Consider the following 92,067-nt stretch of genomic DNA (forward strand, 5'->3'; position numbering starts at 1 on the left):
AAAATATGGTCCATATGTGCCCACTTTTCTAAAAGCTGTGGAATATCTTTTTCATCATATATGATTTCTATTGGTACCCCTAGAATATCTGCATAAGTTTTAAGCTGTTCAATCGCGGCTATACGATATGTATCCGATGTAAAAAGTACCACCTTCTTCTTTTTCTCTAGCACATACTTAGCTGTAAGCTTTGCAATGGTAGTTGTTTTTCCAACACCTGTAGAACCAATAAAAAATACTGTTTGTGGTAATTCTTCTTTTACCTCATGCTCACCTAATAGCTCCTCTATCTTTGTATATAATAGGCGTACAACGTTTTCAACATCAGCTTCATCTTCCACTGCTGATAAAATCCCATCACATAGAGGCTTTTTAATCCCTATACTTAAGAACTTGTCTTCTAATATAGTGAGAAGCTCATTCTTATGACTACTTAGTGGGTCTATATTATTTGTACTGTTGGCATTTGCATTTTGTTGCATATACTTTAAAGTTACTTCCATATTTTTTATTTGTTCATTTAAACTTGATAGCATCTTAGCTGTTGAAGCTTCCTCTTCTTTCTTGAGTACAATTGGCATAGCTTCTTGCATCACATCATGTATACTATCAGTTGCCTCATCATTTTCATCTTTTACAGCAATTGTTACAACTGTTTTAGCTTGTTTAAAAAATTTAAAGCGTCCTACTGCTTCTTTTTGTGTGCTTAGTACAACTGCCTTATCTCCGTACTGCTTTTCAATTTGACTTAAAATAACCTTTTCATCTTTACCCTTAATCTTTAGTATTCTCATGCAATGCTCACCATTCCTATTGATTGAACTTCTACATTTTGTTCTACTTCATTGTAAGAAATAACAATTAAATCTGGTATATACTGCGCCGTTAGTTGCTTAAAGTAAATTCGTACAATTGGTGAAGTTAAAATAATAGGTTGAAGTCCAATTGATGTTAATTTATTAATTTCTTTCTTTAATGCATTAATTATCATTTGAATTGTCTTTGGATCAAGTGCAATGTAAGCACCTTGCTCTGTATGTTGTACATGCTCCATAATTTGCTGCTCTATGGCTGGGTCTAATGTAATCACTTGATTTGTACCCGAATTAAATATGCGTTTAGAAATGGCACGAGATAATCCTTGTCTTACATATTCCGTAAGCACATCCGTATCTTTAATAGATGTAGCATAATCTGCAAGTACTTCACAGATTGTCACAAGGTCTCTTATAGATACACCTTCTTGTAAAAGGTTTGCAAGTACCTTTTGAATATCCCCTATACTTAAAAGCTTTGGTGTTAACTCACTAATCAGTGTAGGATGTGTTTCATTTACATTATTTATTAATGTTTGAACATCTTGTCTACTTAAAAGTTCATGTAAATAGCGCTTGATTACTTCTGTCAAATGGGTCGCCACAATAGATGGACAGTCAACTACTGTGTAACCTCTCATCTCAGCTTTTTCTCTTTGTGCTTCTGTAATCCATAATGCTGGTAAGCCGAAAGCTGGTTCTGTTGTAGCAATACCATCAATTTCTTCTTCTACATAGCCTGGATTCATAGCCATATAATGGTCAAATAAGATTTCACCTTTTGCCACTTCAATACCTTTTATCTTAATACTATAAGCATTAGGTTGCAGCTGAATATTATCTCTTAAGCGCACAATTGGTACAATCGTTCCTAATTCTAGCGCAATTTGTCTTCTAATCATAACAACACGATCCAATAAGTCTCCACCTTGATTTACATCAGCCAGCGGAATCATACCATAACCAAACTCTAATTCAATCGGGTCTACCTGTAATAAAGAAATAACATTTTCTGGTTTACGAATTTCCCCGACTTCTTCATCTTCTGAAGCAATTTCATCCTCTACAGCTTGTACTTGTTTCATCTTACCGATGCGATACGCTAAGAAGAACCAGACAGCTGCCATCGGCAACGTAGTAAGTGGCCCCATTGGTGTAAATACACCAAAGATAATTAAAACAACACCTACAACATAAAGTACAACTGGTGAATAAGCAACTTGTCCTAAAATAACATTACTCATACTATCTTCTGAAGCTGTTTTCGTTACTAAGATACCTGTTGCAATAGAAATAAGTAGGGATGGAATTGCACTAACAAGACCGTCCCCAACAGTCATAACTGTATATTTTTGAAGTGCTTCTCCAAACTCCATGTCCTTCATAACGACACCTATGACAATACCACCTACAATATTAATAAGTGTAATAAAAATACCAACCACAGCATCATTCTTTACGAATTTAGATGCACCATCCATGGAACCAAAAAACGCCGCTTCATCTTGAATCTTTTTTCGCCTTTTTTTAGCTTCTGCTTCATCAATAAAACCTGTATTTAAGTCCGCATCAATCGCCATTTGTTTACCAGGCATCGCATCTAATGTAAAACGTGCTGTTACTTCAGCAACACGCTCTGAGCCTTTTGTGATAACCTGCATATTTACAATTGTAATAATAACGAAGATAATAATCCCAATGACTAATTCTCCGCCTGCAACGAATTCTCCAAAGGTCTGTACAACTTCTCCTGCATAACCATCTTGTAAAATAAGCCTTGTACTTGAAATATTTAAGCCTAATCTAAAAAGTGTCGTTAAAAGTAACAACGTTGGAAATAATGATAGATCAAGAGGTTCTTTTGAAAAAAGTGCACTCAATAATATCATAGCTGCTATAGAAATATTTAAAATAAGTAGCAAACTTAATACGGCATCCGGCAATGGAATAATAATTAAAAATATGATAGCAATAACAAATAACCCTAGTATTGCATCTCCCGCTTTAAATTTCACTTTAACCCCTCCTATTTTTTATGTTTGTTTTCCAAATTATATACAAAGGCCAAAACTTCTGCTACTGCCCCATATAATTCTGGTGGAATCTCTCTATCTAAATCAACAGTGTAATAGAGCGACCTGGCTAGTGGTCTATTTTCTACAATCTGTATATTACACTCTTTTGCTTTTTCTTTAATTTTTTGTGCCACATAATCTACACCTTTTGCAACAACTACTGGTGCACTTCCTTTTTCAGGATCATATTTTATGGCTACTGCAAAATGCGTTGGGTTAGTAATGATAACATCTGCATCTGGTACAGCTTGCATCATACGTCTCATAGAACCTTCTCGCATCTTTTGTCTAATCTTACCTTTAATTTGTGGGTCCCCTTCAGCATTTTTATATTCCTCTTTAATCTCCTGCTTTGTCATTTTAATGCTATCTTCATGCTTGTAACGCTGATAAACATAATCAAGTACTGCTAGGATTAAGAATGCTCCCCCCACAAAGAAACCAATATTTAAAATAGTACCCCCTATATTCTTAAAAATCTGTGGAATACTCATATCATAAAACTTTAAAAATAAAGGTACCTTAGCAATAATCATCTTATAAACAACAGTTCCCAACACACTTACCTTAGCTGTTGAAATAAGTAAGTTCACAATCATATCCTTAGAAAACATTCTCTTAAAGCCATTCATAGGGTTCATTTTTGAAAACTTAGGCTGCATAGGTTCCCAAGTTACTTTAAATCCTACTTGAATATAACTAATGATAAAAGCGACAAATCCTAAAATAAGCCATAGCGGTACACATATAATTAAAAGCGACTTAATGCCTTCTCCAATATTAAGAAGTAAGTAACTTTCATTCTGAATCTGAACATTATCTCCTAAATGTAGAAAGCTATACTTTATATATCTTGTAATTTGGTTTAACATATAGCTCCCTAACACGGTCATTGCACCGCAAAACCCCACTATGATAACTGCTGTATTTAAATCATTACTTTTAGCGACTTGTCCCTTTTTTCTAGAGTCTTCACGCTTTTTACTGGTGGCCTTCTCTGTTCTACCTTCACTTTCTGCCGAGAAAAACTGAAGATCTAAAGTAATTAATTGCTTATTCACTGTGGCATCATTCCTTGTATTAAATTCATAATTGTATTCGTTAATCCATCTGTAATCATTGTATTAAATGTCGGTATTAAATTAAGTGTTAATATAATTAGTATAAATAACACTAACATTTTAAGTGGAATACCAATGACAAACATATTCATTTGTGGTACTGTTCTAGCCAATATACCAAGACCACAGTCAATAATTACAAGAATACTTAAGATTGGAATTGCAAGTTTGAAACCTATTATAAAATACTCGCCAACCGCATCTATTATAGTAGGGGTAATACTTTCACTAAAAACTGCTTTATTAATAGGAATCACATGGAATGACTCTACTACCATTTGAATAAACCAATGATAACCACCACTTGTTATAAAAAGTACTGCAAATGCTAATTGATAAAGCTTTCCTATAGTAGGTACCTGTGCACTACTTGTGGGATCCATAATCGTACTCATACTTAAACCGCCTTGTGTGCTCCATAAACTCCCTACAAAACTGTAAATCTGAAAGTATATACGAAATGAAAACCCTATTATAAGTCCTACAACAGCTTCCTTTATAACTGCTAATGTAAATCCTAAAAGCGTCTCATTGTATGTAATGCTTATCTCTCCTATCGTTAGTGCTGTAATAAGTGATAAACATAATGCAACCCCACTAATCGCCTTAAGTGGTACTTTAGTTTCATTTATAATGGGTAAAAAAGCAATGGCACATACAATGCGACAAAATATTAATAAAAACACATCGATATGCGTATATAAATACATTAATTCTTCCATGCCATCATTCCTTATAATAATGTACTAAAGAGACTAAACATCCTAATTGTATATGTCTCTAAAATATTCATAATCCATGGACCAAATAAAATAAGAGCTAAGAATACACCTATTATTTTAGGCACAAAAGATAATGTTTGTTCTTGAATTGAGGTTGCTGTTTGAAAGATACTGATAATAAGACCAATTAATAAACCTGTTAATAATAGTGGGAGTGATGCCTTAATAATCATCAGCATCGTCTCACGCATAATGTCTAAGACAAGTTGTTCCATAGTATCCTCCTAAGTAAATGTTTTTAAAATCTGACCTATGATTAAATTCCAACCATCGACTAAAATAAATAATAATACCTTAAATGGCAATGAAATCATAGCTGGTGGTAACATCATCATCCCCATGGACATAAGTGTTGATGAGACCACCATATCTATTACAATGAAAGGTAAATAGATTAAAAATCCTATGATAAATCCAGCACGTAACTCACTAATAATAAACGCTGGTACTAATACATGTAGAGGTATTTCTTTTAATATTTGACTACTATCCGTTATAGGTTCTCTTCCTGATAAATCCATAAACAATTTAATATCTTCATCACGTACTTGAGCCAGCATAAATTCTTTTAAAGGTTCTACCCCTCTTTCAATCGCTTGCTCCTGCGTAATCTCATGATTCTGATATGGATCAATGGCATTGGTTTTTATATTTGAAAAAATAGGGCTCATTACAAAGAATGTTAAAAATAGAGCAAGCCCTACTAAAATTTGATTTGGTGGCATTGTTGTCGTTCCAATAGCCGATCTTAGAAAATGTAATGAAATAATAATCCTAAGAAATGATGTCATCATAATTAAAATAGATGGTGCTAAAGCTAAAATAGTAAGTACAAATACCATTTGCAATGCACTGCTTGTTGATTGCACATCACTTGCATTTTCACCACCAATTGTTATACTTGGAAATGTAATACTTGTGGCCATTACATTAGGGCTTAAAATTACAAAGCATCCTAAGACAAGGCTACAAACAAGTATTATATTCTTTATCTTATTCTTCGTCATGGGCTTCCACCTTTTTACCTTTCACAAAATGGCTAAGTTGTTCTGCAAAAGACACAGAGGCTACTTCTTTAAACTGAAGTTCTTTTTCATCAATTTGTCTGCAATAGTTTAGACCTTGTTTTTGTCCACCTGCAAAAAGATGATAGGCATTTCCTACTTTAATAATATAAATATAGTTAGCTCCACCTACTTGAAGAACTTCGACTATTTCCATATTTTTATTAAAGTGCATTTTTTTACTCATCATCGCCATTTTTTGTGTCACATAATATGTAAGGGCTAAAATACCTGCAAAAACGATAAGTAATAATATAATGTCGAATATATCTTTTGTCATCTTAACCTCCATTCTAGATAATCTTCATCACCATTTTATTTATATTTACGTATATACAAGTATTAGTGGTAGCCCAAGGACATACCACTAATACACATTGCATGCATAAATATACGTTATATTCAGGTGAATTTTTACACTGTATAAATATGCATTTTATTATCTTACTGTTTATCCTACTACTTTTCTAACAGCTTCAAGTACACGGTCTGCTTGGAAAGGTTTAACAATAAAGTCTCTTGCACCTGCTTGAATTGATTCAATAACCATCGCTTGTTGTCCCATTGCTGAACACATTACAATTTTAGCACCTGGATCAAAACCTTTGATAGCTTTAACAGCATCAATACCATTCATCTCTGGCATTGTAATATCCATAAGCACGAGATCTGGTGTTAACTCCTTATACTTATCAACAGCTTTTAAACCATTTTCTGCTTCACCTGCTACTTCATAGCCATTTTTACTTAAAATATCTTTAATCATCATACGCATGAATGCTGCATCATCAACTATTAATACTTTTTTTGCCATAATCTATACACCTCTCCTTAAATTCTTTGTTCTGGATTAATAATGTCTGTAATACGAATTCCAAAATTCTCATCAATTACAACAACTTCGCCATTTGCTACAAACTTGCCATTAACTAATACATCTACTGGTTCTCCCACTAAACGTGAAAGTTCAATAATACTGCCTGGTCCAAACTCAAGTATTTCTTTAATCTTACGTGTAGTACGTCCAAGTTCTACAGATACCTCTAAAGAAACATCCATTAAGAGATCCATATTTTCTTTTGGATAAACCTTTTGACGTGTATCAAAGGTTTGGAACTGTGGTGTTTGAACATCTACATCTGCTTTCATTGCTGTTTCCCCATAATAACTTGGGCCGCTTTGCATAGGTGCAGTTTGCATTTGTGGTGGTACCTCCATTTTTGGCTGATATGTTGCCTGTGTTGGCGCTTGCATTTGTGGCTGTGGTGTACTCACTGGTTGTTCTACTACTGGCTCTGGATGCTTAATTGGTGCACCACTTGTTTCCTCTTCCTCTAACAAACCTGCAATTAAACTTTTAGCAAAACCAATTGGATGAATTTGCATAAGTTCACTATCAATAATATTTTCTTCTATTTGAAGCCTAAATGATACCTTTACTACATTACCTTTAGGACCAAATATACTTTCTAAATTAGTTCCTTTTTGAACAGCTTGTGGTGGACTAATATCAATCTTTTTATTAAAGATTTGCGCCATAGATGTAGAAGATGAACCAATCATTTGATTCATAGATTCTGCAATGGCACTTAAATGTAAGTCTGTTACTGGTCCTTCTACATAAGCACCAGTTCCTCCCATCATTAAGTCTGCAATCACCTTAACATCGTTGTCTTTTAAGATCATTAAATTTGACCCTATGAACCCTTCAGTATAATCTACTGAGACAGCTGTTAAATCGCTTGTTAATGTGCTCATAAAGTCGTCCCAACTCATTACTTCTACTTTAGGTGTCGTAATCATGACTTTATGATTTAATAAAGTGAACAGTGTTGTTGCAGCTGTTCCCATACTGATGTTTCCGATTTCCCCTAAAGCATCTATTTCTTCTGGGCTTAGTGTTTCTTCATTTTGAAGATTCATTTGTTCATTGTCTGCATTATCATCAGAAGTACTACTATCTGAATCGATATTTCCTAATAATGCATTAATCTCCTCTTGGGAAAGCATTTCGGCTACCATTACTCATCCTCCCTCTGTATTACCTCATTAATTTTTATTGCTACTTTGTTTTTATATTCTCCTGGTGTACCTGAGAACTTTAATATGTTGCCTACATAAACATCAAGATCTGAATCAATATCCTTATCTAATTTCACAATGTCTGCACACTTAAGTTCAAGAAACTCCCTGACCGTAATATGTGTTTTACCTAGTACAGCTCTTACTGGAACTTTACTCTTCTCAATCATTCGCTGAATATATTCTTCATATGAAGGCCCAAGTTCTTGTTCCTTTTGTGTAAACCAATACTTTGTGTTTAGCTTGTCCATAATAGATTCAATCACTAAATGTGGAATACATATATTCATCATACCAGCTACATTCCCTATTTTTATATTAAGTGTCACAAGGGCAATGATTTCATTAGGTGATATAATTTGCACGACTTGAGAGTTTGTTTCAATCTTCTCTAGCATTGGCTCAAGATCAACCACATTTTTCCAAGGTTCTCTTAATAATTGCACAAATTGAACGAATATCTTTTCTAAAATAACACGTTCAATATCTGTAAATTCTCTAATCTTCTCAAGCCCTACACCACTTCCTCCTAAAACACGATCAATAATTGCATATCCCATATTCGGAGTAAGTTCTAATAAAATTGAACCTTTCAGCGGTTTAAAATCTGCAATTGCTAAAATAACGGGGTTGATTAAGGCATTCGAGAATTCCGAATACGTAACAGCTTCTGAATTCATTACTTCGACTGATACAAGCGTTCTTAAATGTCCTGATAAATAAGTTGAAACTAATCTTGCATAACTTTCAAATATGATTTCTAATGTTCTAAGCTGCTCTTTCGAGAATTTTGAAGGTCTGGCGAAATCATATACTTTTACACCTTTTTGCTCATTAGCTTCTTGAATCTCATTTACACTAAGCTCTCCTGTGTTGAGTGCTTTGAATAGCTCATCTATTTCGCTTTGTGACAATACTTCACCCACGTTTTGTCACCTCCTTTTGTCTTGTGTTTTATTGCACTTATTTTCATGCAATAAACTTAAATTATAGAGAAACAAACTCTAAAATTGAATTATCCATCTTACAAAGCCGTTTCTCTTAATGTTTTCATATCATTACAATATAATAAATAATTAAAGTTTATAAATGTAAAATCTTATCTACTGTACAAAGAAATCTTTGAAATATACTTCTTTAATAAGTTCTGTATCTAGAAGCTTATTAAGTCTATTTACAATTTCACTACCAAGTTTCGTCTGTGCATCTGCCTTAGACATCATACTATAAGTTTGTTCTCTTATTACTTGTATAATTTCATTTCTTATAAGTGCTATATTTTCACTATAAAGAGTTGTAAAGGCCTCATATTCTTTTTTAGAAGATTGATCCACCCCTAAACTTACATGTATTCTAGCGATATGTTGTACACTGCCTTCTTCATATACATTGCTTGTGATTGCTTCTTCTAATTCAATTTTTGCTAAATCTGTTTTTTTAATCTCTACTTTTGTTGTCTCTGTTACTTGTGCTGGTGTTTTCTTAAGCTGAGTTAGGATAAAGAATGTACTTCCTGCTACTGCTAACCCTAAAACCACAAACCCAATGATAACAAATAACTTAAACTTATTTTCCAAGTACGTCCACGCCTTTCTACTGTGCTGTCAATGATTTGCCAATTTTAATCTCTACACGTCTGTTTTTACTTCTGCCTTCTTCTGTGCTGTTATCAGCAATTGGATGGTATTCTGACATGCCTTCTATTGAAAGCTTTGTTGGATCAAATCCCATCTCTTCTATATAGAACCTTGCCACCGCTGCTGCCCTTGCACCAGATAGCTCAAAGTTACTTGGGAACTGCGCTGTATGAATAGGTCTATTATCTGTATGTCCTTCAAATCGTAGTGTATACCCCTGGCCGACACATTCCTTAAGTTTAGGTGAAAGTGCATCTAATGTAGGTATAGCACCTGCTTTAATTTCTGCCTTTCCACTTTCAAAAAGAAGTGTTTCTGCAAAACGAATAATAATTTCATCGCCATCTTTTTCAATTACAAGCTGATCATCAATCTTTTCTTTACTTGTATACTCTTGTAATTCCTTCTGAAGTTTGATAAGCGCTTCATTAAGCTGAGCAGCTTGCTGTAAATCTAAATTACTTTTAGGTGCTGGAAATTGACTCACACCATTTCCTAATATATTAGCATTTTCATTAATTGTATCTGCCCCGTCTAATATCCCTATAGAACCATCAAATGAAGCAATAACTGCTTTGAACTTTGCAGCATCTATTGTAGACATTGAAAAAAGTAATACGAAAAAGGTGAGGAGCAAGGTCATCATATCACCATATGTATTCATATAGGCTGGTGCACCTTTTTTAGGTTCATCTTCTTTCTTTTTCATCTAGGTTCACCACCTTACTCTTCATTATTAGCTTCTTGACCGATTGTACCGCGACTTGCTGGTGATAAAAAGGCCTTTAATTTTTCCTCAATAACACGTGGATTTTCTCCAGCTTGTATTGAAAGCAATCCTTCAATCATAACTTGCTTATGTAAAACTTCTTCTGCACTTCTTACTTTAAGCTTATTTGCAACAGGTCCTGCTATATAGTTTGCCAACATGGAACCATATAAGGTTGTAATAAGGGCAACCCCCATTTTAGGTCCAATCGTTGTTGGGTCATCTAAGTCTCCTAACATACCGATAAGCCCGATAAGCGTCCCAATCATCCCCCAACCAGGACCAGCTTCAGCAATACCTTCCCAAAACTTTTGATGTTCCTTATGTCTTGTTTCAATAAAGGCAATCTCTGTTTCTAGAATGCTACGAAGAAGCTCTGCATCTGTACCATCTACAATCAGCATAATTCCTTTTTGCAAGAATTGGTCATCCATATTTTGTGCAATCTCTTCAAGGGCAAGTAACCCTTCTTTTCTTGCTGCAAAAGCAAGTTCATTAATTTTTTGAATGACCGCTGTTGGATCTGTTTCTTTACTTGAAAATACATGTTTAATTGTTTTTAGTGACTCTAAAAACTTTTGTAAGGGAGTAGAAATAAGCATCCCCGCAATTGTTCCACCGATTACAATTAAGATGGAACCTGGATCTACGAAGCCCATAAGGCTCGCCCCAGTCTGCATGATACCGAATACCATGCAGGCTGCCCCTACTACTAACCCTACTATTGTTGAAATATCCATCTTCCCACTCCTAACTTTCTACTGGAAGTAATGTTTTTCTTTTATATGCTATGATTTTGTCTATTACCTCCTGAGTTGTTTCTTTTACCACATATTTATTGCCATTGGTCATGGTAAGCACGGTATCAGGTGTTTCTTCTATCGTTTCGATTAAATCTGAGTTAAGCGCAAAACCTTGTGTATTTAACTTAGTAAGTGTAATCATAGTCCTCTCCTAACTACTTAAGATTAGTTAGCTCTTGTAACATTTCATCTGATACAGAAATAATACGAGAGTTAGCTTGGAATCCTCTTTGTGTAATAATCATATCTGTAAATTCACTTGAAAGGTCTACGTTAGACATCTCTAGAACACCTGTATTAAATACGCCAGCTTTACCAATACCATCGAAATCCCCTGAGTTAGTTGTGGCACTGTAAAGATTATCTCCTACTTTTTCAAGACCAGCTGGATTATCAAACTCTGCAACGACTACTTGCGCAATAGGACGTTTATCCCCATTATCATAACTCGCTGTAATAATTCCATCAGCACCAATGCTATAGCCTGTAAGTGTTCCTGCTGTATTACCATTTAATGTCTTAGGGTCAATATCTGACTTTGTAGCATATTGTGTAAGACCCGTAATATCTACATCTAAATCACTAATTACTGAACCAGTTGAAAGTGTTGTTGTTCCTGTTGCTGTCCCAGTTCCTCCACCGAAACTAATTTTTAAATTTTTATCCGTAGTATTTAATGTACCATTTGAAGTAAATGTTAAACTATCTGGTGTAACAGAAATACCAGGAACTGATATTTCATTACCTGCTGCATCACTAATGGTTGTGCCTGGTTTGACAGTCCACTGATTTGGTTCATATTCAACTGGGTCAGTGCCAGCCTTTGCAACTCTTTCAAAACTTAATTGAAGTTTATAGGCATTTCCTACACTATCATAAAAACTCATTTGTGTTGTATATGCTCCTGTATCTGTATTACAAAGATTTCCTGCTAGTTGTGTTTTAGTTGTCATAGTTGGTGTTGAACTTTTAATAGTTGGATCTGCTAAGTTAATTGGTTGTACTTCTTGTTGGGAAATAACATACTGATTTGTTGTATCATCATATACAGATGGCCAACCTTGTACTTTCATACCATTCGAAATAATTAAATTCCCTTCATCATCTTGTCTTAATGCACCAGCACGTGTGAAGTAAGTACCTTCCGCATCACCTACAACGATAAATCCATCACCATTAATCATAAGGTCAAATGGGTTATCTGTTCTTTGTGCAGCACCTTGTGTCATAAGCATGTCGATTGATGAAACATTTACACCAAGACCTACTTGCATAGGGTTAAGCCCACCACGTCCTGTATCTTCGCTTGCTGAACTGGCACCTTGAAGTGTTTGTGAAAACACATCACTAAAAGTTACACGTTGTGATTTATACCCTACCGTATTTACATTAGCGATATTATTACCAATAACATCCATTCTAGTTTGATGTACCTTAAGCCCAGATACACCAGAAAACATTGATCTCATCATAATCAATCTACCTCCTCTAAAAACTCTATTTTTTCATTTCATTATTCTACTGTTTGAATATCATCAAAGTTAACAAACTTACCATCTACATAAACATATGTACCACTGCTCTTAATCTTGATGTATTCAGCCTTGCCTTCTACAGTTACTTTTTCACCCTCACTATTAGTGTATGTCGCTGTAACCTTCTTACCTATAATACTTGGCTTTTCAACTATATTTTGAACATCTTTGAAGTCAATTGTAACTTTTTCCTTGCCTGTTCCAATAATAATGTATGGATTACCATCTTCCATTTGAATACCTAATACTTCACCTTCGATAATAACGCTTTCTTCTTTACCTTCTGCATTCTTTTCTTTCATTGTAGCTTGAACGGTTTTATTGATAAGCTCAAAGGCTGTTGTATTTGTTTGGATATTGCTGCTATCCACCACTTGATAAACTTCATCTAATGTAACTTCTACATTACCAATACCCAGTTTAGGTGTATCACCTGTAATTGTTACATAATCTACTTTGCCAACTAAATAGCTTGTTTGGCCTGTACTGCTATCTGTATATTGATACTCTACATATTTACCAATCATACTATTTGCAAGTTGCTTTTGACCTGTTTGCGCCACATTAAGCATTTGCTCTAACGCAGTAAACTGTGCAAGCTGTGCTAACATTTCTGAGTTATCCATTGGTTCAAGTGGATCTTGATATTTCATCTGTGTCACCAATAAGTTGATAAAAGCATCTTTATCCAATTCACTTTGTGATTTTACTGCATCTTGTACTTTTAGGTAATCACTATCTGATGAAACGACTGAATTAACTGTACTCATAGCTTCCTCCTTAAATCATATAATCAACTTCACTCTCACCTATATCAAGTGGACTTACCTCTTGCATTTGGGCTTCTTCCTCTTCTAATTCTTGAAGATGCTTTGCAATAATTTCTTGTATACGTTTTGAGCTCTTTTGTTTTTGTTGTTGCATTTGCATACTACCATCATTTTGTTTCACATCTACTTGAACATTACTGATATTAATGCCTTGCTCATTAAGACTATCTTTAAGCGTCTCAATTTCATTTAAAATAAAGTCTTTAGTTTTTTCACTTTCCACTTTAATCTCTGCAACAAATACACCATTCTTCTCAACTAACTTAATTGTAAGTTGTCCTAATTCTTTAGGAGAAAGTTGCATTTTTATTTCTTGCATTTGTTCAAGCTTCGTTACTTCGATATGATCTACTATTTGTGAAGCTATATTTAAATCAGGATTTACATGAACACCGCCCATATTTTGACTCACCTGATCATTTGTTAAACTAATAGTTGTTTCAAAAGCTTCTACCGGTACAGTAAGTCCTAAATGCTCGATTGGAAATGTCTGCACTACTTGAGGCTGCGTACTTGTTAATTCTTTAGTCTGTACTGTCTTTTCTTCCTTCGGCATTACTGTACTACTCACGACTTCTTCTAGGCTACTTACTTCTACTTGCTGCGTTGTAGGTATTTTTTCTGCTACAACTGTTTGTACATTTAAAAGCTCGTCATCCACTGTAGTTTGCTCAATTACTTTATGAACTTCATCTCCTACAATTTGATTACTTACTTCTTGAATTTTAGTAAATAGCTTGCTAATGTCTTTTATCTCACTATTTTCCATCAGTAAATCTTCTGTTGCACTTTCCCCATAAAAAGCTGTGATAAACTGTGAAAAATTATCTTCTTCTAAAAGATCTATAGGTGATAAGCCTACCTCTTCTAACGTGGCTGTCAACTCTTCAACTGGTACTTGAAGCTGCGTACTTATTAGACTTAAAATAGCATCCGTAACTTCTTTTTTTATAACTTCTTCCTCTTCTAATTCTACACTTTGTAACGGATTAGATTTAGTTACTTTTTTAGGCGTTACTTTTACCTCATTTATAGTTGATGGCTTTTTATCTAAGTTTTTTGCTATATTTGTCTGCTTTGCATTATCTAGCGCCTTATTAAAGCCACCTACATTGGAAGTATCATTTGTCTGGCCTGTTGTTGTCTTATTTGTTACAGCACTGGTATGCATATTCATTAATAAATTGCCCAAATTAATACTACCCATTTTACACCTCCTACTCACTCACAATATTTATATCTGGTGATATAAGTTTCATCGTTTGCGCAGCACCCTGTGAAGTCATATTATCTAAAATTGCTGCTCTTTGTTCTTGCCCCATATTTTCAAAAATCATTTGGATTAGTTCTGGATCTGTAGTTAATAAAATTTCCATAGCTTTGGCTGCTTGTTCCGCATCCATTTGACCGATAGTATTTGCATAAGCTTTTTGTTCTTTTGACATAATACTTTGTCCTTTGAGCTCACTATAAATCTCTTCGGCTGTATCTGGATAAATTTGTTCAAACTGCTGAATAAATAAATCAGTATTCGTTTCAGCAATTCTTTCATCCCATGCCTTTTTTTGTTCTAAGAAGCTGTTGTAATTTGTTTCATACTGTTTAAGCGTCTCTATTTTTTCTTCTAAAGCTTTAATTTCAGCCTCATAGCTTTCCACTTTTCCTCTTAAGCTTGTTGCTTCTAGTTCACTAGTTGCCAATCTACTTTCAAGTTCATTGTATGGAACCTTTACTTCTTCCTCTTTAAACAAGCTACCTATAATAGGTACATCTTTTAAAATCGTCCCTATTGGCTTTCTAAAAATAAAACCTACAACCCCTACTAAAAGAATGATAACTAAAACTATTATTAAACCTTTTTTCTTCTTAGGCTTTTCAGGTTTAGTGTAAGGAGCTTTTTCATCTATTTTTTCAGTTGTTGCTACTGCCTTTGCCATGCCTACTGTTCACTCCTTTTCACAGCGCCATATTTGTAACTTACAATTTCATCTACAATTTGATTTTGTGCTTTGATTTCTTCACCTTTAAATTGCTCAAGCTTGATTTCTTTTAGATTTTCTAAAATCTTTCTTTGCTTTACAGCTTCCAGTAATTCATTTCTTTTTTCATTCACTACCTTCTTGGCTTTAACAATTTCAAGTTCCTTTTTCTCAATTTGTTTATTAAGACGCGCCGTATAATAATTGAATTGTTTTAGGTTGCTAATATTAAGACCGCCATCACATTGCCTTCTGATTTCATTATAGGCTTCATTATGTAATATCATTAATGTACTTCTTTCATCTACAAGCTGTTCATGCTTTGTATTTGCAAGCCCTAATTCTCTTTTTTTATTGTCCTCTAATTTTTCTTTAAGTGCTAAGACTGGTTGTAATTCAAACTTAAACATTCCCTCACCTTACTTTGTTATTTGTGCCATAAGCTCATAAGTTGTTTCAAAACTTACCTTTTCATGAGTTGGTTGTTGTAAGAAATTATTAATTGGTCCAATCTTATCTATTGCTTCATCAATCTCCTGGCTACTACCGCGATTGTACGCGCCTACATTAATAAGATCTTCAGATTCTTTATAAACAGCCATTTGTTTTTTAATTTCTCTTGCAAAAGCTTTGTGCTCATCAGTTACAATGTCACTCATAACCCTTGATATACTTGCAAGTACATCGATAGCTGGATAATGACCTTTGTTTGCCAGCTTTCTAGATAGTACAATATGTCCATCTAAAATACCCCTAGCTGTATCTGTAATAGGTTCATTGAAGTCATCCCCATCTACTAAAACTGTATACATGCCTGTAATACTACCCTTATCTGAGTTACCAGCCCTTTCTAAAAGCTTTGGCAAGGCTGCAAACACAGATGGCGTATATCCTCTAGAAACAGGTGGTTCACCTACCGCAAGCCCTATTTCACGTTGTGCCATTGAAAATCTCGTTAACGAATCCATCATTAAAAGAACATTTTTGCCTTGATCTCTAAAGTATTCTGCCAAGGCAGTTGCTGTCATTGCTGCTTTTAGCCTCATAAGTGCTGGCTGGTCAGATGTGGCTACGACTACGATTGAACGCTTAAGCCCTTCTGCTTTTAAGTCCTTTTCAATGAACTCTCTTACCTCTCTACCACGCTCACCTATAAGTGCAATAATATTAATATCAGACAAAGCATTTCTTGCAATCATACCCATTAAGGTACTTTTACCAACACCACTTCCTGCAAAAATTCCAATTCTTTGTCCCTTTCCTACAGTTAACATGCCATCAATAGCACGTATTCCTAATGAAATAGGCTCATGTATTCTCTCTCTTGTAAGCGGATTAGGTGCTTCATTGTCAATCGGTACCGTATCGGGACAATAGACCTCACTTCCATCGATAGGTTTTGCTTGCCAATCAACCACCTGACCTAAAAGGTTTTCACCTACTTGAACATTTAACTTATCACCATAAGCTTTTACTTTACATCCAGGTCCGATACCTTCCAGTTGTCCTAGGGGCATAAGTAATAGATTTTCATCTTTAAAACCAATTACCTCTGCTTTAATCTCTCTATCACCTTTTCGTGTGGAAATATAGCAAATATCTCCAATATTAGCCATAGGCCCTAATGATTCAATTCCCATTCCAACAACTTTAGTTACCTCGCCTGTATAAGTCCATAACTGATGATTTATGATATTTTCGTATTTGTTTAAATCGATCATATTGACTCCTATGATAATTTCTCTAAAGTTTTTATTTCTGAAATCACACGTTCTAGACCCTTCACTACATCATAAGAAATATTACCTAATTTCGTCTCCACAACACAGGTTGTTTCATTCAGTGTATTTCTTACTTCAATTGTAATATGCTCGCCTAACGCTTGTATTTCTTTTTTCTGATCTTCTGTTAATTGTTCAAATACACCTTGTGACACACAAACTTTAATTTCATCTTTTGTATGACAGCCTTGTATCATCTTACGCACTAAACATTGAAGCCAATCTGTATTCTCAAAAACTTCTTCAGTAATAATATGACCTAGAAGCTTTTGAAGTATATTTACTAAATCTCCTTCACTGCTCATTATAAGTGCATGTTTTTCTTCTTCTGCCTGTCTTTTAAGTGCTTTAACTTCCTCATTTACTTCTTCTAGCATTTTCTCTGACTTTGCCTGTGTTTCATAAAGTAACTGAGTTTGTTTTTCCCTTGTTTCCTCTTTTATTTCTTCTGCTTTTGTGAGCGCTGCAGATAATATCTCTTCTGCCCTACACTTAGCTTCTTCTACAATCTTTTGTGCAGCTTCATTTGCTTCACTTAGTATTTCTTCTCGTTTTTGATGTGAAGTAGCTAAAACTTCTTCCATATTGTCCTTAGAAGATACTTGGTCATATAAGGCACTCACTTCTAGATTATTATGTATGTGACTTTCAGAAGTTAAATCTTCCTCTTCAACTTTATCATACTCAATATGAAGCGCTTTGAACCTTTCAGATAAATTAATGACACTTTGATTTCTTATGCGTTCACTCTTTATAATACTAGACAATTACCTCATCTCCTGCTCCACGTGATGTAACGATTTCACCTGCATCTTCTAACTTACGGATAATATTAACAATATTTTGTTGTGCTTCTTCAATCTCTTTAACACGTTTTGGCCCCATATATTCAAGATCCTCTTCAATCATAGCAGCAAGACGTTTTGAAACATTTTCCATGATAACAGATTTAACAGATTCACCAGCACCCTTAAGCGCAATTGCAAGTTGATGATTGTCCACTTCACGAAGTACACGTTGAATAGATTTTGGATCCAATGTAATAATATCTTCGAATACAAACATACGTTTTCTGATAACTTCTGCAAGTTCTGGATCTTCGATTTCTAAGTTTTCCATAATATTCTTCTCTGTTGTACGGTCTACTTGGTTGATAATCTCTACGATTGAATCCACGCCACCGATTGTTGTATAATCTTCTGAAACAAGTGTTGAAAGTCGTTTTTCAAACTCACGTTCAATTTGATTAATCACATCTGGTGACGCGCGATCCATCAATGCAATTCTACGTGCTGTATCTGATTGCATCTCGGGTGGTAACGAACGAATAATAAGTGCTGCCTGTGCTGGTTTCAGATAAGATAAGATAAGTGCAATTGTCTGTGGATGTTCATTTTGTATGAAGTTAACAAGTTGCGATGCATCTGTCTTTCTAGCAAACTCGAAAGGTCTAACCTGAAGTGAAACAGTAAGCTTATTAATTACTTCCACCGCTTTATCTGAACCTAGGGCTTGCTCTAGAAGTTGTCTTGCATAGCCAATACCGCCTTCTGCAATATAATCTTGTGCTAGACACATTTCATAGAATTCTTGCAGTACCTCCTCTTTCACCTTAGGAGATACTGCTTTGATATTGGCAATTTCAAGTGTTAATTGCTCAATTTCTTCTTCTTTTAAATGTTTAAATACCTTAGATGATTTTTCAGGACCCAAAGCTATAAGGAGCATAGCTGCCTTTTGTTTACTTGTATATTCCTCTTTAGTCAAACGATCACTCCCAATCTTCTTCAGTCAGCCAGTTACGTAATAAGTTTGCAACTGCCTCTGGTTTTTCATCTACAAATTTATCAATTTGTCGTTTTGTTTCTAATGTTTCTTTAAGTTCAATTTCTTCGAGCTCAACTTCTTCTTTAGCTGTCTTCAGCATTTCTTCTACTTCAAGTTCTGGCTCAACTTCTACTTCTTCATCATGTTTTCTAAATCTCATGATAATAGCTGCAATAGCACCTATAATAATCAGTAATATAAATGCATATGGTAAGTAATCTTTGTAGTCAATTTCATATGGCTCTTCATCAATAAATCTTGGTATTTCATAACCATTTACACTTACATTATCAATACCTGTAGCAGCTTTTACACCATCAATAACACTTTGTTCTACAGTAAAGGCTTGTTGCTGTCCATTTTGCGCTTTAAACTCTGCCCAAGTTGTCCCTACTAAAGTTGCTTTAATCTCTTCTTCTCTGTAAATTTTATTTCTGAAGACATTAACGGCAACAGAAGACTTTTCTAAGTCTACATCACCCATATTCCTTTGATACTGTGTTTCTTTTACATTAGGTGCATATGTAATCTCTTTTTGATTATCTTTACTATTGCTTGTCCCACTTGTACCTTCTTGTACATAATTTGTTACATCTCCGCCATTTGTAGCTGTACCCGGTTCTCCACCCTCACCATCTGTAGTGGTAGATGAACTACTTGCCACATTTTCTTGTGTTATAACACCACGTTGTCCATCATCGCCTTGTGCTGTATATTCTTTATTACTTTCTGCATAGTGATCAAAGTCTAATACAAGGTTTGGACTAATACGTACATCACTATAAAGTTCCCCTAATAAATCATTAATTTTTGTTTTAACGGCTTCTTCTGCAGCCTGTTTTACTTCTTGTTGTTGACTGAGTGCAAGGCTTGCTTCTTCTCCGCCTTGATAAATGGTATTACCATTTGAGTCTAAAATAATCACATTTTTCTTATCTAAGTTCTTTACTGCATAAGCCATAAAGTTAGCAATCCCCTCTGCTTGCTTACTTGATAATGGCTCACTAAGTGTTAAAAATACACTTGCTGAACTTTCTTGTTTAGATTGAATAAATGAATTCTTTTCTTCTGGAATATTTAGCTGAACTGTTACATCCTGAACACCTTTAATTTGCTTTAAGGTTGTTTGAAGTTCTTCTTTTGTAAGATGATTTACACGTTCTTTCCACTCATTCTCTGTTGTAGACATGCTTGTACTAATCATATCTTCAAAAGAATATCCAGTATCTGTAACACCCTCTAATGATAATGCTAATACAGCCGCATTATACTGGTCTGAATTAACTTCTATATTCGTACCATCATTTATTACTTTATATGTAATTTTTTTATCATCTAAGACTTGTGATGTCTCTGCAATAAACTTAGCATCCATTTGACCATTATATAATGTACGCATCTGTGGTCTTGTCAAGTATACTGCAATGGCTATGACTACAATTAATAGCCCTACCCCTACTCCTATTTGAATCTTTTGTTTTTTACTTAAATTATTCCACTTCTCAGTTACCTGATTTGATATTTGTCCTATCGTCTCTTGCAATACATTCACCTCTTTCTTTTAAAAGCAGGTATTAAACTGAGAGTTGCATAATTTCTTTATATGCATCTAATACGCCATTTCTTACTTGCATTGTGTACTGTAATAAAATACTTGCCTTAGATTGTGAAATAAGTAAGCTATGTATATTATCATTAGCTCCAGTTAAAAAATCCATTGTTAATTCATTTGTTTCTTGTTCTGCTTGCAAGTTTGCATCTATTAAATTCTTAGCAGCTTCCAGACTTTGTGTGAAACTCGCATCACCTGATAAATTAACTTTTTTTGCTGCTGCACTTTGCTGTGTGAATAAACTTGATAGCTGTTGTACCTGTGATATCATCGTTCTTCCTCCTACTACTATTTACCTATTTCTAGGGCTTTATTGAACATAGCTTTCATTGTATTAAAAGAAGTTACATTAGCTTCATATGACCTACTAGCAGAAATCATGTTAACCATCTCATCTACCGTATTTACATTAGGATAATGTACATAACCATTTTCATCTGCATCTGGATGAGTTGGGTCATAACTCATTGCACCTTCACTTTCATCTTCAATAATACGCGCAACTCTTACGCCATTATTGCCTGATTGAACCTTCTTATTTAATACACTCGCAAAGCTCCCTGTAGTATTGTCAATCTGCTCAAAAATGACACTTTTTCTTTTATAAGGCCCTCCCTCAGCGGTTCTTGTTGTATTCGCATTAGCAATATTTTGTGAGATAACATCTAATCTAAGCCTTTGTGCTGTCAAACCCGTAGCTGCGGTATCCATTGGGCCAAAAAATCCCATTTAGCTTCCCCCTTATTATTTTATATTTTGAAGTACAGTCGTAAAACGATTAAGCTGGGCATTTACCCTCGTAATAAGTGCATTATATCTAGCATAAACTTTTGCTTCCTCTGCCATCTCTACGTCTATATCTACATTATTCCCATCCATTCGATAACTAGAACTTTTTTCATCTACATATACCTTAGGTTCAATTTTATTTAGATCTAGATTCGAGATATTTTTATTGGCATTTACTTCCTTTTGCAAAATCGTTTCAAAACTCACATCTTTTCTTTTATAGTTCGGTGTGTCCACATTACTAATATTCTCACTAATCACACTTTTCTTCAAAAGTGTCGCATCTAAAGCCCTATTCATTAAGTCTATATTAGCAAATAAGTCCATATCCTCCCCCCTCTTCTCTCTAATTTTTTCCTTTTCTTAATTTGGCATTATTCAAAAAGTTTCCTCAATTGCTATATTTGTAATTATATATTTTTCTTTTTAATAAAGCAATAATTATTAACAAACAAATCTCTATGATACTCCTATATTTTCTCTTCCCACTCACCTTTTACCATATATTTCATTAAAAGTTATTTTCAGATATATAAGTCTCTAATAATGACAGCTTCTTTTTACATTTTGTGCAACAAATATTTACAAAAATAACACAAATTAGTCACAGAAAACCTGCTTTATTGTAAAAAAAATGCATTTTACAATAACAACTGCTTGATTAAGTCAAAATTCAAAATACCTAGCAAGTCAAATCCTACCATTATCCCCATCCCCATAAGCATCATTCCCACTATGTAAATAAGATTATTTTTCCCACTTTCTTTTACACCATTCTGCTTATCATGCCACTTATAATTCAATATATAAAAACCCGATAAAATTACCACGATGCTCTGAATACCATATAATAAAAACGCTACCAGTGCCCCTTTCAAACCATAGAGTGTTATAAAGCAGCTAGTTGTAAAACTATAACTAAATACGATTATAAACATCACACAAAAAGCCAATGGCACAAGCACGCTAAAGCTACCCAGTGCAAAAACTATACATATTTTCTTAACATAATCTAAAAATAATTTAAAAATAATTTCCTTACTAATTTCTTGTTCATACATTGTTAATATTTGACTGTAAACTACTTTAAAAAAATTTACATCTCTATTTTGCAGGTAAATACAATAGCACACACCACTTAAAATTGCACAAAAAAACACCAAATAACTTACCCATTTTTTCTTCATAGCGCTCCCCCATTTCATTCATCCTCTTACAACATATGCTTGTCTCACTCTTTTTAGACTTGTTTACAAACTTTTAATTATATACTAAATATGTTATAATCATTTCATGACTTACATAGCTTATTTTGTTATGTTATAGAAAGGAGGCTACCTAATTATGTGGTACATCTGGTTCACTGCAGCCATTATATTTTGCACTGCAGAAATCCTTTATAATGGTTTTTTCATTATATGGTTTGCTATAGGAAGTATAGCAGCACTACTCACTTCATTTTTAACATCTAATCTCGTCATTCAAACTATCGTTTTTTTACTTGTTTCCTTTATCTTACTTATCACTTTAACCAAACGTATAACCCAAAGATTTTCAAACAAAGATTCCATTCAAACTAACATCAATGGACTTATTGGAAAAAAAGGCATTGTCATAGAGACAATTGGTAAAAATAACTTAGAGCCTGGTTTAGTAAAACTGGATGGTGAAACCTGGAGTGCAACTTCTCTAAATAATGCCCCCATTGAAAAAGGTGCTTTGGTCGAAGTATGCGACATAAAAGGTGTACGTTTAATCGTAACAAATGTTCAAATTTAAGGAGGAATTTTCATGCCATTTTTAATACTTGTTTTAATTTTAATACTCATTATTGCCTTTAGTTCAATTCGTATTATTAAACAATCTACTGTAGGTATTGTCATGCGACTTGGTAAGTTTAGCCGCCGTGCTGAAACAGGTGTTAACTTCATCATTCCATTTGTAGAAACAATTTATAGACGTGTAGACTTACGTGAAGTTGTTATCGACTTCCCTCCTCAACCTGTTATTACAAAAGATAACGTTACAATGCAGATTGATACAGTTGTTTATTACAAAATCACAGACCCTGTGTACTACACTTTTGAAATCGCCAATCCCATTAGTGCTATTGAAAATCTTACAGCTACCACACTTCGTAATATTATTGGTGAATTAGATTTAGACGAAACACTTACCTCTAGAGATCTCATTAACTCTAAGCTTCGCATCATCTTAGATGAAGCTACTGATAAATGGGGTATTAAAGTTAATCGTGTAGAGCTAAAAAATATTCTTCCACCAAAAGATATTCAAGAAGCCATGGAAAAACAAATGCGTGCAGAACGTCAAAGACGTGAATCCGTTCTTACTGCTGAAGGTCAAAAGAAAGCGGCTATTTTAATGGCAGAAGGAGAGAAACAATCTACTATCCTTCATGCTGAAGCCCAAAAAGAATCTATGATTCGTAATGCAGAAGGACAACGACAAGCTGAGGTATTAAAAGCAGAAGGGGAAGCTGCTGCCATCCTCAAACTTCAACAAGCCAAAGCCGATGGTATTCGTGCCGTATTTGCCGCTATTAAAGAATCAGGAGTAGACGACAACGTCCTCGCTATTCGTTCTATGGAAGCACTTGAAAAAATTGCAGAAAGTGATTCTAGCAAACTTGTACTCCCTTCAGATGCTGTTAACTTCCTAGGTACCTTTAAAGGCATCAAAGAAGTAATGTCTTCTGATAAAACTATAGAAAAGAGTACTGATAAATAAATACTAAAAAGGCAGTGTTGATGATTTGTCGTATCAACACTGCCTTTTTAGTATTTATTTTAATATCTATTTAAACTATACCCTTACATTACCATCTAGACCTAATAATTCTTTATTAGCTTCCAAAATAGGATTAATAACCTCATTTAAGAAGTCAGTCACTTGCATTGGGGCACAACCAATAAAGTTTTCTGGTTTTAAAATTTCATGAAGCTCTTCTTCTGTCATTTTAAACGCCTCATCTTTTAAAATACGTTCAATGAGATCATTTGGTTTACCTTGTTCCTTAACTTGTGCACCGGCTTCCATAGAAAGCACTCTAACACGTTCATGTAATTCTTGACGATCGCCACCGCGTTTTACACCTTCCATCAAAATAACCTCTGTTGCCATAAAAGGTAGCTCCGACATAATACGTGTATGAATAACTTTTGGATAAACTACAAGTCCTGATACAACGTTTAAGTAAATTTCTAAAATAGCATCTACTGCTAAAAATGCCTCCGAAACAGCAATACGTTTATTTGCACTATCGTCTAATGTTCTCTCAAACCATTGTGTAGAAGCTGTGATTGCTGGATTAAGTGTATCACAAATAACGTAACGTGCTAGAGATGAAATACGTTCTGTACGCATTGGATTACGTTTGTAAGCCATAGCTGATGAACCAATTTGATTCTTTTCAAATGGCTCTTCAATTTCTTTTAAATGTTGTAAAAGACGGATATCATTACTAAATTTATAAGCTGATTGTGCCACTTGGCTAAGCACATTTAGAACTAACGAATCAAACTTTCTTGTATAAGTTTGTCCTGTTACTGGATATACCTCATCATATCCTAACTTCTTAGCAATTGTTTGATCTAATTTTTTAACCTTCTCATAATCACCTTCAAAAAGTGTTAAGAAGGTAGCTTGTGTCCCTGTTGTTCCTTTGGCACCTCTTAAACGTTTGTGTTCTAATATTTTATCTACTTCCATTAAATCAAGCCATAAATCCTGAAGCCATAATGTTGCACGTTTACCTACTGTTGTAAGCTGTGCTGCTTGAAAATGTGTAAAGCCTAAAGTAGGTAAATCTTTATATTCATCAGCAAATTTCGCTAATTTATCCATTACGTTAATAAGTTTCTTACGAATAAGTTCCAATGCTTCATACATAATGATAAGATCTGTATTATCACCTACATAACAACTTGTCGCACCTAAATGGATAATTGGCATAGCTTTTGTAGCTTGTTCCCCATATGCATGTACATGTGCCATAACATCATGTCTCACCTTATTCTCCCATGCTTCTGCCACTTCATAGTTAATATCTTCACTGTATTTTTTAAGTTCTTCAACTTGTTCAGGTGTAATATTTAATCCTAATTCCATTTCAGTTTCAGCTAAAGTAACCCATAACTTTCTCCAAGTTTTAAATTTCTTTTCCTCTGAAAATAAATAAAGCATCTCTTTACTTGCATATCTCCCTTGTAACGGGCTTTTATAAGCATCTCTCATGTTTATTTTCCTTTCATAATTGGTAATGATAACTCTATTATACGAAAAAAACTGTCTACTGGCAATGGATTATCGAACATTTTTATATATATAATAAAATTTGTTCGAAATATGACATTTTATAAAACAAATTAACCAATGTAAGTATTCTGAAAATAAAAGGAGGCGCTTACCGCACCTCCTTTTATTTAGCATATTCTGTTGCTCTTGTTTCTCTAATAATGCTTACTTTTATTTGTCCTGGATATTCCATTTCATTTTCAATTTGTTTTGTTACATCTCTTGCAAGAAGTAATAAACCATTATCATCTACTTCTTCAGGAACAACCATTATTCTCACTTCACGACCTGCTTGAATTGCATAAGACTTATCTACACCTTTAAATGATGTGGCAATCTCTTCAAGTTTTTGTAAACGTTTAATATAAGTTTCTAGTGTTTCACGACGTGCACCTGGTCTTGCTGCTGAAATAGTATCTGCTGCTTGTACAATAACTGCGATAGCTGTTTCAGGGTCTACATCTCCATGATGCGCCTCAACTGCATTAATAACAATTGGATTTTCACCATATTTACGACATAAATTAACCCCTATGCTTACATGAGAACCTTCTACTTCATAATCTACAGATTTACCAATATCATGAAGTAATCCTGCACGTTTTGCAAGACGTACATCAAGCCCTAATTCACCTGCAATAAGCCCTGCTAAATTAGAAACTTCAATAGAATGTCTTAAAACATTTTGTCCATAGCTTGTTCTAAATCTCATCTTACCTAATAAACGGATAATCTCTGGATGAAGACCATGCACACCTGTTTCAAATGTTGCTGATTCACCTTCTTCACGAATAAGAATTTCAACTTCTTTTTTCGCCTTTTCTACCATCTCTTCTATGCGAGCTGGATGAATTCGGCCGTCAACAATAAGTTTTTCCAATGCCACACGTGCAATTTCACGGCGAATTGGGTCAAATCCAGATAAAATAACTGCTTCAGGTGTATCATCAATAATAAGATCAATCCCTGTAAGCGTCTCTAATGTACGAATATTTCTACCCTCACGCCCAATGATACGACCTTTCATCTCATCATTAGGTAGTGGTACAACAGATACTGTTGTATCTACAACATGATCTACTGCACATTTTTGAATAGCATTTGTTAAAATTTCTCTCGCTTTTTTATCAGCTTCTAATTTTGTTTTGGCTTCAATCTCTTTGATTAAAACAGCTGAATCATGTTTTACTTCTTCTTCTACCTTTTGAAGTAAATATTGCTTTGCTTCCGCTAAGGTAAGCTCTGCTATTCTTTCAAGTTCTTCGATTTGCTTTTGCTCAAGGGCTTCGATTTCATCTTTTGTTTTATCAATTTTATCAAGTTTTCTTTGCATTTGCTCTTCTTTTTGCTCTAGGGCAACTGCTTTTTTATCTAATGTTTCTTCTTTGTGTAAAAGTCTTCTTTCAGATAGTTGAAGTTCGCTTCTTCTTTCTTTAACCTCTTGATCTAAATCACTTTTTACACGAATTTCTTCTTCTTTTGCTTCTAAAAGTAATTCTCTCTTTTTTGTTTCCCCATTTTTTATAGCGTCCTCAATAATTTTACGTGACCTTTCTTCCGCACTCCCAATCTGTGCCTCCGCTATACGTTTTCTATAAAAAATGCCACCTGAAAAGGCTATTATTGCTACTACTACTGCTACTATAACTACGGTTAAAATTTGACCAACGATTTTTACCACCTCCCATTAATTATCAATGTGCAAATTACAACATAATTGTATAACTTTTTAAAAATGCTGTCAAGCATTGTGCCATGTATACTTCATAATCTCCGTTTACTTTTATTGTGTTTTTTTACATAAAATAAAAGATAGGGAATTCCCTATCTTTTATTTTATTCCTTCATATCATCAATATCTGTATATTCTTCCTCATCCTCATCGAATTGACCTTGTTCACTAATCTCTACTACACCATAGTGATCTCTTACTTTGTTTTCTATTTCTATAAGTAATTCTGGGTGCTCTTTAATATAGATTTTAGCATTTTCACGACCTTGTCCTAAACGGATATCTCCATAAGAATACCATGCACCACTTTTATTAACAATATCAATCTCCGCTGCTAGGTCAAGTACATCCCCTTCTTTAGAGATCCCTTCACCATACATAATATCAAATTCTGCTTGTTTAAATGGTGGTGCCACTTTATTTTTAACAATTTTTACACGTGTACGGCTTCCAATAAATTCATTGCTTTGTTTAAGTGTTTCAATCTTACGCACATCCATACGAACAGATGCATAGAATTTAAGTGCACGTCCACCTGTAGTTGTTTCATTACTTCCAAACATAATCCCAACTTTTTCACGAAGCTGGTTGATGAATACGATTGTACATTTAGATTTATTAATAACACCTGTTAACTTTCTAAGTGCTTGTGACATAAGTCTTGCTTGAAGACCCATATGTGAATCTCCCATATCCCCTTCAATCTCTGCACGTGGTACAAGTGCTGCTACAGAATCGACGATAATAAGATCAATTGCACCTGAACGTGCCATTGTTTCTGCAATTTCTAAAGCTTGTTCCCCATTGTCTGGTTGTGAAATATATAATTCGTCAATATTTACCCCTAATTTTTGTGCATATGCTGGATCTAATGCATGTTCAGCATCAATGAATGCTGCAATGCCTCCTTGTTTTTGCACTTCTGCAATCATATGAAGTGTAACTGTTGTTTTACCTGAAGATTCTGGTCCGTAAATTTCTACTACTCTACCTCTAGGAAGCCCACCTACACCAAGGGCAATATCTAAACTTAATGAACCTGTAGGAAATGTTTGTACATTAGTATCTGTAGCTTCCCCAAGCTTCATGATAGACCCTTTACCAAATTGTTTCTGTATCTGTGAAATGGCTGCATCTAATGCTTTTTTTGATTCTTCGTTCATTTATTTATCTCTCCTTATCGTACTTTATATAAAATGTTCTTGTAAACGCTTTATAAGCTTCTTGCCTATACTTAATAATATAGTAATTTATCTATTTTATCCTTCATTAAACTATAGAGAAATAAACTATAGAGTTAAAATACGCATCTTGCTTAATTGATACTTTTAAAATAATCTTCGATAAAACCTTATTAAAAGTTTATATCGAACACTTGTTCTGAAGCTATTATACCTAATTTTTCTCTTAATAGCAAGTGCTTTTATTTTAAAAGTTTATAGAGCTCATACAATACCGTTTGTACTGTTTTTTCTCTAACTTGCTGTCTTGTTCCCTTTAGACGCAGCTCATAAACGTAAGTTTCTTCTGGCAGTGCAATCCCTATATATACAAGACCTACTGGCTTCTTATCTGTACCACCTGTTGGTCCTGCAATACCTGTTGTAGAAAGCCCAATATCTGCTCCTGTCACACGTCTTACCCCTTCTGCCATTTCTCTTGCAGTTTCTTCACTTACTGCACCTACACGGTTTAAAGTTTCTGTTTTTACACCTACTAATTTCGTCTTTGCTTCATTACTATAGGTTACCATCCCTTCCTGGAAATAAGCTGAAACACCACTGCAATTTACCAAAGTACCTGCTAAAAGTCCACCTGTACAAGATTCTACTGTTGCTACTGTAAAATTATGTTGTTTTAAACATTTTAAGATTTGGTCTTCTAGTTTATCTTCATTATAACCGATAACATACTCTCCTAAACGTGTTACAATATCATTTTTACATTTTTCTGCCAATTCTACCGCTTTTTCTTTTGTACTACCTTTAGTTACAATGCGCACAACAACTTCATAACCACTAATATATGGTGCTACCGTTCCCCATTCAAATTCCCCCAATAAGTCTGATATTTTCTCTGCCATACTACTCTCCCCTATACCAAAGAGTCTTACATCGATTGTTTCATAATAAGTTGTCATCATCTTTTTAAAATAGGGCATGACATAATCTTTAAACATTGGCTGCATTTCTTTAGGAGGTCCTGGCAAAAGTACAACATAGCTTGTTTCATGCTTTAAAATACAGCCAGGTGCCGTTCCATGATGATTAGGAAGCACATATGCCTCTTCTGGAAATAATGCTTGCTTTTTATTATTTTCGCTCATTTGACGCTTTATGCTTTTAAAATAAGCTTCAATAGTCTCTAATGCTTCTTGTTGCATCACGAGTCTCTGTCCTAAATACTCACATACAGTTTCTTTTGTTAAATCATCTTTAGTCGGCCCAAGCCCACCTGTTAAAATAATGACGTCTGCTCGTTTTAAAGCATTTCCCAACGCTTCTTTTACATCTTCCACTTCATCCCATACAGCTGTATGATATTTTGGCATAATACCAATTGTTTGAAGTTCTTTTGCAATATATCCTGCATTTGTATTAATAGTATGACCTGTTACAACTTCGTTTCCTACTGCAATAATCTCCGCTTTCATGACATGTATCACCTCTCTAATAACATATAATTTATTATATCATGGTTTATACTTATATTTTCTCTTATGCATAAAATGCATCAATAAAATTGTTTTACACCAAGTTAAAGAAGTGTTACAAAACCAGTTTACTAGTTTTGTAACACTTCTTTAAACCTCTCCTTTTTGCTCGTGCTCACCTTTTAGAAAAGCTTCTCGACAATCCCAAGAACAGAAGAAATATTCTTCCCCATCTTTAATCACACGGTAAGCATCACTCTTTTTAATTTCTTTATGACAAACTGGATCAACTACTAAATCTTTAATTGGCTCTGCTGTCACCTCTTCTGGCATTTGACCTTTTTCAATAATCTTAACCTCACCATTAACAATACTAATTCCTTGAATATTAGGATTATCTTTTTGCATCTTCATTACTTTTCTGACTTTAAAAAGTGCAATAATTAAATTGAAGAAACTAATTGCACCTATTATTAATATTACTTGCATTATAAAATCTAATATAAATGTCATTTTATTCACCTCATTCATTTATGCTAATTATATTATACTGCATTCATATGAATGTTTTTTAAATAAATCACTTTATTTTATATTATATCTCTAAAAGCTTTATTTATACCATTGGACATTTTTAGTCCATACAAAAATATAAAAAGAGACAATAGCTTGTCTCTTTCAGATTGTTGACAAATGAATTTTCCCAAAATAAACTCACAAATTAAGTGAGGATTATTCAAGAAAATCTATTAAAATAGGGGTAAAAAGAGCAGTTTAGGTCCATTTTTACCTCTGTTTTCTATTTCTAGACTAGTAAAATACTATGGAAAAGTTAATTGTCTACAGCCTGAAAGAGACAATAGCTTGTCTCTTTTTACTCTCATATACTATTGCTGTCCTTCTAGTTTTGCTGCCTCTTCTGGTGTTTTAGGCATATCTGATGTGATATAACGAGAAAACAGATTTTGCATTAAAAATGAACTTAATGTAATAATAATCCCTGGTGCAAATACAATTAAGAATGGTAATCTAAAAATCAAGTAACCTGTAATCACAAATACTAATGTATTGGCAATGGTTGTTAGTAAATGCTTATGCGTTAGCACTAAAGCTGTTTTTACAAGTACTGTAGTTTTCATATCAAATCTTGATAAAAGTGCCCATAAATATGTAAAGATATTGACTACCTCAAAGATAAAGATTACAGTTACTGGAATAATCCATTTTAAGCTTGCTGCCTGTAATAAAAGCCCTTCAAAAGTCATAAAGCCATATAAAGATGCACTTATACAAGCAACTAACATGATGATTGTAATAAGAAGTGATTGTTTAAAGTTTTGTTTAAAACTTTTAAAGAAATCTTTTGCTACATATGTATTTTCTTTTCTTACTTTTTTACCCATTACATAAAAAAATGCTGTTGTCGCATCACCTATTGTTACAATAGGAATACAACATATCCACCATAGCAGTGTTAAGATGATTACATCTGCTACCTCACTCATCCATACCCAAATAGGCGCATCTAAATCAAATAAACTACCCATTTTCACTCTTCCTCCTCAGTTTTATTTCCCAACTAAATTAACCTCTTTGATACCTAAAAGTGGCTTACGTTTAGTATACTATAAAATATTTTCTTATTCTATATTAACACGTATATATGTGATTATTATAAATATATTACTTAAGTTTTAATCCACTTTTTAATTAATCTAATATATAATTTTATTATAATATTATACATTAGGTTACTAAACATTATATTTTGCAAATTATTTTTACATAACTATTGAATTTTACTTATACTTGTGTATAATTATACATAAATACAAGTAAATATTAAACCATTCACAAGGGGGATTTTTAAATGAAAGAAAAAGTTGTATTAGCATATTCAGGCGGTCTTGATACTTCTGTTATCATTCCATGGCTTAAAGAAAATTATGATTACGATGTCATTGCTGTATGTATAAATGTAGGGCAAGATGCAGAACTTGTAGGTCTTGAAGAACGTGCACTTTCAATGGGTGTTAGTAAAGTTTATGTTGAAAACGTAAAAGATGAATTCATGAAAGAATATGTTTTCCCAATGATTCAATCTGGTGCTGTTTATGAATCTAAATATTACTTAGGTACTTCTATTGCACGTGCTGTCATTGCTAAAACACTAGTTAGAATTGCTCTTAAAGAAGGAGCTAGTGCTATTTGCCATGGCTGTACAGGTAAAGGTAACGATCAAATCCGTTTTGAACTTGGCATTGCTGCTCTAGCACCACATCTTAAAGTGATTGCACCATGGCGTATCTGGGATATTTCATCTCGTGAACAGGAAATCGCTTATCTTGAAGAACGCGGTCTTCCAGTCCCAATGAAAAAAGAAGATAGCTATAGCCGTGACCGTAATATGTGGCATATTTCTCACGAAGGACTCGAACTTGAAGATCCAAGCAATGCGCCAAACTATGATCACCTTCTTAAACTTGGTGTTTCTCCAGAAAAAGCTCCAGATGTAGCAACTGTCATTTCTCTTACATTTAAAGAGGGTGTACCTACACACTTAGATGGCGTAGAAATGGATCCTTCTTCACTTCTTGAGAAACTTAACGAACTTGGTGGTCAAAACGGCATTGGTATCGAAGATATCGTTGAGAACCGTGTTGTTGGTATGAAATCTCGTGGTGTCTATGAGACACCGGGTGGAACAATTCTTTACAAAGCACACGAAGAACTTGAACACCTTACACTTGACCGTGAAACATATCGTTACAAACAAGAAGTGGCACTTGAGTTTGCCGATCTTATTTATAATGGTAAATGGTTTACACCTCTTCGCGAAGCACTTCAAGCGTTTGTTACAAGTACACAAAAAGTTGTAACTGGTGAAGTAAAATTAAAACTTTATAAAGGTAATATTATTCCACAAGGTGCTACTTCTCCTTATTCACTTTATAGCGAAGATTTAGCAAGCTTCACAACAGGTGATCTCTATGATCATAAAGATGCTGGTGGATTCATCAAACTTTACGGTTTACCACTTCGTGTTCGTGCATTAAAACAAGAACAAGCGCAAAAGGAAAATAAATAATAACATCTAAGGAGGCTTTTATGAAACTATGGGGAGGCCGCTTTGCAAAAGAAACAGATGCTTTAACAGACCACTTTAACTCATCTATTTCTTTTGACCAAAGGCTTTATAAACATGATATATTAGGAAGCATTGCCCATGTGAAAATGCTTGGTAAACAAAATATTATAAGTCTAGAAGAAAGTAAGGCAATTGAAAACGGTCTTCATGACCTACTTTCAGACATTGAACAAGGTCACATTTCTTTTGATGAGAAGATGGAAGATATTCATATGAATATTGAAGCCTTACTAATCTCCCGTATTGGAGATGTTGCTAAAAAAATGCATACTGGCCGTAGCCGTAATGATCAAGTTGCATTAGATGTAAGACTTTATACACTTGATGAAATCATTTCATTAAAAGAGATGCTCTTTGAGCTCATGAAAGCTGTAACTGAAATCGCAAGTCAACACACTGAAACAATTATGCCAGGTTACACACATCTGCAACGTGCACAGCCTATTACCTTTGCACATCATTTAATGGCATACTTTGAAATGTTTAAAAGAGATTATAAGCGCTTAGAATTTGCCTATGATAATACAAATTACTTACCTCTTGGTAGCGGCGCTCTTGCAACGACAACTTACCCACTTGACCGTGACTTTGTCGCAGAAACCTTAGGTTTTAATGGTATTTGTGAAAATAGTATTGATGGGGTATCTGATCGTGACTTTGTCCTTGATCTCCTTTACACACTCTCTACACTTATGATGCACCTTAGCCGCTTAAGTGAAGAAGTCATCCTTTGGAGCAGTCATGAATTCCATTTCGTCGAATTAGATGATGCTTATAGTACGGGTAGCTCGATTATGCCACAAAAGAAAAACCCTGATATTGCAGAGCTTGTACGTGGTAAAACGGGCCGTGTATATGGTAATCTTATGGGGTTACTTACAACCATGAAAGGCTTACCTCTTGCTTATAATAAAGATATGCAAGAAGATAAAGAACGTCTCTTTGATAGTATTGATACCTTAAAAATGTGCTTACCTATCTTTACACAAATGCTCTTAACTATGAAAGTTTGCAAAGAGCAAATGTATAATGCAGCTTCTGGCGGCTTTACAAATGCAACTGATGCAGCTGACTACCTTGTTAAAAAAGGGCTTGCCTTTAGAGATGCACATGAAGTCATTGGTAAACTTGTGCTTCACTGTGTGACACATCATACTTCTTTAGAAGCATTACCTTTAGAAACCTATAAGCATATTCACCCAATCTTTGAGGAAGATATCTATGATGCTATTTCTTTAAAAACATGTGTCAGTGGCCGAAAGGTAAAAGGTGGACCTAGTCCAGAAACAGTATGCGCACATCTTGAAAAAGCAAAAACTTATCTTAATACACTTTTATAAGTTAATTGATTCATAAAACTAAAAATAGCAAGCTATAACCATAAAAGGCATATAGCTTGCTATTTTATTTGTTCTAAAATTCTAGTTGTCGTTCTACACTTCTTAAATCAAAATAATTTAAAATTTCATCCATATAAAATTCCATGATACGTACAAACTTCGTTAACTTACGTTCATTCAGTGGTCTTTCATATTGCCATTTCGCATAGCTAAATAATGCATCTTCCTTTTTCTGAAAACTATAAAATTCATCAACAAAACCTAAAAGTTCTAAGTCTAAACAAGACTTACCATACTCCATACTTACAGCAATTTCTTCAAAAGCTTCCGGGGTAATATCTAAAAGGGAACTGACGTAGCTACGTACAGCTTTTTCATGAATACCTATTTGAATATGGGGATAAATATAATATAAAGTATTTCGATATAACGTTTCTAAATGAATTATTGCATATTTAAAGTCAAAATCAAACTGCTTCATACAAGTATAAAATTTAAGCGAATCTTCTAACCGAAAAGTTGTTTCATACTGCCACCTATTTCCTACTTCATAGTATATATTAAATACAGCAATAGGTGCTCCAGGCAAACTCATTTGACGTAATAAATACATGGTTTTTTCCTTTTTGTTTGAAGTATACCCAATTTAAACGGTTTCAAACACTAAATAAACATTTCTTATTTTACTTTCTGAAGTGCACATTCAAAGGACATAACTTGGCCATCTTGTAAGTTTACATTAAGAAGCACTGGCGTATCACCACATGTATAAATTAAAGATTTGATATATTTTGCGCCATTATAATCTTGCATTTTTTCAAAGGTTATCGCTTCACCTTCTTTTGCTAAGCTCTTTTCTTTTATAAATGTTTCTACGATTTGCTTAAGTTCATCTTCTGTGTACTCTTTTGCTTCTTTTTCACTATATACACTAATAAACATTCCTTTTAATTCTTTTGTTTCATCATCTTGCATTACTGCATAAGAATATAAATCCCCTTCTTTAGGGTCTTCTTTACGCTGTGCTGTAAATACAATTGTTTCTGGTAATGTATCCGCATATTTTTCTACAGGCACATTTTTCACTGCTTTTATCTCCATCTCTACACTTTGATCTACTGTAATCCCAAAGTACTTATTTACATTCTCAATTGCACTTTCATTTAAACTTTCAAGTACATTTGCATCTGTAATCTCTTCTTCTACAAATTGCGATTTTGTACCACATCCACCTAATAATGCCATACAAAAAACTAGAACACCTACTTTAAATATTTTTTTCATTTTATCCTCCAAGTAATTAGTTTAGTGAATAATTCTATTATATAGGTTGAATATGCAGTTTTTATAAAAATAATGCCAGCTTTAGTTTCCCAAAGCTGGCATTATTTTATACTTCCACTACTTTTTCCACTTTTGCTGCTTTACTTCTTGTCGTCTTTGTTTTAGTTGCTTTTTCTTTAGTAGCTGCTACCTTCTTAGTTGTTTCTTTTTTAGTAGATTCTTTTTTTGTTGTTTTAGTTGACGTTTTCTTTGTGGCTACTTTTTTAACTTTTGTTGGTTTCTCTTCTGTTTCCTCTACCTTTTCCTCTACCTTTTTCTCAACTTTGACATCTACTTTTGCTGTTGCTTTTTTAGCCCCTACCTTTTTCTTACTGGCTACTTTTTTCTCTTCTGTTTCTTCTATCTTTTCGACTGGTTTTTCTAATAATTTCTTAATTTCAAATACACATATACTAAGTGGCGGAATATTAATTTCTATACTTTGTTCTTTACCATGCCAAGGTTTTTCAATATTGGCTACAATTTTTCCTTCATTAACTCTACCTTCGCCGCCAAACTCAGTACTATCACTATTTAATATTTCTTCATACTCAGCATACTCTGGTACCCCAATGCAATAGCTTTCCCAATTATTTGTCATAAAGTTAGCTACAACAACTAATTGGTCTTCTGCTTTTTCCCCATTACGTACAAAAGATAAAATACTCTGTGTATTGTTTTCACAATCAATCCACTCAAAGTTCTCATAGCCGCACCCTGTTTCCCATAGCGCATTATGACTTGTATAAATATGATTAAGTTTCTTTACATACTGCCTAATGCCTTCATGCTCTGGGTAATTTAATAATCCCCAATCCAGTTCTGTCTTTTCATCCCATTCTTTTGCCTGTGCAAACTCATTACCCATAAAGAGCATTTTCTTACCAGGATGCATAAACATAAAACCATAAGCTGCTCTAAGGTTAGCAAACTTTTCTTCAATAGGCCCTGGCATCTTATACAGCATTGGACTCTTACCATGAACAACTTCATCATGAGAAAGAACCTGTATAAAATTCTCACTAAATGCATACATTAAACTAAATGTAACTTGACCATGATGATCTTTACGATACTTAGGCTCTGTCTTCATATAAGCTAAGAAATCATTCATCCAACCCATATTCCATTTAAACCCAAATCCAAGTCCACCTTCATCTGTAGAATAAGAAACTTTTGGCCATGCTGTAGATTCTTCTGCAATCATCATAGCACCGGCAAACTTACGATAAATCATACTATTAAGATGCTTTAAAAATTCAATTGCTTCTAGATTTTCTTTACCACCAAACTTATTTGGTACATAATTATCTTGTCTACCATAATCCAAATACAACATAGATGCTACTGCATCTACCCTGAGGCCATCTATATGATAGGTTTCAAACCATGATATCGCACTAGCAATCAAAAATAATACAACTTGAGGTTTACTATAATCAAAGATTAATGTACCCCAATGTGGGTGATGCGCTTTTCTTTCATCGCTACTTTCATATAATGCTTCCCCATCAAATTTTTCAAGACCAAAAGCATCTTTTGGAAAATGTGCTGGTACCCAGTCTAAAATAACACCAATATTATTTTTATGTAGAAGTTCTACCAAATATTTAAAGTCTTCTGGTGTCCCGTAACGACTAGTCGGTGCAAAATAACCTGTTACTTGGTAACCCCAAGAGCCATCAAATGGGTGCTCAATAATACCCATAAGTTCTACATGAGTATATCCCATCTCTTTTACATATTCTACTAAGCTCTCAGCTGTTTCACGATAATTATAAAAACTATCATCAAAATGTTTTTTCCATGAACCTATATGTACTTCATAAATTGAAATCGGTTTTTTATAATAAACATTTTGAGCACGCTTATCCATCCATTCATCATCTTCCCACTCAAAATGATCTACATTATATAAGCAAGAAGCCTTACCCGGTCTTAGCTCACAGTAATTTGCATATGGATCTGCTTTATAAAGAAGCTCACCCTTAGCTGTACGAATCTCATATTTATAGACATCAAATTCTCTAAGTCCTGGCACAAATAACTCCCACACACCATGAGATTCAATACAATACATACTATGTCTACGGCCATCCCAGTTATTAAACTCACCTATAACACTCACACGTTTTGCATGAGGTGCCCAAACAGCAAAACGTACACCTTCAACGCCCTTTACATTGATAAAATGTGCACCTAATTTATGATGGATTTCATAGTCTCTTCCTTCCCCAAATAGATAGAGGTCATCAGATGTGATGGTAGGCTTAAATTGATAGGGGTCTATATATGTCCACTCATGTCCATTAAAATCTCTACATTTTAGGCGATATATAAAGCCTTCCTCTACTTCCCCCACATATCCTTCAAATAATCCTTTATCCCCTACCGCATGCATTTCAAATGTTCTATCATTATTTTTTAAATCCATCGCAACCATATAACTTACAGTTGGGCAAAATACACGTATTATTTTTCCCGCTGTCTCTCGTGATGTATGTAAGCCTAGTATTTCATGTGGTTTATTTAATTCCCCTAATTCTAATAGTGCAATCTTTTTATTTACCATCTCATAACTATTTTCCATATATCATCTCACCTCTACTCCTATTTTAAACTATTTAAAATATTTTTTCAATAATGTAAACCATATTCTTACACCAATTACATTTATATGCTTGTTTTATCTTGAGAAATTGTATATCCTTAATATACAGATTAAGAGAGGAGCTTAAAAATGAGTCAAAATACTGATCAACTTTATACAGGTATTGCTTATTCTTATATTGAATATGTCCATGCCTACCTAGAACTTTTAAATAATTCATTATTCTTTTCTACGCCTTATTTAGACGAAGAAACAGCTCACATACAAAATGAATTAAAAAAAACTTTTCTTTACCTTCCAGAATTACTTACTTCTAATGAAACAACTTCTAAAGGTAAAAATACAAAAATCGAAAAAGAACGTGTTGGTGAAACACTTTTAAACTTTAGAGATAAGTTAGAACAAAAATACCGAAGCTTAAATAGCTACCGTCGTGAACTTCATCATTTGGTTGCTAAAGCACAAAATGATCCTGAGTTTGCTGGTTCATATATTGACCATGAGGAGTTTAGTGATGAGGCTATCCTTCAGATGGACTTTGACCGCCTTGCGGAAGATTGTACAAACTTTGTCTTTAAAGATAAATCACTTAAAACAAAGCAGCTTCATGCTTCTTCAATTCTTCCTGCTATTCCTTTAAAAATTACAAAAGCTAATTTTTTAGATTATGTAAAAAAAAGTATCCATCATATTGATATAGAAGATACAGTAGAAGCAGCTAACTTCCTTACTTCTATTTTAACACAACTTTTTGATGGTAAACGCTTTGAATTTTATGGACAAGACTTTGGTGATTTTACAGAATCTCTTGCAGAACTTACAACTTATGATGATCCTATAGATTTCTTTGAGGAAGCAGATTCTTTAGAACAAACAATCAATACTTTATTTGAGCTTTTACGTGCAATGTACCGTATGATCTGTACACTCAGCAATCTATTACTCTTTGAACACATTGATTTTAATACACTTACTGAATTACACCCTAGCTTCTTTGACTTCTATCACTGCATTAAAAAGATTTTAACAGATGCCAATGATGCAAGCTTCTTAAAAGCTTCTTTAGGTGAACGCGTGGATGAAGTTCAGAAAGAAGTGCAAAGCGAACTTATTAAAGTAAGCAAAAAGAAAGAAGCCGACCCAATGTTTATTCTTATTCAAACTTATTTAAGTATGGATATGAGTAGTTTATTTGGTTTCACTATGAAAAAAGATAAACAATATAGCAAAGAAACACTTGCTGTTCTTGATAATTTCGTAGATGAATTAGGCCATTCTCTAAGTGAAATACCAACTACTGACCGTAAACTTCGTATGCAATATTTCATGAGTAGTATTCCATTTGTAATGCCTGAAGCTACGTTTAAATCTTATGTTTCTGCTGGCTTTAGAAATATTTCAAAACCACAACAAACACTTCTGGCAGCCATGGCGCTCCATAGCATTTTAGAGCAAGGCGGTTACTTCACCTCAAATACCGATGAAGATCCAGGTATGGTGCCTGAAGATATCTACAAAGAGTATATGACAGAAGAAGAAATCAATGAACTTCATGGCTTTGACTCTGAAGACGTCGATTATCATGATGAAGACATAACACATCATCATCACTGCAACTGCGATGATGATTGTGATTGCGGCGATGACTGCTCTGGCAGTGATAATCACTCTGATTGTAACTGCGGTGATCACCATCACCACTAAACTTAATCAAAAGGAGCTTCCCAAAAATATTCAGGAAGCTCCTTTTATATTACTCTTTACTACTTTTCTTTTAATGTTCTAACCTGTCTTACTGCTGTCTTTGCGGAATATTTTAATGTACTTAATAGGCGTTTTACAATTTCATTAACAACGACAACTAAACTGCTACAACCTATCACCTTAATCCACATCATAAGGCTAAGCGGTGTGGCATTAAAGAACTTATTGGCATATTGTATCATTACAACTTGTAATACAGCTGTTAATGCTATAATCTTTAAGGCGAGTGTATTTTTCATAAAGTTAGGGAATATACTTGCTGTGCCAAATTCCCTACAGTTAAAGGCATTAAACAATACACTAAAAGCAAATAGACTAAATAAAATAGTCTGTGCCTCACTACCAGTACCTTCTTGTAACTCATTTGCCCCTAGAAAATTACACTTCATCTGTACTAAAAGAAGGCCTGTAATGAATAAACTATTAATTAATATTGTACGTACCATAAATGGATTAATAATATGTGCATCTCTTGGTGTTGGTTTACGTTTCATAACAGTTGCTCTAATAGGTTCAAGCCCTAAAGCCAATGCAGGTGGGCCATCCATAATAATGTTAATCCATAATAAATGGATAGTAGAAAAAGGCATCTCCTCACCTAATACTTGACTAATGATTGCAATAAGGAAAGCAATAATATTTACTGTAAGTTGAAATTGAATAAAACGCTGAAAGTTATTATAAATACCACGCCCCCACTTAACTGCTTCTACAATAGTTCCAAAGCTATCATCTGCCAAAATAATATCTGCTGCATTTTTACTAACCTCTGTTCCTGCAATTCCCATGGCGATTCCTACATCAGCCTTACTAAGTGCAGGTGCATCATTAATCCCATCTCCTGTAACAGCCACAATTTCACCATTTTTTTGCAGTGCCTGTACAATACGCATCTTCGTATCTGGCTTAGACCTAGCCACAATAGCAATCTGCCCTATTTCACGTTCTAGTGCTTCATCTGATAATGTATCAATATATGTGGCCTCTACTGCCCTTTTCCCATGGCCTACAATGCCAATTTCTTTCCCTATTGCCAGTGCTGTTTGAATATTATCGCCGGTTAACATCTTCGTTTCTACACCAGCTTCTCTTGCTACCTCTATAGCTTCTTTAACACCTTCGCGAAGTGGGTCTTTGATACCAACAAAACCATTAAAAACAAGCTGACCACGCCAATCTGTTTGATTTTCTACATTAACAGTAAGTGGTACCTTTTGATCGGCAAAAGCAAGTACACGCATAGACTGACTTTGTAAATTTCCCATGAAGCCCAATATTTCATCAATACGTTCCTTGGTTAACTTCTTAACTTTACCATCTACTCTTTCATAACTACACTGTTTTAGGATTACCTCTGGTGCACCTTTAGACAAAATATGATATTCATTATTTTCTTTTATAATCGTCAGCATATACTTATTTTGAGAATTAAACGGGATTTGCCTTACAAGTTGAACCTCTTCTCTTGCACGGCTATAATTTAGCCTTTTTCCCCACATAGAAAGAAGGGCACATTCTGTTGCACTCCCTATATACTTTTCTTCTCCCTCACTACGTTCTAAATCAGCAGTGCTGTTGACCATACAATTTGTTACAAAGCCCTTAAACTTTTCTGCCTCCGCAAGATTACGATATCCTCCTTCAAGATAAATACGTGCCACACACATTTTATTTTGCGTCAGCGTACCTGTTTTGTCACTACAGATTACACTAACACTTCCTATTGTCTCACATGCTTCTTTTTTCCTAACAAGTACATTAATTTTAGCCATCTGTTTCATCGTAATCGCTAAAGTCATATTAATCATTGTAGGCAAACCTTCTGGTACTGCTGCTACAATCAGCGCAACACATACAACAAAGGCTGTTTTGATTTCTGGGAAACTCTGCACAAGTGGTGTAAGTGAACTTAAAAATGCATGTGTACTTGTAAAGTCTAATTTTAAATGACAACCTTGAACAATCTGAACAAGCATATAAACAAAAAGCATCCCTGCAACGCCTGTTGAAATCTTAGAAATCGTTTCACTTAGCTTATCCATTTTTATTTCTAGTGGTGTATCTGCTTCTTTATCACCTAGTGCTTTCGCAATATACCCCATCTCTGTTTCATCCCCTGTAGCAGTTACAATCATCTTAGCAGAGCCACAAGCCACAAGTGTTCCTCCAAAAAGCATATTAAACTGTTTAGCAGGAATAGGGTCTTGAACAACCTCTTCTCCTTGAATATGTATAATCTCTTCTTTTACCTTGCCTACTCTTTTGCTAACATCATCAGATTCCCCTGTAAGCATATCTTCTCTCACTTTTAAATCTAGACATTCTAAAATGCGGCCATCTGCTGGTACAAGATCACCAGCTTCTAAGTATACAATATCCCCAGGCACCAACTCACTTTTATGTAATAAAGTCTTTTGACCACTACGTTGTACCTTCACCCTTACATCTTCTGTAAGTTTATTAAGTGCTTCAGCAGCTTTCTTTGAACGGCTTTCTGTTAAAATACCTATTGTACTTCCTAAAAGTACAGCTAAACAAATACCAATGGCATCATGATACTCTCCAATTAGCAAACTAATACCTGCTGCAATTAGCAAAATTATAATGAGCTGTTGTGTCAACGCATCTTTAATTTCTCCTAATAAACTTTTCTCTTTAGCTTTTGTAAAACTATTTGGGCCATAACGTTTAAGTCGCTCTTTAGCTTCTGTGTCGCTTAAACCTTGTTTAGAACTTGTATTTAATCCTTTTAAAACATCTTCTATCTCTTGGTTATAATATTTGTTCTCCATAGTATCCTCCTATTTTTCTCATGATGCCTTTGTATAAATATATACAAGCCTCTCTTAAAATATGACTAATTCAATCTGAGATTATAAAAAGGATACAAAAGGAACAGAAGTAATCTATAGTCCCTAACTGATTCATGCCCTTAACCCAAATAAAGGCGGTAGCACTTTCGCACCACCACCTTTATTTTTATCTAAGCTTCATTTAAACTTTTAAAAGCTGTTGCCATCATCAGCTTAATACGATTTAACTGATTCACATGAGAAGCACCTGGGTCATAATCTACTGCCGCAATATTAGCCAGTGGATACTTACGACGCAATTCTTTAATCATTCCTTTACCCGTCACATGATTTGGCAGACAACCAAAAGGTTGCATACAGACTACATTGTTAATGCCATCTTCTAAAAGACTTATAATTTCCCCTGTTAAAAACCATCCTTCACCCATTTGATGTCCTAGTGACATGACTTCTTCCGCCATTTTAGCTAAAGCTTCAATGCCATGAGGTGCACTAAATCGCTTACTTTCCCTTAAGCATTTACACATATATTTACGTTTATATTCTAGGAACGCTATAACAAATTGACCAACTAGCTGGTCTTTGAATGGTTTTTGAAGCACTTCATGTTTAAATTTATGATTATACTCACAGTAATTAAAGAAGTCTAATAAATCTGGCATAACTGCCTCTCCACCTTCAGCCTCTATAGTTTCTACAACCTCATTATTGCCATAAGGATGGAACTTCACTAGAATTTCACCTACTAGCCCTACACGAGGCTTCTTAATATCCCTAAGTGGTAATTCATCAAAATCCCTTACGATAGCTGCCACATTCTGTTTAAATACCTTTGCATCACCCGTGCGTACATTTTCTTTACAAGCTTGTGACCATTTCTCAAATAACCTATTTGCACTACCTGGGACTGATTCATAAGGACGCGTACGATATAAAACACGCATTAACAAATCCCCATATAATATAGTCATAATAGCTTTTTCAATAAGGCCCAATGAAACTTTAAAGCCAGGATTACTTTCAAGCCCTCCTGTATTTAATGAGATAACAGGCACGTACGCCATATCACTGTCTTTAAGAGCCTTTCTTAAAAAACTAATATAGTTAGAAGCACGACATCCGCCGCCTGTCTGTGTTATCATAAGTGCCGTATGATGTGGGTCCACACCTTTACTTTTTAAAGCTCTTAATAATTGACCAATTACAATAATAGCTGGATAGCAGGCATCATTATTTACATATTTTAATCCTTCCTCCACATCTTCTTTACATACCTTTGGTAGTACCTTCAAGTTGTAACCTGACGAATTAAAAGCCTCTTCTAAGAATCGGAAATGAATAGGCGACATCTGTGGTGCTAGAATTGTATAAGTACTGCGCATTTCTTCTGTAAAACTAATAACTGGCTGCTTTTCTTTAATAGTTTGCGTACGGTGTAACTTCTGACGTTCTTTCATAGCTGCTCTCAAAGAACGCACACGAATTTTAATCGCACCCAAGTTTGCCCCCTCATCTATTTTAATAAGTGTATATATTTTTCCTGCTTGCTCTAAAATCTCTTCTACCTGATCAGATGTAACTGCATCTAATCCACAGCCAAAGGACGTAAGTTGCATAAGCTCTATATTTGACTGCGTGCGTACAAAGTGTGCAGCACGATATAAACGATTATGATATGCCCACTGGTCTAAAACACGTATTGGTCTTTCAATTTTACCTAAATGTGCAACACTATCTTCTGTAAGAACAACAAGTCCTTCTGCTGTAATAAGCTGCGTAAGCCCATGATTAATCTCTGGATCCAAATGATAAGGTCTACCACTTACCACAATGCCCTGCAATTTATTTTTCCTTATGTACTCTAATGTTTCTTCACCTTTCTTGGCTACATCTCCTCTAAACGTCATTAAAGCCTCATATGCCGCATCTATTGCCTTTTTCATTTCACCCTTAGAAATATTAAATCCCTCTAGTGCTTTTGTCATCTGTAATAATACAGATTTAGGTGAATCTAAATTTAAGAACGGATGAATAAATTCAATATTATTTTCTCTTAGCGCTTCGATGTTATTTTTAATAACTTCAGGATAAGAGGTTACAATCGGGCAATTATAATGATTATCTGCGGTTTGATCTTCTATTTTTTCATATGGCACACATGGATAAAAGATTGTTTTTACACCTTTTTCAATAAGATCTATAATATGGCCATGTGCAAGTTTACCCGGGTAGCAAACTGACTCTGAAGGAATCGTTGCAATCCCTTTTTCGTAAATCTTTTTATTAGAACGACTAGAAAGTTCTATATGGAAGCTAAGTGTTGTGAAGAACGCATGCCAGAATGGATAATCTTCATACATATTTAATACTCTTGGAATACCTATTGTCCCTCTTTTCGCCTCGGCTTCACTTAGTATCTCTCGTTCAAAAAGTAACCCATATTTATAGTCAAACAGATTTGGTAACTTATTATGCTCACTATGATTCCCTAGCGGTTTTTCACAGCGGTTGCCATAAATAAAATGTCTACCATCACTAAGTTTATTGACTGTTAAAAGGCATCTATTTTCACACCCTTTACAGCGCATTGGTGTCTTTTCTATTTTTAATGCTATAAGTTCTGCTTTAGTCAGCATATTACTTACTTCCTCGCTACTACTTTCTTCTTTTGCAAGGAGTGCTGCACCATAAGCCCCCATAATTCCTGCTTGATCTGGCCTTATGACATCTCTTCCCAATATGAGTTCCATGGCACGCAGTACTGCTTCATTGTAGAATGTCCCCCCTTGTACAACAATATCCCCCTTAATACTTTCTGAGCTTCTTAATTTAATAACTTTGTAGAGTGCATTTTTAATTACTGAGTATGAAAGACCAGCTGAAATATCGCCAATAGACGCCCCTTCCTTTTGCGCCTCCTTAACCTTAGAGTTCATAAACACAGTACAACGGCTTCCAAGATCTACAGGCGATGGTGCGAGTAATGCTTTTTCACCAAAGCTTTTAGCTTCCATGCCTAACGAACCACTTAACATTTCAATAAATGAACCGCATCCCGATGAACATGCTTCATTCAAGATAACAGACTGTACCACACCATCTTTAATGGTAATACATTTCATATCCTGTCCACCTATATCTAAAATAAAACCTACATTTTTTGCAAATGCCTTAGCTGCTGTATAATGTGCAATTGTTTCTACTTCACCCTTATCAACCTTAAATGTATTTTTCATAAGTGCCTCACCATATCCTGTGACACAGCTTTTTTGAATAAATACACCTTTAGGTAATAAATCATATAACTCTATAAGTTTGTTAGAGACTAAAGTCAATGGATCACCTTGATTGCTACCATAATATGTATATAATAATTCCCCGTTCCTTCCTACTAAAGCAATTTTGCTTGTTGTGGAACCGGCATCAATGCCTAAGAAAGCACCACCCGTATAAGTAGCCAACTCTCCTACAGGTACTTTATGTGTATTATGTCTTTTTCTAAAAAACCTTATTTCTTCTTCACTTTTAAATAACGGTTGTAAATCATTATTTTGATGAAAATCATCTGTTGATTCACTTAGTTTTTTGCCTAAGTACTCTAGATTAATTGCTTTTTCTTTTTGTGCCAAGATTGCAGCACCTAATGCTACAAATAGTTCTGGCTTTTCTGGTACCACTACATCTTTATCCGATAGCTTTAAAGTTTCTATAAAGCGTTGGCGTAATTCAGAAAGAAAATGAAGAGGCCCGCCTAAAAAAGCAACTTTCCCCTTAATTGGCTTACCACAAGCTAAAACACTAATTGTTTGATTAACAACCGCCTGAAAAATAGACGTTGCAATATCTTCCCTTGCCACGCCTTCATTAATAAGCGGCTGCACATCTGTCTTAGCAAATACACCGCATCTTGCTGCAATAGGATATATTTGTTTATATGACTTTGCCATTTCATTAAGACCCATGGCATCTGTTTGTAAAAGTGTTGCCATCTGGTCAATAAATGCCCCCGTTCCACCTGCACAACTACTATTCATGCGTTGCTCTAAGGAACTTTCAAAATATGTAATTTTGCCGTCTTCTCCACCTAATTCTATAGCCACATCTACATCACTTATATATGTTTGTACAGCTTCAGTGCATGCAATCACTTCTTGGATAAATGTAAGACCTAAGTGAGAAGCAATTTCCATAGCTCCTGACCCTGTAATAGCAACTTTTACCTTAACATCACCTAATTCAAGAAAACTTTCTTTTAATAATCGCTCTAAGGTCGTTTTTATGTCAGAAAAATGTCGTTCATATCTTGAATAAACAATTTCCCCTTTTTCATCTAGATAAACTAGCTTTATAGTTGTAGAACCTACATCAATTCCTAAATTTAATAATTCACTCATGCCTTTACTCCTTATATGCCTGTATCCTTTATAAGTTCAACTTATAAACTCTGTAAGTGGCTTAGTTGCTCTTACAGAAACAACACCCCTATTTCATAGTGTTATATCTGGCACATCTTATTTTAAGATTAAAATATATATTATATTATACAACATTTACCTAATTAATATAAATCATTATTTTATAAAAAATTTAACTTTAATGTATCACTTAACGCAAAAATAGGCAAACCATTTGCCGGTTTACCTATTTTTACAATTTCCATATTATTATTTTATTATTAACGCCAACGCTCTAATTGTGGAAAATAAGCTTCCATCTGCTTTTTAGCTTCCTCTGCCGTTAAATCAGGGACTTCTTTTACCATAATAGGAACACAGAAAGCAATCATTTCTTCCATAGACATATCACTTGTAAATGTCCCATCTTTAAAGCAATACTTACAATACTTTTCATTCAAGCTACCATCCTTATTTGTACCGCATACATCTTTTTCTAGTGGCATCCCACAACTTTGACAATATTTCTCCATATCTATCCCTCCAATTTTTATTCATAAATCATTTCCCTATGATTTATAATGATTATATCTCTGTAAACTTGACAACACTCTGTCATATTTTATAATAATTGGCTAACATTTTTTCAAGTCGTGCTTTAAATTCTCTTCGAGTGTGCATAGGTGCTAAAACTTCTAACCCTGGTCCAAAAGATAATAGATAACTATAGAGCCAGTCATCCTCTGGATAATAAAGTGTCACCTTAAAATCCCCATTGTCTAACTTTTCAATTTGTTCTTCAGTAAATTCTTCATAAATTCTGTAAGCAAGCTCCTCCTGTAACAAGCAAATAATAGGTATCTTGCCTTCCTCTAGCGTCTGTACATTTTCTGCTTCTTTTAAGCACACTTCAACTTCCTTATCAAAACGATTTCCTGTGACTTCTATTTTCCTAATTCTCCCTAGCTTAAAGAAACGCACGGCTTCTTTCATATAACAATATGCTTTTAAATACCAATTCCTATGCTTAAAGCAAAGTTGCAAAGGTGCTATTAACCGTTTTGACTTCTCTCCCTTTGCATTATAATAGGTAATTTCTATAATTTGTCTTTTTAATATTGCCTCTTTAATCTGTAAAAAGTATTCATTCGAGTTCTTCCCCCACTCTGAAAAATCTACATTTAACCAGCTCTTTGTTTGTGTGCCAAAAAACAGACTCATCCGCCTTAATATTTCTTCACTTTCTGGCGCTATCTTTAATGTCTCCAAGGCCCCTAAAAGTGCTTCTTGTTCTTCTTTTGAAAGTACTGATTTATCTAATACAAAATGTGCCATTAAGGAAATCCCCCCACCTTTCCCTTGCTGCATATAAATAGGAATTCCCGCTTCACAAAGTGTCTCAATATCTCTATAAATCGTTCTTGTAGAGACCTCAAAATGTTCTGCCAAGTCTTTAGCCGTAACATTATCCTTCTGCATCAGCATATAGACAATCTCAAATAAACGATTAATCTTCATCTTACACCTCAATCCATAAGTTTTATAATACCCAATGAACTTGTTCTAAAATAAACTACCTAATTTGCTTATATTATGTAAAAAGCTGCAACTCATAGTTCTTACATCTATAAGTCACAGCTTTTTGTCTTAGGTTACTTTATACATTTATTATCTATAGAATAGATTACTTGCTTAAGTGTGCAATACGTTCTATAACACTTGCAAGCATCGTTTCATATTTTTCTTTTTTAGCTTTTTCTTCTTCAAGAAGCTTAGCTGGTGCTTTTGCAACGAAACCTTCGTTAGCAAGTTTTTTGTTAACACGTTCTACTTCACCTTCAAGTTTAGTTTTTTCTTTACCTAAACGTTCAAGTTCTTTTTCAACGTCTACAAGTTCTGCAAATGGAATGTATACTGTTGCATTTGGAATTACTACTGATACAGCATCACTATCAATGCCTGTGTGATCCTTTTGAATCACTACTTCTGAAGCATAACCTAGTACAGCAAAGAATACTTTACCATTTTCAAATGTTTGTGCTACTTTTTCGTCTTCTGTTACAACAAACACTTTAGCTTTTCTTGAAGGTGGTACATTCATTTCACTACGTAAGTTACGGATATTACGTACAGCTTCTTTAATTAAGCTGATTTCTTCTTCCTCTGCTTTGAAGTTCCACTCTTCTTTGAATGTTGGCCAAGATGAAAGCATGATTGTTTCTTCTTGATCCTGAAGGCCAAGGAAGATTTCTTCTGTAATGAATGGCATGTATGGATGAAGCATTTTAAGGATGTTTGTCATAACTGTTTTAAGTGTCCATAATGCTGCTGCTCTTGTACTGTCTTCTTTATTGTAAAGACGTGGTTTAACCATTTCAATGTACCAGTCACAGAATTCTTCCCATGCAAAGTCATAAAGTTTTTGAACAGCAATACCAAGTTCGTATTTGTCCATATTATCTGTTACATCTTTAGCAAGTGTATTAACCTTAGAAATAATCCATTTATCTGCTGGTGTAAGATTTTTCATATCTACTGTAAGGTTAATATCTTCACCTTCGAAGTTCATCATAATGAAACGTGTTGCATTCCATAATTTGTTACCGAAGTTACGATTAGCTTCTACTCTCTCATAGTAAAAACGCATATCATTACCAGGTGCATTACCTGTTACAAGTGTCAGTCTAAGTGCATCTGCACCGTATTTCTCAATAACTTCAAGTGGATCTACACCATTTCCAAGAGATTTACTCATTTTACGTCCATCTGCTGCACGTACTAAACCATGGAATAATACATCTTTAAATGGTACTTCGCCCATTTGCTCAATACCTGAGAATACCATACGGATTACCCAGAAGAATAAAATATCGTATCCTGTTACAAGAACGCTTGTTGGATAGAAGTGTTTAAGTTCTTCTGTGTTTTCTGGCCAGCCAAGTGTTGAGAAAGGCCATAATGCAGAACTAAACCATGTATCTAATGTATCTTCATCTTGAACAAATTTGCTACCGTTACATTTTGGACATGTGTGTGGCATTTCTCTCGAAATAACAATTTCACCACAGTCTTCACAGTAGTAAGCTGGAATTCTATGTCCCCACCATAATTGACGAGAAATACACCAGTCACGAATGTTTTCAAGCCAGTGGTAGTAAGTTTTTTCAAGACGTTTTGGCACTAAGTTGATTTCGCCATTTTTAACAGCTTCAATCGCAGGTTTTGCCATTTCTTCCATTTTTACAAACCATTGTGCTTTAATCATTGGCTCAATAACAGCTTTACAACGATCATGTGTCCCTACATTATGTGAATGCGGTTCTACTTTTACAAGGAAACCAGCCTCGTCAAGATCAGCTACAAGCGCTTTTCTTGCTTCATAACGATCCATACCTGAGTATTTACCACAAAGCTCATTCATAGTTCCATCATCATTCATAACACAGATTTCTGGTAAGTTATGACGTTTTCCAACTTCAAAGTCATTAGGGTCATGTGCTGGTGTAATTTTAACAACACCTGTTCCAAATTCTTTGTCTACATAGCTATCAGCTACAACTGGAATCTCACGGTCAATAAGAGGGATACGTACCATTTTACCAATAAGGTGTGCATAGCGTTCATCTTCTGGATTAACAGCAATTGCAGTATCCCCAATCATTGTCTCTGGACGAGTTGTTGCAAGCTGTACGAACTCATCTGAACCAACTACTGGGTAACGAAGATGCCAGAAGTGTCCTTCTTTTTCTTCATGTTCTACTTCAGCATCTGAAATAGATGTCTGACAAACTGGACACCAGTTGATAATTCTTGAACCTCTATAAATGTATCCTTTTTCATAAAGACGAATAAACACTTCTTGAACAGCTTCTGAGCAGCCTTCGTCCATTGTAAAACGCTCTCTATCCCAGTCACAAGATGAACCAAGCTTTTTAAGCTGCTCTACAATACGGCCACCATATTGTTCTTTCCAGTCCCATACGTGTTCAAGGAATTTTTCTCTTCCTAATTCTTCTTTTGTAAGACCTTCAGCAGCAATTTTCTCAACCACCTTAACTTCTGTTGCAATACTTGCATGGTCTGTTCCTGGAATCCAAAGTGCATTATAACCTTGCATACGTTTGTAACGTGTTAAGATATCTTGAAGTGTATTATCAAGTGCATGCCCCATGTGGAGTTGACCTGTAATATTTGGTGGTGGCATAACGATTGTAAATGGTTTTTTATCTTTTTCTACTTCAGCATGGAAATAACCTTTTTCCATCCAGTTTTTATAAAGTCTTTCTTCTACTTGACTAGGGTCATAAACCTTTTCTAATTCTTTCACTGAAATTTCCTCCTTATTTTCGAATGTAATACTTGTCTTTTAGAGCTTTAAGTATTATATCTTATATCTAGAGTCTCTTAACGTCCTATCATTAAGAAAATAATACCTAAGGCTGCCACTACAAAACCTGAAATTCTAACGGCAATCACTGCACCGCTTATAAGCATTCCAAATTCTTCTTTGTCCTTCTCTTCTAACTTGGTTTTCGCCATGACAATACGTTTTGCAAAAAAGAAAACCATAAGTCCAATGGCAAAAAGCACAAAACCTATCATACTCATGACTCATACCTCCAAAACAAAAAAGAGCCATGCGTCCTTATATTCATATAAGGACGACATAGCTCGCGGTACCACCTTAATTCTCTGCAGATTTAATAATCTTACAAAGCACTCTAATGCTGTAACGGGCTTACCCGCTATTTCCTACTTAATTTCAAAAATAGTGCTCCAAAGCTACCTTCTAATAGACCTTTCGTAAGAAGACTCTCAGCGTATCATCTTCTCTCTCTAAACGGGGTTCTATTATACTCCTCTTTATCATTGCATCTTTTCATTCGATTACTAATATTTTATGCACCTTTTTGTGCTTTGTCAAGCATCTCCTTTTCTCGATAATTTTTTATCTTTTGTGTAACGCTTTCTCTTAAAGCTTCATCTTCTTGCATAGCAAGAATCTCTTGCCAGAGTTCTGCTTCATAGGTTTTTAAACATTCTAGCTGTTCCTTAGTCTTCTCATACTCTGTTTTTACTGCCTTTAAGGCATTTACCTTCTTAGGATTCAATGCCCATTCTGTAAGGTTTTCTATATAATCTACATTAATATCATGTTCTTTTAAAAGAACAAGCATTTTTTCTTCTATTTCTGAAAGTGTTTCATTCATCTGTAAATAAACTCTTTCATTATTTTTATTTTTTACATAACGGGTATAGTACATTTCTAATTTTGCTGCACTATCTACACCTAACTTATGATATTGAAATTCTAAATAACGCATCTGATGGAAGTAACGAATCTTAGCTTTATTTAAATACTTTACAGCTTTTTTCTGTAAAATACTATTACGTGATAAAGCCTTTTCAATACGTTCCTTCGCATAAAGAATACCTACAAAAAATAATATAAATAAAATACTTGCCCCTGTTAAATAAGCCCATACAGCTTCTCTTAATATTTGCATCATAGCAAAGACTACAAGTAATCCAGTGCTAATCAGCAAAATAAGTGCCACACTAAAACCTTTTAAGAAATTATAACCACTAAGGAGTGCTTCTCTTTCTTCTAAAAGTTCTTCCCTTTCTTCTTTTAAATAATACATATTATTTTCAGTTTCTCTTTTATGTTTTTCTGCTTGCTGCATTTCTTTAATAATTTCTGGTATTTCGTCTTCATATGGTACAAGACGCATAAGTGCTGCATTTTGATGAATCAATCGTCCTTTTAAATTTTGCTTTTTTTCTTCTATGGATTTTGCACGTCCTGCAAGTAAATTAAGTTGCCCAATTGTTTCTTTATCTAGCTTCTCAAACTTTTTAGTTTCCTCTTCCTTAACCTCTAGTGCAACAAGATATTCTGTAACCCTCTTTTTCTTTATACTTACTGACTCTAGTTCACCAAATACTTCTTCTACCGTCTTCTCATCCATTGCTACTGGTTTTAATCCAATTTTATTTGTGAGTGTACCCCATAAGGCCTTTAATGCTTTCACGTTATCCCCCTCTACTCTTTTGTACATAGCAATCATTTTATATATTTATAGATTTTTTCTCTATATTAACTTTTATATTATCATATTTGCTTACCACATAACAGTATTTCATCCTATGTAAATAAGAAATAGCACTATATATGGCTTCAAAACAAAAGAACCCCGAAGGGTCCTTTTATTTATATATAATAACTATTGAATGACATCACCAATTGTTACTTTTTCATCTTCTGTTTGCATGTACTGTGCCATATCATCATTCATTTGTGCTTCTACATCTTTTAATGTAAGACCGATTTTTTTAGTTTCTTTATCGATATTTACAATTTTAGCTTTAACAACTTGACCAATTTCAAGTGCTTCTTCTGCTTTGTTGATACGTTTTTCTGAGATTTGTGAAATGTGGATAAGACCTTCTACATGTTCACTAATTTTAGCAAATGCACCAAAGCTTGCAAAACGTGTGATTGTTACTTCAAGTACTTGATCTTTTTCCAAGTTAGCTGTTTCAAGAATCCATGGATCTACTGTAATATCTTTAAGACTTAATGCAATTTTACCTGTAGCTGCATCAATAGATGAAATGAGTACATCAATTTTGTCGCCTTCTTTAACAACATCTGAAGGATGTTTAATACGTGTCCAAGAAAGTTCATTGTTGTGTACAAGTCCTTCTACACCACCTAGGTCTACGAAAGCACCATATGGCATTAATTTTGTAACAGTTCCTGTTACTTTTTCACCTGGAACAAGTGTCGCAAGTTTTGCTGCTTTATCTGCTTTAGCTTTATCTGCTGAAAGTCTTTTTCCTGATAAAACAAGTTTTTTAGCTTTTGGATCAAATTCAATAATTTCTACTTCTACATCTTTACCTACATATGCGCTCAAATCCTCTACATATGTATGAGAAATTTGAGAACCAGGAATAAATCCACGAAGTCCTTTAAATGGTGCTACTACGCCACCTTTTACAACTTCTTTTACATGTACTGTAAATGTTTCTTTGTTTTCGAACATTTTTTGTACTTCGTTAAGTGTTTCTTGAACTTCTGCTCTTCTTTTAGAAACGATAACTTCTTCATCATCAACTTTTACTACTACAACATTAAATTGATCGCCTTCTTTAACTGCTGCTTTATCTACTTCTTCAAATGACATTTCTTCCCAAGGAATAAATCCATCTTTTTGCGAACCGATATTTACGCTTACGCCTTTTTCTTGAACAAGAATAACTGTTGCCTCAAGCACTTGTCCTCTATATATACGCGCCATTGATTTATCTACTTCTGCCATTAAGTCTGCCATGGTGAGATTGTTTTCTTCCATTTTAGTACTCCTCCTTCGTTATCTTACATATACCTTCTTATTATACACACTTATGGGTGAAAAATATAGTATATTTAAAAGTTTTATGTATTAAATTCATTTTTATTCTTCCAAAGACAATCATATATTTGTACATATTTTGAACTTTTATCATTTCTAAAATGCTATATTTTTTATTTTTTAAACAAACTTAATATTTAGAAATATATTTTTTAAATTGTAAAATAATAGTTTTGTAGATATAATAGGCACACTTGAGTTTTTATTTAAATAACTTAGACTTTAAATGAAATGAGGTTTTTTTATGACTAAGCGTGATAGTTTTGGTTCAAAACTAGGAATCGTTGCAGCTGCTGCCGGCTCAGCGATTGGTTTAGGAAACATTTGGAAGTTTCCGTACATGGCAGGCAAACATGGTGGAGGTGCCTTTATTCTCATTTATCTCGTAGCCATTTTACTTATGGGCTTCCCTCTTGTTTATGCAGAATTTGCAATGGGCCGTAAAGCAAAAACTAACGCCGTAGATACCTTTTCAGTTGTAACAGGCAAAAAAGCTTGGGGTGTTGTTGGTATCATTGGCACATTAACAGTGTTCCTCGTTGCTACATTTTATATGATGATTACTGGATGGGTAATTTTTTACTTTTTTCAATCTTTAAATGGTAACTTATATGCTGTAGCTGAAGGCATCGATACTGTAACTCACTTTGATACTGTTTTTGCAAATATGGCTTCTTCAATGTGGACGCCATTTATTTTTGCACTTATTGCTATTTGTATTACTGGGCTTATTAACTCTATGGGTATTCAAAAAGGTGTTGAAAAGTACTCAAAAATTATGATGCCAATTCTATTTGTACTTTTTGTGGTTCTTATCCTCTACTCAATCACCCTTCCTGGCTTTAAAGATGCTGTCATTTTCTTATTTAAGCCAGACTTTAGCGAAATTACACCTACAGTTATTATTAGTGCCATTGGTCAAGCATTCTTCTCTTTAAGCCTCGGCATGGGTGCACTTATTACATATGGGAGCTATGTTTCAGATAGTCAAGACCTACGCGGCATTGCACTTCAAGTTTCCATTGCCGATACAATTATTGCCTTATTCTCTGGGCTTTTAATTTTCCCTGCTGTATTTACTTACAATTTAGCACCAACGGCTGGCCCTTCGCTTGTATTTAAATCATTACCTCAAGTATTTTTACAAATGCCTGGGGGACGCATTTTTAGTATATTATTCTTCTTACTTATTGTTGTAGCTGCCATTACTTCTATGGTATCTATGCTTGAAATTATGATTACTTTCGTAGATGAAAAAACAAATTTCTCACGTAGGGTGTCTACATGGCTTGTAGTGGTAGCTGTATCACTAGGTGGCTTTATGAACATTGCTGGTGAAGGTCCACTCTCTTTCATTCGCATTGCAGGCAAAAGTATCTTTGATAGCTTAGACTACTTAACAAACAATATTACTATTCCACTTGTTGCTGTATTTACAGCTATCGTAGCTACTTGGATTTGGAAAACAAGCAACCTTAATGCTGAACTTGAAAAAGGCGGAAAAAAAACAGGTGCACTCGGGAACTTCTTCAACTTCCTTCTTAAATGGATTATTCCACCTGTTATTCTTATCTTAATGATTTCTCTTCTTTTAGGCATACAAGCCTAACGCTAAAACATAGCTCACCCAATCACCATTGTGTTATCAATCTAGGGTAAAAAGAGCTACTGCGAAACTATTTGACTAGTTTCACAGTAGCTCCTTTGTATTTTCAAAATAACTTATTAACTTTTCTTTTCCCCTTACAAAAGCTAGACACTATTTCACAGCATCTCTTTATCTTGAGATCGGTCTAAATATATAGCCTAAACCACAGCCACATATACCGCCCACAATATGGGCCAATTGTGACACACTATCATTAACAGTCATGCCACTTATAATTTCATTTCCTAAGTAAATAACACCTACCAATATAAGTGTTAAAGGAATTGTTCCTTCTGTACTATTAGCAAATGAACTTAATAAAATAAACATAAAGGCTACGCCACTTGCACCAAGCAATGCACTCGAGAAAAATATCACATTAATGAGTCCTGTTATTAATGCTGTTAAAGTAATCATTACAAGAAGTTTACGACTTCCGTATTTTTCTTCTAGCATAGGTCCCACTAAAAGAATAACTGTAAAATTCCCTACAAAATGTTCTAAATTAGCGTGCCCCAATATATGTGTAAAGAGCCTTAAATAAAAGAGGGGGTTAGCAAGTGAACTGCGGTATACCATAAAAAATGTTTCTGTGCTCCGATTATTTGTTATATAACCTAATACTAATACGGCAAAAGATATTAGCGTAAAAGTTAATATAACTGGTGCATTGTATCTTATTCTTTTTAACACCTTGCCAAATTCTACCTTTCTTTAAAAATTTATTTTGCTTTTTCCCAATGCATTACTGTACCTATTGTTTCTACTAGTTGTGCTGTCATTTTTTGATGTGTTTTTTCACTTGGATGCCAATCTGCACCTATACCATCTTTTTCTTCTTGCATTTCAAATGGCATAGCTATAATTTTACTATCTTTTTGTTCAAGGCTAAAACGTGCAACTTGTTTATTGATTTCCGGCAGGAGTTCTTGCCCCATAACCCCTAATGTACAGATAATCATTGCCTGTGGATTATTCTCTCTTATAACCTTTAAAAATTCGTAGTATTTTTCTCCAAAGGCATCTATAAGTTGCTTATTTTCTCCTGTATAACTTTTATCATTTGTTCCTAAGTTCACAACAATACAATCTGGCTTAAATTTATTAAAATCCCACTTTTCATAAACCTTATGCTGCAACGTATTTTCAAGCCCTCTATCTGTATAAGGATAAAGCATTGGCATAACCCATTCATTATTAAGTTCTCCGTTATCTGTCCATGAAGAAATAATACCTATACCACTCCATGAAATCAAATGAAAGTCTGCATCAAAATAACGTGCTGTCCTAGCTGCATAAGCTTTCCAGGGGTCTTCTTGATGCGTTGTAAATGTATCTTTATTCCATATACCTTCAATACCATAACCACATGTAATAGAGTCCCCTATAAACTCTATTTTGTGTGCCTTAGCTTGTATCTCTAGTGGCACGATTTCACCTACTATATCAAATTCTTTAACTGCTACTTTACTAAATGCTGCTTCTGATAATTTCATCAACTTAATATGTACTTTTTGTGATGTGCTGCTTTCATAAAGTATATAGTCCTTCTCAGTTTCTTCTAATATAAATCGTTTAGAAGGTTCCTCTTCATAGTTAATGAAAACAGCCATTCTAGCCTGAAACATTTTTTCTCCTTGATTCCCATCTGTCCATAACCTCACACTTACCTTCTGACTTATACAGTCAAATTCTAATGAGGTACAAGAATAGTTTAAATACACCACTTCATCATGGGTGTAAATCCTACCTGATGCTTTAATATTTACATTGGTCCCCTTTACTTTCATCTCTCTACTCCTTTTAACTAAGTAACTAAAGCTTATAGATCTGCAATCTATACACACTCTAATCTTAATATATCACAAAATATTTTAATTTTTAATATTTTATAATTAATTCAACCTTTATTTTCTTATCTTTCAAAAATAAGGTGATACTGCCACTTGGCAGCATCACCTTAAACACTTAAAAGTATCTTATTACCTTCTTTTTATTTATTGATTTTTAATGCGTTCTGCGAGTTCATTTAAATATTCCCAACGTTCCATTTGCATCATCAGCTCTTCTTCTATTTTTTCCTTTTCAGCTGTAAGTTCTTGAAGCTTTCCGAAGTTTGTAGCATGTGTGACCATATCATTTTCAATACTTTGAAGCTTTTCTTCTAAGGCTTCAATAATTCCATCAATTTGCTCATATTCTCTTTGCTCTTTGAATGAGAATTTTAATTTAGGGCTACCAATGCTTACCTTTTCTTTTTTAGGTGCTGCTGCCTTTTCTTTCCTTACCACAACTTCTTCAGCTTCTTGTATTTTACGTGCATAGTAATCTGAATAGTTGCCTGGTGTATAAATAATCTTGCCTTCACCCTCATATGCAAATATTTTATCTGCAATGCGATCTAAGAAATAACGGTCATGAGATACTGCAATAACAGGACCATTAAAATTATCAATATACTCCTCTAATATTTGAAGTGTGTAAATATCAAGGTCATTTGTCGGCTCATCCAGTAAAAGTACATTAATATCATCCATTAGTACACTTAAAAGATAAAGTCTTCTTCTCTCCCCTCCTGAAAGCTTCTCAATTGGTGAGTATTGTAAAATAGGTGGGAATAAGAAACGTTCTAACATCTTACTTGCAGATACCATTGTTCCATCTGCAGCTTTAATATACTCTGCCTTTTCCTTAATATAATCAATAACACGAAGCTTTGTGTTCATATCTTTACTTTCTTGTGTATAGTAACCAATTTTAACGGTGTCACCAATAGCTACACTTCCTGTGTCAGGTGCAAATTTTTCAGCAATAAGGTTTAGTAGTGTAGATTTCCCCATTCCATTATTTCCTACTATCCCTATACGATCGCCTCTTACAACTGTATAAGTAAAGTCACTTATAACGCACTTGCCATCGAAGCTTTTACTAACATCTTTCAGTTCAATAATCTTCTTACCAAGTCGACTACTACCAAGACCAATCTCCATTGTTTGCTTATTATTGCTACTCATGCGGTCTTCTAATTCATAAAAACGTTCCTGTCTTGCTTTTTGTTTTGTACGTCTGGCTTCTACACCCTTACGCATCCATTCAAGTTCTTGCTTATAAAGACTTGCATCCTTTTCTCTCTGGCGCTCTTCAATTTGTTCACGAAGCATTTTTTGTTCTAGAAAGGCTTCATAGTTACCTTCATATTTATAAAGCTTACCTTGATCAATCTCTACAATACAATTTGTAACACGCTCTAAAAAGTATCGGTCATGGGTTACCATAGCTAAGGCACATTTTTTATTTTTAAGCATATTTTCTAAATAATCAATTGTATCATTATCTAAATGGTTCGTTGGCTCATCTAATATGAGTAAATTACATGGACGAATAAGTGCACCTGCTAAGGCAATCTTCTTACGTTGTCCCCCTGAAAGATTTGCTACCTTCTGTTCAAAATCATTAATTCCAAGCTGTGTTAAAATAGCCTTTGCTTCACTTTCAAGTTGCCACGCACCTTGGGCATCCATTTGTCCACTTAAATCCATAAGCTGCTTCTGAAGCTTTTCATTCATAGGATCTTTTTCCAACTGTTGCGTAGCTTTTTCATATTCACGCAATACCTTCATAATAGGTGAAGTACCTTTAAAAACCTGCTCAAGCACAGTAGAATTTTCATCAAAATATGGATTTTGTGGTAAATACTCTATCACAAGTTCATTTGAAGTGATGACTTCACCTTGATCTGGTACTTCTAAGCCTGCCATGATTTTAAGAAGACTACTTTTTCCCGTCCCATTTACACCAATAATTCCTATTTTTTCACTACTATCAATACTTAAGGCAATATCATCAAAGATGACTTTTTCACCATATATTTTTTTAATATCACTTACAGACAATAAAATCATATTTCTTCCTCTTTCTATTATCTTTTTTGTCTTTCATTTAAACGCATAAACGATGTCGCATACGAGCTTTTTTCTCTCCTAAGTACACAATACGTATAGATTGCAAATAAAAAGGCACTAATTGTTCCACAAATGATGTCTTCCATTGTGTCTTTAAGGCTACCGAGCTGCGTAAAGGTACCAAGTAATTGGTCAGCTGAATACTCACAAATTTCCCACATAGCGGCACACATCACCGAAAAGGTGAATACAAAAAGTGCAATAACAATGTATCTTTTAGCCTTAAACAGTGTATAATCTGAATCTAAGCTCATTAGTACAACAAGCCCTATATAACCTAACAGAAAGCCTGATGTAAAATGAAGCAAAATATCCCACCAAAAAAACACATCATAAAACCTCAAATAAGTTCCTAGCCATTGACAGCAAAATACAAAAATGACATAACACATGCAGGCATTATTAGGAATTTTAAGTTTGCTAAGCCAGGTATACACCTCCGGCAAAAATGTCAAAAGCAAGCTCCCTATTAGTGCAAGTCCTTGTCCCCACTGTCCTATAAATAATAAAAAAACAGCATTTAAAATAAAAATAAGTCTACATATCCCAATAATTATTTTACTAACTTTCATTGTGCTACTCCTTTATATCCTTAGAGTTATGGTAAAATGCTTACGGCATTCTTACTTATTTTATGTATTCATGTTATTTTTAATCACATGCTTAAATAACTTATCTTATGTCTTAAACTTCTTCTATCTCACTCATCAAATGAAGTACCATATTTTCGCAGCATGCACCTGTCTCAGGACATATATGTGGTGCTTCTACCTCTTCTTCTGGTGAAAAACTTACCCAATACGCTGGCACAATATGTACATAACCACATATTTCACATTTGTAAAAATAATTTTCCATAGTAATGCCTCCTTAAAGTTTTAATGCTCTTCAATTATTATAGCATAAATCTCTCCATTTTCGCTTATACTATGAATGCATCTTAATAAGAGATGCACTGGCACCCAACACACCCTGTCATACTTCCATCATTTTTAAGATTTTGAACCCCAATCGTTCTATTTTAAAAGATTCTTTGAAATCTTTTATGCTGCAACTAGAACGATCCTTAGCCTTATCCCACTAATAATGCTTTTTAGCTTATTAGTATAAGACTTAGACTCACGTCTATCTTCTTTAAAAAAAGGAGTTCTTACGAAATTATCTTCGTAAGAGCTCCTTTTTGTACATTAAATCCACAGTTATTCTCATATCAAAAAGATGTGGCAAAACAGCTCAGCTATTTGCCACATTCTCTTAATTATTTACTTTTTTTGAAAGCTAAAAACTCATCGTAAGTACCGATACGATCAATTGTTCCATCTTCTGTAATTTCAATAATACGATTTGCAATTGTTTGCATGAATTGGTGGTCATGTGAAGTAAAGAGTACATTACCCTTGAATTCAATAAGACCATCATTTACTGCTGTAATAGACTCAAGGTCTAAGTGGTTAGTTGGTTGGTCTAACATAACAACGTTAGAACCAGAAAGCATCATACGAGAAAGCATACATCTTACTTTTTCTCCCCCTGATAATACTTTTGCTGGTTTAAGTGAATCTTCACCTGCAAAGAGCATACGTCCAAGGAAACCACGAAGATAGCTTTCTGTTTGATCTTCTGAGTATTGACGAAGCCAGTCAATAAGGTTTAATTCACAGCCTTCGAAAAACTCTGTATTATCTTTAGGGAAGTAAGATTGAGAAGTTGTTACACCCCATTTGAAGCTTCCTTCATCTGGCTCCATCTCACCTGCTAAGATTTTGAATAATGTTGTCTGTGCAATCTCATTCTCACCAATGAAAGCTATCTTATCATCTTTATTGACACGGAAACTTACATTGTTAAGTACTTTTACACCATCAATAGTTTTAGAAAGACCTTCTACTGTAAGAATTTCATTACCTACTTCACGATCTGGTGTGAAACGTACGAATGGATATTTTCTTGAAGAAGCTGGCATTTCATCAAGTGTTAATTTGTCTAACAACTTACGACGAGAAGTCGCTTGTTTCGCTTTAGATTTGTTAGCAGAGAAACGTTGAATGAAGTTTTGAAGTTCTTTAATTTGATCTTCTTTCTTCTTGTTTTGTGCTTTCATTAAATGTTGCATCATTTGACTTGATTCATACCAGAAGTCGTAGTTTCCTACGTACATTTTAATTTGACCGAAGTCGATATCTACTGTATGTGTACATACTGTATTTAAGAAGTGGCGGTCGTGAGATACTACGATAACAGTACCAGGGAAATCTAATAAGAAATCTTCAAGCCATTCTACTGAGTCAATATCTAAGTGGTTAGTAGGCTCATCGAGAAGAAGAATTCCTGGTTGACCAAATAAAGCTTGTGCAAGGAGAACTTTAACCTTTTCCCCACCTTGAAGCTCTTTCATTTGTAAGTAGTGTAAATCTGTACCAATTCCAAGTCCTTGTAAAAGTTGTGATGCTTCTGAATCAGCTTCCCAACCATTCATCTCTGCGAACTCACCTTCAAGTTCAGCTGCTCTTTCACCATCTGCATCAGAAAAATCTTCTTTTGCATAAAGTGCATCTTTTTCTTGCATAATCTCAAAGAGTCTTGCATTTCCACGGATAACTGTTTCAAGTACTTGACACTCATCATATTGATAGTGGTCTTGTTTAAGAACAGACATACGAATGTTTTTTGGAATTGCAATTTCACCTGTTGTGCTATCCAGCTCACCAGATAAGATTTTTAAGAAAGTAGATTTACCAGCACCATTTGCACCAATTACACCATAACAGTTACCTGGTGTAAATTTAAGATTAACATCTTTAAATAGCGTTCTTCCTGCAAATTGCAGGCTCATATTATTTACTGTAATCATCTATTTTATCATCCTTTATCTATAGATTTCATGACTTAAGTTTATAGTAAACTTAAATATGACATTTTTTTCTTTGAAATCTACCCTTGGGGTGATTTACTTCAACATTTTGTATTATAACATACTTTATGAAACATTGACCATATAAAATGTGGAAATTTTACACCAAGGTATTTAACTTATCACTTAATGTTTTGAGGCTATCTTCAATTTGTATAATATGAATCCCCATTCCTTTTGCCCGGTCCAAGGTACTACTCTTAATAGGTGGCATTGTTGTAACAAGTATTTTAATACTTTCTGGTCCCCCTAACCTCGTTGCATACACTTCTAACTCATTTAAAGTCTGGTAATCATATTTATCTGTATCTTTACATGAAATACAAATCAAATGATTATTTAATGTAGCCACCACATCCAGCTCATTGTGCACATGTTTTTCTGTTGTATGCCAGGCAAACTTAAATCCTGTATGCACATCTCTAATACCGGGAATGCTTTTCATATAGTAATAGGTTACATGTTCTAGCCATGCACCACTACTTAAATAATGCTCTATCTCTTTATTTTGTGCATAAACTCGAGTACTTACTTTATATTCTTCAAATCTTCTAATCCATTTTATCTCTTTTAAGTATTCTAGATAATGTCTTAAGGCAATTTGATGCTCTCTTTCAAGATCTAACCTACCTATTTCAAAGTAAAATTCCTTTTCATAAGGCGCACTAAAATGTAAGGTAGTGGGCTTAAACAGATGCTTGATTTTCGAAAATATATCCTCATAATGCTCAAGCAAAAAGTGAAGCATTGCCTCATACAACGGCGTTTCATACTTACTTTTCTCATCTTGTAAGACAAGGCCTCCACCTAATGCTAAGTAATCTTTTACCTCTAGCGAACCAATTACCTTTGATAAGATTTGTACTTCTAACTGATCCTGTCTAAAAACATATAAGCGATTTTGCCGGATATCAGGATATAACATAGTAACTTTATATTTGTTTTTTAAATTTGTCATAAGTAAAGCCTCTAACGGTGAGGTTCCTGCCAAGTTAACAGCCGCTTCTTCTTTTAAATAAGGCAAGAGCTGTTCTGTAAGCTCTAAAGGCTCTTCTTGCTCATAAAATACCACCTGCGTTTCAACTTGTATACGCTCTGATTTCATATAATTCAAGACTTGTTGCAACTTACTTTGAGGCGTTAGCTTTTCACTTGATACTAGAACAACCTGTTTTGGAGCTAAAATCTTCGTTAGCAGTGCCATTTCGTCATTAAAATTCTCAATAAAATGAATGAGTATGTGCCATTTCGTCATGATGCCATCTTCTCTCCTAATAATTACGACTACTTATGTCCTTATTCTATATAAAAAAGTAGCTAAATATACCTTTTGGTCTTTAGCTATTTAAAACTTGTCTTATAGTTGATATTCCTCTAATGCATCTTTTAAATGGTTTGTCACCTGTGTTAAGTTTTTCCGGCTTCTCCTACTCTAGCAGCTTCAATTGAGGCATTAAGTGCTAAAAGATTTGTTTGTCTTGTAATGCCAGTAATCATTGTAATAATAGACTGAATTCCTTCTGACTGCCTATTCAAAAGACTTTTTACATTTTTTCCCATGATTCGTGTAATAATTATTTACAATTTTTTGGTATGTTTTAAGTTTGTCCTCATAAAATATATTATAAAATTATTTACATTCTTTTCTTTTTAGTTTCATAGTGATAAAATATATCAAAAAATCAATTTGTATTTTTTAAGGAGGTTTATTGTGTCTATACTTACTTCTTTCGTTAACTATATGATTTATCTTATTGAGAAACTAGGTTACATAGGTATTTTCCTTGTTATAGGACTTGAATATGCTTGCTTTCCTATTCCCAGTGAAGTTGTACTTCCCTTTGTAGGAATGAGTATTCCTCAAACTTCACTTTCTTTTTTACCTAGTTTTTTAGTAAGTATTCTAGCTGGTCTGTCTGGTTCTCTTATTTGCTATGCTATTGGCTTTTATGGTGGCGAACCGCTACTAGCACGTCTTTCTAAACGTTCTACTGGTCTACAAACTGCTTTGGATAAATTTAATACTTGGTTTGCTTCCTATGGGCGTTGGGCCGTATTATTTACCCGCGTTGTTCCTCTTACACGTACTTACATTTCGCTTTTTGCTGGTGTTAGCCGTATGTCTATTGTTGAATTTCTGCTTTACTCTGCGACAGGTATTGCCCTCTGGAATCTTGTGCTTATGTCACTGGGATTTTATGTTGGTAATAATTGGACACTTATTGAAAGTCTTTTAAATACTTACAGTAATATTGTGCTCACCCTCGTTGCTATTGTTCTCATTGGCTTTATTTTATTAAAGCTTCAAAAGAAACAAGCTAAGTAAATCCTCTCCTTGTACTTTATTTTTTTGAATACTATAATAAAATTAAGTGTATAATTTAAAATACTCAGCTTACATCTCAAAATACATTAGATTGTAAATAGTGTATTTCATATACACAAGAGGAGGATTATAAAATGGAAAAAAAATTAGCACTGCTTGTAGAAGGTGGCGGTATGCGTAGTGCCTTCACTGCAGGTGTTTTTAAAGCATTTAATGAGCACCAGCTAAAATTCCCTTATATTATTGGTGTATCTGCAGGTGCTAACCTTACCAGTGACTATCTCTCAAATCAGTGCGATCGCAATGAACGACTTTATACAAAGTGGGTTACAGACAAACACTTTATCCACTTTACTAACTTACTAAAAGAAGGGGCTTACTTTGCTATGGATTTTCTTTTTCATGACTTACCCTATGAACTTGACCCCTTTGATTTTGATACTTTTTATGCCTCTGATACTTGTTTTAAAGCAGGTGTAACACATTGTCGTACAGGTAAAACATTTTATATGCATCCAAAAGATGCACGTACCAAAGATGAAACGCTGCTCATGCTTCGTGCCTCAAGCAGTATTCCCTGTTTATCAAGACCTGTTTTAATTCGTGGTCAGTATTATTTAGATGGTGCCTCTGTTAATGGTATTCCTATTGACAAATCCATAGAAGATGGCAATACACATCACATTTTTATTTCTACACGTAATCGTGGCTATCGTAAAGCTTACTCTAAAAGTATGCATCTATTAGCACAGCGTACACTCAGCAGCTACCCTGAACTGGTCCATCAAATGGCACATCGACATATTCATTATAATGCTTCTTTAGAACAACTCGAAACATTAGAAAAAGAGGGGCATGCCTTTATTATCAGCCCTCCTAATCCACTTCAGCTTGATCGTTTTGAAAAAAATGCTGATAAGCTCAAATTGCTTTTTGACGATGGTTATGAAGAAGGTTTATCTCGCATGCCTGATTTACTTGATTTCATGCGCTAATTACTTATCAAGCTATAAAAGGGTGTATATAAAATATCAGCGTTTAAGATAATAAGCTGATATTTTATATACACCCTTTTACTTTTAAAACATAAACTATTTAATTAAATCGGCAAACTCTGCATTTACTAATTTTTCTAGTGCACAAGGTGCCATTGTTACTTGGAATCCTACTTTACCCGCACTAAACGTCATTTTCTCTAATGCCTTGGCACTTACATGAATTGTTGTTTTAAAAAGCTTTTTCATACCGATGGGACTACATCCACCATGAATATATCCTGTGGTCTTTAAAAGATCCTTCTGATGTAGCATCTCTATACTTTTTTCACCCACAACTTTACTTGCCTTTTTTAAATCTAGTTCTTCATCTACCGGAATTACAAATACATAATTTGTCTTGCTATGTCCGACGGCTACAAGCGTTTTAAAAACCTGCTCCTTAGATTTACCAATCTTCTTAGCAACTGAATTACCATCTATCTTTCCATCCATCACTTCATATGAAGTTACCTCATAAGGCACCTTTGCTTTATCTAATAAACGCATGACATTTGTTTTAACATTTGCCATCAAAAAACCTCCCTTAAAGGCCTAAGAAGGACTGGTTAAACGTTCTAACTCTTCAAGATACGCAAGAGCTTCTCCTTTTGTATTTCCACACATTTGAGGCTCTGGCATTAAATCTCCACACACTTTAGGTCTTCTTGGATCTAAGAAAATCTTACAGCGATTATTTTCATCTAATTGAACACAGCGCTCCCCTGCTTTTTTCCCATTTGGCATACCTGGTATTGGAGAGCTAATAGATGGTGCAATACAACAAGCTCCACAAAAATCACGACATTCCATATTACTAGTCTCCTTTACTTTAACTCTTTTTCTTCTTAAGCATTTTATCCATTTATTTGCATACCCTAAATCTGAGTTCTTGGGTAATATTTATATTGTTTATTGTAGCATATTGCATCTCTAAATTAAATAGTAATATAATGAGAATAAATTTGATATTAAAGGAGTTTTTTTATGCGTTATATGATTATCTCTGACATTCATGGTTCTACACTTTTCTTAGAAAAAGTACTCAAAAAATTTCACGAGGAATCTTACGATTACCTTATTATCTTAGGTGATATCCTTTATCATGGTCCTCGTAATCCAATTCCTGAAGGCCACAATCCAAAAGGCGTTGTGGAGCTTCTCAATCCATTAGCCGATAAAATTATTGCCTGTCGTGGTAACTGTGAGGCTGAAGTCGACCAAATGCTTCTAGAATTCCCTTGTCTTAGCGATTATAGCTTAGCTTTTGATGAAGGCGTACGTCTCTTTGCTACACATGGTCACTTATATACAGCAAGTAACTTCCCTAAATCAGGAGGTAAAGAAATTTTCTTATACGGTCATACACACCTTTGGGAACTAAAAAAAGAAGACAATATCCTAGTGTGTAATCCAGGTTCTATTACACTTCCAAAAGAAAGTCGTCCACACACTTATGCAACTTTTGAAAATGGTGAAATGGCGATCTTTACAATTGAAGGTGACAAATTAGCCAGCTTATCTATTAACTAGTGAAATAAGCTCTTAATTATTAGTCAAAAAATTATATATTTTTCATCCTTTTTATGGTATTATAATGGTATAAACACTTTAGATTGTTTTAGTTATTTTACATTTTCTACAAATCATGATAGTATCATATGCATAACAATTTTTATTTAAAGGAGCTTACTTAAAATGGATAAAGGTAAAGTATTAGCCATCGTAGATGGTAGAGAAATTACAGAAGCAGATTTCATGGAACTCGTACAAAGCATTGGTCAAAATGCTATGCAATTCCAATCTCCACAAGGGCAAAAACAACTTGTTGATGAACTTGTAACACAAGAGTTACTTTACTCTGAAGCAAAAGAACTTAAACTTGATGAAGAAGAAGAGTTTGTACAAGCTTTAGAACATATGAAATCTACATTACTTAAACAATACGCTATGCGTAACCTTTTAAACAATGTCACTGTAACACCAGAAGAAGTTAAAACTTACTTCATGGCACACAGAGATGCTTTCAAAAAACCTGAATCAGCTAAAGCTAGCCATATCTTAGTTGACTCAGAAGAAAAAGCTAATGAAGTGCTTGCAGAAATCAAAGGTGGTCTTGACTTCGCTGAAGCAGCTAAAAAATACTCTAGTTGTCCATCTTCTTCACAAGGCGGAAACCTTGGTGAATTCACTAGAGGCCGTATGGTACCAGAATTCGAAACAGCTACATTTGCAATGCACGTTGGTGAAATCTCTGAACCAGTTAAAACACAATTTGGTTACCACATCATCAAATTAGATGATCTTACTCCAGAAGAGCCATCTAAACTTGAAGATATTGAAAACCAAGTAACAGACCAATGCCTCAATGCAAAACGTCAAGAAATCTACCTTGCAAAAAGAGAAGAACTTTCTAAAAAATATACAATCGAAATGAAATAAAAATGAGGTGGTAGCATAAAAGTGCTACCGCCTTTTTTAAGTTTATGGTAAGGCGGTAGCACTTTCATTCAATTTTAGAAGTTCCTTTGGCTGAAGTACAGCTTAATTGCTTATTTCACGTACTAGTAAGCTACATATTCTTCACTTATTTTGGGTTGTCCAATATAAGCTTAACAAGCTCTTCTGGCTTTTCTGCAAGGTGATGTGCACCGGCATTTAGAAGTTCTTCTTTTGTTCTAAATCCCCAGAGGACACCTATTGAAGTAACACCTGCATTTTTTGCTGTCAGCATATCAATATCTGAGTCTCCCATATAAATACAGGCTTCCTTTTGCACATCAAATTTCTTAATCAAGTCATAAATGCCTATTGGATTAGGTTTAGTAGGTACACCCTCTCTTTGTCCCATTACAAATGCTATTTGATCTTTAAATTGGCGTTTTATAAGCTCTGTAGCATAAACTTGTGCTTTATTTGTAAGTACTGCACATTGAATGCCCTTTGCATTTAATATAGTAAGCGCTTCTTGAATGCCTTCATAAGGCTTTGTATAGTCTTCACTATGTGCACCGTAATATTCATCAAAAACAGCTTTTACCTTTAAAACAGTCGCTTCATCTTTAGCCCCTTCTGGAAGTGCACGCTCTACCAACTTATAAATCCCACTTCCTACAAAATACTTGTATGCTGCCACATCATGTGTTTCATACCCAAAACTTTTTAAAGCATAGTTACAGGCATTGCTTAAATCTTCTATTGTGTCTAACAAAGTGCCATCTAAATCAAATATCGCTAATTGATACATAAATCCCCCTCCTTACAACCTTTTATCTTTAACTTATCGCTATACGCTTGTACCCTTTTATACACCTCTACCTAATTCAGGATTGGGTATATATACAGGTACTTCTTTTGTAATGTGTAATGTATTTTCTGTAACCTTGCATTCATATGCTAATATTGTAACACCTTTTTGACTTGCTTCATATAGCACCTTTGCAAACTTAGGGTCACGTGCTACATGAGGCGTAAAATAACGAATATTTTCCATTTGAATCACGAACAGTATATAGGCTTTATAACCTTCTTCTACAGCCTTAATTAACTCTTCTACATGCTTAGTACCTCGTTCCGTCTTGGCATCAGGGAATTTTACATAATCTTCCTCTTCTAGTGTTGCCCCCTTAATCTCCATATAGGCCTCTTCATTTTGGGACTGCATATAAAAATCAAAGCGTGAGTTCCCATAGGTCTTCTCACGCTTAATATTGATAAGTGGCATCTCCATATTAGGTAACTTTATGCTACCTGCTTTAAGTGCTTCTTCTACCACTGTATTCGGTGCTTGAGAGTCAATATTTACAAGTCTATCACCCTTTTGTACTGTAATTAATGAGTACTTTGTCTTACGTTTTGGATTATCATGGACTTGTAAATAAACCTTAACACCTGGTACTAATAACTCCTTGCAGCGCCCTGTATTCTTCACATGAACTTTTTCAAGAGACCCCTCTACCTCACAATAGGCAATAAAACGATTAGGTCTTTCTTTAAAAATTGCTTCTTTTACTTCTCCATAATACATGGCATTTCTTCTTTCTTTACGGATTTCTTCTATTTTTCATAAACTGAGCGATCAAGTACACCAATGTATGGTAAATTTCTATAACGTTCTGCATAATCGATTCCATAGCCTACAATAAATTCATCTGGTACTTCAAATCCCACATAGTCTACATCTACATGCTCCTTGCGTCTTGATGGTTTATCTAGAAGTGTACAAATTTTAACACTTTCAGGATTTCTTGAAAGTAAGTTTTCTTTTAAATAATGAAGTGTTAAACCACTATCTATGATATCTTCTATAATAAGTAAATGTGTATCCTCCACACTTGTATCTAAATCTTTAATAATACGTACAACCCCTGAAGATTCTGTAGCACTACCATAACTTGAAACAACCATAAAATCCATTTGTAATGGTAAGTCAATATGTCTTACTAAGTCACTTGTAAAAATATTAGAACCTTTTAAGATTCCAATTACCATAAGCTTTTTACCTGCATAATCTTTTGTAATCTGTGCACCAAGTTCCGCTACACGTTTTTCTAATGCTTCTTGTGAATATAAAACTTTTGCAATGTCTTGTCTCATGTTAATCTCCTCGCTTCATACTTCGAACTTTTTCTACATTATACCACAAAATGTTCGACATGCAAACATCATCGCTTCTAGTTTTATACTTTATACTATAATTTATGAAAAATAAGATTGCTTTCTATAAATATTGTACTAAATAATCGTACTGTTATTCATAATGGCACGATTATTTAGTACTTAGTTATATCAAATGCTATTTACCTTCTACACCACTATAGTTTTGAATAATAGCCTCTGCCACTTCAATACCATCTACTGCGGCCGATGTAATTCCACCTGCATAGCCCGCGCCTTCACCTGCTGGATAAAGTCCTTCAATATTACTCATATAAGCCGCATTACGTGGCATACGTACTGGTGATGAACTTCGTGTTTCAAAGCCCGTAAATACAGCTTCTGGATGAGCAAAAGCCTTCATTTTTTTACCAAAAGCTTCCATCCCTTCACAAATCGCTTCTGCTATAAAATCAGGAAGTGCTTCTCGCATATTCACAAATTTCACACCTGGCTTATAGCTTGGTTTTACAACACCAAGTTTTGTTGTTGGCACATTATTTAAGAAATCACCCACTAACTGCACTGGGGCTTTATAATCCGAACCACCAAGTTCAAAAGCCAGCTTCTCAAGCTTTCTTTGAATAATTACGCCTGCAAGTGGATGCTCACTTGGATAATCCTTTGGTCCTACGTTTACTAAAATAGCGCTATTGGCATTTGCTGCATCACGTGCATGTTCACTCATCCCATTTGTTACAAGCATGCCTTCTTCAGAAGCTGAAGCAATTACATAGCCTCCAGGGCACATACAGAAACTATAAACTGTACGTCCATTCTCACAGTGGTGTACTAATTTATATTCTGCTGCACCTAATTTTTCATGATCTTTAAATTGACCATACTGTGCTTCATTTACCCAATCTTGTAAATGTTCCACGCGCATCCCCATAGAAAATGGCTTTTGCTCCATATGCACGTTGGCATTATAAAGCATCTCAAATGTATCACGTGCACTATGACCAATGGCTACAATACAGTTTTCTGTATCAATACGCTCATTACCATTGACTTCTACGCCACACACCTTACCATCTTCAATAAAGATATTGGTAACTTGACTATTGAAGCGATAAGTCCCACCAAGTTCAATAATAGTTTTACGAATGTTTTTGACAACATCTCTTAAAATATCTGTCCCTACATGTGGTTTATTTTTATATAAAATATTCTCTGGCGCACCTGCAATTACAAATTCTTCTAATACCTTATGACAACGTTTGTTTTTAATTTGCGTTGTCAGCTTCCCATCTGAGAAAGTGCCTGCTCCCCCTTCACCAAATTGAACATTTGATTTAGGATCAAGTACGCCTTCTTTCCAAAAACGCTCAATATCTTTAACTCGCTCATCAACACTACTTCCACGTTCTAATAAAATTGGGCAAAATCCTTGTTGTGCTAGCATTAAAGCAGCAAATAAACCGCTGGGTCCACTGCCTACTACAACAGGTGGATTTTTCATTATTTTATCCCCTTTAGGTGGACATACATATTTATTGCTTGCATGTTTTAAATTTGGAAACTTCGCTAAAAGCTTCTCATCTTTAGTTGTTTCTACATCTACTGTATATACTAATTTAATATCATCTTTTTTTCTTGCGTCCACAGCTTCTTTAAAAATCATATAACTTAAAATATCGGCTGTTTTTATTTTTAACTTCTTAGCAATTTTCACTGGAAGTACTGTAATGTCTTCATTTAAATCTAGTTTAATATCTTGTACTCTGATCATAATTTTTCCTCTCTTTATTTGCTACTACTAAGTCCTGCTAAATATCCAGTTGCCCATGCCCATTGCAAATTATAACCACCGCAATCTCCATCTACATCAAGCACTTCGCCAGTAATGTAGAGGTTAGGTGCTTTAAGAGATGCCATCGTGCTAAGGTCAACCTCATCTATATTAATGCCGCCTGCTGTCACCTGAGCATATTTGTAACCTCTTGTCCCTTCTGTTTCAAATGGAAAACCTTTTAAAACTTTTGCTAAGCGTTCTACTTCTTCAAATTCTAAGGTGTCACATGTTCTATGAATACCGCTTATTTCAGCACACTTTAAAACAGGTACAATGACGCGTTTGTGTAAAAAGCCCATAAGCAATAATTCGATTGTGCGATTTGGTTTTGCCCCAATACGCTCATAAATCATCGCTACTACTTCATCATAACTTTGTTCTGGCACTAAGTCTAGTGTTACCATAGCTTTTTTCTTTTCTAAATGTGCTCTTGAAATATTACGACTAATTTGGAAAATAGCTGGTCCTGATAGCCCATCTTCTGTAAATAAGACTTCACCATATTCCTGACGTTCACATTTTCCCGCTACATAAGCACTTGCAATAGCCTTTACTTTCGTTCCCTTCATCATCTTACAATAAGGTGATGACGATAGCGCATGTACTAAAATCGGGTAGGTTGGTGTCATAGTATGTCCTAACTTCTTTAGTAACTCATAACCTAACCCATCACATCCAAGGGCTGTATTTGCAAGTCCACCTGTAGCTACTATTATATTCTCCGCTTCATAGCATCCACCATCTTCTGCAAGAACTTGCCATATTCCCTTCTTATGTTTAAGACTAACTACCTTGACTTCTGTTAAAATATCTACAGCTAACTCCTCAAGTTCCATACGAAGTACATCTAAGATACTATTGGCCTGTTCAGAACGTGGATATACCTTTGTCCCCTCAACCAGCGGTTCGATCCCTAATTCTTTAAAAAACACCTCTGTCTTTTCATAATCAAACTGTGCAATTGGCCCAAATATTTCTTTTTGGCTTCTACTATAATAGTTTGCTGGTTTTAAGTTTGTATTACTCACATTACATCGTCCATTGCCTGTGACTAATATTTTCTTGCCTATACGATTTAATCTTTCTAGTATGCACACACTTTTTCCTGCTCTTGCTGCTGTAATAGCTGCCATCATCCCTGAAGCGCCACCACCTATAATAATAATCTCTTTCATTGTTCATCCTTTCCTAAACAGACAATAAGGCCACCTATTGGTAGCCCTAGTCTTATTTATTTGCTTCTACATATGCTTCTAATATTTTATCTAATTCATTAGGATTTCGAAGTAGTGCTTCTCGCTTATCTTCTGGAACCTTAATTTTACCTTGTACCAACATACTATACGTTTCTGCTGAGCATCTATCTGCAGCTGAAATACCTAAATCAACAAAACTTTCTGTATTACCACCTTCTATAATACATATAGAGCCTTCACTATTGATTCCTAAGGTATACGTTGCCCCATCATTACCTTCAAAGCTCTTAACCTCTTTTTGTAATGTTACTTCTTTTTCATTAAACTTAAGTACCTCATAGCCTCCGAAGCGTTTTCTAATATTTTGTTCATCCATGCCTAAAAGTGTAGTTGCTGGAATAATCACCTTCTCTACTACCTTGTGACTTTCATCTACAGTCTGTACTGTAATCTTTGTATAAATCTCGATGCGAGGCACCTCTTCTTTTACTTCCACTAAAGTATTAGTACTTTGTTCATTCTTTGTTACTGCTGTACCTGCCTCGGGTTTTGGCATTTGTAAACTAATAATCAAGTACGCTCCTATGAAAAAAAGAAGAAATGCAACGACACCAATTAGTAAACTTAAGTAATATTGTTTTCTCTTTAACATTGCATTCCACATCCTTTGTATAATTTAAACTTATTGAGATTATGTGTAAAATCTCAATTTTTATACACTGAATGTGAAATTTTTTAGAATTTTTTATAAATTTATTTTTTATCTAGTAAACGAATAATTTTACTTCCCCCTGGAAGCATCATTAAATCTGACTTTGTAATTGTTTTCGTTACAATACCAACTAGGAAATAAATAATAGCAGCTACCGGCATGATAATAATAATTGCCAGTTTATCACTTAAACCTATCATTGTAATTCCTATATATATCGGATATGAAATAGCTCCCATAAGTGCTGCACTAATTGCAGGTCTTACAATGAGCTTATTCCAGTTAAGCTTCATTTTTAATGCCTTACATAAATATACAATATTTAAGACTGCATAAATGAGGTAACAGATTGTTGTGCTATGAATAAAACCAAAAATATTTAATGCTGGTATCTGTAAGAAGATTATGTTAATAATCACCTTAATACCACAAGCGATAATTGCATTAATTGTAGGAATACGTTGCATTGTCATCCCTTGTAGTATACCTGCACTAAGCTGAGCAAGTGCAATCACTAAAATCCCAATTGCACCTTGCATTAAAACTTCCGAACCTGCTGTATCACCATGCAGTAATAAGAAAATTGGTTTGGCATATAAGATAAAACCAACTGCACAAGGCGTTGCTAAAAGCATTCCAACTTTTAAAATAAGCTTTGTCTTTTTGCGAATTTCCTTAAAATCACCTACAGAAGATGCTGCGGCAATAGCTGGCACCGCCGCAAGTCCAAGCTGCATAACAAGGCTAGCTGGAATATTCATAAAGGTACCATATTGATAACTCATTTGGCCACTTAGCTCACTAACAACTTGCTGTGTTTCCATCATCGCAGCCCCGGCAACAGGTACAAGTGACAATGCATTTTGACTTCGAAGTATATCTACTGCTTTGGGTAAGTATTTAGAAATCATTGATTGATCAATAAAAGTCATAATTGAAAAAATAGATGTACTAATAATAACAGGAATCATCATTCCTAAAATTTGCTTTAAGATTATTCCTGTTGATTCATAAGTATACTCTACACTTTGTGCAATATCTTTCTTAATGCTTGGACGTTTTTTCTTATACATAAGCATGAGCACGATAAAACCTGCAATTGCTCCTGCTCCTGTTCCAAGTGCACTACCTGTTGCACCATATACTAATGAAGTTTTAACCAGTATAGATGCTAATAGTACGCTAAAAATAACATTAACAATTTGTTCGATAACTTGTGAAATAGCCGTTGGTGCCATCTCTTCATTACCTTGAAAATATCCTCTCATAACAGCTAAAGTAGTCGCAATCATAACCGTTGGTGCCAGTGCACGAATCGGTAAGACTACACCTGGTTGTGATGGGAAGAAGTTTGTTTGAATCCACTCTGCTCCAAACCACATCCCCAGTGCTAAAATAAATGCACCAGCTAAACAGTATATCAATGCGATGTGAAAAACACGCTGTGCTTCCCGGTGCGCTCCTGCAGCCTTACGCTCAGCAATGAGCTTTGATAAAGCTCCTGGAATAGCGATTGCCGTTAGTGTTAAAATCATGGCATACACAGTATACGCAACACCATAAAGAGAGTTACCATCATCTCCTAAAATGTTACGAATCGGAATACGATAAAGCATCCCAATAATACGACTTACAAGTACACCAATACTTAAAATCATTGCGCCTTTCATAAGACCCTGTTTGTTATTTGTACTTTCCATATCATTCCTCTATTTTTCTATCATATTATATTTACACTAAAAGATATTTTATCATATTTTCCTAGCTAGTACACCCTTTTTACCAACTTATTTTCACATTCTACCTTGCCTCACCTCTCTCTATTGTACACAAAAATATAGGCGTAGTTCTCACATACCTATCCGCCCTACGCCCGTTTTTCTCTTCCCCTTCTTCACTTTCACACTTTGCACTTCACCCTTTACGTGCCTAACGTTTCTCTCCTTTTGGAAATTCTGGTAGCAAGTATGCAATTGGCTCTCTCTTTAAAATCATCTCATAACGTGTGCCAATTTCCGGATACTGCTTATTGAATATTACAAACTTTTCAATGGTTTTAAGACTCTCATAAGATAAGTACTGCTGCATGGCTTCTTTTTCAGTTTCTTTATTTTGCTCAATATGCAAGATATCTAAAAATTCATCGATAAGCTTATTTCTAGCAATCAAATATTCTGCAACCTGCTTACCTTGTTCTGTGAGACGAAGGGGCTGATAAGCAGAGTAGGTAATATATTTCTGATAATGGAGACGCTGCAACGCTTGCACAGCTTTTTGCAATGATTGATTCATTTCCCTTGCAATCTCAGTACTCTTTAATTCTTTATCTACTTGCACCTTTTCATAAATGCACAGTAAATACTTTTCTAGACTGGCGGACAACATGCGCATTTCCCCTTTTAAAATGGTTATAATAAATATATGCCAGTTTTACCCAATCCATGAGTATAATTTACATTTTCATCATTTATCAATTGACACACCTCGCGTTGCATATTAAAATTGTGAAGAGGTTATCTTAACATAAAGGAGGTGAAATAATGTCCAACATCGTACTTATTAGTGACAGCGCTTGTGATTTACCAGAAGCTCTTGTTTCTCAATATAACGTGGAGATTATTCCCTATTACGTTTCTTTTGATCAAGAAACATATTATCGTGAAATTACAGAGTTGCCACTCGCAGACTTTTATAAAAGGCTAAGATCAGAAAAGATTTTCCCTAAAACATCACTGCCTTCAATCAATGATTATATGGAACGTTTTACACCACACGTAGAAGCTGGAAAAAGCATCATTTGCGTTTGCTTATCTAGCCACTTTAGCGGTTCTTATAATGCCGCTGTTAACGCACGCGAACTTATTTTAGAAAATTATCCTAATGCAAAAATCGAAATTATAAATTCTTTAAATGCTACTGCTGGTGAAGGTTCACTCGTTCTAGAAATTGCTCGTATGATTGAAGCAGGTCTTGACTTTGATAAAATTTTAGAAGTATCCTATAAACTTCGCGAGCATGCACGAATCTTCTTCTTCGTAGAAACACTTGAATATTTAGAGCATGGTGGTCGTATTGGTAAAGCTTCTGCCCTTCTTGGTACAATGCTTAATGTCAAACCAATTATCTATCTTCAAGATGGCTTACTTTTCCCAGGTGGTAAAGTACGTGGTACAAAAAAGGCTTTTGCTAAAGTTGTAGAACTTACTAAAGAATACGTTGGTTCAAATCCTCAGGATTATAACTATATGATTGCTCAAGCTGACAATATAGAGTATGCTAAAGTAATGCATGATCTTGCAGAATCTGAACTTGGTATTACAATTCAAGCAGACTACAGCTTCATTGGTACAACAATTGGTGTAAATACAGGACCAGACGTTGTAGGAATCTGTGTTATTCCAAAATATGAAACTTATATTTAAAAAGAACTACTTATTGTTGTTTTTAGATTTATAGGATTATTCATTACGTATTTTATATAGATTAAAGAGGTGATCATCATTTATGACCACCTCTTTTATTTTATCTTATTGCTATACTATGTACCTTTCTCGTTTTAATCATTTTTAATTCCCTTAATTTCAATATTAGGTATTTTGAAACCATAATAAACTGCTAAAAACCCTAATATTTCTGTAGCAGTAAACGGTGGAAACAACTTCACACCTGTATGATTAAAAGTTATGCCATCTAAGGCAAGTGCCACTTGTGCAAGAATCAGTACAATATACTGAACACGAAGCTGTACATTCTTATAGCGCACAAACCCGATGATACATAATATAATTATGATTGTAACAAAACTTCCTTGTACAATGCTTAAATATAGCGGAAATGGTTTTATAAGTTCTAGCTGATAGCCATAACTGCTACCTTGTACAATCTGTGTTGGCTGTCTTACAATTAAATAAATATAAAACAAAATCCAAGGTAAAAAACATAGTACATAATAAGGATATTTTATCTTCTGTCTATACATTGGTGTAATATACCATACTACAGAAGCTGTAGGTATTGTAAGTCCTATACTTGTAGCGAAATAAAAATACCTTAATTTCATCAAGGCTTCTAGTTCCAAATGGTCACCATAGGCTATAAGGGTACCATATCTCAAAATAGAAAATAAAAACAAAATCGTACATATCTTTTTTAAGATAGGGTATCTATTATTGGATATAGCACTTACATTTAAAAACAGTACATAAATAGCTAAAAGACAAAGTGAGATTAACAAAAAATAGCCAGCTCCCATATGCTTCCCTCCATAAAAATAGTCTTATTTTATTTTATGGATAAGCTCTATCTTTTAGAACAAATTATAAAAACAGGTGCTAGAAATCAGCTTCTAACACCTGTTTTTATATCTACTCTACACGTTTTTTATTTAATTCATTGAGGTAACTTACTGCTTGAAGAACAGCCACATTACCTTCTCCTACAGCCTTTGCCACTTGATATGGTTTACCTGTGCAATCTCCTGCTGCAAATACACCTGGGAGATTCGTCTCCATGAAACGATTCACCTTAACAGCCTTTCCATCTAATTCAAGACTTTGTAAAAGCTTAGTCGTAGGAATACTTTCTTTAATAATAAATACCCCACTTACATCATGGCTACTTTCTTCAAGTTCAATACCACCTACAATTTGCTCGCCATAAATACGTTTTGGTTTGCTACGCACAACCTCAATCTTTTCATGAAGATGTTCTATTTCTTTATAAAGTGGCACATAATATACCTTGTCACAGATTTCTGCTAAATAGTTAGCATCTTCTTCTGCATGGGCAGAATCACCTATCACAAGTACTTCTTTTTCACGGTAAAGAGGCCCATCACATGTTGCACAATAACTTACCCCTTTTCCTAGAAATTCATTTTCTCCTTCAAGCACATTACTTTTTGAAAGCCCATTTGCTAAAATAACTGTACGTGCCTCAATAAATTCATTTTCTACATTAAGCATATAATACTCTCCCATTGGGAAAATCTCTATAACTTTTGATTCCTGAATTTCTACCCCCAATTCTTTTGCATGATTTGTAAATTGTTCCATCATTTCATGACCATTTACACCTAACATACCAATATAATTATCAATACGTTCTGCTTTATAAATAAAACTTGTAGAAGGTGGATTTCCAAAAACCTTTACCTTCTTATTACGAATAACGCCTGAAATTGCTGCTGAAAGGCCTGCTGGTCCTGCACCAATAATAGCTATATCTAACATATTAAACCTCCTAGTACTTACTTCGTTGTCTTTTGCTCTTAATAACCATTTGTATCATAATAGAATATTTTTCCTAGTATATTATATTACATTTTACAACTAAAGTGTAAAAAAAGTAATTCTACACCTTTTTTACACTTTAGTTGCAAAGTATTTGACCACTAACAAATTAAAAGGAGATATTACGAAAACTACTTCGTAACATCTCCTCTATACTCTAATCGTCTAAGGCTTATTAAGATAATATTCCCTTACATAACTCACACGCTGTCTTTGTAGCTGCTACACCACCCATCGCTGTTTCTCTAAGCTCCATTGGCATGCTACATCCTACCTTATACATAGCCTCTACCGTTTCATCAAAAGGAATAATATGTGCAAGACCACTTAATGCCATTTCCGCACTAACAAGTGCATTAGAAACACCCATCGCATTTCGTTTTTGACAAGGTGCTTCTACAAGCCCTGCAATAGGATCGCAAACTAAGCCTAATATATTACTCAGCGCCGTTGCGGCTGCATCTAATGAAGCTCTTGGACTTCCTCCCATAAGCTCACATGCCGCTGATGCTGCCATAGCAGATGCCGAACCTATTTCAGCCTGACAACCGCCTTCTGCACCTGATACTGTTGCATTTCGTGTAATGACATAGCCTACTGCACCTGCATTAAATAATGCCATGAGCATTTCCTCTTCACTATAATTAAACTCTTCTTGAAGGGCAATGAGTACACCTGGAATAACTCCTGAAGAACCTGCTGTCGGCGCTGCTACAATAAGTCCCATGGAACTATTTACTTCTAGTGTCCCTACAGCATAACTAATCGCCTTAGTCATCATGTGGCCGCAAGCTGTTTTGCCCGTACCGCTACGTGCATAAATTCGCTTACTTTCTCCACCCAAAAGTCCTCCCATTGATTTAAGGTCTTCTGTAAGTGCACGTTTTACTGCATGCTTCATAATTTCATAAGAATGTCGCATCTTTGCAAGTGCTTCTTCTTTAGTAGTCTTAAAAAGCTGAACTTCTCTCTCTAACATAATCTCAGAAATTTTTTTATTTTCTTTTTCGCATAATGTAAGCAGTTCATCACCATCTATAAAATTCATCATGTCTATTACTCCTATAAGCTAATCATCTTTGCATATTTTATGGCTGTATTTTCTTCAATGCGCTTTAGCACATCTTCACAAATCATCTCATCTGCCTCAATAATGGTAGAGGCTAGTTTCCCTTTATCTTCACGATAAGCACGAAGATAAGCAATATTGATATTATATTCACTCAGACATTTTGTAATATAGGCCATAACACCTGGCATATCTTCATGTACAATGAATAAGGTATAATACTCTCCCGAAAAGAAGACTTCCATACCATTTACTTTATCAATACTAATACTGCCACCGCCTATAGATGAACCCATAATACTCAGACGATTGCCCTTTTTATCCTCCATGATGATTTCCACCGTATTAGGGTGCTTATAATGATGATCCTCCGTTATAATAAACTCATAATTAAGCCCAGTCTCCTTAGCAATCTGAAAAGCTTCTTTAATGCGTTCATCTTCTTGGTCCATGCCCAATATACCGGCAAGTAGCGCCCTATCAGTACCATGTCCTCGATAAGTTTTTGCAAAAGAACCAAAAAGTACAAAGGTTACTTTACAAATTTCACTAGGCCCTAGCTTCTTAGCAACTCTAGCAATTTTTAATGCACCTGCCGTATGTGAGCTAGAAGGCCCTATCATATTGGGTCCTATAATTTCAAATACACTTAATTCTTTCATATTCTGTTAACCTCTTGCTGTCTAATGATTTCTTAAGTGATATTATGCCCATTATGTATCAACTCAACACATCCTTTTATCTTTTTATCATTTCTCAATAAGCACCAACTATATCTAATGCTTTTATTTTTTCTTTCATCTCTAACATTTTATAACGACTAATAGAGAGCTTCTCTCCATTTTCCATTATAAGTGTAATACCACCTATACTCTTGATATAACAAATATTTACTATACATGCTCGATGGATGCTTACAAATTCAGGCTCCTTTAAAATATCCTCTAAATCTTTAAAACGTACAATCTTTGTTTTAAAAACACCATTAATCGTGTGTAAATAAACATGTCTGTCACTATAAGAAAAATACATAATTTCTTTTGCACTGACACTTACACGTCCTACTGTTGTACGAAAACTATAAGTACTATTTTCATCGCTAAAATTTAACATTTCCATCACCCCAATAATATTTTATAAAGCTTTAAAATGAATTACAATATGCGATTATGCGCTTATTTTTTACTTACCCTCTTAAAAGATAAAAAAAAAATGATTTCGTGTAATATTTTGACTCAATCCATGAAATTCTTGCTATTTTATCCTATTTCTCTTCTTAAATATGCTACAATGTTAAGGATACTATTTTAACTTTTTTCACTTAAAAGGAGGTTTTCATATGGAAAATCAAAAACATTTTTACATGAAGCTTGCTGAAAATGTTATTGCCCAAATGGCTAAACGTAATATTGAAGGCTATTATGTGAATACAAAAGAAGAAGCAACAATGAAGGCTCTCTCCTTCCTTAAAGAAGGTATGACAATTACTTGGGGTGGTTCAATGACCCTTAGCCAAATTGGTTTACTAGATGCTCTTGAAAAAAAAGGCTGTTACAATTTATTAGACCGTAGTAAAGTTTCATCAAATGAAATACCTGAAATATACCGCCAAGCTTTTTCGGCTGATACATATCTTATGAGTAGCAATGCCATTACACATTCAGGTGAATTAGTGAATATTGATGGTACAGGTAATCGCGTTGCCGCACTTATTTATGGCCCTAAACAAGTTATTATTATTGCAGGTATGAATAAAATAGTAACAGATGAAGCTGCTGCTCTTGATCGCATTCATAATGTTACTGCACCAATTAATGCCATTAGACTTAATAAAAAGACCCCTTGTGCACTAACTGGTAAATGTCATAATTGCCTTTCTCCTGATTGTATCTGTATGCAAACAGTTGTCACAAGAAATAGCCGTGACAAAGGCCGCATAAAAGTTATCTTAGTTGGAGAATCTTTAGGCTATTAATAATCTGACTATTTTTTTATTTTAAAAATAGGTAGGTAAATGTTGACAAAATATACGGCACATGATATCCTATAAAAGCGTTCAATAGTAATAAACAGAACGCTTTGCTCTCGTGGCTCAGTAGGTAGAGCGTCGCCTTGGTAAGGCGGAGGTCGGCGGTTCAAGTCCGCTCGGGAGCTTACAAAAGACTTACGCTTAGCATAAGTCTTTTTTTGTTTATAAGTAATTGTGAATTTCTCTCCATTTTACGGACTGTACTTTATACATAATCATTATTCTTCTCTCCTTTTTTCTTAGTTCAATTTAAGTTGCCCTGACATCTGTTTTTTCTCTGTTTCTACTAGAGCTACATACTTCTTCAAAGTGTTTCTACTTATGTTATGCTTCTGCATTAAATCAACTTATTTGATACTTCTATTACTTAAATACTTTTCAATGTCAGCTTTTAATTCATCATTCATTTTATCTAATTGACCAGGCTTTCTACTACTCTATATATCAATATATTTTAACGAATATTTAGCTTTATTGATTTCAAAATAAAAAAGGTATTATAGCAGTTCCCCTGTACAATACCTCTTATCCTTATGCTTCTATTATAATTGGAAATAAGTTTTCTTCTTCAATGTTAGTTTCTTTAACAAAGAGTAGGTTATCCCCTATCTCTTCTACAATTTTGCCAATGCCTTTATACTCTATTTTATTATTTAATTTCACCTTATTAAATTTATAAAGTGCTTTAAATCCTGCAACGATTTCATCTAAAGCAACATCTTGTTCCTTTATAATATCTATCATTTCTAACTCATCTTCGTTCAAGCGTGCAATAATATATGTATCATTTTGTTCAAAGTAATATAAATTACCTTCTTCCTTTGTCATATAATCAAAGCATCTTCTTGCAAAATCATTCTTACTTTGTATTTCATCGCCAAGGATCCTATAACTAGTCATGCAACCCATTATTGTTGCAGCTATTTCATCCTTTGAAATGATCTCAGGTGCTATCCCTTCTTGAATACCTTCCGTTTGAATATAATGTTTAACTTCCTCAATATGCTTAAAGCCAAATCTAGGATAAAAAGGTATCACTGCTTCATCTGCACTTAAGTAAATAAGATCTACCTTATCTTTATACTCTTCACTAATCTGATAAATGAGCCTTTCAATTAAATGTTTGTAATGGTACTGAGGGTGTAATATTATATGTTCTAGCCTAATTGCAGACTTTAACTGCCCTTTATATAAAACATCTTGTTTATAAACTGATACATTTGCTATAATCTGTGTACCATCTGTAAAAGAATACGGAATATACTGTTCTTGCCAATATCCCTGTGCATACCATGTCTCTAATGAAACACCTCGGTTTAATTGCAATAAGGAATTTAAACTACTACGATTTTTCTCATCATCTTTGTAATTCTTAAGAAAGGTAACACGCTCCATATCTTTCCCTCCATTTATTTGTTTACTTTTTATATATTATACAATAAAATTATTTGCAATACTCTATTTTTAATAATATTGTTATTTTAAATATATTTAAACAATTTTAAAATTGTGAACAATTAACATAAAGAAAGGTCTATAAAAAACATTTTTGTGTGTTTTTTATAGACCTTTTTCTCTAGTTGCGTATCGCCACTAAAAGTTTTTCAATCCAACCCTTTTTATATTTTAATGAAATATAACCAATACAGCTCATCGCAAGCGCACCTACAATATCTACAATTAAATCCTTCATTGTATCGACTAGTGCTGCTCTTCCTACTAAGTCAGCACCACCTTCTAAAGCAAACTTCTGCATATTAAGACCTAGTAAGCCATCAAATGTAAATTCATAAATTTCCCACAGCACACCCATCGTTGTTGCAAAACAAAAGGCACAAAGTGCTACAAACATTGGACTTAACTGAACAGGTATTTTCTCTTCATTATTTAATAGACTTACAAAAGAAAACCCTAATGCCCCTAGCATTGCACCGCTAAAGGTATGTAATATTGTATCCCAATGTGGTACAACATAATAAAAGCTTTTTACCTCACCTAAATATATCGCACCATATAAAAACAGTGTATATAAAAGTAACATATTCGTTGGAATTTGTAATTTAAATTTCTTTGTTAATACCCCTGGCATAATCATAGCAATGACACCTAATATACATTGTACAAGCATAAGAACATATTCACTTTTAGGACGACCAAATACCCCTTCTGTTGCATCTCCTAATACTGGTGCTAATACAATCCCTATAATTAAAAAGATTGCTGAACCTACTAACGATATCATTACAAATAAACTAATCCACTTTTGCCAATTTATTTTCCTCATGCACTACTCCTTCATCACTTATTAAATTCTGTTAAGACCTGTCCTTATACTTTATCATCTTTCTTATTTATCCTTCAAGTTATTTTTTAATTTATGTAATGCCATAATTTAACAGGTCTAAAAAACATAAAACTATGCAAACGTCTTGAAACCTTGCATAGTTTTGTGTAATCTTCTAGATTAAACTTACCGCTTTATCTAATACTTTAGCAATATCATCATTAATAACAAGGTCTGCCTTGGCATCTGCTGAAGTTTCACTTTTATTAATAAGCACTAGATTTTTACCCGTAAAGTACTGAATCAGCCCTGCCGCCGGATAGACAACTAAAGAGGTTCCGCCTATGATAAGGGTATCAGCTTGACGAATGGCATGTATCGCTCCTGAAATCACTTCATCATCTAAGCCTTCCTCATAAAGTACCACATCAGGTTTTATAACACCGCCGCACTTTTCACATTTTGGCACACCATCAGCTGCTAATATATACTGTGCATCATAAAAAGCATTACAATCCATGCAGTAATTTCTAAGTACCGAGCCATGCAATTCATAAACCACCTTTGAACCAGCTGCTTGATGTAAACCATCAATATTTTGTGTCACAACAGCTTTAAGTTTCCCCATCTCTTCTAATCTTGCAAGTGCTTTATGACAAGCATTAGGCTTTGCATCTGGGTAAACAAGGTGTTTCTTATAGAAATCAAAAAATTCTTCTTTGTAACGTACAAAAAATGTATGAGAAACAGCTTGCTCTGGTGTAAAATTACGATTAAGTTTTTGGCTATATAAACCATTTGAACTTCTAAAGTCAGGAATATTGGAAGCTGTACTTACACCAGCTCCACCAAAGAATACAATATTTTTGCTATCGCTTAAGATTTTTGCAAGCTGTTCTATCTTTTCATTCATAAAATCATCTCCACATGTTTTTTTATATTATAGCACATTTTATCTTAAATCATTACACTTCCCTTTAACCGCATAGCCCTAGTCTTTTCATTATTTTTGTATTTTAATATTTTGTATAACAGGCCATAATCTGCATCTGAATTCTTCTTCCTTGTCCCCTAAAAAGCAGATCAATTCACTTTCCCAAATATGCATTAATACCTCCTTTTGTTTAATTTCCTGCAAGCATACTTTGAAATGCATCTCATCCTCTACAGTTAGTATCTTTAAGAGCAAAGCTAATTCTAATTCAGATAAACTTCTATATAAAGCCTGGTATTCTCGCCCATATAAACATTCTGATTCTAAGAAATCCACCATATCCTTTAAACTATGAATATGTGTCTTAAAAATCTCCAGCTTATCTGTCACACCTCCTGCACTGCATACGGCTTCGATTACTTCTTTAAAAACATCATCCGCTAGACTTTCTCCATCCTTAAAGTCAATAGTTGCTATATCACGCGCTCTTTTAAATGGCACAAAAATCTTATCCAATGTCTGGTTTACTACTGCTACTTCTATTCTTTTTCCTACAGGTATACAAGCGCATAAAATATACTGCTTTAAAAAGCCATTTATCTTAAAAGTATTAATAATTTCCATTGCCGCACTCTGCAATAAGTTTAAAGGGAATTTTTCATTTTCAAACTGACTTTGAAGAATGCTAATATCCGCCTTACTTAAGCCTAATCCTGTTAAATCTTTGTGTATCAATACCCTTCCTATAGCGTTCACTAAAACCATTTCAAATATATTAATAAGTAATTCTTTCTCATTAGGATCACTGCTTTCTAATAAGTTATTAATATCCTCTATTTTAAAATAGCTACAAAATGCATTCTCATAATAAAGTTTTTTAAGATAGCTATAGACATACGTTATGCCTTCTTCTTTCATCTCATCCATACATAAGGGATAATCAATATCCGCTGCACTCATATGCCCACTAAACTCCGGGTCATAATATGGGTAAAAATCTGTAAAACCCTTGTCAATTGTATCATTATATGCAAAGTTATCTACCTTCAAACGATTTGCTTTGAGTCTTTCAAAATAAACTTTACTTTTCTCTACTTGCCCTTTTATTAGTTCTACCCCTTCTCTAAAAAGTGTTTCTAAAGATTGCTGTTTCAATAAACGAATACCCTCTTCATCTTTTAGGCTTTTGAATTTAAAATCCAAGCCATAAAGTATGGCACGCATAAGTCCTTCTGCCGTTTCTACCTTTACCGAACTACTTTCAAACCTCGTATAACGCTGAATTTGAACTTCCAAAAGTTTCACTAACATAACCTTGATATTTGCAACTTCTGCCATTGAAATAAGCCCCACTCTCAGTGCCTCTTCTATATAAGTTTGAAAATAATTGTTAAATGCTAGTTTGCTACAATCTATCTTGGAAGTTTTGCTTAGACTAGTATTCATTTAAATCATCTCCTAAATAAAGTTTGTCTCTCTCATCAAGCTGCGTATAGTCTTCATGACCATAACGAATATTCCTTGTAAGCTGTTCAAGTGCACTCTGCTGCAGGAGCTCTATATCTCCACCGCAATATTCATCAAAATACTGCCTCATCAATTTTAGTAGTTCTTCATCACTTAAAGTATCTAATGCCTCATTCTTAAAGTAATAAAAAGTCTCTACTAGCTCCTCAATCGTACTTTCATAATTTTGTGCCTCTAAATAAGGGCTATCACAAAATATTTCAATAAGTTTTGGAATAATCCCCCCACCAATTTCTATACGGCCATAACTTAGAAGCGCTTCTTTACGTCTTTCTAAAATTTGTCCTACATCTTCTTGGGTTAGGATTAAACCATACTTTTTAGTTTCTTTATTACATGCCATAATTTCAGAACTTGCTATTTGTGAAATAAGTGCCTGTGGTAAAAAATCTTTCATTGAAAGGCCTCCTTAAATTATACCTTGACAAATCATTATTTTTGTGTTATAATAATATTATATAGGTATTTTTAATATGGTTTTTATAAAACATTATAGCATAGTTCGAAGTATGTTTTCAATAAAAAAAAGAGGATTGCCACAGCAATCCTCTTTTTTTATCTCTCTATTTCAACTTTGCTTACTTTTCTAAGACGCCCTTTAATTGGGGTATTCTGAAGCTGCTTATATACACTTTCACCTTTATTGTTTAAAATTTCTACAAAAGTAGAGATATCTTGAATATTGATAATACCAATATCTGCTGCACTCATCCCTTTTAAGTTGCAAAGTGTACCTACAATATCTACAGGTCGCATCTTCGTCTTTTTCCCTGCATTAATATGCAGTTTCATAATTTCTTGGCTTAACTTCTCGCCCTTTGAAGCTACCTTCTCCATAGGGATACCCATCTTTGTTTCAAAGGCTTCTTGATGATTTATAACTTCTTCTGGCCTTGGTCTTTGGCATACTGGTATGGCATGATGAATATAAGCTTCTATTTCCTTTAAGAAATAATTTTCTCTCTCAGAAACTAAAAGCATAGATTTCCCACTACGACCACCACGTCCTGTTCTGCCAATACGATGCACATAGTTTTCCTTATTCTCAGGAACATCAACATTAATAACATGGGTAACATGGTCAATATCAATTCCCCTTGCTGCCACATCTGTGGCTACTAAATAGCGAAAATATCCTTTTCTGAAATCTGCCATGACGGCAAATCGTTCCTTTTGTTCCATGCCGCCATGTATTCTTCTCACAGGATAATCATTTGCCTTAAGCGTTTCATACACTCTATCTACCTGATCTTTTGTATTTGCAAAAATCATGCAACTCTCTGGTTGTTCAACAACGGTTAAATCCATAAGTGTTTGCATTTTTTCTTCTTCTTCTACTTTGTAGCAAGCTTCCCATACTTTATCCGCTGTCAGTTTTTGACTTTCTATTTCTATAAGCTGTGGATCTTTCATGTAGTTTTCACACAGTTTTTCAATATGTGGTGCAATGGTGGCTGAAAATAATAATGTTTGTCTATCATCTGGCAAATATTTCAAAATACTTTCCACTTGATCAATGAATCCCATACGTAACATTTCATCTGCTTCATCAATTACCAAGTACTTCACACTAGAAACATCCAAACTTCCTCTTTCTAAATGATCTACAATACGCCCCGGCGTTCCTACAACAATATGCGTCTTTTGCTTTAATGCTTTTTGCTGTACATGAAAAGGTGCTTTTCCATAAAGAGATACAATCTTCATGCGTTCAAAGCGGCCTATATTGAAAAAGTCCTCACTTACTTGCATCGCAAGCTCTCTTGTAGGGGTAAGTATAAGTGCCTGAACAGGATTTTCGTCCCACTTTATTTTTTCACAAATAGGAATAGCAAAGGCTGCCGTTTTTCCACTTCCAGTCTGAGACTTCACAATCACATCTTTTCCTTCTAATACCTTTGGCAAAACAGCTTCCTGTACCTTTGTAGGACTTGTGTAGCCTAAAAGATCTATAGCCTTTAAAAGTCCTTCTTTTAAATTATACGCTTTAAAATTCATATTTTTCTTCTTTCTCAATCATTTTGATTAGGTTATCTTAAATTAACTAAATTGCTCTATCATATGTTTCATTAAATAAGTTAGCTCACCACCGTCTATAACGGCTTCTGCCCATGAATGAGATTTGTTGCCACCATCCATATAAACCACTTCATCAAAAACAATGGTTGCATCACATTTTCTAACAAGCATGCCATAGATAACATTTTCTCCAAGTTCAAGTTCGCCTAAATCCATTTCATCTACAGGTACACTTTGGCCATCTAGTATATTAAGGCGTCCTTCATAAGCCACTGCAAAGGAAATAAAAAGTCCATTTGCTTCATCACTTTCTAAATAATGATGTATACGGCGCAGCATGCGCTCTGTCCCTTCATTACATTCTAGAATATCATAACGATTCATATAATGTCTATCGTCATCCTCGTCTTCAAAAGTAAAGATAAATGCAGCATCTTCACTATCTGCAAGCCTGATAATCCCATCTAAATCATAAGTATCTTCATCAAAGGCTAATGACTGAATTTCACCTTGTGTGTTTTCATTTTTGTTCATCTTTATGTCCTCCAACTTACTTAAACGTTTTCCTTCTATATTATACCCTTTCTTTACATAAAAGCTACATTTCCTACAACTTATCGTTCGTTTTTCTTAAAATATAGCAGATGCATGGAAAATTATTCTAATGCCATAAATAACAGCAAATAAACTACCTATAATATACCAAAAGTAACAATTCACCTTCTTTGAAAGCATATCACCAAATATAATCATTCCGCCCATAAATGGTATAAGGAAATATAATGGATGATAATAACACGCGCTCTCAAAGTCTCCTACCATAGCACTTTGCAAGGCTCTAGTCATTCCACAGCCAGCACACGGTATATGTAGAAAATATTTAAACGGGCAACCTATGGGAAATATTTTTTGAAAACTTATATAAAGCAATATACCGCCTATAATAAGTCCCACCTTTTTTAATCTTCTTTTACTAGTATACATTTCAACAAATCTCCCAATAAATCAATCATCTTCAGTATCTTTAAGCGTGACTCTATCTTAGCATTTCCCCTTAAGAGCGTCAACTAAAGGAATACGGTAAAAATAAGACTGGTAGACACTTAGTTTTATTTTAAAGTTGTTTTAATAAATTGGCTATTTCAATAGCACTTACTGCGCCATCATAGCCCTTATTCCCGGCTTTAGTACCTGCTCTTTCAATAGCCTGCTCAATATTTTCTGTGGTTAAAATACTAAAAATCACTGGTTTTCCTGTTTCTAACGAAGCAGCCGCAATACCTTTAGATGCCTCACTACATACATAATCAAAATGAGGTGTTGCCCCGCGAATCACTGCGCCTAGGCAAATCACTGCATCATACTTTTCATTTTGTGCCATTTTCTTTGCTACAAGTGGAATTTCAAATGCACCTGGTACCCATACTAAATCAATATCCTCTTCTTGTACCCCATGTCTTGTAAGTCCATCTAACGCCCCACCCACAAGCTTTCCTACAATAAATTCATTGAACCTTGCTGCTATAATCCCTATTTTTAAACCTTGTGCAACTAAATTTCCTTCTATCTTATTCATTTTAAATCCTCCTTTTATTTTATAAGCACTTAGGCGTTTGCGAAACGCCGTAACCCGTATAAATACGGGATATTTTTTTGTGTA

General features: G+C 34.4%; 87 protein-coding genes, 1 tRNA gene, 1 pseudogene and 1 other annotated feature (1 of these 90 cut by a window edge). Of the genes and pseudogenes, 13 read left to right on the top strand and 76 right to left on the bottom strand.

Annotated elements, in window-relative coordinates; translation table 11 throughout:
* The 27 genes from flhF to AC1VAQ_RS03000 form a co-directional block, all read right to left on the bottom strand.
* Positions 1–794, bottom strand: partial view of a flagellar biosynthesis GTPase FlhF gene (gene flhF, locus AC1VAQ_RS02870; RefSeq protein WP_302595223.1) — the 5' portion only. Its footprint begins 349 nt before the window's first position; 794 of the gene's 1,143 nt are visible here — the first part of the coding sequence; it begins with the start codon at positions 792–794; the stop codon falls past the left edge of the window.
* Positions 791–2,830: a flagellar biosynthesis protein FlhA gene (flhA, locus tag AC1VAQ_RS02875; RefSeq protein WP_302595221.1), complete on the bottom strand. Its 2,040-nt coding sequence runs from the start codon at positions 2,828–2,830 to the stop codon at positions 791–793. Before flhA ends, flhF begins: the two co-directional genes overlap by 4 nt.
* 11 nt (positions 2,831–2,841) lie before the next feature.
* The gene (gene flhB / locus AC1VAQ_RS02880; RefSeq protein WP_302595219.1) at positions 2,842–3,951 is read right to left on the bottom strand and encodes a flagellar biosynthesis protein FlhB; all 1,110 of its coding nucleotides are present in this window, start codon (positions 3,949–3,951) and stop codon (positions 2,842–2,844) included.
* Positions 3,948–4,733 (bottom strand): flagellar biosynthetic protein FliR, encoded by a 786-nt coding sequence (gene fliR, locus AC1VAQ_RS02885; protein WP_302595217.1) that lies wholly within the window; start codon positions 4,731–4,733, stop codon positions 3,948–3,950. Before fliR ends, flhB begins: the two co-directional genes overlap by 4 nt.
* A gap of 11 nt (positions 4,734–4,744) precedes the next feature.
* Positions 4,745–5,008, bottom strand: a complete 264-nt coding sequence (gene fliQ, locus AC1VAQ_RS02890) for a flagellar biosynthesis protein FliQ (protein ID WP_302595215.1) — start codon at positions 5,006–5,008, stop codon at positions 4,745–4,747.
* Positions 5,009–5,017: 9 nt separating this feature from the next.
* Positions 5,018–5,800: a flagellar type III secretion system pore protein FliP gene (gene fliP / locus AC1VAQ_RS02895; protein ID WP_302595213.1), complete on the bottom strand. Its 783-nt coding sequence runs from the start codon at positions 5,798–5,800 to the stop codon at positions 5,018–5,020.
* Entirely contained in the window at positions 5,787–6,137 is a 351-nt protein-coding gene (locus AC1VAQ_RS02900) for a flagellar biosynthetic protein FliO (RefSeq protein WP_302595211.1), read from the bottom strand. Before AC1VAQ_RS02900 ends, fliP begins: the two co-directional genes overlap by 14 nt.
* A 171-nt stretch (positions 6,138–6,308) precedes the next feature.
* Positions 6,309–6,671, bottom strand: a complete 363-nt coding sequence (locus AC1VAQ_RS02905; protein WP_302595208.1) for a response regulator — start codon at positions 6,669–6,671, stop codon at positions 6,309–6,311.
* A 17-nt stretch (positions 6,672–6,688) separates the two neighbouring features.
* Positions 6,689–7,879, bottom strand: a complete 1,191-nt coding sequence (gene fliY, locus AC1VAQ_RS02910; RefSeq protein ID WP_302595207.1) for a flagellar motor switch phosphatase FliY — start codon at positions 7,877–7,879, stop codon at positions 6,689–6,691.
* The gene (gene fliM, locus AC1VAQ_RS02915; RefSeq protein WP_302595205.1) at positions 7,879–8,865 is read right to left on the bottom strand and encodes a flagellar motor switch protein FliM; all 987 of its coding nucleotides are present in this window, start codon (positions 8,863–8,865) and stop codon (positions 7,879–7,881) included. Before fliM ends, fliY begins: the two co-directional genes overlap by 1 nt.
* Before the next feature lie 177 nt (positions 8,866–9,042).
* Entirely contained in the window at positions 9,043–9,516 is a 474-nt protein-coding gene (locus AC1VAQ_RS02920; protein ID WP_302595203.1) for a flagellar basal body-associated FliL family protein, read from the bottom strand.
* 16 nt (positions 9,517–9,532) lie between these two features.
* Positions 9,533–10,285 (bottom strand): flagellar motor protein MotB, encoded by a 753-nt coding sequence (locus AC1VAQ_RS02925; RefSeq protein ID WP_302595202.1) that lies wholly within the window; start codon positions 10,283–10,285, stop codon positions 9,533–9,535.
* A 14-nt stretch (positions 10,286–10,299) separates the two neighbouring features.
* Positions 10,300–11,085 (bottom strand): motility protein A, encoded by a 786-nt coding sequence (locus tag AC1VAQ_RS02930; protein ID WP_302595200.1) that lies wholly within the window; start codon positions 11,083–11,085, stop codon positions 10,300–10,302.
* A gap of 10 nt (positions 11,086–11,095) precedes the next feature.
* Positions 11,096–11,290: a flagellar FlbD family protein gene (locus AC1VAQ_RS02935; protein WP_302595199.1), complete on the bottom strand. Its 195-nt coding sequence runs from the start codon at positions 11,288–11,290 to the stop codon at positions 11,096–11,098.
* A gap of 13 nt (positions 11,291–11,303) precedes the next feature.
* Positions 11,304–12,620, bottom strand: a complete 1,317-nt coding sequence (locus AC1VAQ_RS02940; protein WP_302595198.1) for a flagellar hook protein FlgE — start codon at positions 12,618–12,620, stop codon at positions 11,304–11,306.
* A 41-nt stretch (positions 12,621–12,661) separates the two neighbouring features.
* Complete coding sequence (locus AC1VAQ_RS02945) at positions 12,662–13,453, bottom strand: flagellar hook assembly protein FlgD (RefSeq protein ID WP_302595196.1); 792 nt, start codon at positions 13,451–13,453, stop codon at positions 12,662–12,664.
* 10 nt (positions 13,454–13,463) lie between these two features.
* Positions 13,464–14,720 carry a flagellar hook-length control protein FliK gene (locus AC1VAQ_RS02950; RefSeq protein WP_302595195.1) on the bottom strand — a complete coding sequence of 419 codons (1,257 nt, stop codon included), beginning with the start codon at positions 14,718–14,720 and terminating at the stop codon, positions 13,464–13,466.
* A gap of 10 nt (positions 14,721–14,730) precedes the next feature.
* Positions 14,731–15,450, bottom strand: a complete 720-nt coding sequence (locus AC1VAQ_RS02955; RefSeq protein WP_302595193.1) for a MotE family protein — start codon at positions 15,448–15,450, stop codon at positions 14,731–14,733.
* Between the two features lie 2 nt (positions 15,451–15,452).
* Complete coding sequence (gene fliJ, locus AC1VAQ_RS02960) at positions 15,453–15,902, bottom strand: flagellar export protein FliJ (RefSeq protein ID WP_303243775.1); 450 nt, start codon at positions 15,900–15,902, stop codon at positions 15,453–15,455.
* 9 nt (positions 15,903–15,911) lie between these two features.
* Positions 15,912–17,213: a flagellar protein export ATPase FliI gene (gene fliI, locus AC1VAQ_RS02965; RefSeq protein ID WP_303243776.1), complete on the bottom strand. Its 1,302-nt coding sequence runs from the start codon at positions 17,211–17,213 to the stop codon at positions 15,912–15,914.
* Between the two features lie 8 nt (positions 17,214–17,221).
* The gene (locus AC1VAQ_RS02970; protein WP_302595188.1) at positions 17,222–18,040 is read right to left on the bottom strand and encodes a flagellar assembly protein FliH; all 819 of its coding nucleotides are present in this window, start codon (positions 18,038–18,040) and stop codon (positions 17,222–17,224) included.
* Positions 18,033–19,040, bottom strand: coding sequence for a flagellar motor switch protein FliG (fliG, locus tag AC1VAQ_RS02975; protein WP_302595187.1), 1,008 nt, complete (start codon positions 19,038–19,040; stop codon positions 18,033–18,035). The genes AC1VAQ_RS02970 and fliG overlap by 8 nt, the downstream gene beginning before the upstream one ends.
* A gap of 4 nt (positions 19,041–19,044) precedes the next feature.
* Complete coding sequence (gene fliF / locus AC1VAQ_RS02980; RefSeq protein ID WP_302595184.1) at positions 19,045–20,643, bottom strand: flagellar basal-body MS-ring/collar protein FliF; 1,599 nt, start codon at positions 20,641–20,643, stop codon at positions 19,045–19,047.
* Positions 20,644–20,674: 31 nt separating this feature from the next.
* Positions 20,675–20,983: a flagellar hook-basal body complex protein FliE gene (fliE, locus tag AC1VAQ_RS02985; RefSeq protein ID WP_302595182.1), complete on the bottom strand. Its 309-nt coding sequence runs from the start codon at positions 20,981–20,983 to the stop codon at positions 20,675–20,677.
* Between the two features lie 17 nt (positions 20,984–21,000).
* The gene (flgC, locus tag AC1VAQ_RS02990; RefSeq protein WP_479903445.1) at positions 21,001–21,441 is read right to left on the bottom strand and encodes a flagellar basal body rod protein FlgC; all 441 of its coding nucleotides are present in this window, start codon (positions 21,439–21,441) and stop codon (positions 21,001–21,003) included.
* 15 nt (positions 21,442–21,456) lie between these two features.
* Positions 21,457–21,828: a flagellar basal body rod protein FlgB gene (gene flgB, locus AC1VAQ_RS02995; protein WP_302595177.1), complete on the bottom strand. Its 372-nt coding sequence runs from the start codon at positions 21,826–21,828 to the stop codon at positions 21,457–21,459.
* A gap of 314 nt (positions 21,829–22,142) precedes the next feature.
* A complete protein-coding gene (locus AC1VAQ_RS03000; RefSeq protein ID WP_302595175.1) occupies positions 22,143–22,688 on the bottom strand; it encodes a hypothetical protein in 546 nt (181 codons plus the stop codon).
* A 157-nt stretch (positions 22,689–22,845) separates the two neighbouring features.
* Here AC1VAQ_RS03000 and AC1VAQ_RS03005 point away from each other — a divergent pair, with 157 nt between their 5' ends.
* Positions 22,846–23,280: an NfeD family protein gene (locus tag AC1VAQ_RS03005; protein ID WP_302595174.1), complete on the top strand. Its 435-nt coding sequence runs from the start codon at positions 22,846–22,848 to the stop codon at positions 23,278–23,280.
* A 12-nt stretch (positions 23,281–23,292) separates the two neighbouring features.
* Positions 23,293–24,249, top strand: a complete 957-nt coding sequence (locus tag AC1VAQ_RS03010) for an SPFH domain-containing protein (RefSeq protein WP_302595171.1) — start codon at positions 23,293–23,295, stop codon at positions 24,247–24,249.
* Positions 24,250–24,324: 75 nt separating this feature from the next.
* Here the strand turns inward: AC1VAQ_RS03010 and purB are convergent, their stop codons facing one another.
* The 6 genes from purB to AC1VAQ_RS03040 form a co-directional block, all read right to left on the bottom strand.
* Entirely contained in the window at positions 24,325–25,755 is a 1,431-nt protein-coding gene (purB, locus tag AC1VAQ_RS03015; RefSeq protein ID WP_479903446.1) for an adenylosuccinate lyase, read from the bottom strand.
* Between the two features lie 184 nt (positions 25,756–25,939).
* Complete coding sequence (rny, locus tag AC1VAQ_RS03020) at positions 25,940–27,496, bottom strand: ribonuclease Y (protein ID WP_302595168.1); 1,557 nt, start codon at positions 27,494–27,496, stop codon at positions 25,940–25,942.
* Between the two features lie 155 nt (positions 27,497–27,651).
* On the bottom strand, positions 27,652–28,710 hold the full coding sequence (gene recA, locus AC1VAQ_RS03025; protein ID WP_302595167.1) for a recombinase RecA: 1,059 nt from the start codon (positions 28,708–28,710) through the stop codon (positions 27,652–27,654).
* 260 nt (positions 28,711–28,970) lie between these two features.
* The gene (locus tag AC1VAQ_RS03030) at positions 28,971–30,200 is read right to left on the bottom strand and encodes a competence/damage-inducible protein A (RefSeq protein WP_302595166.1); all 1,230 of its coding nucleotides are present in this window, start codon (positions 30,198–30,200) and stop codon (positions 28,971–28,973) included.
* Between the two features lie 150 nt (positions 30,201–30,350).
* Positions 30,351–30,713, bottom strand: a complete 363-nt coding sequence (locus AC1VAQ_RS03035) for a YHS domain-containing protein (RefSeq protein ID WP_302595163.1) — start codon at positions 30,711–30,713, stop codon at positions 30,351–30,353.
* Between the two features lie 374 nt (positions 30,714–31,087).
* Complete coding sequence (locus tag AC1VAQ_RS03040; protein ID WP_302595368.1) at positions 31,088–31,747, bottom strand: YesL family protein; 660 nt, start codon at positions 31,745–31,747, stop codon at positions 31,088–31,090.
* 323 nt (positions 31,748–32,070) lie between these two features.
* Here AC1VAQ_RS03040 and AC1VAQ_RS03045 point away from each other — a divergent pair, with 323 nt between their 5' ends.
* Both AC1VAQ_RS03045 and argH read left to right on the top strand, forming a co-directional pair.
* Positions 32,071–33,288: an argininosuccinate synthase gene (locus tag AC1VAQ_RS03045; RefSeq protein WP_302595162.1), complete on the top strand. Its 1,218-nt coding sequence runs from the start codon at positions 32,071–32,073 to the stop codon at positions 33,286–33,288.
* Between the two features lie 20 nt (positions 33,289–33,308).
* Entirely contained in the window at positions 33,309–34,688 is a 1,380-nt protein-coding gene (gene argH, locus AC1VAQ_RS03050) for an argininosuccinate lyase (protein WP_302595160.1), read from the top strand.
* 73 nt (positions 34,689–34,761) lie between these two features.
* On the opposite strand, the gene AC1VAQ_RS03055 is transcribed toward argH, so the two are convergent.
* The 3 genes from AC1VAQ_RS03055 to glgB all read right to left on the bottom strand — a co-directional run bounded on the left by AC1VAQ_RS03055 (position 34,762) and on the right by glgB (position 38,601).
* Positions 34,762–35,301 (bottom strand): hypothetical protein, encoded by a 540-nt coding sequence (locus tag AC1VAQ_RS03055; protein ID WP_302595158.1) that lies wholly within the window; start codon positions 35,299–35,301, stop codon positions 34,762–34,764.
* 65 nt (positions 35,302–35,366) lie between these two features.
* A complete protein-coding gene (locus AC1VAQ_RS03060) occupies positions 35,367–35,972 on the bottom strand; it encodes a hypothetical protein (protein ID WP_302595156.1) in 606 nt (201 codons plus the stop codon).
* 106 nt (positions 35,973–36,078) lie between these two features.
* Positions 36,079–38,601 (bottom strand): 1,4-alpha-glucan branching protein GlgB, encoded by a 2,523-nt coding sequence (glgB, locus tag AC1VAQ_RS03065; protein ID WP_302595155.1) that lies wholly within the window; start codon positions 38,599–38,601, stop codon positions 36,079–36,081.
* A gap of 150 nt (positions 38,602–38,751) precedes the next feature.
* On the opposite strand from glgB, the gene AC1VAQ_RS03070 reads away from it, so the two are divergent.
* Positions 38,752–40,326 carry a hypothetical protein gene (locus AC1VAQ_RS03070; protein ID WP_302595153.1) on the top strand — a complete coding sequence of 525 codons (1,575 nt, stop codon included), beginning with the start codon at positions 38,752–38,754 and terminating at the stop codon, positions 40,324–40,326.
* Positions 40,327–40,385: 59 nt separating this feature from the next.
* On the opposite strand, the gene AC1VAQ_RS03075 is transcribed toward AC1VAQ_RS03070, so the two are convergent.
* The 8 genes from AC1VAQ_RS03075 to rpsA all read right to left on the bottom strand — a co-directional run bounded on the left by AC1VAQ_RS03075 (position 40,386) and on the right by rpsA (position 54,954).
* Positions 40,386–43,178, bottom strand: a complete 2,793-nt coding sequence (locus AC1VAQ_RS03075; RefSeq protein WP_302595152.1) for a calcium-translocating P-type ATPase, PMCA-type — start codon at positions 43,176–43,178, stop codon at positions 40,386–40,388.
* A 191-nt stretch (positions 43,179–43,369) separates the two neighbouring features.
* Positions 43,370–47,593, bottom strand: coding sequence for an acyl-CoA dehydratase activase-related protein (locus AC1VAQ_RS03080; RefSeq protein WP_479903447.1), 4,224 nt, complete (start codon positions 47,591–47,593; stop codon positions 43,370–43,372).
* Between the two features lie 281 nt (positions 47,594–47,874).
* Positions 47,875–48,126 carry a zinc ribbon domain-containing protein gene (locus tag AC1VAQ_RS03085; protein WP_302595150.1) on the bottom strand — a complete coding sequence of 84 codons (252 nt, stop codon included), beginning with the start codon at positions 48,124–48,126 and terminating at the stop codon, positions 47,875–47,877.
* An 82-nt stretch (positions 48,127–48,208) separates the two neighbouring features.
* Complete coding sequence (locus AC1VAQ_RS03090) at positions 48,209–49,111, bottom strand: helix-turn-helix transcriptional regulator (RefSeq protein WP_303243814.1); 903 nt, start codon at positions 49,109–49,111, stop codon at positions 48,209–48,211.
* 166 nt (positions 49,112–49,277) lie between these two features.
* Positions 49,278–51,920, bottom strand: a complete 2,643-nt coding sequence (locus AC1VAQ_RS03095) for a valine--tRNA ligase (RefSeq protein ID WP_303243815.1) — start codon at positions 51,918–51,920, stop codon at positions 49,278–49,280.
* A gap of 77 nt (positions 51,921–51,997) precedes the next feature.
* On the bottom strand, positions 51,998–52,201 hold the full coding sequence (locus AC1VAQ_RS03100) for a hypothetical protein (RefSeq protein ID WP_302595142.1): 204 nt from the start codon (positions 52,199–52,201) through the stop codon (positions 51,998–52,000).
* A 46-nt stretch (positions 52,202–52,247) separates the two neighbouring features.
* Positions 52,248–52,472, bottom strand: a binding site (T-box leader).
* A gap of 19 nt (positions 52,473–52,491) precedes the next feature.
* Positions 52,492–53,628, bottom strand: a complete 1,137-nt coding sequence (locus AC1VAQ_RS03105; protein WP_479903448.1) for a hypothetical protein — start codon at positions 53,626–53,628, stop codon at positions 52,492–52,494.
* Between the two features lie 192 nt (positions 53,629–53,820).
* The gene (rpsA, locus tag AC1VAQ_RS03110; RefSeq protein ID WP_302595139.1) at positions 53,821–54,954 is read right to left on the bottom strand and encodes a 30S ribosomal protein S1; all 1,134 of its coding nucleotides are present in this window, start codon (positions 54,952–54,954) and stop codon (positions 53,821–53,823) included.
* Positions 54,955–55,258: 304 nt separating this feature from the next.
* Between rpsA and AC1VAQ_RS03115 the strand changes: the two genes are divergently transcribed.
* Positions 55,259–56,623: a sodium-dependent transporter gene (locus AC1VAQ_RS03115; RefSeq protein WP_479903449.1), complete on the top strand. Its 1,365-nt coding sequence runs from the start codon at positions 55,259–55,261 to the stop codon at positions 56,621–56,623.
* A gap of 168 nt (positions 56,624–56,791) precedes the next feature.
* Here AC1VAQ_RS03115 and AC1VAQ_RS03120 read toward each other — a convergent pair whose 3' ends face one another.
* The 8 genes and pseudogenes from AC1VAQ_RS03120 to AC1VAQ_RS03155 all read right to left on the bottom strand — a co-directional run.
* On the bottom strand, positions 56,792–57,355 hold the full coding sequence (locus AC1VAQ_RS03120; protein WP_302595135.1) for a rhomboid family intramembrane serine protease: 564 nt from the start codon (positions 57,353–57,355) through the stop codon (positions 56,792–56,794).
* A gap of 29 nt (positions 57,356–57,384) precedes the next feature.
* Positions 57,385–58,452, bottom strand: a complete 1,068-nt coding sequence (locus tag AC1VAQ_RS03125) for an SGNH/GDSL hydrolase family protein (protein WP_302595133.1) — start codon at positions 58,450–58,452, stop codon at positions 57,385–57,387.
* A 207-nt stretch (positions 58,453–58,659) separates the two neighbouring features.
* The gene (locus tag AC1VAQ_RS03130) at positions 58,660–60,564 is read right to left on the bottom strand and encodes an ABC-F family ATP-binding cassette domain-containing protein (RefSeq protein ID WP_302595131.1); all 1,905 of its coding nucleotides are present in this window, start codon (positions 60,562–60,564) and stop codon (positions 58,660–58,662) included.
* A 17-nt stretch (positions 60,565–60,581) separates the two neighbouring features.
* Positions 60,582–61,196: a DUF2238 domain-containing protein gene (locus AC1VAQ_RS03135; RefSeq protein ID WP_302595129.1), complete on the bottom strand. Its 615-nt coding sequence runs from the start codon at positions 61,194–61,196 to the stop codon at positions 60,582–60,584.
* A gap of 112 nt (positions 61,197–61,308) precedes the next feature.
* Positions 61,309–61,482 carry a hypothetical protein gene (locus tag AC1VAQ_RS03140; RefSeq protein WP_302595128.1) on the bottom strand — a complete coding sequence of 58 codons (174 nt, stop codon included), beginning with the start codon at positions 61,480–61,482 and terminating at the stop codon, positions 61,309–61,311.
* 400 nt (positions 61,483–61,882) lie between these two features.
* A complete protein-coding gene (locus AC1VAQ_RS03145) occupies positions 61,883–63,475 on the bottom strand; it encodes an ABC-F family ATP-binding cassette domain-containing protein (RefSeq protein ID WP_302595125.1) in 1,593 nt (530 codons plus the stop codon).
* Between the two features lie 160 nt (positions 63,476–63,635).
* Positions 63,636–64,790 carry a Card1-like endonuclease domain-containing protein gene (locus AC1VAQ_RS03150; protein ID WP_302595122.1) on the bottom strand — a complete coding sequence of 385 codons (1,155 nt, stop codon included), beginning with the start codon at positions 64,788–64,790 and terminating at the stop codon, positions 63,636–63,638.
* A 158-nt stretch (positions 64,791–64,948) separates the two neighbouring features.
* A pseudogene (locus AC1VAQ_RS03155) lies at positions 64,949–65,071 on the bottom strand (methyl-accepting chemotaxis protein); the annotation flags it as partial.
* A 175-nt stretch (positions 65,072–65,246) separates the two neighbouring features.
* Between AC1VAQ_RS03155 and AC1VAQ_RS03160 the strand changes: the two are divergent.
* Both AC1VAQ_RS03160 and AC1VAQ_RS03165 read left to right on the top strand, forming a co-directional pair.
* On the top strand, positions 65,247–65,861 hold the full coding sequence (locus AC1VAQ_RS03160) for a DedA family protein (protein WP_302595121.1): 615 nt from the start codon (positions 65,247–65,249) through the stop codon (positions 65,859–65,861).
* 134 nt (positions 65,862–65,995) lie between these two features.
* Positions 65,996–66,856: a patatin-like phospholipase family protein gene (locus AC1VAQ_RS03165; RefSeq protein ID WP_302595120.1), complete on the top strand. Its 861-nt coding sequence runs from the start codon at positions 65,996–65,998 to the stop codon at positions 66,854–66,856.
* Positions 66,857–66,952: 96 nt separating this feature from the next.
* On the opposite strand, the gene ybaK is transcribed toward AC1VAQ_RS03165, so the two are convergent.
* Positions 66,953–67,429, bottom strand: coding sequence for a Cys-tRNA(Pro) deacylase (ybaK, locus tag AC1VAQ_RS03170; RefSeq protein ID WP_302595119.1), 477 nt, complete (start codon positions 67,427–67,429; stop codon positions 66,953–66,955).
* Between the two features lie 21 nt (positions 67,430–67,450).
* Positions 67,451–67,708, bottom strand: a complete 258-nt coding sequence (locus AC1VAQ_RS03175) for a YkgJ family cysteine cluster protein (RefSeq protein WP_302595118.1) — start codon at positions 67,706–67,708, stop codon at positions 67,451–67,453.
* Positions 67,709–67,882: 174 nt separating this feature from the next.
* Between AC1VAQ_RS03175 and yfcE the strand changes: the two genes are divergently transcribed.
* Both yfcE and AC1VAQ_RS03185 read left to right on the top strand, forming a co-directional pair.
* The gene (gene yfcE / locus AC1VAQ_RS03180) at positions 67,883–68,428 is read left to right on the top strand and encodes a phosphodiesterase (RefSeq protein WP_302595115.1); all 546 of its coding nucleotides are present in this window, start codon (positions 67,883–67,885) and stop codon (positions 68,426–68,428) included.
* A 165-nt stretch (positions 68,429–68,593) separates the two neighbouring features.
* Complete coding sequence (locus tag AC1VAQ_RS03185) at positions 68,594–69,337, top strand: peptidylprolyl isomerase (RefSeq protein ID WP_302595113.1); 744 nt, start codon at positions 68,594–68,596, stop codon at positions 69,335–69,337.
* Positions 69,338–69,482: 145 nt separating this feature from the next.
* Here the strand turns inward: AC1VAQ_RS03185 and AC1VAQ_RS03190 are convergent, their stop codons facing one another.
* From AC1VAQ_RS03190 to AC1VAQ_RS03225, 8 genes are all read right to left on the bottom strand, one after another.
* The gene (locus AC1VAQ_RS03190) at positions 69,483–70,142 is read right to left on the bottom strand and encodes an HAD family hydrolase (protein WP_302595111.1); all 660 of its coding nucleotides are present in this window, start codon (positions 70,140–70,142) and stop codon (positions 69,483–69,485) included.
* A 57-nt stretch (positions 70,143–70,199) separates the two neighbouring features.
* The gene (gene sfsA / locus AC1VAQ_RS03195) at positions 70,200–70,922 is read right to left on the bottom strand and encodes a DNA/RNA nuclease SfsA (protein ID WP_479903450.1); all 723 of its coding nucleotides are present in this window, start codon (positions 70,920–70,922) and stop codon (positions 70,200–70,202) included.
* Between the two features lie 29 nt (positions 70,923–70,951).
* Positions 70,952–71,491: a hypoxanthine phosphoribosyltransferase gene (hpt, locus tag AC1VAQ_RS03200; protein ID WP_302595107.1), complete on the bottom strand. Its 540-nt coding sequence runs from the start codon at positions 71,489–71,491 to the stop codon at positions 70,952–70,954.
* 199 nt (positions 71,492–71,690) lie between these two features.
* Entirely contained in the window at positions 71,691–73,283 is a 1,593-nt protein-coding gene (locus AC1VAQ_RS03205; RefSeq protein ID WP_302595105.1) for an NAD(P)/FAD-dependent oxidoreductase, read from the bottom strand.
* A 14-nt stretch (positions 73,284–73,297) separates the two neighbouring features.
* Positions 73,298–74,521 carry a BaiN/RdsA family NAD(P)/FAD-dependent oxidoreductase gene (locus AC1VAQ_RS03210; protein ID WP_302595102.1) on the bottom strand — a complete coding sequence of 408 codons (1,224 nt, stop codon included), beginning with the start codon at positions 74,519–74,521 and terminating at the stop codon, positions 73,298–73,300.
* Between the two features lie 52 nt (positions 74,522–74,573).
* Positions 74,574–75,194: a hypothetical protein gene (locus tag AC1VAQ_RS03215; RefSeq protein ID WP_479903451.1), complete on the bottom strand. Its 621-nt coding sequence runs from the start codon at positions 75,192–75,194 to the stop codon at positions 74,574–74,576.
* A gap of 101 nt (positions 75,195–75,295) precedes the next feature.
* Positions 75,296–76,954: a putative polysaccharide biosynthesis protein gene (locus tag AC1VAQ_RS03220; RefSeq protein ID WP_302595099.1), complete on the bottom strand. Its 1,659-nt coding sequence runs from the start codon at positions 76,952–76,954 to the stop codon at positions 75,296–75,298.
* 229 nt (positions 76,955–77,183) lie between these two features.
* Entirely contained in the window at positions 77,184–77,639 is a 456-nt protein-coding gene (locus AC1VAQ_RS03225) for a metal-dependent transcriptional regulator (protein ID WP_302595096.1), read from the bottom strand.
* A 155-nt stretch (positions 77,640–77,794) separates the two neighbouring features.
* Here AC1VAQ_RS03225 and AC1VAQ_RS03230 point away from each other — a divergent pair, with 155 nt between their 5' ends.
* Positions 77,795–78,676 carry a DegV family protein gene (locus tag AC1VAQ_RS03230; protein ID WP_302595094.1) on the top strand — a complete coding sequence of 294 codons (882 nt, stop codon included), beginning with the start codon at positions 77,795–77,797 and terminating at the stop codon, positions 78,674–78,676.
* Between the two features lie 134 nt (positions 78,677–78,810).
* Here the strand turns inward: AC1VAQ_RS03230 and AC1VAQ_RS03235 are convergent, their stop codons facing one another.
* From AC1VAQ_RS03235 to AC1VAQ_RS03255, 5 genes are all read right to left on the bottom strand, one after another.
* Positions 78,811–79,506: a hypothetical protein gene (locus AC1VAQ_RS03235; RefSeq protein WP_302595091.1), complete on the bottom strand. Its 696-nt coding sequence runs from the start codon at positions 79,504–79,506 to the stop codon at positions 78,811–78,813.
* A gap of 112 nt (positions 79,507–79,618) precedes the next feature.
* Positions 79,619–80,485 (bottom strand): NAD(P)/FAD-dependent oxidoreductase, encoded by an 867-nt coding sequence (locus AC1VAQ_RS03240; protein WP_302595089.1) that lies wholly within the window; start codon positions 80,483–80,485, stop codon positions 79,619–79,621.
* A gap of 235 nt (positions 80,486–80,720) precedes the next feature.
* Positions 80,721–81,593, bottom strand: a complete 873-nt coding sequence (gene sdaAA, locus AC1VAQ_RS03245; RefSeq protein ID WP_302595367.1) for an L-serine ammonia-lyase, iron-sulfur-dependent, subunit alpha — start codon at positions 81,591–81,593, stop codon at positions 80,721–80,723.
* Positions 81,594–81,607: 14 nt separating this feature from the next.
* A complete protein-coding gene (gene sdaAB, locus AC1VAQ_RS03250; RefSeq protein ID WP_302595087.1) occupies positions 81,608–82,276 on the bottom strand; it encodes an L-serine ammonia-lyase, iron-sulfur-dependent subunit beta in 669 nt (222 codons plus the stop codon).
* A gap of 94 nt (positions 82,277–82,370) precedes the next feature.
* Positions 82,371–82,727 carry a LytTR family DNA-binding domain-containing protein gene (locus AC1VAQ_RS03255; RefSeq protein WP_302595085.1) on the bottom strand — a complete coding sequence of 119 codons (357 nt, stop codon included), beginning with the start codon at positions 82,725–82,727 and terminating at the stop codon, positions 82,371–82,373.
* 226 nt (positions 82,728–82,953) lie between these two features.
* On the opposite strand from AC1VAQ_RS03255, the gene AC1VAQ_RS03260 reads away from it, so the two are divergent.
* Together AC1VAQ_RS03260 and AC1VAQ_RS03265 are read left to right on the top strand one after the other, a co-directional pair.
* Positions 82,954–83,589, top strand: coding sequence for a lactate utilization protein (locus tag AC1VAQ_RS03260; protein ID WP_302595084.1), 636 nt, complete (start codon positions 82,954–82,956; stop codon positions 83,587–83,589).
* 106 nt (positions 83,590–83,695) lie between these two features.
* Positions 83,696–83,768 (top strand) — tRNA-Thr (locus tag AC1VAQ_RS03265).
* Positions 83,769–84,174: 406 nt separating this feature from the next.
* Here the strand turns inward: AC1VAQ_RS03265 and AC1VAQ_RS03270 are convergent.
* The 9 genes from AC1VAQ_RS03270 to ribH form a co-directional block, all read right to left on the bottom strand.
* On the bottom strand, positions 84,175–85,038 hold the full coding sequence (locus AC1VAQ_RS03270) for a GNAT family N-acetyltransferase (protein ID WP_302598691.1): 864 nt from the start codon (positions 85,036–85,038) through the stop codon (positions 84,175–84,177).
* Positions 85,039–85,219: 181 nt separating this feature from the next.
* A complete protein-coding gene (locus AC1VAQ_RS03275; RefSeq protein WP_302598690.1) occupies positions 85,220–85,927 on the bottom strand; it encodes a DUF2238 domain-containing protein in 708 nt (235 codons plus the stop codon).
* A 175-nt stretch (positions 85,928–86,102) separates the two neighbouring features.
* Positions 86,103–86,840: an NAD-dependent protein deacylase gene (locus AC1VAQ_RS03280; protein WP_302598689.1), complete on the bottom strand. Its 738-nt coding sequence runs from the start codon at positions 86,838–86,840 to the stop codon at positions 86,103–86,105.
* A 90-nt stretch (positions 86,841–86,930) separates the two neighbouring features.
* Positions 86,931–88,307 (bottom strand): DUF6179 domain-containing protein, encoded by a 1,377-nt coding sequence (locus tag AC1VAQ_RS03285; RefSeq protein ID WP_479903452.1) that lies wholly within the window; start codon positions 88,305–88,307, stop codon positions 86,931–86,933.
* Complete coding sequence (locus AC1VAQ_RS03290; RefSeq protein WP_302598686.1) at positions 88,297–88,785, bottom strand: DUF6323 family protein; 489 nt, start codon at positions 88,783–88,785, stop codon at positions 88,297–88,299. Before AC1VAQ_RS03290 ends, AC1VAQ_RS03285 begins: the two co-directional genes overlap by 11 nt.
* 158 nt (positions 88,786–88,943) lie before the next feature.
* Complete coding sequence (locus AC1VAQ_RS03295; RefSeq protein ID WP_303244342.1) at positions 88,944–90,386, bottom strand: DEAD/DEAH box helicase; 1,443 nt, start codon at positions 90,384–90,386, stop codon at positions 88,944–88,946.
* A 42-nt stretch (positions 90,387–90,428) separates the two neighbouring features.
* The gene (locus tag AC1VAQ_RS03300; protein WP_302598683.1) at positions 90,429–90,941 is read right to left on the bottom strand and encodes a hypothetical protein; all 513 of its coding nucleotides are present in this window, start codon (positions 90,939–90,941) and stop codon (positions 90,429–90,431) included.
* Between the two features lie 96 nt (positions 90,942–91,037).
* The gene (locus AC1VAQ_RS03305; RefSeq protein WP_302598681.1) at positions 91,038–91,391 is read right to left on the bottom strand and encodes a DUF2752 domain-containing protein; all 354 of its coding nucleotides are present in this window, start codon (positions 91,389–91,391) and stop codon (positions 91,038–91,040) included.
* A 130-nt stretch (positions 91,392–91,521) separates the two neighbouring features.
* A complete protein-coding gene (ribH, locus tag AC1VAQ_RS03310; protein WP_479903453.1) occupies positions 91,522–91,983 on the bottom strand; it encodes a 6,7-dimethyl-8-ribityllumazine synthase in 462 nt (153 codons plus the stop codon).
* Between the last annotated feature and the right edge of the window lie 84 nt (positions 91,984–92,067).

It is taken from the genome of Cellulosilyticum sp. (genome assembly GCF_982396655.1).

What these genes read in the sequence shown, in the direction of transcription:
- yfcE (WP_302595115.1), top strand. Translation starts at nt 67,883, where the DNA reads ATGCGTTATATGATTATCTCTGACATTCATGGTTCTACACTTTTCTTA.
- AC1VAQ_RS03225 (WP_302595096.1), bottom strand. Translation starts at nt 77,639, where the DNA reads ATGTTGTCCGCCAGTCTAGAAAAGTATTTACTGTGCATTTATGAAAAG.
- purB (WP_479903446.1), bottom strand. Translation starts at nt 25,755, where the DNA reads ATGAGAGATGCTTATAAAAGCCCGTTACAAGGGAGATATGCAAGTAAA.
- ribH (WP_479903453.1), bottom strand. Translation starts at nt 91,983, where the DNA reads ATGAATAAGATAGAAGGAAATTTAGTTGCACAAGGTTTAAAAATAGGG.
- fliP (WP_302595213.1), bottom strand. Translation starts at nt 5,800, where the DNA reads ATGACGAAGAATAAGATAAAGAATATAATACTTGTTTGTAGCCTTGTC.
- flgB (WP_302595177.1), bottom strand. Translation starts at nt 21,828, where the DNA reads ATGGACTTATTTGCTAATATAGACTTAATGAATAGGGCTTTAGATGCG.
- AC1VAQ_RS03075 (WP_302595152.1), bottom strand. Translation starts at nt 43,178, where the DNA reads ATGGAGAACAAATATTATAACCAAGAGATAGAAGATGTTTTAAAAGGA.
- AC1VAQ_RS03165 (WP_302595120.1), top strand. Translation starts at nt 65,996, where the DNA reads ATGGAAAAAAAATTAGCACTGCTTGTAGAAGGTGGCGGTATGCGTAGT.
- AC1VAQ_RS03045 (WP_302595162.1), top strand. Translation starts at nt 32,071, where the DNA reads ATGAAAGAAAAAGTTGTATTAGCATATTCAGGCGGTCTTGATACTTCT.
- AC1VAQ_RS03000 (WP_302595175.1), bottom strand. Translation starts at nt 22,688, where the DNA reads ATGAAGAAAAAATGGGTAAGTTATTTGGTGTTTTTTTGTGCAATTTTA.
- fliI (WP_303243776.1), bottom strand. Translation starts at nt 17,213, where the DNA reads ATGATCGATTTAAACAAATACGAAAATATCATAAATCATCAGTTATGG.
- AC1VAQ_RS03280 (WP_302598689.1), bottom strand. Translation starts at nt 86,840, where the DNA reads ATGAATGAAAAGATAGAACAGCTTGCAAAAATCTTAAGCGATAGCAAA.
- AC1VAQ_RS03270 (WP_302598691.1), bottom strand. Translation starts at nt 85,038, where the DNA reads ATGGAGCGTGTTACCTTTCTTAAGAATTACAAAGATGATGAGAAAAAT.
- fliE (WP_302595182.1), bottom strand. Translation starts at nt 20,983, where the DNA reads ATGATATCACAGGTACAACAGCTATCAAGTTTATTCACACAGCAAAGT.
- AC1VAQ_RS03010 (WP_302595171.1), top strand. Translation starts at nt 23,293, where the DNA reads ATGCCATTTTTAATACTTGTTTTAATTTTAATACTCATTATTGCCTTT.
- hpt (WP_302595107.1), bottom strand. Translation starts at nt 71,491, where the DNA reads ATGAGACAAGACATTGCAAAAGTTTTATATTCACAAGAAGCATTAGAA.
- AC1VAQ_RS03240 (WP_302595089.1), bottom strand. Translation starts at nt 80,485, where the DNA reads ATGTTAGATATAGCTATTATTGGTGCAGGACCAGCAGGCCTTTCAGCA.
- AC1VAQ_RS03035 (WP_302595163.1), bottom strand. Translation starts at nt 30,713, where the DNA reads ATGACATTTATATTAGATTTTATAATGCAAGTAATATTAATAATAGGT.
- AC1VAQ_RS03125 (WP_302595133.1), bottom strand. Translation starts at nt 58,452, where the DNA reads ATGAAAGTAAAGGGGACCAATGTAAATATTAAAGCATCAGGTAGGATT.
- AC1VAQ_RS02940 (WP_302595198.1), bottom strand. Translation starts at nt 12,620, where the DNA reads ATGATGAGATCAATGTTTTCTGGTGTATCTGGGCTTAAGGTACATCAA.
- AC1VAQ_RS03150 (WP_302595122.1), bottom strand. Translation starts at nt 64,790, where the DNA reads ATGACGAAATGGCACATACTCATTCATTTTATTGAGAATTTTAATGAC.
- AC1VAQ_RS03085 (WP_302595150.1), bottom strand. Translation starts at nt 48,126, where the DNA reads ATGGAGAAATATTGTCAAAGTTGTGGGATGCCACTAGAAAAAGATGTA.
- AC1VAQ_RS03235 (WP_302595091.1), bottom strand. Translation starts at nt 79,506, where the DNA reads ATGGGAGCTGGCTATTTTTTGTTAATCTCACTTTGTCTTTTAGCTATT.
- sdaAB (WP_302595087.1), bottom strand. Translation starts at nt 82,276, where the DNA reads ATGAAAGAATTAAGTGTATTTGAAATTATAGGACCCAATATGATAGGG.
- fliY (WP_302595207.1), bottom strand. Translation starts at nt 7,879, where the DNA reads ATGGTAGCCGAAATGCTTTCCCAAGAGGAGATTAATGCATTATTAGGA.
- AC1VAQ_RS03030 (WP_302595166.1), bottom strand. Translation starts at nt 30,200, where the DNA reads ATGAAAGCGGAGATTATTGCAGTAGGAAACGAAGTTGTAACAGGTCAT.
- AC1VAQ_RS03215 (WP_479903451.1), bottom strand. Translation starts at nt 75,194, where the DNA reads ATGTTAAAGAGAAAACAATATTACTTAAGTTTACTAATTGGTGTCGTT.
- argH (WP_302595160.1), top strand. Translation starts at nt 33,309, where the DNA reads ATGAAACTATGGGGAGGCCGCTTTGCAAAAGAAACAGATGCTTTAACA.
- AC1VAQ_RS03300 (WP_302598683.1), bottom strand. Translation starts at nt 90,941, where the DNA reads ATGAACAAAAATGAAAACACACAAGGTGAAATTCAGTCATTAGCCTTT.
- AC1VAQ_RS03115 (WP_479903449.1), top strand. Translation starts at nt 55,259, where the DNA reads ATGACTAAGCGTGATAGTTTTGGTTCAAAACTAGGAATCGTTGCAGCT.
- AC1VAQ_RS03135 (WP_302595129.1), bottom strand. Translation starts at nt 61,196, where the DNA reads ATGAAAGTTAGTAAAATAATTATTGGGATATGTAGACTTATTTTTATT.
- AC1VAQ_RS03230 (WP_302595094.1), top strand. Translation starts at nt 77,795, where the DNA reads ATGTCCAACATCGTACTTATTAGTGACAGCGCTTGTGATTTACCAGAA.
- AC1VAQ_RS02900 (WP_302595211.1), bottom strand. Translation starts at nt 6,137, where the DNA reads ATGACAAAAGATATATTCGACATTATATTATTACTTATCGTTTTTGCA.
- AC1VAQ_RS03285 (WP_479903452.1), bottom strand. Translation starts at nt 88,307, where the DNA reads ATGAATACTAGTCTAAGCAAAACTTCCAAGATAGATTGTAGCAAACTA.
- AC1VAQ_RS03055 (WP_302595158.1), bottom strand. Translation starts at nt 35,301, where the DNA reads ATGTATTTATTACGTCAAATGAGTTTGCCTGGAGCACCTATTGCTGTA.
- AC1VAQ_RS03080 (WP_479903447.1), bottom strand. Translation starts at nt 47,593, where the DNA reads ATGAGTGAATTATTAAATTTAGGAATTGATGTAGGTTCTACAACTATA.
- AC1VAQ_RS02945 (WP_302595196.1), bottom strand. Translation starts at nt 13,453, where the DNA reads ATGAGTACAGTTAATTCAGTCGTTTCATCAGATAGTGATTACCTAAAA.
- AC1VAQ_RS03295 (WP_303244342.1), bottom strand. Translation starts at nt 90,386, where the DNA reads ATGAATTTTAAAGCGTATAATTTAAAAGAAGGACTTTTAAAGGCTATA.
- AC1VAQ_RS03275 (WP_302598690.1), bottom strand. Translation starts at nt 85,927, where the DNA reads ATGAGGAAAATAAATTGGCAAAAGTGGATTAGTTTATTTGTAATGATA.
- AC1VAQ_RS02955 (WP_302595193.1), bottom strand. Translation starts at nt 15,450, where the DNA reads ATGGCAAAGGCAGTAGCAACAACTGAAAAAATAGATGAAAAAGCTCCT.
- fliR (WP_302595217.1), bottom strand. Translation starts at nt 4,733, where the DNA reads ATGGAAGAATTAATGTATTTATATACGCATATCGATGTGTTTTTATTA.
- AC1VAQ_RS02935 (WP_302595199.1), bottom strand. Translation starts at nt 11,290, where the DNA reads ATGATTACACTTACTAAGTTAAATACACAAGGTTTTGCGCTTAACTCA.
- AC1VAQ_RS03290 (WP_302598686.1), bottom strand. Translation starts at nt 88,785, where the DNA reads ATGAAAGATTTTTTACCACAGGCACTTATTTCACAAATAGCAAGTTCT.
- glgB (WP_302595155.1), bottom strand. Translation starts at nt 38,601, where the DNA reads ATGGAAAATAGTTATGAGATGGTAAATAAAAAGATTGCACTATTAGAA.
- AC1VAQ_RS03070 (WP_302595153.1), top strand. Translation starts at nt 38,752, where the DNA reads ATGAGTCAAAATACTGATCAACTTTATACAGGTATTGCTTATTCTTAT.
- AC1VAQ_RS03100 (WP_302595142.1), bottom strand. Translation starts at nt 52,201, where the DNA reads ATGAGTATGATAGGTTTTGTGCTTTTTGCCATTGGACTTATGGTTTTC.
- AC1VAQ_RS03255 (WP_302595085.1), bottom strand. Translation starts at nt 82,727, where the DNA reads ATGTTAAATTTTAGCGATGAAAATAGTACTTATAGTTTTCGTACAACA.
- AC1VAQ_RS03005 (WP_302595174.1), top strand. Translation starts at nt 22,846, where the DNA reads ATGTGGTACATCTGGTTCACTGCAGCCATTATATTTTGCACTGCAGAA.
- AC1VAQ_RS02925 (WP_302595202.1), bottom strand. Translation starts at nt 10,285, where the DNA reads ATGAAAAAGAAAGAAGATGAACCTAAAAAAGGTGCACCAGCCTATATG.
- fliJ (WP_303243775.1), bottom strand. Translation starts at nt 15,902, where the DNA reads ATGTTTAAGTTTGAATTACAACCAGTCTTAGCACTTAAAGAAAAATTA.
- AC1VAQ_RS03220 (WP_302595099.1), bottom strand. Translation starts at nt 76,954, where the DNA reads ATGGAAAGTACAAATAACAAACAGGGTCTTATGAAAGGCGCAATGATT.
- AC1VAQ_RS03090 (WP_303243814.1), bottom strand. Translation starts at nt 49,111, where the DNA reads ATGAAGATTAATCGTTTATTTGAGATTGTCTATATGCTGATGCAGAAG.
- AC1VAQ_RS03060 (WP_302595156.1), bottom strand. Translation starts at nt 35,972, where the DNA reads ATGAAAAAAATATTTAAAGTAGGTGTTCTAGTTTTTTGTATGGCATTA.
- AC1VAQ_RS03145 (WP_302595125.1), bottom strand. Translation starts at nt 63,475, where the DNA reads ATGATTACAGTAAATAATATGAGCCTGCAATTTGCAGGAAGAACGCTA.
- sdaAA (WP_302595367.1), bottom strand. Translation starts at nt 81,593, where the DNA reads ATGAATTTTATAGATGGTGATGAACTGCTTACATTATGCGAAAAAGAA.
- AC1VAQ_RS02930 (WP_302595200.1), bottom strand. Translation starts at nt 11,085, where the DNA reads ATGGATATTTCAACAATAGTAGGGTTAGTAGTAGGGGCAGCCTGCATG.
- AC1VAQ_RS03175 (WP_302595118.1), bottom strand. Translation starts at nt 67,708, where the DNA reads ATGGAATGTCGTGATTTTTGTGGAGCTTGTTGTATTGCACCATCTATT.
- AC1VAQ_RS02905 (WP_302595208.1), bottom strand. Translation starts at nt 6,671, where the DNA reads ATGGCAAAAAAAGTATTAATAGTTGATGATGCAGCATTCATGCGTATG.
- recA (WP_302595167.1), bottom strand. Translation starts at nt 28,710, where the DNA reads ATGAACGAAGAATCAAAAAAAGCATTAGATGCAGCCATTTCACAGATA.
- AC1VAQ_RS02950 (WP_302595195.1), bottom strand. Translation starts at nt 14,720, where the DNA reads ATGGGTAGTATTAATTTGGGCAATTTATTAATGAATATGCATACCAGT.
- AC1VAQ_RS03260 (WP_302595084.1), top strand. Translation starts at nt 82,954, where the DNA reads ATGGAAAATCAAAAACATTTTTACATGAAGCTTGCTGAAAATGTTATT.
- AC1VAQ_RS03040 (WP_302595368.1), bottom strand. Translation starts at nt 31,747, where the DNA reads ATGGGTAGTTTATTTGATTTAGATGCGCCTATTTGGGTATGGATGAGT.
- AC1VAQ_RS03130 (WP_302595131.1), bottom strand. Translation starts at nt 60,564, where the DNA reads ATGATTTTATTGTCTGTAAGTGATATTAAAAAAATATATGGTGAAAAA.
- flgC (WP_479903445.1), bottom strand. Translation starts at nt 21,441, where the DNA reads ATGGGATTTTTTGGCCCAATGGATACCGCAGCTACGGGTTTGACAGCA.
- AC1VAQ_RS03205 (WP_302595105.1), bottom strand. Translation starts at nt 73,283, where the DNA reads ATGATCAGAGTACAAGATATTAAACTAGATTTAAATGAAGACATTACA.
- AC1VAQ_RS03190 (WP_302595111.1), bottom strand. Translation starts at nt 70,142, where the DNA reads ATGTATCAATTAGCGATATTTGATTTAGATGGCACTTTGTTAGACACA.
- sfsA (WP_479903450.1), bottom strand. Translation starts at nt 70,922, where the DNA reads ATGTATTATGGAGAAGTAAAAGAAGCAATTTTTAAAGAAAGACCTAAT.
- AC1VAQ_RS03185 (WP_302595113.1), top strand. Translation starts at nt 68,594, where the DNA reads ATGGATAAAGGTAAAGTATTAGCCATCGTAGATGGTAGAGAAATTACA.
- ybaK (WP_302595119.1), bottom strand. Translation starts at nt 67,429, where the DNA reads ATGGCAAATGTTAAAACAAATGTCATGCGTTTATTAGATAAAGCAAAG.
- fliQ (WP_302595215.1), bottom strand. Translation starts at nt 5,008, where the DNA reads ATGGAACAACTTGTCTTAGACATTATGCGTGAGACGATGCTGATGATT.
- rpsA (WP_302595139.1), bottom strand. Translation starts at nt 54,954, where the DNA reads ATGGAAGAAAACAATCTCACCATGGCAGACTTAATGGCAGAAGTAGAT.
- AC1VAQ_RS03140 (WP_302595128.1), bottom strand. Translation starts at nt 61,482, where the DNA reads ATGGAAAATTATTTTTACAAATGTGAAATATGTGGTTATGTACATATT.
- AC1VAQ_RS03305 (WP_302598681.1), bottom strand. Translation starts at nt 91,391, where the DNA reads ATGTATACTAGTAAAAGAAGATTAAAAAAGGTGGGACTTATTATAGGC.
- AC1VAQ_RS03210 (WP_302595102.1), bottom strand. Translation starts at nt 74,521, where the DNA reads ATGAAAGAGATTATTATTATAGGTGGTGGCGCTTCAGGGATGATGGCA.